The sequence below is a fragment of the Actinoplanes philippinensis genome (genome assembly GCF_900113015.1).
Taxonomy (GTDB): domain Bacteria; phylum Actinomycetota; class Actinomycetes; order Mycobacteriales; family Micromonosporaceae; genus Actinoplanes; species Actinoplanes philippinensis.
Genome location: NZ_FONV01000001.1, coordinates 341150 through 455275, shown reverse-complemented (window position 1 = coordinate 455275; position 114126 = coordinate 341150). Strand labels below are relative to the sequence as shown.

The following is a 114126-nucleotide window of genomic DNA, read 5'->3' as shown; positions in this document are numbered from 1 at the left end:
CGGGGCGTCGTAGTCGTACGACGTGATGGTGGGCAGGTAGACGTGCTTGTAGTCGGCGCCGTTGGTGGTGCCGAAGTTGGTGCCGCCGTGGAACATGTACAGGCTCACCGAGGCGCCCGCCGACAGCACCTTCTCCAGATCGGCGGCCGCGTCGGCGGCGTCCCGGGTGTGGTGCGGCCCGCCCCAGTGGTCGAACCAGCCGTCCCAGAACTCCGCGCACATCAGCGGACCGGTCGGCTGGTGGCGGCGCAGCTTCTCCAGGGCGCCGTCGGCGTGCTCGAACGTCACGGTACGCAGAATGCCGTCCAGCCCACCCCGCCGCAGCATGTCGCCCTCGGCCTGGTCACAGGTGAACAGCAGCTCGGTGACCCCGCGCCGGCGCAGTCCGTCCGCGAGGTGCCGCAGATAATCGGGGTCCTCCGGACCGTACGCCCCGAACTCGTTCTCGACCTGCACGGCGATGATCGGGCCGCCGTTGCTCCCCAGGTACGGCGTGACCACCGGCAGCAGCCGGTCGAACCACGCGTCGACCGCCTCCAGGTACGCCGGGTCACTGCTGCGCAGCCGCACCCCGGACGTGCTGAGCCACGCGGGCAGCCCGCCGCCGTCCCATTCGGCGCAGATGTACGGGCCGGGCCGGAACACCACGTGCAGCCCGGCGCGGTCGATGAGCTCCAGGTAGCGGGGCAGATCGAGGATGCCGTCGAGGACGACCTCCCCGGGGCGGGGCTGGTGCGCGTTCCACGGCACGTAGACATCGATCGAGTTGAGGCCCATGAGCCGCGCCTTCTCGATCCGGTCGGCCCACTGATCAGGGTGGATGCGGAAGTAGTGCATCGCCCCGGCGATGATCCGGAACGGCTCGCCATCGAGCAGGAAGCCGTCGCCGGCCGTCGTGAGAACCCGTGCCCCGCGCAAGTCGACGCTCCTCCGCATGATCAATGTTTACCTAAACATTGTCATGGGCGGGCGCCCCGCGGCAACCGGCCGGGCACCCGATCAGAAGCGAGATCGGTCGATGCGGCGGCGCTATCGTGCACCCATGGCCCCCTCCGAGCCCCAGAGACGTACGACGGTGCACGACATCGCGGCCGCCGCCGGCGTGTCCCGCGGCACCGTCAGCCGGGCGCTCAACGGCGGGTACGTCTCCGCGGCGGCGCGCGCCGCCATCGAGGAGGCGATCGCCGGCATCGGGTTCGTGCCGAACACGGCCGCCCGTACGTTGCGGACGCGCCGCTCGCAGGCGGTCGCGTTCGTCGCGCTGGGGCAGCACGCGGGCGCCTTCGCCGACCCCAACATCGGCGCGGTGATGCTCGCCGCCAACGCGGTGCTCTCCGGCGCCGACCACCAGATGGTCAACCTGCTCCTGGAGTCCCCCCGCGACACCGAACGGGTGGCCCGCCACCTCAGCGGCGGCTTCGTCGACGGGGCGATCGTCGTGTCCGCCCGCGCCGGGGACCCGATCATCAAGGTGATCCGTGACCTGCGCCTGCCCGCGGCGGTCGTCGGCCACCCGCCCGACCTGGGCGACGCCGTGCCGTACGTCGGCATCGACAACGAGACCGCCGCCCGCGAGATCGTGTCGCGGCTGCTCGCCACCGGCCGGCGACGGACCGGGATGATCGCGGCGGCACAGGACCGCGACTCGTGCACCGACCGGCTGGCCGGATACCGCTCGGCGATGGGGCCGGCCTTCGAGGAACACCTCGTCGTCCGGGTTCCCGGCCACGACCACCGCTGCGGCGCCGACGGGATGCGCCTGCTGCTGGAGCGTGAGCCGGCGATCGACGGCGTGTTCGCGGCGTCCGACGTGCTCGCGGCGGGCGCTCTCGAAGCGCTCCGGGAGGCGGGACGCGCCGTGCCGGGTGACGTCGGCGTCGTGGGCTTCGACGACAGCCCGTGGGCCGTGTGGTCGCAGCCCAGGCTGTCGACGGTGCGCCAGCCGATCGAGGAGATCGGATCCGCCGCCGCACACCTGGTCCTGCGGCAGCTCCGCGGTGAGCCGGTCGACCCGGGCGGCCGTATCCTCCCCACCACCACGGTGTGGCGCGACTCCGCCTGATGACGGGCGGGGCCGATCTTTTCCGGCCCTCCGGAGCCGACCCGCCGGATCACGCGAGGTGGGAGGGCCGATGAGGCGGCGTCGCACGCGAGGCCGGGTCGCCGGAGAGGCCCGCGGGGCCGAGGCGCGGCGTCCGACGGCCTGGAATGGTGTCTGTCCAATGCCGGCCGGGGGTCGCGGCCCGGTGACGGCGTGGCTGTCCGGTGGCGGCGGGCCGGGAGCGGTTGCCGCGGGAGGCAGGGCTGTCCGGCGGTCGCGGCGGTGGGCGGGAACGATCGTGGGGTGACGGCGCGGTCGTCCGGCCGGCCCGGGCGGTGGGCTGGGAGCGGTTGCCGGGGGAGGCAGGGCTGTCCGGCGGTCGCGGCGGTGGGTGGGAACGGTCGTGGGGTGACGGCGCGGTCGTCCGGCCGGCCCGGGCGGCGGGTCGGGAGCGGTTGCCGGGGGAGGCAGGGCTGTCCGGCGGTCGCGGCGGTGGGTGGGAACGGTCGTGGGGTGACGGCGCGGTCGACCGGTCGACCCGGGCGGTGGGCCGGGAACGGTTTCGGGTGGAGAGCCGGCGCCCGGCGGTGCGCGGGCGCTGGAAGGTCGCGGCGCCCGGCGGTGCGCGGGCGCTGGAAGGTCGCGGCGCCCGGCGGTGCGCGGGTGCCGGAAGGGTCGCGGCGCGGCGGCCGGAAAGGCCGCCGCGCCGCTGGTGGGGAACGGGGGTCGGGGTCAGGTGGCGGTGCAGGAGACGCTGGGCCAGTTCCAGTTGCCGTTGGGCTGGACGGTGAGCCCGAAGTTGTTGCCGCTGCCGTTCGGCTTGGCGACCATCTGCTGGGCGGACGGCCAGCTCGCCGTGGTGTTCCAGGTGTTGATGACCTTGGCGGGGGACGGCAGGTTGAGGGTCACGGTCCAGTTGTTGGAGCCGGTGACGGCGACGTTGAGGTTGTAACGGTCGCCCCACGACTGTCCGGCGGAGAGCGTTGCGGTGCAGGTAGCGCTCCCGCCGCCACCGCCACCTCCACCGGAGCCGTCGGGGGCGACCGCCCGTCCTGTGGCCGGCGAGATCATGCCGGCGCACAGGCCGCGTGAGGCCAGGCCCTGGGCGATGCGCGGGATGGCGGCGACCGTGTTGGCCGGCCAGTCGTGCATCAGGATGACCTGGCCGTTGGTGAGCCGGCCGGCGGCGTTGACGATCGCGTCGGTGCTCGCGTTGTTCCAGTCGGCGGAGTCGACGTCCCAGATGATCTCGGTGAGGCCGTATTTCTGCTCGACCGACCGCAGGGTGGCGTTGGTCTCGCCGTAGGGCGGGCGGAACAGTTTCGGCGTGCCGCCGCCGCCCGCCGCGATCGCGGACTGGGTGCGGGAGATCTCCGAGTCGATGGTGGCCTGGCTCTGCTGGGTCAGGTGGGGGTGGGTGTAGCTGTGGTTGCCGACCCACATGCCGGCGTCGACCTGCGCTTTGACGAGGGCGGCGTTGGCGGCGGCGTTCTGGCCGGTGTTGAACATGGTGGCCCGCAGCCCGTTGTTGCGCAGGGCGGTCAGCAGGGTGCGGGTGTTGCTCGCCGACGGGCCGTCGTCGAAGGTCAGGCCGACGTAGCCGTTGCAGGCGGCGGCGTGGGACGGCCGGGCGGCGGGGTCGGCGAGCACGAACCCGACGGCGGCGACTCCGGCGGTCAGCGCGATGGCCGTGAAGCGTCGCCACAGGGTGGGGGTGGGGATTCTGGACATGGCATTTGTCCTTCTGACGACCTGATGACGCCTGGCGGGGAACCCAGGCCGGGGTCGAGAGGATCGACGGGAAGCAATCCCTCTCGCCAGCGAGTATTAGGTCGCGTGCGCCACAGTGTCAACAACTTTCGGAAACATACCGGAAGCAACAGCGAAGCCTGATCACGCAAAATCCCAGCTAGAAAACGTTTCAATCAGGTTTGGACAAGTGGTCTCCGATAATGTTACGGGCCACAATTCCGAAAGTTACGACGAGCAGGCCGCGGCCACCTCGGACCGGGTGAGGCCGAAGGTGGACAGGTTGTAGACGTGCGCGGGCTTGGGCGTACCCCGCAAGCTCGCCTCGCGGACCGCGGTCCGGGCCGATCCGCTCAACCGCGCCCCGAGCCGGTCGTAGATCGTCTCGATGACGCCCATCGGGTCGGTGACCAGGTCGGCGTGCCGCACGTCGATGAACCGCGCCGGATCGTGGCGGGCCCGGTCGGCGCGGAAGCGCCGCAGTCCGCGCGACCACAGCGAGAGTTGCGCCCGCCCGACGACCGGCCCGGTGAAGACCGTCGACCAGCCGGCCGACGCGCGCTCGTTGAGGCTGCACACCGACGCGATGACGGTGCCGGGGTCGCGGTGCGTCTGCACGACGACGGCGTCCGGGTAGGCCGCGAACAGGGCGTCGAGCGCGAACAGGTGGCTCGGGTTCTTCAGCACCCACCGCCGGCCCTGGTCGTGCAGGCCGATGAGCTGCAGGTTGCGGCGGTGCCGGGCGTAGGCGGCGGTCCAGTCGTGCGCGTCCAGCCAGGCCGAGTAGCCCGGGATGTACGCCGTGCACTCGAACGACACCGACGTCATCGACTGGCACAGCAGCCGCCAGCACTCCTCCACCTGCTCCGGTCGCATGTGGTGCACGCCGTCGAGACCGATGCCCTGGTAGGCCTCGCGCAGCGCGGCGAAGACCGGATGCGACTCCCACTCGGCGCGCGGCGGCCGCGGCTGCGGGATCTCGGTCAGCCACAGCTCCGGGCCCTGATGCGCGGGGTCGGCGGTGAGCAGCCGGTGCAGGGCGGTGGTCCCGGTGCGCGGCAGGCCGGTGACGAACACCGGCCGCTCGATCGTCACCCCGGCGTGCTGCGGAAACTCCCGCCAGGCGGCCTCGGCGAGCAGGCGCGAGACGAGAGCGCCGCGCAACAGGCCGCGAGTCCGCTTGCTGCCGGCCGGGGTCAGGCCCGCTTCCTGGGCGTACGACCGGAGCAGCGCCCGGAGACCGTCGGCGTAGTCGTCACCGCCCCCGAAGTCGTGCAGCCCGGTGAGCCGGCTCGCCGACGCGTGCAGGTCGTCGAAGCTGCCGACATCGGTCCGCGCGGAGGTCGTCAATGGTGGAACTCCCCGCAGTTCACGTCGAGGCACGCGCCGGTGATGCCGCGTGCCATGTCCGAGGCGAGGAACAGGACGGCGTCGGCGATCTCGTCCGGCTCGGGGAGCCTGCGCAGGTCGGTGCTCGCGGCGACCTCGTCGTAAACCTGCCGCGCCGGCACCCCGCGCTGCGCCGCCTGGAACTCGAACCAGCCCCGCAACTGGTCGGCCCAGATCCAGCCGGGCGCGATCGAGTTCACCCGTACCCCCTTGGGCCCGAGTTCGCTCGCCAGGTTCTGCGTCGCCGCCAGCAGCGCCGCCTTGGTCAGCCGGTAGGGCCCGAAGGGCCGCCGCGAGTGCCGCAGCACCGCCGAGTTGACCACCACGACCGCGCCCCGCGCCGCGATCAGCGCGGGCGTGAGATGCCGGATCGTGCGCAGCGCCGCCAGCACGTTGACCTCGAACGACGTCCCCACCTCGGCCAGATCCACCCGGCCGAGGCTCTGCATCGGCGGCATCACGAACGCGTTGTGCACCAGCACGTCGATGCGCCCGAACCGGTCGGTGGCGGCCTCGGCGAGCCGGCGCACCGCCGCGTCGTCGGTCAGGTCGGTGGGCACGGCCAGCCCGCCGGTCTTCGCGGCGAGATCGTTCAGGATCTCCGGGGTACGGGCGGCGAGCACCACCGAGGCGCCCTGCCCGGCGGCCCGCACCGCGACCGACGCGCCGAGCCCCGGCCCGACCCCGGCGACGACGACCACCTTGCCGTCGAGCAGCACCGGCTCAGCCCAGCATCCGGGCCGCGACCGCGGCCTGCCGTGCGGCGATCCGCTCGCGCCACGCCTCCGGCCCGATCCGCCGGTGGTGCGGCAGCAGTTTCGGCAGGTCGTCGACGGCCACGATGTCCACCGTGGGCCCGTCGTCGGCGGTCAGCTCGCGGGACAGCCGCTGCCAGCGCAACTGCACGTAGCCGCGGCGGTGACCGGTGCGCTCCAGCCAGTTCACGACGCCGGGGTTCCGCTCGCTGATGACGTAACGGATCATGCCGTCCGGGTCGATCTGCGCCTGATCACGCGTGAGGCTCGTCTGGTGGTTGATGTAGTCGAGCGACACGTACCACATGCTGCCGAGCTGAATGCCCTGGTAGGGGGCGTCGCTGACCGGGACCGTCACGATCATCGCCTGGTCGTCGCCGAGGTCGTAGTGGCCGACCGAGGAGAACTGGGTGGTCAGCCCGCCCGGGGTGGACCGCGGCGCGGTGAGCGTGTTGACCGGAAGCCCGAGGTAGAACCGCTCGGCGAACGCGAGGAACGTGCGCAGCCGGCTGATCAGGATCTTTCCGGCCACGCCGTACCGCTTGGTCAGCGCATCCAGCGTGGGGGGAGGTGGGGCCGCACCGGTCCGGTCCGCACGCTGGATGCGCAGCATGCCGGGCCGCTCGGCGGCCCAGTCGCTGAAGACCTCCCGGACCACGAGCATTCCGGCGCCCTTCAGGCCCGGCCCGACGAACATCCGGAACGAGCCGTCCGGCCCGATCTCGATCTCCCGGTCGTCGAAGGCGGCCAGGCTGCCCGGCACCTGGATCGGCGAGTAGTCGCCGTCGAGGATCTGGAAGCTCAGGTCCACGGTGCTGCCGCGCTCGCCGGTGATCACGTATTCGGCGTCGTCGCGCAGCCACGCGTGGAAGTACAGGGTGTCCGGATTGTCCAGGCCCATCTTGGTGTACGGCCCGGTCGAGCGGACGAAGTAGGGGAAGTCCCGCTGGTACGCCCACGCCATCTGCACCGACGCGCGGATGCTGCCGGCCAGATAGTCGTAGCCCTCGACGAGATCTAGCTCGTCGCGCACGTGCGGGGCACCGGTGATGACCCGCTCGGCCTCCTGGATCGCTTCCGCGAACGGTGTGGTGAGCACGCCTCCGACGATAGAACTCGTTCTAGTTTCTGGTCAATCTTTCCTTGACCCGGTGCGATAACAGGTTCCACTCTGGAGGGCGTGCTGGCGTATCGGATGACGGAGTGGGGCGCGGCCCCGAAACTGGTCGAGGCGCCGGATCCGGCGCTCGGCCCGGGGGAGACGCTGGTGCGGGTGGCCGGGTGCGGGCTGTGCCGCTCCGACCTGACGATGCCGCACCTCCCGGCCGCCGTCGGCGAGCGGCTCGGCTGGTCGATGCCGTTCACGCTCGGCCACGAGGTCGCCGGCTGGATCGACGGCACCGGCGAGCCGGTCGCCCTGGTCTCGCCGACGTCCTGCGGCGTCTGCCGGTACTGCGTGCGCGGCTGGGACAGCGGCTGCCCGTACGGGCGCGCCGGCCGCGGCTACGGGCGCGACGGCGGACTGGCTCGGTACGTGCTGGTCAGCGATCGGCGGGCGCTGCTGCCGCTGGGCGACCTGGACCCGCGGCACGCCGGGCCGCTGACCGACGCGGGCGCGACCGCCTATCACGCGGTGCGGCGGGCTCTGCCCAGGATTCCCGCCGGTGGCACGGTCCTGGTGATCGGCGCCGGTGGACTCGGCGCGTTCGCCATCCAGTTCGTCCGGGTGCTGACCGCGGCCCGGGTCGTCGCCGTGGACCCGTCGCCGGCCCGGCTGGCCTACGCCGCGGAGATCGGGGCGCACGACGGCGTGCCGGAGGTGTCCGGACGGGCCGACGTGGTCCTCGACTTCGTCGGCGCCGACGAGACCATCGCGGCCGGCATCGCGGCGGTCCGCACCGGCGGCGCGTACGGCCTGATCGGCTCGGCCGGCGGCGGACTGCGCGGCCCCTGGTTCTCCACACTGCCCCGCGACGGCGAGGTGTTCACCTTCCAGGGCTCGTCGATCGCCGACGCCCAGGAGGTGATCGCCCTGGCCGGGGCCGGACTGATCCGCAACCAGGTGGAGGAGTTCGCCCTCACCGAGGTCGGCGAGGCCTACGCGAAACTGGCGGCCGGCGCCCTCACCGGCCGCGCCGTCATCGTTCCCTGACTACACCCCGCCGACGCCGTTGGCCCACCACCAGCTCTTCAGGTAGCCGTACTCCATGTCGCCCCAGAACCAGCCCCACTCGTTGTGGCGGCTGACATACGGGCCCAGCTCGTCGAAGACGGCCTTCGCGGCACTCCGGCGCCCGATCAGGCTGTAGTAGACCGCCATCCACTGCCGGACCTTCGACAACTGCTCCGAGGTGGGCGGCGCCGACCGGAACTTGGCGATCCAGGCGTCACAGTCGCGCTGCACCTCCGGCGTGCGGAAATACTTGCGGACCGCCTTCTGCGACTCCTTGCTGCGGTCCTCCCAGGCGAACTCGCGCATCGCGTACTCGAAGTGCGCGAACAACGGCAACAGGGTGGTCCTGTGCCCGGGCGGCGCCGCCTCGGCCGCCGTGCGCGCCACCGCGAACATGCGCTCGTGCGAGCCGTACCACTTCTGGCACGTCAGCATCACCGCCAGCTCGTGCGTCTCGAAGTTGTGCGGGTCGCGGCTGCGCGCCTCGGCGTAGAACTCGTTCAGCCGATCCGCCCCGGCGGCGAAACACGACGACATCAGCCGGATCATCGGGCCGGGATCACGCGGATCGGCCAGCTCCAGGGCCCGTACGCTCGCGTCGGCGGCCTTCTCCGACAGCACGTGGAAACTGTCGAACTGCTCCCGCGACGTCTTCGCCGCCGACGCGCCGCCCCGCGCCGCGCCCGCCCGCCCGGCCAGCACCTTCGCCCAGATCAGCGCGGCCGACGGGTCGGACGGCTCGGCCCGCATCCACGCGTCCAGCCAGGTGTCGTCGTCACCGGCCAGCCCGGCGAACACGCCCAGCCGGTAGCCGCGCAACGCCCAGTCCGTGCCGGCCGCCTCGATCGCCTGCTTCGCCGCCCGCCAGTCGCCGTCGCGCAGCACCCGCTGCCGGGCCTCGCGCAGCACCGCGTCCCTGATCATCAGGTCCACGTCGGCGTCGAACTCGGGAGTGGGCGGCAGCGGGCCACCGATGATGCGGCGAACGAGGTAACGGGCGAGGAAGAACATCGCAAGATCGTACGGTCGACTGCACCCGTCCTGATACCCCGTCCGCAACCGCCCCCCGGCACCCTGAGGACACCACCCGGTCGCGACGGAGGCGGACATGCCGATGCTTCTCGTGCTGCTCGGCGCCGCCCTGGTCGTCGGGCACTTCGGCGTGCTCCGCGCGCTGCCGCCCGGCTCGCAGACAGCCACCGACTTCAGTGTCGCCGTGCTCATCCTGTCGGCCCTGCTCGCCGCGGCCGCCGCGACGGTCACCGCCCGCCGCAGCGCCGGCCGGTCCCGCCTGGCCTGGGCTGTCCTCGCGGCCGGCATGGCCGGCTGGGCGTTCGGCGAGTCGACGTGGGCGTACTACGTGTCGATCCGCCGGATCACCGCTCCGTTCCCGAACATCGGCGACTTCGGGTTCCTGCTCATCGTCCCGTGCACGGTCACCGCCCTGATCGCCTTCCTCGGCGTCCGACGTGGACTGCTGCGCGTCGTCCTCGACGGCCTCGTCATCGCCGGCTCCCTGCTCTTCCTGAGCTGGGTCTTCGTCCTCGAAGCGGTCTACCGTGCGGGCAACCTCACCCCGCTGGCCAAAGCCGTGTCGGCCGCCTACCCGCTCGGCGACGTGCTGATCGCCGCGGTCGCGCTGATCCTGCTCCCGCACGCCGGGCCGGGCCGCCGCCGCACCGCCGCGCTGATCGTCGGCGGCGCCGTCTCGTTCAGTACCGCCGACCTCGGGTTCGCCTACCTCAACCAGCACAGCTCCTACACCTGCGGCAGCGTCATCGACACCGGCTGGGTCGCCGGGTTCGTGCTGTTCGGCCTGGCCGCGGTGGCCGCACCCGCCCGGCGGCCGCACGTGTCCGCCCCGGCGCTGCCGGTGCTGCTCTGGCTGCCGTACTTTCCGCTGGCCCTGGCGATCCTCGCGGCCATCGACCGGGTCGCCTCCGGCGACCACCTCGACACCTTCTCCGCCGCCGTCCTCGGCGCGGTCGTGCTGCTGGTGCTCGCCCGCCAGCTGGTCGCGCTCCGGGACAACTCGGCGCTCAGCCGCGACCTGCACCGGGTCGTCGCCGAGCTGCGCGAACGCGAGGAACAGCTGCGGCATCTCGCCTACCACGACCCGCTGACCGGCGTCGCCAACCGGGCCCTGTTCCATGAGCGGGCCACCGACCGGCCGGCCGGCTCGCTCACCGTCCTCTTCCTCGACCTCGACGGGTTCAAGCCGGTCAACGACCGGTTCGGCCACGCCGCCGGCGACGCCCTGCTGATCGAGGTGGCGGCCCGGCTGCGCGCCGAGACCCGCGCCACCGACCTGGTGGCCCGCCTCGGCGGCGACGAGTTCGCGATCCTGCTCGGCCCGGACGCCGGACCCGGCGACGCCGACCGCCTCCGCGAGCGGATCACCGCCCGGCTGGACGAGCCGTTCACCATCGGCGGCGCGGCCGTCACCGTCGGCGGCAGCATCGGCATCGCCACCCGCGAGACCGGCGACGACACCGAGGCCGTTCTGCGCCGCGCCGACGCCGCGATGTACGCCGCGAAAGCGCGCCGGAGAAGCGAACCCGTCCCCAGCGCGCCCTGAGGCCCGCCCGGAGGCAACCCGGGGAGCCGGCCCTCAGCTCACCACGCGGTTGCGCCCCTCCCGTTTGGCGGTGTAAAGGCGGCGGTCGGCCTCGGCCAGCAACTGCGCCCGATCCCGGTTCGCCTGGCCGGTGGCGACCGCGCCCACGCTGATCGTCACCGGCAGCTCCCCGGTGACCGGCTGCCAGCGGTGACCGGCGATCCGCCGCCGCACGGCGTCGAGCCGCTCGAACGCCTCTGCGGCCGGCACGCCCGGCAGCACCATGAGGAACTCCTCGCCACCCATCCGGGCCGTGAACCCGTCGGCGGCCAGACGGTCCTGCTCGTCGGCGAGCAGCTCGGCGACCGCGATCAGCACCCGGTCGCCGGTGTCGTGCGACAGCGTGTCGTTGATCCGCTTGAAATGGTCGATGTCGATCACCGACACGATGACGGGCCGCCCGGCCGCGGCGGCGCCGGCCAGGGTCTCCGGCAGGTGCTCGTCGACGAACCGGCGGTTCCACAGACCGGTCAGCGGGTCGCGACGGGCCTGCTCCCGGTAGCGTTCGGCGTCCCGGCGGGCTTCGGCGTTCTCGAACATCACCTGCCGGGCGCGGGCCTTCGCCTCCTGCTGGGCCGAACGCAGCTGCTCACTGGCGATGTGGAAACGCTTGTACTCGTCGAACGCGGCACGATGGTCACCGGCGGCGGCGTGCAGCTCGGCCTGTTCGGCCATGGCCCTTACCCCGACCGAATTCAGTTGATGCTCGGCGCACAGCTGCCGGCAGTGGTCGAGGCTGGCCTGCGCCCGGTCCAGGGCGTCCCGGTGCCGCTGGGCGAGCGCGAGAGTCAGCGCGGCCTCCGCGGCGTCGTGCGCCTCGAACCACGGCGGCGCCTCCCACACGTTCTGCAGGATCCGTTCCGCCTCGTCGTACCGGCCCTCGCTGATGTGGATGTTCGCGACCGTGTCCCGCTCGATGATCAGCAGGTCCCGGCCGATCGCGCGGGCCGCCTGATACATCCGCTCGACCGCGGCGAGCGCGGTCGCCGGGTTGCCGGCCTCCAGTTCGGTGTACGCCAGGTTGTTCAGCACCAGCAGCTGCCGGGTCCGGTCACCGATGTCGGCGGCGATCCGTTCCGCCTGCCGGTAACGGGCCCGCGCCGCCTCGGTCGAGCCGTTCTCGGCCAGCGAGTTCGCCAGCCGCACCAGATGGATGACCCGCAGCCCGCCCGGGGCGTCGTCGTCGAGCAGGTCCACCGCGTTCAGCGCGTGATCGAGGCTGGTCGCGTGGTCGCCCAGGTAGTGGAAGGTCAGCGCCAGGTGGAAGTGGCTGCGCGCCAGCAGCGGCCGGCAGTCGTGCCGCTCCGCCCAGCGGTGCGTGGCCAGGAAGACGCGGGCCGCGTGGTCGACGTCGCCCTGCCGGCGGCGCATGTCGGCCTGCACCAGCCGGGCCCGGTGCCCCAGCACCACGTCGTCGAGCCGCTGTGCCTCGTCCACCGCGGCGGTCGCCCGCTCGAGCAGGGCCGCGACGTCGTGGCCCGCGTGGTTCTCGAGGTCGTCGACTTCGGCGGCGAGGTCCAGGGTCACTGCCGCCACATCGGCGCGACCCGGCGGAACTGAAGCAAAGCGATCTTCAAGGCAAGCTCAGGAGGTGCGGTTGCCCGGCCACGGTGCTCGTTCCAGATCAAGGGTGATGAAGGTGTCCGGCGGACGTGACGCCGGGGCGGGCTCGTCGTGGATCGCCCACCGGTCGCCGGTCAGTTCGGTGGCGACCGCGGACCAGAACCGCTCGACGCCGGGGTTGTAGCGCTGGAACCCGATCACCCAGCGGCCCGGCACCATCCGGATCACCTCGAGGGCGGCGATCCGGCCGACGCCGGTCCGGCGCAGGGCGCGGACCACGAAGAACGCGGAGATGGTACGCCCGCCGCCGGGATCCGCCGCGGTGAGGACGTATCCGCCGGTACGGCCGGCGGCGGTGATCAGCCAGCCGCGGGCGTCCGGGGCGGCCCCGGCCAGGAACAGGTCGACGACCCGGTCGTTGAAGGTGCCGTCGTCGTTCGGCACGTGCCCGTACGGCTCGGACAGGTCGTGCCGGAACAGCTGACCGAGATTCGTCAGCACGGCGCGGTCGGCGCGGCCGACCGGGCGCAGCTCGACCGGCCGGGACTGCGGGCGTGGCGGGGCAGCGGGTGACGTCACCCGGCCGAGGCTAGTGGTTCGATGAACCGGTCGGCGAAGCGGCGCAGCGCGTCGCGTTTCTCCTGGAGTGTGGCGTCGAAGCGGCGCCACGGGACGACGATGGCGTCGGTGACCCCGATCTCCGCCTGCTGCCGGAACCCGTCGAGGCCGGGCCGGTCGATGCAGACCGCCTGGATCTCGAACGGCAGGTGGGCGCGGCCGTGTTCGGCGCGCAGCTCGGCGAGCCGGGCGATGGTGGACCGCAGGTCGTCGAAACCGATCATCGCCGAGGACCAGCCGTCGCCGATCCGGGCCGCCCGCCGCAGCGCCGGCTCGGAGTGCCCGCCCACGTAGAACGGCACCGGCTCGGCCGGCGCCGGGCTCATCTGCAGTTTCTCGAACGAGAAATGCTTGCCGTGGAACGACACCATGCCGCCGCCCAGAATCCTTTTCAGGATCTCGATCGACTCGTCGGCGCGTGCGCCGCGATCTTTGAACGGCTGACCGCACCAGTGCGATTCCTCCGGCGACCAGCCCAGTCCGACGCCGAGCCCGAAACGGTTTCCGGTGAGCGCCGCGACCGTGCCGACCTGCCGGGCCAGCAGCAGCGGATTACGCGGATCCAGTTTCAGGACCTGGGTGTAGAACCGGATCACGGATGTGACCGCGCCCATCGCGCCGGCCGCCACCATCGGGTCCGGCCACGGCGTGTCGGCATTCCAGAAACGGCTGCCGTCCGGCGTGTAGGGATAGGCGGCGGAGACGTGCTCCGAATAGAACAGCGAGTCCGGCAGGGCGATCGAGGCGAAACCACATTCCTCAGCGGTACGGGCCAGCTCGGTCAACTGGTCGAGCGGACTCAGCGCGATCCCCAGCGTGAATTTCATCAGAGCACCTCGGCCAGGTCGAGAAGTCGGGCGGTGGCGCCACCGAGCAGGAACTCGTGGTGCTCGGCGGCCAGGAAGTACCGGTGCAGCGGATGGTCCAGGTCGATGCCGACGCCGCCGTGCACGTGGACGGCGGTGTGCAGCACCCGGTGCCCGGCCTCGGCGGCCCAGAACCCGGCCGTCGCGACCTCGGCGGGTTCCGGCCGGCCGGCCGCCTGCCACACGGCCAGCCGTAACGCCTCCACGTCGATCCACGCGTCGGCGAGCCGCTGCGAGACGGCCTGGAACGCGCCGATCGGGCGGCCGAACTGGACTCGGGTGCGGGCGTACTCGGCGGTCATCTCCAGGGCGCGTTCGACGACGCCGAGTTGCTGGGCGGCGGTGCCGAGGACCAGTCGCCGCTTCGCGTGGTCCGGCGCGACGTCGGTGCCGGACAGGACCAGCTCGCCGCGCCCGGCCGGGGCGGCGAGGGTCTCGACCTGCTCGTCGGTGCCGAACTCGGCGATCGTCGAGGCGGCCACCACGATCGACGTCAGGTAGGGGACGTCGGCGGCGTGCCGGCCCAGCTCGATCAGGATCGCGCACTGCTCGACCAGGCCGTGGCCGTCGCCGCCGGCCCGTTCCGGCAGGGCCGCGGCGAGGATCCCGGCCTCGGCCAGCGCCGGCCAGAGCGGTCGCCCCGAGCCGGCCAGCTCGCGGGTCAGGCCGGCCAGTTCGACGGCCTCGGTGCTGAGTTCGAAGTCCATGAGCGGCTCCTCAACGCCGGATCGGGAGGCCGAGCGCGGCGGCCGCGATGATGTCGCGCTGCACCTCGTTGGCGCCGCCGCCGAAGGTCAGGATCAGCGACGACCGGTACATCCGCTCGATCCGGCCGGACAGCACGGCGCCCGGCTCGCCCTCCCGGATCGTCGCGGCCGGCCCGATGACCTCCATGAGCAGCCGGTACGCCTCGATCGCCAGCTCGGTGCCGTAGACCTTGCCGGCCGAGGCCCGGTACGCGGCCGGGGTGCCGCCGGAGACACAGGCCCGCCAGTTGAACAGCTTCAGCGCCTCGGTCCCGGCGTGCACCCGGGCCAGGTGCAGGCGCACCCACTCGTGGTCGATCCGGCCGGTCTCGACCGCCCAGTCCCGGACCTCCCGCAGCGCGCGTTGCAGCGGCGCGGCCGAGGTGAGGGCGACCCGCTCGTGGTTGAGCTGGTCGGTGATCAGCCGCCAGCCCTGGTTCTCCTCGCCGACCAGGGCGGACGCCGGGACCCGCACGTCGTCGTAGTAGGTGGCGCTGGTCGACGGCCCGGCCACCGTCCGCACCGGCGTCCACGAGAAGCCGGGGGAGTCGGTCGGCACCATGATGATCGACAGGCCGCGGTGCCGCTTCTCCTCCGAGGAGGTGCGACAGGCCAGCCAGACGTAGTCGGCGTACTGGATCAGGCTCGTCCACATCTTCTGGCCGGTGATCACGTAGTGGTCGCCGTCGCGGACCGCCCGCGTGGTCAGGGCGGCCAGGTCGGTGCCGGCGCCCGGCTCCGAGTAGCCGATCGAGAAGTGCACCTCGCCCGCCTCGATCCGGGGGACGAGCCGCTCCCTCTGCTCGGCCGTGCCGTGCCGGGCGATCGTCGGGCCGACCGTGTAGAGCGTCAGGAACGGCACCGGCACCCCGGCCAGCGCCGCCTCGTCGGCGAAGATCAGCTGATCGAGGCGGGACCGGCCGCCGATCGTCAGCCAGCCGTCGCGGCCGAGTTGGCGGACCACCTCGCGGTATGTCGCGCCGTCGCCGTACTCGCCGTCGCCACTGGTCAGACCGGCTCTGCGCGACGGTGTCATCAGGTCGGCGAAGTACTCCCGCAGCGAGGCGCGCAGCTTCTCCTGCTCGGGTGTGTATCCGACGTGCATGGGCCACCCCGATCCCGGTAAGTTAGAACACGTTCTACTCGTTGTGGCGGGAGGCGTCAACAATGGAGGCTTATCTGGTCGGCGCGGTGCGCACCCCGGTCGGTCGCCGGGGCGGCCTCCTCTCCGGGGTGCATCCAGCGGATATGGGCGCGGCGGTGATCAGCGAAGTCCTCCGGGGTGTCGATCCGGGGGCCGTCGACGACGTCATCCTCGGCTGTGTCGACACGCTCGGGCCGCAATCCGGGGACATCGCTCGTACGGCGTGGCTCGCGGCCGGATTTCCGGAACACGTTCCCGGGGTTACCGTGGACCGGCAGTGCGGGTCGTCGCAGCAGGCGGTGCACTTCGCGGCGCAGGCGGTGATGAGCGGGACCGCCGATCTGGTCGTGGCCGGGGGAGTGCAGAGCATGAGCATGATCCCGATCGGGAGCGCCATGGCGCCGGGCGGGCCCTATGCGGGCAGCGCGGGCTGGGCGTCGCGGTACGGCGACCAGGAGGTCTCGCAGTTCCGGAGCGCGGACGACATCGCCGCTCGCTGGTCGATAAGCCGAGAGGCGATGGAGGCGTACGCCCTGACAAGTCACGAAAAATCGGTCAAGGCGCTGGATGGCGGGCTGTTCGCACGGGAGATTCTCGGCGGAGGCCCGGGAGGCGTGCGAGACGCGGGAGGCGGCGGACGCGGTGCTGGGTGGTGGGGTGGGGTGGACGAGTGCCCGCGCCGGGACACCAGTGCCGAGCGGATCGCCGCGCTCGAGCCGCTCCGGGAAGGCGGCGTCACCACCGCCGCGATGGCCGGTCAGATCGCGGACGGGGCCGCCGCGCTTCTGGTCGCGAGTGAACGGGCCGTCCGCGACCACGGCCTGCGCCCGCGAGCGCGCATCCACCACCTCTCCGCGCGCGGTGACGATCCGGTGCTGATGCTGACCGCGCCGATCCCGGCGACCGCCCACGCTCTCCGCAGGACCGGCCTGAGTATCGACGACATCGATCGTTTCGAGGTGAACGAGGCGTTCGCCAGTGTGGCCCTGGCGTGGCTGAAAGAGACCGGCGCCGACCCCGGCCGGGTCAACGTCAACGGCGGCGCGATCGCCCTCGGCCACCCGCTCGGCGCGACCGGCGCCCGGCTCATGGTGAGCCTGCTGCACGAACTCGAACGCTGCGGCGGACGCTACGGCCTGCAGACCATGTGCGAGGGTGGCGGCCAGGCCAACGTGACGATCATCGAACGGCTGTGAGCCGCTCCAGCCCGGCCTCGGCCTCTGTCATGATCCGCGCGATCAGCTCGGCACACGACGGCAGGTCGTCGATCACCCCGGCGACCTGCCCGGCCGACATCACCCCGTACTCCGGACGGCCCTCCACCATCGCCGTGCGCAGCAGCACCGGCGTGCCCGCCGCCATCAGCGTCTGCGCCCAGCTCAGGTCACGCCCGTGCCGTGCCGCCAGCCCGGCGCGCGCCACCTGCGGCCAGGTCATCCCGGCGAGACGCCGGAACGCGGCGGCGTGCCGGGCCGCCCGCAGCAGCGCGGTCACCCGTCCCGAGCTCTCCAGCCCCTGGATGTACGCCGTCCGCAGCACCCGATGAGGCACCCCGTCCACACGTGTGGTGACGACCGTGCCGGTCACGTCCGCGTCGAGGTAGAGCTGCTTCACCCGGGACCCGACCGGGCTGTCCGAGGTGAGCAGGAACCGGGTCCCCATCGCCACCCCGGCCGCCCCGTAGGCCAGCGCGGCCAGCAGCCCCCGCCCGTCGAAGAAGCCACCGGCCGCCACCACCGGGATGTCCACGGCGTCCACCACCTGCGGCAGCACCAGCGTCGTCGGCACCGGCCCGGTGTGCCCGCCACCCTCGCCGCCCTGCACCAGCACCGCGTCGACACCCCAGGCCGCTACCTTCTCGGCGTGCCGCCGTGCCCCCACCGACGGCATGGTCAGCACCCCGCCGTCGGCGCACCGGCGGATCAGGTCGCGGTGGGGCGCCAGCGCGAACGACGCGAGCTTCACCCGTTCCCGGATCAGCAGGTCGATGCGTTCGCTCGCGTCGGGCGCGTCCGCCCGTACATTGACCCCGAAGGGATTTCCGGTCCTGCCCTTGATCTCCCTGATCGTGGCTTCGAGCTGGCCGAGGGTCATCGTCGCGGACGCCACGATGCCGAAACCGCCGGCCTCGGCGACCGCGGAGACCAGGCCGGCCCCGGCGACGTATCCCATGCCGGTCTGCACGATCGGGTGCCGGCAGCCGAGCAGGCCGGTCAGCGCCGTTCTCACCGGACCTCCCGCTCCCGCCGGCCGTCCGGGTCGAGGCGTTCCCGGATCAGCCGCTGCTCGTCCGCGGTGGGTTCACGGGTCTCCGGGACCTGATCAGGAACGGTCAGCTCGAAGCCGGTGGCCGCGATCACCTCGTCGACCGTGACGCCCGGGTGCACCGACCGCAGCCGCATCGACCGGTCCGGGGTGGCGAAGTCGAGGACCGCCAGGTTCGTGACGACCAGCCGGATCTCGTGCGCGCCCCGATCGTGGCCGACCCCGGACACCATGTCGACGCGCTCGACGAACACCCGCGGCGAATGCCGGGGCACCCAGTAGCTGACCGGGTGGTTCACCGTGTTGCCGGGCGCGCCCCGCACACACAGCAGCTGCGACGCCGGCCGCTCCCACGGGCCGACGCAGGAGATGTTCTGATTGCCGAACCGGTCCAGCTGGCTCGCGCCCATCATCACGTGCCGGGTCCCGGCCGCCACGATCGCGAAGACCTGGCGGTACGGCAGCCAGCCCTCCACCCGCCCGTCCCGCAGCAGGGTCGCCTCCCCGTCGGTGACCAGCAGCTCGCGCGCGAACGTGAGCTGGGCCAGGCGGGCGCCCAGCCCCGGGATCACCCCCGCCGAACCGGCCAGCACCGCCCCGTCACCGCGCCACGCCTCCGCGCACGCCACCACACACGTCTCGGCCCGGCTCACCGTCGTACCGCCTTCTGGTAGTCGGTCTCGTCGCCGTCGAGATAGCGGGCGCGGAACGTGTCCCAGCCGGTCGTCGCGTACTCCCGCTGGAACTCCTCGTCCCGGCCGTAATCGGGGACGCAGCTGGTGAAATGGGCGCCGTGCGGGGTCTCCGTCACCCCGTCGACCATCGACCGGTTCGTCAGCAGCGTCTGCGGCGGCCCCTGCTCCTGCAGCTCGCCGGTGCTGACGATCCGTTCGCACGACAGGAACCGCTGCTTCGCGGCCAGGCAGAACAGATCGTCGAAGTACGGGTCGGGGCCCAGATAGCGGCCGTTGCCGTCGGCGTCCGCCCGGTTCAGGTGGACGAACGCGACGTCCATGGTGATCGCCGGCATCGCCACCAGCTCGGTCGCGTCGGCGTAGGGGGAGCGGACCGTGCGCAGGCCCGGGTTCACGCGCATCACGTCGGAGCCGAGACCCGCCCGGATCGGCAGGAACGGCAGCCGGTTCGCGGCGGCCAGCAGGCCCCAGTAGAGCATGCCCTCGTCATATTCGGTCAGCTCGACGGCGCCCGCGCTGCGGGCCGCCCGGAAGTGCGGTTCCAGCGGGATGCTGTCCAGGGAGACGAAGCCGGTGACGATGCGGCGTACGCACCCCGCGGCCACCAGCAGGCCGACATCCGGGCCGCCGTAACTGACGAGTGTCAGGTCCTTCCGGCCGGATCGCAGCAGCGCCCGTACCATCGCCATCGGTTTGCGCCGGGATCCCCATCCGCCGATCCCGATCGTCATCCCGTCGCGAACCTCGCCGACGGCGTCCTCGATGCTGACTCTCACCGCTACCGGCCCTCCACGAATCTCCGGCGGGCCCGGTCGCCGGCGCCGTTCAGGTTCAGCTCGAACGTGAAGCCCTGCTCGAACCGGTAGGAGCGCTTCACGTCGATCGGGTCGATCCCGTTCAGGGACTCCTTCGCCCGCCGGATGACCAGCGGATCCTTCGCCGCGATCTCCTCCGCGACCCGATGCGCGGCCCGGCGCAGCCCGGCCGGGGGCACCACCTCCAGCACCGTCCCGAACCGGTGCAGCTCCCACGCCGTCACCGGCCGGCAGGTGTAGACCATCGTCCGCATCAGCTGGTGCGGAACCAGCCGCGCCAGATGCGTCGCCGCCCCCAGCGCGCCCCGGTCCACCTCCGGCAGCCCGAACGTGGCGTCGTCGGCGGCCACCACCAGATCGGCGTTGCCGGCCAGACCGACCCCGCCGCCCAGGCAGAACCCGTGGACCGCGGCGATCACCGGAACCGGGCAGTCGTAGACGGCCGCGAACGCCGCCGCGCAGCCCCGGTTCGCGGCCAGCAGCGCCTCGTGCCCCGCCGTCCGCTGCATCTCCTTGATGTCCACGCCCGCGCAGAACCCGCGGCCCTCGGCCGCCAGCACCACCACGCGAGTCTGCTCCTCGGCCCCCGCTGCGCCGACCGCGTCGGCGAGGGCGTGCCAGCCGGCCGCCGGCAGCGCGTTGACCGGCGGAAAATCCACGATCACCTCGGCGATCGCGCCACGGTGCAGATCGATCCCCACGGCGGTCAGGCTAACCTAGCGCTTGCTTGGGTGGCTAGCATCGACGTCCATGGACCCCCTCGACTTCACCGGCCGCGCCGTGGTGGTCACCGGCGGCACCCGGGGCATCGGCGCCGCCGTCGCGGCCGCTTTCCACGCCGCCGGCGCCGGCGTCCTGGTCTGCGGCCGGACCCCGCCCGACCCGGCCGTGCCCGCTCGCGCCTCCTCTTCTCCCTGCTCCGGGCCCCCGCTCGCCACCGGGGTGCCCGCTCTCGCATTCTTCCCGGCGGACGTGCGTGACCCGGCACAGGCCGCGGCCCTGGTGGATGCGGCGGTTGCTCGTTTCGGGCGGATCGACGTCCTGATCAACAACGCGGGTGGCAGCCCGGAGGTCCCGGCGGGGACGGCCTCACCCCGCCTGCACGCGAAGATCATCGAACTCAATCTCATCGCCCCGCTGCATGTCGCGCAGGCCGCCAACGCGGTCATGCGCGACCAGGACACGGGCGGCGTGATCCTCATGATCGGCAGTGTCAGCGGAACCCGGCCGTCCCCCGGAACCGCCGCCTACGGCGCCGCGAAGGCGGGCCTGCACCACCTGGCCACCAGCCTGGCCGCCGAGTGGGCGCCCCGCGTCCGCGTGAACACCCTCGTCGTCGGCCCGGTGGAACCGTCCACGTCCGGGCCGCCGTCGTCCGCGGCTGCGGCGGGAGACCGTCCGGCGGCGGCGTCGACGGTGGCCCGGGCCGTGCCGATGGGGCGGGCGGCCCGCGCCGGGGAGGTGGCGAGCGCCTGTCTGCTGCTCGCGTCCCCGCTGGCCGGGTACATCAGCGGCGCCTCACTCGCGGTCCATGGTGGCGGTGAATGGCCGGCGTATCTGGCGGACCTCCGGGACACGGCGTACCGTGCCCAGAAATAGAACCTGTTCCAATTCGCGCGCCCGGAGGTCGGTATGGTGCTCTCGATCAAGGCCAAACGCGACGAGGTCGGCCTCGCCGGCGGAGAACTGCTGATCGACGGCGCCTGGCGTCCCGCCGCGGACGGCGGCACCTGGAGCCACCTGCATCCGGCGACCGCCGAGGAGGTCGGCACGTTCGCTGTGGGCACGGCGTCCGACGTCGATGCGGCGGTACGGGCCGCGCGCGCCGCGTTCGACGAGGGCGCCTGGCCGCGTACCCGGGCGAAGGAGCGAATCAGGATCTTGCGTCGCATCGCCGACGCCATCCGGGAGAACGCCGTGGAATTGCAGACGCTGGTCGCGCTCGACAACGGGGTTCCGGTGAGTTTCGGCGAGACGTATGCGATGTCCGTCGAGTGTGTGGCCGACATCTTCGACCACCATGCCGGCTGGGTGGACAAGCTGGCCGGCGAGACGCTGCCCGGCTACCAGGGCGGTGACCACCTGGTGCTCACGCTGCGCGAACCGGTCGGCGTGGTCGCCGCGATCATCCCGTGGAACGGCCCGCTGCTGCTGGCCGCCCAGAAGATCGCCCCCGCTCTGGCCGCCGGCTGCACCGTGGTGCTGAAGCCGTCCGAGTACGCGACGTTCTCCGCGCTGCGCCTGGCCCGGCTCATCGAGGAGGCCGGCCTGCCCGCGGGTGTCCTCAACGTGGTCACCGGTCCCGGCGACACCACCGGCGACGCCCTGATCAACCATCCGCTCGTCGACAAGATCAGCTTCACCGGCAGCCGCGGGGTGGGCCGCAAGGTCCTGGCCGCCGCCGCGAACGGCGTCAAGCGAACCAGCCTGGAGCTGGGCGGCAAGAGCCCGTCACTGGTCTTCCCGGACGCCGATGTGTACGCCGCGGCGGCCACCACGATGGGCACGGTCACCATGGGCCTCTCCGGTCAGGCGTGCGTCGCCCACACCCGGGCGCTGGTGCACCGGGACGTCTACGACGAGTTCCTGGCGATCGCCGAGGCGATGGCGGCGCTGGTCACCTACGGCGACCCGTTCCACCCGGAGACCACCGCTTCCCCGCTGATCAACGAACGCCAGCTGAACCGGGTCCTCGGCTACATCGAGTCCGGCCGCGCCGAGGGCGCCCGGCTGGTCACCGGCGGCGGACGCCCCGACGGCGAGCTGGCGACCGGCAACTTCGTCCAGCCGACCCTGTTCGCCGACGTCGCCAACGACGCCACGATCGCCCGCGAGGAGATCTTCGGCCCGGTCCTGGCGGTGGTCCCGTTCACCGAGGAGGACGAGGCGCTGCGGCTGGCCAACGACACCACGTACGGCCTGGCCGCCACCGTCTGGACCGCCGACGTGAAGCGCGCCTTCCGCCTGACGAGGTCGCTGCGGGCCGGCACCGTCGGCGTCAACGGTTACCAGCTGGAGCCGCACGTGGCCTTCGGCGGGTACGGCCAGTCCGGCCTGAACCGCGAGGGCGGCCGCACGTCGATCGAGGCCTACACCGAGCTCAAGACCGTCCTGATCCCCACCACCGAGGAGATGATGTAGGACGCTCGTGGTGATTGCTGAACGGCATCCGTTCACGATATGGTCGCTTTCCTAGACGTTAATCGTCTAGGAAAGGGGCTGGTGGATGGACGTGCAGCGGGAAGCCTGGCGGGCCAAGATCCTGCCGCCGGTGGAGAGGCTGGCCGGTGGGCTGGTGTCGGTTCCGGTGCCGATCCCGGACAACCCCTTGCGATACACGCTGTGCTACCTGGTCCCGGGGGACGACGGGCTCGTCGTCGTCGACCCGGGGTGGGCGAGCGACGCCGGCTGGCGGGCGCTCACCGCCGGGCTCGCCGTGGCCGGGGCGACCGCCGCCGACGTGACCGGCGTGGTGCTCACCCACGTGCACCCGGATCACCACGGGCTGACCGCGCGGCTGCGGGAGGCGTCCGGGGCGTGGGTGGCGATGCACCCGGCCGAGCACGCGACGATGCTGCGCGACCGGGCGACCGCGCCGAGTGCGGCGCTGACCGGCTGGCTGCGTGACCTGCACGTGCCGCAGGCGGAGATCGACGGGCTGATCGGCAGGTTCGGGGCCGCGGTGGATCTGCACTTCGCGCCGCTCGCCGACGCCGACGTGATGCTCGACGACGGCGACCTGGTGCCGCTGACCGGTCGGCGGCTGCGGGCGGTGTGGACGCCGGGCCACACGCCGGGCCACCTCTGCCTGCTGGAGCCGGACGCCCAGGTGCTGCTCACCGGCGATCACGTGCTCCCGCGGATCAGCCCCAACATCGGCCTGCAACTGGGCGGCGAGGACCCGCTCGGGCTCTACCTGGAGTCGCTGGGAAAGGTCGCCGCCTACGACGAGTGCGAGGCGCTGCCCGGCCACGAGTACCGGTTCCGCGGCCTCGCGGCCCGCGCCGCCGAACTGGACGGCCACCACCGCGAGCGCTGCCGCGAGATCCTGGAGACCGTGGAACGCCTCGGCGCGGCCACCATCTGGCAGGTGGCGTCCCGGCTGACCTGGTCCCGCCCGTGGGACGAGATCGGCCCGATGCTGGTCGGCGCGGTCGCCGAGACCGCCGCCCACGTCGAGCTGCTGATCCGCACCGGCGACCTCACCCGCGACGGCGACCACCTCCGGGCCGGCGCCCTGGCCGCCGGTCGCTGAACCGTCGCCGGTCGCGGAGAACCGGTGTGCGCGGCGGACGGGCGGCTCACCGGTCGGCCCAGGGCCGCGGGAAGCCGAGGCGGCCGGTCAGGGCGCGGTGACCGAGGCGGCCGGTCAGGGCGCGGTGACCGAGGCGGCCGGTCAGGGGGAGGGTGACCGAGGCGGCCGGTCAGGGCGCGGTGACCGAGGCGGCCGGTCAGGGGGAGGGTGACCGAGGCGGACGGTCAGGGGGCGGTGACCGAGGCGAGGACGAAGTCGACGAGTTCCTCGGCGTAGCGGTCGGCGGCGGCTGCCACCTTGGCCCGGGAGCGCGGCGGGGTGGTCAGGGCGTGGTTGAGGGCGCCCCCGCTGATCGTGTTGAGGAGCAGGGTGACGCTGATGTCGCGGCGTAGCTGGCCGCGGTCCTTGCCGCGGTGGACGATGGCCCGGGCGGCGGCGGCCTGGGACTGCAGGAAACGGTCCAGGTGCTCCTGGCCGGCGGGGATGCTCCCGGCCTCCAGCATCAGGCGCAGGACCGCGCCGCCGGACTCGTCGAGGAACGCGTGCAGCACCTGGCGGGCCAGCGCCACCAGGTCGTCGCGGAGGCTGCCGGTGTCGATGTCGCGGACGCCGGACAGCCGGGACGCGAAGACCGCGACGAGCAGCGCCTCCTTGTTGGGCCAGCGCAGGTAGATGGACGCCTTGCCGACCCCGGCGCGGCGGGCGACGGCGTCGACCGAGAAGCGGGCCCAGCCCTCGGCGCCGAACACCTCGGCGGCGGCCCGGGTGATCCGCTCGTCGACCTCGGGGTCGCGGGGCCGGCCCACCGTCGCACCGACTGACATGCGCCCTCCCACCCCGATCCGGCCGGCGGTCAGTCTATGCGCCACCGGCCCCGGATGGTCACGCCAGCAGCTTGCGATGGTCCCAGCTGGTGATCCGGACCGGTTCGACCAGGTAGGCGGTGCGCTTACGGGCGGTGTGATCGACGTACGCGTCGAGGGCGCCGGCCGGGATGTCCGGCATCCGGGCCGCGATCAGCCGGCCGATCCCGGTCACGCCGGGCAGGTCGGCGATCACCGTCACCGTGCCGTTGACCTGCACCCCGCGCAGCTCGAAGTAGTCCTCGCCGTCCTCGACGAGGCAGGTCAGCCGCGGGTCGCGGGCCAGGTTGCGGGCCTTCTGCGAGGCCCGGTAGGTCCAGAACGCGATCCGGCCCCCGGCCGCCGCGAAGAACATGGTCACCAGGTGCGGCGTGCCGTCCGGGTTGATCGTCGCTATCTGCACCTTGCGGCGGTACGCCAGAAGCGCCCCCACCTCGTCGTCGGTCATCGTGACCGTGTCCCGCTGTTTCACGGCGCCTCCCCGAACGTCGACGCGGCCAGGGGCAGCGTCTCCTCGCACACGTACCCGGGACGTGGCGGGCCGGCGGCGAACTCGGTGCTGAGGGCGGCGTCGAGCTCGGCGCCGGTCCACTGCCCGGTGGCCGCGCGGAAGACGGCCCGCACCGTGGGTGGCCCCAGAAGCGCCACCACGTCGCCGTGCACCACGAACACCTCGCCGGTGATCCGCTCGCCGGCCGGCCCGGCCAGGTGCACGACCAGCGGCGCGACCCGTTCCGGGGCCATCGGGTCGGGCCCGTCCGGAGCAGCTCCCATCAACGGGCCGGTCATGGCGGTTCTTGCGCGCGGACAGATCGCGTTCGCGCGTACCCCGTGTTTGAGGCAACCTCGCGCGGTGGCCAGGGTGAGCGAGACGATCCCGCCCTTGGCCGCCGCGTAGTTGGGCTGGCCGGCCGAGCCGAGCAGATACGCCTCGGACGCGGTGTTGACGATCCGGGCGTAGCCCGGCAGGCCGGTCGCCTTGGCCCGCTCCCGCCAGTAGGCGGTGGCGAACCGGGTGGTGACGAAGTGGCCGCGCAGGTGGACCCGGACGACGGTGTCCCATTCCTGTTCGGACATCGAGAAGATCATCCGGTCGCGCAGCACGCCCGCGTTGTTGACCAGCACGTGCAGCCCGCCGAAGGTGTCCACGGCCGTCTTGACCAGGGCCTCCCCGGTCGCCCAGTCGGCCACGTCGCCGGGGCACGCGACCGCCTCGCCGCCGTCGGCCCGGATCTGCTCGACGACCTCGTCGAGGGCCGCGCCGGGCAGGTCGTTGAGGACCGTCCGGGCGCCGGCCGCGGCGAGCGCCCGTGCCTCGGCCGCGCCGAGCCCCTGCCCGGCCCCGGTCACGATCGCCACCCGCCCGTCGAGGGCCGCCATCTCAGTAGCCCGGTCCGCTGAGCAGGCCACCGTCGGCGAGGAACTCGGCGCCGGTGGTGTAGGAGGCCTCGTCGGAGGCGAGGAACGCGACCAGCCGGGAGATCTCCACCGGCTCGGCGAACCGGGCGATCGGCAGGCCCTTGAGGAACCCGCCGCCGTCCACCTCGGTCATCGTCTGCGCGGCGGCCAGCGCCATCGACGTCATCACGCCGCCCGGGTGCACCGAGTTGACCCGGATGCCGAGCGGCCCCAGCTCCTGCGCGGCCGACCGGGTCAGGCCGCGGACGCCGAACTTGCTCGCGCTGTACGCGGAGAGGCCGGACGCCCCGGCGAAGCCCTCGATCGAGGAGATGTTCACGATCGAGCCGCCGCCCGCGTCGATCATCGCGGGGACCACCTGCCGGATGCCGAGCCACGTGCCGATCAGGTTGACCTCGATGACCTGCCGGAACTCGGCCGGGTCCATCTCGGCGACCGGCGCGTGCCGCAGGATGCCCGCGTTGTTGACCAGCACGTCGACCCGCCCGAACGCGGCGATCGTCGCGCCGACCGCGGCGGCCCAGTCGTCCGCGCTGGTCACGTCGTGATGCACGTACCGGCAGAGGTCCGCGCCGAGACCGTCGGCGACCCGCTGCCCCTTGTCGTCGAGCACGTCGCCGATCACCACGCGGGCCCCCTCGGCGGCGAAGTGCCGGGCGTGAGCCTTGCCCATGCCCCGCGCCCCGCCGGTGATCAACGCAACCTTGCCGTCCAGTCGCCCCATCGCAACCTCCCAAGCGCTTGCTTGGGAGGCTACGCCCGGATGCCGTCGAACAGAAGGCGGAGAAGTCCGTCGATGATCTGCTCGGTGCTCCACGTCGCCGACGAGCGCCACGACGTGGGCAGCCAGAGGATGTCGCGCAGCAGCCGGTACGTCAGGCGGGTGTCCAGGTCGGCCCGGAACTGCCCGGTCTGCCGGCCGCGCTCCAGCTGCTCGATCCAGGTCTGCTCGATCTCCTTCATGGCGGTACGCAGATACGCGAAGCGGGGCTGGCCGCTGAAGTAGTTCCAGTCGTTCTGCAGCATCGTCAGCGCGGCCCGGTGCCGGCTCAGAGTGGCGGTGCTGGACCGTACGATCTGCTCGATCGCCGTCCGCGGGTCGGCGGTGTCCCGGACCGCCTCGCGGTAACCGGCGAGAACGTCCTCCAGGAAGGCGCTGAGGATCTCGTCGCCGATCGACTCCTTGGAGTCGAAGTGGTGGTAGAGGCTGCCGGAGAGGATCCCGGCGGCGTCGGCGATCTCCCGCACCGTGGTCGCCCGGAACCCCTTCTCGGCGAAGAGGTCACCGGCCAGCCGGACCAGATGCGCGCGCCGCTCGGACGGGCTCTTGGATTGTGTCACCGGCCGATTATCTCTCTTGACCGAACGCTTGCTTGGTATCCGGCTCATCGATAGCGTAGAACGCGTTCTAATTTCGAGGGGGTGCCGGGATGCGCGCGGCGGTGCTGCACACGATCGGGGACGACAAACTCGACTTCCGTGACGACGTGACGGTCCTCGGCCCCGGGCCGGGCGAGGTGCGCCTGCGGGTCCGCGCCGCCGGCGTCTGCCACTCCGACCTGTCCGCCCTGCGCGGCGCCCTGCCCCAGCCGGTGCCCGCGGTCCTCGGCCACGAGGCCGCCGGCGACGTGATCGAGGTCGGTGACGGCGTCGACGACCTGGCGCCCGGCGACCGGGTCGCGGTCAACTGGCTGCCCGCCTGCGGGGTGTGCACGCACTGCCGCCGCGGCGAGGACCACCTGTGCATGACCCACGTGATGGCCGGCTACGTGATCCCCCGGTTCGCCGCCGGTGACCTGGAGATCTTCGGGATGGCCGGGTGCGGCTCGTTCGCCGAGGAGATGGTGGTGCCCCGCGCCGGCGCCGTGAAGATCGACGACGACGTCCCGTACGAGGTGGCCGCCCTGGTCGGCTGCGGCGTCACCACCGGCGTCGGTGCGGTGATCAACACGGCGAGGGTACGGCCCGGCGACAGTGTCGTGGTGATCGGCTGCGGCGGCGTGGGCATCGCCGCCATCCAGGGCGCCCGCCTCGCCGGCGCCGCGCAGATCATGGCCGTGGACACGGTGCCCGCCCGGCACGAGGCGGCCCGCCGGTTCGGCGCCACCCACACCGCCACCCCCGACGAGCTGGGCGACCTGCAGGCCGCGGTGGTGCCGGAGGGCTTCGACCACGCCTTCGACGTGGTGGCCGTGCCGCAGACGCTGCGCACCGCGTGGACCGCCACCCGGCGCGGCGGCCAGGTCGTCATCGTCGGCGCCGGGCGCGCCGAGGACACCGTCGAGTTCAGCCCGTTCGAGCTGCTCTTCGAGGGCAAGACGATCGTCCCGTCGCTGTACGGCTCGGCCGACCCGCACCGCGACTTCCCCCGCCTGCTCGCCCTGTGGCGGGCCGGCCGCCTCGACATCGAGGGCATGATCAGCCACCGCCTGCGCCTCGACCAGGCCGGGGCGGCGCTGGCCGCGCTGGGCAGCGGCGACGTGATCCGCCAAGTGATCGTCAACGACTGATGCGGCTCGGGGTCCAGCTCGGCTACAGCGGCGAGGGCTTCGCGAGCGCGGTCGACGAGGTGGTCGAGTTCGAGAAGGCGGGCGTCGATCTGGTGGTGGTCCCGGAGGCGTACAGCTTCGACGCCGTCAGCCAACTGGGGTATCTCGCCGCCCGTACGCGTGCCATGGATCTGGCGTCCGGTGTGATGCAGCTCTACACTCGCACTCCTACGCTGACCGCGATGACCGCCGCCGGGCTCGACCACGTGTCCGGCGGCCGGTTCAACCTCGGCCTCGGCGCGTCCGGACCCCAGGTCATCGAGGGGTTCCACGGGGTCCGCTACGACGCCCCGATCGCCCGCACCCGCGAGATCGTCGAGATCTGCCGCCGCGTCTGGCGCCGCGAGACCCTGACCTTCGACGGCGGCCACTACCGGATCCCGCTCCCCGGCGACTATGCGAAACCCCTCAAACTGATCAACCATCCGGTACGGCCACGCGTCCCGATCCTGCTGGCCGCCATGGGCCCGCGGAACGTGGCGCTGGCCGCCGAGATCGCCGAGGGCTGGCAGGCGCTCTGGCTCGACCCGCGATCCGCCGCCCGCGTCTTCGGCGAGTCCCTGGCCGACGGGCGGTCCCGGCGCGACCCGGCCCTGCCGCCGCTGGACGTGAGCGTGCCCGTGCCCTTCGTCCTCGGTGACCCCGGCCCGGACCTGCTCGCCCGGCACCGCGCCCAGCTCGCGCTCTACCTCGGCGGCATGGGCGCTCGCGGCCGCAACTTCTCCAACGACCTGGTCCGCCGCTACGGCTACGCCGAGGAGGCCACCCGCATCCAGGACCTCTACCTGTCCGGCCGCCGCGCCGAGGCGATCGCCGCCGTCCCCGGCGACCTGGTCACCGCCACCTCCCTGGCCGGCCGCCCCGACGACGTCCGCCGAGGACTCGACGCCCTGGCCGAGGCCGGCGTCACCACGGTGCTGGCGTCCCCGCTCGCTCCCACCCGGGCCGAACGGGTCGCACAGATGGCGGAACTTCGCGCTCTCCTGCCGTGAACCCGGCCAGGACGCTCCGATCGACACCGTCCATATAGTGGGGATCGTGTCTCAGGGGCTGACCTATACCGATGCCGTCAAACTGCTCGGCGGCTCCGGCCCGCTGATGAAGGCCGCCGACAACCTCCTCGGCGGGGTGCTGGCGGTGGCGACGGCGGGCGGCAGCGAGGCCGCCATCAGCCTCTTCGACGCCAAGACGGAGGCGGTCCGGCTCGGGCATCTGGTGGCCGAGCGGATCACCGATGTGGTACGCGACCAGACCCGCTACAACCGCAGCCAGCGCCTGCACGCCGCCCACGGCGTCCTGGTCGTCTCGTCATTCTTCGTATCGCTGGACGACTGCCTGGAGACCGCCGGACTCGCGAACCCGGCCTTCACCCGCGACGACCAGCTCCGCTTCCTGGCCGCGTCGCGGTCCGGCGGCTCCTGGCAGGCGCACCTGCTCGACGCCGGCATCCCGGCCCCGGGCCCGGACCGTACCGGCGACCGTCTCCGCGCCGACCTTCTCGGCTGGTTCGCGGCCCGCGCCCGGCAGATGGCCGCGCACCTGACCGGCCTGGCGGCCTGGGACGCCGCCGACGACCGGGCCCGCCGTGCCGCCGAGGCGCTGCTGACCGGTGGTCTGCCGGAGATCGCCGCCGACCGCTACGAGGAGGTCGTCCGCCGTCTGGTCCAGGACGTCCCGGAGTTCGGCATCTGGCTGGCCCGCCTGGAGTCGCGGGCGGTGTCGCGGGGTTTGGAGGGCCTGGAGTCGGCGCTGCTCCGGGCCACCTCGCACCGGGATCCGGCCCGCCACCGGGCGGCGCTGGCCCGCGTCTGCCGCGCCGAGCTGGACGAGCCGATCCTGGGCGGCGACGCCGGTGAGCTGACCATGCCGAGCCTGGCCTCCGCCTATCTGGACCCCCGGTTCCGGGTGCGGCCGGGCGCCCCGGGCCTGCGCCCGGCCGACGAGGACTGGTGGGCCGGCGCCGAGGTCCGTTCCGACTTCGACACGTTCCTCGCCACCTACCTCACCACCCCGCAGGCGGCCGCCGTGCCGCTGGTGCTGCTGGGCCAGCCCGGCGGCGGCAAGTCGTCGCTGACCCGGATCCTCGCGGCCCGCCTGCCGGCCGCCGACTACCTGGTGGTCCGGGTGGCGTTGCGCGAGGTCCGGGCGGAGGCGTCCATCCAGGACCAGATCGAGCAGGCGCTGCGCGGCACGATCGGCGAGACGGTGGCGTGGGCGGAGCTGGCCGGGTCGGCGGACGCCGCGATGCCGGTGATCCTGCTCGACGGCCTGGACGAGCTGTTGCAGGCGACCGGGGTGCACCAGTCCGACTACCTGGAGCGGGTGGCGGCGTTCCAGCGTCGTGAGGAGCTCCTCGGCCGTCCGGCCGCGGTGATCGTGACGAGCCGGGTCGCCGTCGCGGACCGGGCCCGGATCCCGGCCGGCGGGCTGGTGGCGCGCCTGGAGCCGTTCGACGAACCACAGGTCGACCGCTGGCTGGACTTCTGGAACACGGCGAACGCACGGTACTGGGCCGGGACCGGGCTACGGCCGTTGACCCGCGACGTCGTGCTGCGGTTCCCCGATCTGGCGGCCCAGCCGCTCCTGCTGCTCATGCTGGCCCTGTACGACGCCGGCGCGAACGCCCTCCAGTCCGCCGAGGACTTCGACACCGGCGAGCTGTACGAGCGCCTGCTGCACGATTTCGCCGAGCGCGAGGTGCGCCGCGTCCACGGCGCCAACCATCCCGAGCGGGAACGGCGGGAGCTGGTTCACGACGAGCTGGAGCGCCTGTCGGTGGTGGCGTTCGCGATGTTCCACCGCCTGCGGCTGTGGGCGACCGCCGACGAGCTCGACGCCGATCTGACCGGCCTCGGCCTGCGGGCGTCGGGCGCCCCGGAAACCGAGGGTTTCCACCGCGCCTTCACCGCGGGTGAGGAGATGGTCGGCCGGTTCTTCTTCATCCAGCGCACCCAGGCGGTCCAGGAGGATCAGACCCGGCAGACGTACGAGTTCCTGCATGCCACCTTCGGCGAATATCTGGTGGCCCGTCTGGTGGTCCATGCGGTGGATCAGGGGGTGGCCCTCTCCCGGGCACGGACCGGCCGTCTCGGTCACGCCGAGGACGACACCCTCCTCCGGGACCTGCTCGGCTTCACCCCGTTGTGTGCCCGCAGCACCGTGGTCCCGTTCCTCCGCAAGATGCTCCGCACCGGGTCCCGGGACTGGCTTCTGGCGAAGTTGCGGGTCGCCGTCACCCGGCCGACGCATACTCCACGCGCCTATCAGCCGGTCGACAAGCGCCTGGACCACTGGATGGCCACCTACTCCTTCAACCTGGCGCTGCTCGTCCTGTGCTGCGGCGGTCAGGTCCGGGCCTCCGAGCTCTATCAGCACGCCCGGGATCCCGCGAGCTGGTTGCGGGACACCGCCTCGCAATGGCGGGCGGCGGTCCCGGGCGGCATGCTGCTCGACGGCCTGACCTCCGTTCAGGTGACCCGCACCTGGGCCGATGACGAGCGTCGTGACCTGATCATGGAGTTCGCCGACGAGCCCGTCAGCGCCGCCGTCGATCCGATGTGGTCGAACCAGTTCGGCCCGAGCTGGCGATTCTCCGCCTCCGGGGTCATCGACGGCTTCAGTGAGAATTTCCCGCTGGCTCCGGCCATGGCCATGATGGACCTGTCCGGCGCGTTCAGCGACGACGTGCTGCGTCACGCCGCTGACCCGATCCTGAGTGAGCTGCTGTGGCCGGCGATGGCCACCTTCGTGGAGCACGAGCAGGGACGGGTGGAGTCGGTGGCACGCAGCCTCGTCCGGCTTCTCCTGGTGGTCCGGTCGCACGCCTGGACCCGGCAGGATCTGTTGACGGCCCACGAGCGCGTGACGGTGGCGCTCAGCCGATGGGGTGACCGTGCCGTGTCGCCGCCGGGCCTCTCCCGCTGCACGACGATCTATCTGGAGAGGCTCGTCCAGGACTGCCTGTACTTCTCGGCCGTCGAGACCATGCGCCTGCTGGACCGGCTGACGTTCGCGGATCCGGTCCAGGCGGCGCTGTTCCTGGAATGCCTGGCAGGTTTCTGGCAACAGCTGGATCCGGCCCACGACACGTTGATCAGTCTCGGGATGCACCTGGCGGCGGACGGGGCCGAACAGTTGTCGCCGGAGGCCTGCCTGCGCCTGCTGGAGGCTCTGCCGGTGGCCGGTTCGTGGGAGCCGGGCAATCTGCTCGCCGCCTTCGACCGGCGGCTGGCCCGTTCGGATGCGAGGGCTCGGATCGGCGCCGACCCCTGGTTCGCGGCTCGCCTGCGGGACGCCGTCGCCCGGTTCGACGGTCACCAGCGGGCCGGCCGGGCGGCGGCCTCCCCCGGGGAACAGTGGCCGGGGGAGGGCGCCGTGGTGGGGGACGGATCCACCGGCTGATCCGGTCAGCGCGGCGTCAGCGTGATGGTGACCTGCCCGTTCCCCCGCTTGCGGTCGGCCTTCGGAACGGCGTTGCGGATCGCGCCGGTGGTGGCCCGGAGCGTGTCCTGGATCGACTTGATCGACCGGCTCGCCTCCGGCAGGTACTTCTCGTAGATCCGGTTGAGGCACTCGCTGGTGAACACGGTGACGGTCGGCCCGGCGGTGCGCAGCGCGACCAGCACGTCCTGGCTCGCGCCCGCCGCGGTGGCGGTGCGGTCCAGCACGCACGAGCCGAACTGGAACAGGTCGGCGACGCTGCGGCCGGCGCCGGTGAGGCCCGCGGCGCGCAGCAGGTCCTGCACGGCGGGCGCGGCGGCGTCACCGGCGGCGAGCGCGTCCCGGGCCGCGGCCCCGTGCTCGGTGTGGGCCAGCAGCAGCGCCTCGGCGGTCCGCGGGCGCAGCGCCCGGCTGTCCGGCAGGAACAGGTCCAGCTGGCGCAGACCGGCCTCCAGGGCGACCACCGACCAGTCGAGGCGGCCGGTCAGCTGGACCGGGCCGCGGGCGCCGGGCTGCAGCTCCAGGGTGACGGTCTGGCCGCCGCCGACCGCGACGGCGCCGGTCAGGTAGGTGAGCATGGTGTCCCGGATGCCGTCCAGCGCGTCCGGGGTGTCGGCGGCGGCCTGGGTGTCGACGACCGGGCGGACCCGCCCGTCCGCCGGCAGGTCCAGCAGGAGCGGGAACGGCAGCCGGTTGCGGACCCGGACCTGCTGGGATCCGGTGCCGGCGAGCACGCACGCGTCGATCCGGCCGGCCGGGGTGGAGACTGCCTTGACGGTGATGCCGGGGGCCTTCGGGTCGCAGGAGATCGGCTCCGGCGGCCCGGCCAGGTGCTCGACGGCGTCGGCCAGGGAGGTGACCGCGGCGGCCCGCGCGTACGCCCAGAAGGTCCGGTCGGTGCCGGCCTTGATCGGCAGGACCGCACCCGCGTGGGTGGTGACGGAGTCACCGGTCGCGTCGGTGGTGAGCCGCCAGGTGCCGATCACGAAACTGTCGAACAGGACGGTGTCGCCGGCGACCGTGCGATCGACCGCGTCGGTGACCGAGGCGGTCAGTGGCACCCAGCCACCGAGGTCGGCGGACCAGCCGAAGACGTTGAGCATCTCGGGGCGGACCCCGGACGGCAGCTCGGCGTAGTCGATGGCGATCCGGCCCCTGGTCAGGTCACCCTCCGCCGTCATGGTGACCATGTCGCCGACCGTGATGATCCCGGGCGGCGCCGGGCGGTCCGCGGGCAGCGGCTCCACCCCGAAGCGGACCCTGATGTCGCCCCGGCCGCCCCCGTCGGGCACGCTGAAGCGGACCAGGCCGTCCAGGGCGAACTCGGCGTCGCCGCCGGGCTCGACCAGCTTCGACTCGGGCACCCCGATCGGCCCGCAGGCCGTGAGCCCGGCACCGACCGCGATGCCCAGAATGCCCGCGAGCATCCCCCGTACGAGTTTCATGTGTTGTCCTCCCCGGCGGAGGAGGATAACCGGCGAATGTGAAATCCGGTCACCGACCGCGACGTGTCCACCGTCGCAGCCGGTGGGGACCGCCCGCGACGCCGTACCCGCATCGTAGCGTCGCTGTCGAGCCGGCACCCGCCCGGAGCGGCAGTGACCAGCCGATCGGGACGCCTCGCCGAGCGCGGGCGCACATCGGGTGATATGACTCATCGGGCGCGATCACCCTGGCGGCACCCGGCTCGAATCGTGCCGCTCGCGTTCCTCGCCCTGATCATCGCCGGCACCGGCCTGATGATGCTGCCGGCCGCCCGCGCCGAGCCCGGCAGCGCGCCGTTCGTCACCGCGTTGTTCACCGCCGCGTCCGCGGTGTGCGTCACCGGCCTCTCGGTGGTGGACACCCCGACCTACTGGTCGACCTTCGGCCACGTGCTGCTGACCGTGCTGTCGCAGATCGGCGGCTTCGGCATCATGACCCTGGCCACCCTGCTCAGCCTGCTGGTCTCGCGCCGGCTCGGCCTCCGCGGCCGCCTGCTGGCGCAGGCCGAGAGCGCCGGCCTCACCGGCGGCAACATGGTCGGCGTCCTGGTCCGGGTGGCGGCGGTCATGGCGGTCGCGGAGGGGCTCATCGCCGTCGTGGTCACGGTCCGTCTGTGGGCGGGGTACGGCTACTCGTTCGGCCGCGCGTTGTGGGAGGCCGTGTTCCATGCCGTGCAGGCGTTCAACAACGCGGGGTTCGCCCTCTACCCGGACAGCCTGATCCGGTTCGTCACGGATCCGTGGATCTGCCTGCCGCTGGCGTTCGGCGTGCTGGCCGGGTCGATCGGCTTCCCGGTCCTGTTCGAGCTGGCGCGCGAGTGGCGTACCCCCGGATGCTGGTCGACCCACACCTTCCTGACGGTGGCCGGAAGCCTGGTGCTGTCGGCCGTCGGTTTCCTGGTCTTCCTGGCCTTCGAGTGGCGCAACCCGGGCACGCTCGGCCCGCTGAGCACCCCGGGCAAGATGCTGGCCGCGTTCACGCAGGACGTGATGACCCGGTCCGGCGGCTTCAACAGCGTCGACCTCAGTCGGATGAACAGCGAGACGATCGCCGTCACCAACGGGCTGATGTTCATCGGCGGCGGCAGCGCGAGCACCGCCGGCGGCATCAAGCTGACCACGTTCATGCTGCTCGGCTACGTGATCTGGGCGGAGATGCGCGGCGAGCCGGACGTGGTGATCCGCAAACGCCGGATCGCCGAGGAGACCCAGCGGCAGGCCGTCACGGTGGCCCTGATGGGTGTCGCGCTGGTCGCCACCGGTACCGTGGCGCTGGACGCGCTGACCGACGACATCCCGTTCGACCGGGCGTTGTTCGAGGTCACGTCGGCCTTCGCGACGGTCGGCCTGAGCACCGGCGTCACCCCGGGCCTGCCCCCGTCCGCGCAGATCGTGCTGGTCGTGCTGATGTATGTCGGCCGGGTCGGCACGATCGCGGTCGGCACGGCGATCGCGCTGAACACCCGGCGCCGCCACTACCGCTACCCGGAGGAGAGACCCCTCGTTGGCTGACGAGAAACTGCCCGCGGGCTCGCACGTCGCGGTGATCGGCCTGGGCCGGTTCGGCGGCGCCGTCGCCGAGTCGCTGATCGAGCTCGGCTACGAGGTCCTCGGCGTCGACTCCGACCCGCGCATCGTCCAGGACTGGTCGGACCGTCTCACCCAGGTCGCCGAGGCCGACTCCACCGACGAGGAGGCGCTGCGCCAGCTCGGGGTGCACGAGTTCGGCCGGGCCGTCGTCGGCATCGGCACCAACCTGGAGACCAGCGTCCTCACCGTGCTCACGCTCACCGAGATCGGTGTCCCGGAGATCTGGGCCAAGGCCACCAGCGTCAAGCACGGCAAGATCCTCGCCTCGGTCGGCGCCGACCACGTCGTCTTCCCCGAGACGGAGATGGGCGAGCGGGTCGGCCACCTGATCTCCGGCCGGATGCTGGACTACATCGAGTTCGACGACGGCTTCGCCATCGCCAAGGTCCGGGCGCCGCGCGGCGCCGCCGGGCGCACCCTCGCCGCCATCGGGTTGCGGTCGAAGTGGGGCGTCACGGTGGTCGGCACCAAACGGCCCGGCGAGGATTTCGTGTACGCCCGGCCCGAGACCGTGGTGCCGGAGAACGCGGTGCTGATCGTCGCCGGCGACACCGCGAAGGTCGAGGCCTACGCCGCCGAGAACTGACCGCCACCGGCCTCGGCGAGCTTGAGCATCCCCGCGTCCACGAAGGCCAGGAAGTCCGTCTCGTCGGCCCGGTCGCCGTCGATCATCTCGAAGACCACCAGCACGTCGCCGTCGGTCACCGCGACGGTCAGGTCCCGGTCCTGATCGCCGTCGCCGGTCTCCTCGACGCGGACCCCGGTCGCGGCGTCCCCGAAGGCCGGCACCTCGAGCCGGGTGATCGTGGTGAGGTCGTCGCCCGACCCCTGCGACGGGCAGCGGGTGATCGTCTTCTCCAGCGCCTGGATGAACGCCAGGGCGTTGGAGGCGCCCGGCGCGGCGACGCCCATGGCGAGACTCGTCCCGTCGTCCTCCGAGAAGTACCCGATCGCCGCCGTGGTCGCGGACTCCTCCCCGGCGGGCTGATCGTCCTCGCACAGGCTCCGGTTCCGCGGGATGGGCAGCCGCTCGTTCGACGGCTCGCCCAGCGAGTGCCACCCGGCCGGCGCCTCGGCCTCGGTCAGCAGCCCTTTCCGCAGGTCGTCGAGGGTGGGCGGCCCCGCGGACGCGGGGGCGGCGGGCAGTGTCACGGCTGCGGTCGCGGCGACCGCCAGAATGATCCTTCGCATGCGGTGGAGCCTAGGAAGCCGGGACGCCCGGCCGAGGCCTGATCGCCGCAGAACCGCCGGTCCGGGCGACCTTTCCGGAACCTGCGGTCACGAACTCCCGGAACATCCGGCCCGCTATGAACGCCCGCACGAAGTGCCGGTGGTGCTCTCACCGGGGCTCCCGATTTGGGGTGGGTGGACGCGGCGCGGCAGGATCGGTGTCGTGAATGGGGACGGGGACCGGCTGTGGGTGCGGCTGCTCGGCGGGCTGCGGGTCACCCGTGGCGGCGCTGAGCTGCCGATCTCGGGCGCCCGGCTGCGCGGGCTGATCGCCCGGCTCGCCGTCGCCGGGGGCCGGCCGGTCGCGCCGGGGCTGCTCGTCGAGGCGCTCTGGCCGCAGGAGCAGCCCACCGACCCGGCCAACGCGCTGCAGTCGCTGATCTCCCGGCTGCGGCGGATGCTCGGTGGCGGCGACACCGTCACCCAGGCCGAGGGCGGCTACCGGCTGGCGGTTCAGCCCGACGACGTCGACGTCCTGCGGTTCGAGAGGCTCGCCGCGGCCGGCCGGGAGTGCCTGCGGGCCGGTGATCCGGCGGGCGCGGCCGGTCCGCTCGGCGAGGCCGTCGTCGGCGGGCACCTCGCGCCGGAGCTGGCCGAGGTCGCGCCGGCGCAGGCGGTCCGGCTCGGGCAGGTTCTCGTCGAGGCGGTCGCCGACCTGGCCGAGGCGGAGATCGCGCTCGGCTCGGCGGAGCGGGCGGCGGCCCGGCTGACCGGGGCGATCGCCGAGCACCCGCTGAACGAGAGGCTCGCGGCGCTGCTCATCGACGCTCTCACCGCCCTGGGGCGGCAGGCCGACGCGCTCGCCGTCTACGAGCGGGTGCGGGCCGCGCTCGGCGATCAGCTCGGCGCCGACCCGGGGGAGGCGCTGCGGGACCGCCACCTCACGCTGTTGCGCGGGACACCGCCTCTTGCGCGACCGGGGGGCGCGACGGCCGTACCGGAGAAGGGATTCGACCCGCCGCCGACCAACCTGCCGGAACCGCTCACCAGTTTCGTCGGCCGGGCCGACGATCTCGCGCGGATCGACGCGCTGCTCGCCGCCGGGCGTCTGGTGACCGTGCTCGGCCCCGGCGGCGCCGGGAAGACGCGGCTCGCGGTGGAGGCCGCGCGGCGCCGGACCGACGCGTTCCGTGACGGTGTCTGGCTGGTGGATCTCGCGTCGGTGACCGAGGCGGCGAAGGTCGGCGCCGCCGTGGTCGCGGCGGCCGGGCTGCGCGGGTCGGCGCTGTTCGAGACCCCCAACCGGCTCCGGGCCGACGGCCGCGGTGACGTCGACGTGCTCGCCGAGGGGCTGTACGGGCGGCAGATCCTGCTCGTCGTCGACAACTGCGAGCACCTGATCGACGCGGTCGCGCACCTGGTCAGCGCGTTGCTCGTGCGCTGCCCGCGGCTGCGGGTGCTGGCCACCAGCCGGGAGCCGCTCGCCGTCGACGGCGAGTCGCTGGTGCCGCTGGGCCCGCTCGGCCTGCCGGCGATCGGTGACGGCGCCGCCGAGGCCGCCGCAGCGCCCGCGGTGCGGCTGTTCGCCGAGCGGGCCGCCGCGGTCCGGCCGGATTTCACCGTCGACGACGTCACCGTCGGTGACGTGGTGCGGATCGTTCGCGGGCTGGACGGCCTGCCGCTCGCCCTGGAGCTGGCCGCGGCCCGGCTGCGCACCCTCGGCCTGGCCGGCCTGGCCGCCGGCCTGTCCGACAGGTTCCGGCTGCTGACCAGCGGGAACCGGACGGCCCAGCCGCGGCACCGGACCCTGCACGCGGTGATCACCTGGAGCTGGAACCTGCTCGCCGACGACGAGCGGACCCTGGCCGAGCGGATCGCCGTGCTGCCCGGCGGTGTCACCGTCTCGACCGCCGCCGCGCTCAGTGGCAACGCCGCGACCGTCACCGACCTGCTCGCCGCGCTCGTCGACCGGTCACTGCTGCAGCTCGCGCCCGGCGGGCGGTACCGGATGCTGGAGACGATCCGGGAGTACGGCATCGGGCGTCTCGCCGAGCAGGGCGCCCTCGAGTCCGTCCGCGACCTGGCCGCCCGGCACCTGGCCGTGCTCGTCAGCGAGTACGACCGGCGTCTGCGCACCGCGGCCCAGGTGGAGGCGCTACGGCTGATGCGCGCGGAGTACGACAACACGCTCGCCGCGCTGCGCCACTTCTGCGACATCGAGGACGCCCGGGCCGCGCTGTCGCTCGCGCTCGACCTGGGGTGGTATTGGCAGATGTTCGGCCGGCACGCGGACGCCGCCTACTGGCTGGCCGAGGCGCTGGCCGTGCCCGGCGAGGCCGACCCGGTGGCGGTCGACAGCGCCGAGGCGGTCCTCGTGCTCAACCGCACCGGCACCGAGCCGGGGCTGCTGACCGAGACCGCCGCCCAGCGCCGCGACCGGGTCCGGGCCCTCGCCGACCGGCTCGCCGCGCACCCGGAGCTGCCCGGCCCGGCCGGGGCGATCGCCGCGTTCATCCTCTACTTCGCCGGTGACAACGAGCTGGCCGAGCAGCGTGTCAACCGCCTGATCGGCGGACCGGACCGCTGGCTGTCGGCGATGGCGCACATGATGCGCGCCCAGATCGCCGAGAACAACGGCGACGTCGACCAGATGGGCCGGGAGGCGGCCGCGGCGCTGGACGGGTTCCGCGCTCTCGGCGACCGCTGGGGGCAGGCCACCGTGCTGCCGTTGCGCGCGCTGGTCCGGCAGTACGACGGCGACCTCGACGGGGCGCTGGCCGACCTGCGGGCCGCGCGTGGCCTGGCCGCCGAGTTCGGCTCCCTCGACATCGCCGACGAGATCTTCATCGACCTGCGCTGGGCCGACCTGCACATGCGGCGCGGCGAGACGGACGAGGCCCGCGCCGCCATCGCGCAGGCCCGCGGCCGCGCCGAACGCTCCGACTCCGGCGAGATGCGGCTGCTCGTCGACGCCCTCGAAGCCGGGATGATGATCTGGCTCGGCGACCTCGACCGGGCCACCGAGCTGATCGACCGGGCCGGCGCCGGGATGGGCATCGACGGCCCGGAGGAGGCGGACATGCGGCTGTTGCTCGGCGGCGATCACGGCTGCGCGATCGTCGGCGCCGTCCGGGCCTCCCTCGCGGTCCGCCGGAACGATCTCGACACCGCCGAGAAGGCGCTGGCCATGGCCTATCCGGCGGCCGTGCAGACGCAGGACATGCCGATCCTCGCGCTGGTCGCGGTCGCCGCCGGCGGGCTGGCCGTGCAGCGGGGGCTGCCCCGTGAGGCGGCGGCGCTGCTCGGCGCGGCGGCCCGGCTGCGCGGCGCCCACGACCACACCGCCCTCGACGTGACCACGGTGGCCACGCGGGTCCGGGCCGCTCTGGGCGAGGAGGGGTTCGGGGAGGCGTACGCCGCCGGCTGGAACCTGGAGACGGCAGCCGCGCAGAGCCTGATCGACCCCGCGCGGCTCGCCATCGGCTCAGGCCCGGCGTGAGTAGGCGCGCAGCGCCAGCGGCACGAAGATCACCAGCAGCCCGGCCATGAACATCAGGGTGGTCGTCAGCGGGCCGGCCACCGGTCCGCCGATCAGCAGTCCCCGGATCGTCTTGACCAGCGGCGTGATCGGGTTGACCGACACGAACGCCTGCAGCCAGCCCGGCAGCGTGTCCGTCGCGACGAACACCGGCGAGCCGAACGTCAGCGGCAGCACCAGCAGGAACATCACGCCCTGCACCGCGCCCGAGGTGCGGACCATCATGCCGACCCACACCGAGATCCAGCAGAAGCACAGGCCGAACCCGATCGACAGCGCCACCGCGGCGACCGCCGGCAGGAACCCGGTCTCCACCCGGAAGCCCATGATCGAGCCGAAGAGCAGCAGCACCACGCACACGCTCAGGTAACGCACCACGTCCGCCAGCACCGCCCCGACCAGCGGCGCGGCCCGGGAGATCGGCAGCGACCGGAACCTGTCGAACACGCCCTTCTCGATGTCGGCGTTCAGGTTCTGCCCGAGCGCCACGCCACCCATCGCCAGCGACTGCGCCAGCATGCCGGGCAGCAGGAACTGCAGGTAGGTGTGGCGGTCGCCGGTGATCGCGCCGCCGAACAGATACGTGAACAGCAGCAGGAAGATCACCGGCTGGATGGTGACGTCGATCAGCGCCTCCGGCGTGCGCATCGTCTTGATCAGGCTGCGCTTGGCCAGGGCAGCGCTGTGCCGCGCGAGCGGCGGGGCCAACGTCGTCATACCAGCTCCTCCGCCTTGGTGCGTCCGGTCAGCGCGTGGAAAACCTCGTCCAGGCTGGGCAGATGCAGCGCCAGCTCGGTCACCTCGATCCGCTCGCCACGCAGCGCCGGGATCAGCTTGTCCAGCGACTCGTCGCTCGTCACCGGCGCCGAGACCGCGCCCGGCCGTGACCCGGCGCTCTCGTCCAGGCTCGCCGACGTGCCCGGCGCGGCCAGCAGGTCCAGCAGCCGCAGCACGTCCGGCAGACGGCCCGGATCGGCCGGCCGGACCCGCAGCGTCTGCCCGCCGACCTTGCGCTTCAACCCGTCCGGGGTGTCGTGCGCGATCACCCTGCCGTGGTCGACCACCACGATCTCGTCGGCGAGCGCGTCCGCCTCCTCCAGGTACTGCGTGGTCAGCAGCACACTCGCGCCGCTCGCCACCTGGGTGCGGACCACACCCCACATGTCCTCGCGCTTCGCCGGGTCCAGCCCGGTCGTCGGCTCGTCCAGGAAGATCACCTCAGGCCGGCCGACGAGGCTCGCCGCCAGGTCCAGCCGCCGGCGCATGCCGCCCGAATACGTCTTCGCCGGCCGCTGCGCGGCCTCCGTCAGATCGAACCACGCCAGCAGCTCGTCGGCCCGGCGCCGCGCGTCCCGCCCGCTCAGATCCAGCAGACGACCGATCAACACCAGATTCTGTACGCCCGTCAGGTCCTCGTCCACGGACGCGTACTGTCCGGTCAGCCCGACCTTGCGGCGGACCTCCTGCGGGTTCTTCAACACGTCCACCCCGGCCACGAACGCGGACCCCTCGTCCGGCCGCAGCAGCGTGGCCAGCACCCGCACCGCTGTCGTCTTCCCGGCGCCGTTCGGCCCGAGCACCCCCAGCACGGTGCCCCGCCGCATCCGCAGGTCCACCCCGTCGAGAGCCTGCGTGCTCCCGAACCGTTTGCGCAGCCCTTCGGCGCGCACCACCAGATCTTCCGTTCCCATGCCGTCGAGACTGACGGCCGTGCCTGGCACGGCGCGCACACCGGCCTGGCACGGCCCGCACATTCCGCTGTCTCAGCGGGGACAGGTCGGCTGGTACGCCGTCTCCGGGACGTAGGCGGCCCACTCGTCCGGGGTGAAGCCGCCACCGGCGACGGCGCAGGCGGTCTTGGACGGCGCGGCCCGCAGGGCGTTCAGGGCCGAGTAGTCCCACACCACGGCCCGTGTCCCGCTGGTGTCGATGCCACTGGTGAACAGGGTGTGCCCGTCCGGATGGAAGAGCAGTGCCCGCGACCTCAGCTCGGCCCGCTTCAGGCCGCTGACACGCTGGGGGGTGGACGGCTCGGCCACGTCCCAGAGCGTCAGCACGGAGTCCCTGGTGCCGGTCGCGAGGGTGCGGCCGTCCGGGTCGAAGGCCACCACGTCGACGTCCGTGGTACTACCGGTCAGGATCGCCTGTCGCCGGCGGATCGGGCCGGTGACGTCCCACAAGGCCGCGGTCTTGTCCGAGCTGCCGGTCGCCAGGGTCCGCCCGTCCGGGCTGAACGCCAGGGAGGTCAGGTAGGCGGAGTGCCCCTTGAGGCGCCCGGTCTGCACCGGCTTCGACCGGTCGGCCAGGCTCCACAGACTGACCGTCTCGCCCTCGGCGACGGCGACGGTGCCGCCGTCGGGACTGAAGGCCATCGGCCCGGCCAGCCGGCCGCCCGGCAGCTCGGAAAGCCGGACCGGGTTGCGCGGGTCGGTGAGGTCCCACAGCACCACGTCGCGTCCCTCGATGACGGCCAGGGTCTTGCCGTCCGGACCGAACGTCAGCAGTGAACCGAAGGGCCCGATGGGCAGCCGGCCGAGAGGGGCCGGCGCGCTCGGATCACTGAGATCGGTCAGCGTCACGAAGCCCTCCGATGCCCAGCCGAGGGCGGCGATGATGTCGCCGCTGGGGCTGACCGCCGCCGCGTTGAGGATCTTGGGAGTGACCCGCACGGTGGCGCGCTCGACCGGGCGGGCGGGGTTCGACACGTCGAAGATGCTCGCCGTCCCGTCGCCGTGCGCTGTGGTCAGGCGCCGGCCGTCCGAGCTGAGAGCGGCCATCACCCCGTCCCGGGTCTCGCCGGTGGCCCGGCCGACGGCCTTCGGGGCGCCGTGCGCCTCGACGGTCCACAGGCTCAGCGTGCCGTCGATCGCCAGGGTGGACAGGATCCGGTCGTCCCGGCTGAACGCCATCGTCAGTGCGGCGCCGTCGTTGCTGTTCACGTCGACGAGGTGGACCGGCGTGTCCGTGGTCATGTCCCACAGGCGCGCCGTTCCGTCGATGTCGCTGGTGGCCAGGGTCAGACCGTCGTTGCTGAACGTCACCTCGATGGCGCGGGCCGCCTGCGAGGACAGCTTCTTCGGCTTGGCCGGGTCACCCATGTCCCAGATCGAGAGGCTTCCCGCGGGGTCGTGGGTGGCCAGCAGCGGCCGCACCGGGCTGAAGGCGGCCCTCCGAACCTTGCCGTCCAGCGTGGCCAGCGGGGTCGGGCTCATCCGATCAGTGATGTCCCAGACCTTCCCGGTGACGGTGGAGAAGCCGGCGGCCACGACGGTACGGCTGTCGGGGCTGAACACGATCGGCGTCAGGCCGTCGCCCGGGACCTGGCCGAGCTTGGCGGGGCTCTCCCGGTCGGCCACGTCCCAGAGGGTCCACAGCCCGTCGAAGTCGCCGGCGGCGAGTGTCCGCCCGTCCGGGCTGAGGACGGCCTGGACGGCGTCCGTCGTGGGCACCGTGCAGATCGTGACCGGATTGGCCGGGTCGGAGACGTCGAGCAGCATCGGCTGGAGGTCCCAGCCGCCGACGACGGTGAGGGTCTTGCCGTCGCGGCCGAAGGACAGGAAGGAGAACACCGGGAAGTCGTCGAGCGTGACGAGGCGAACCGGCACGGCCGGGTCGGCCACGCTCCACAGTGACAGGGTGTAGTCGGCCCCGATGACGGCGATGATGTCGTTCGCCCCGTAGGCCATGGCCACCACCTCATCGGTCGCGCCGAGCTTGCGGGTGGAGGTGACGAGGGCGGCGAGCTCGGCGCGGGTCTCGGCGCTGGGCTGGATCTTGTCCGCGGCGATCCCGAGCCGGAGCGCCATCGCCGGGTCGTTGTCGAGAGCGGCCGTGGCCCGGTTGAACAGTCGCCGGACCAGCGTGATCCGCTTCTCCTCCGCGGCGTTCTCCTGCTGGCGGCGGGCCTCCTCGGCGGCCTCCTTCGCCTTTTGTTCGTTCGCCCGGGCGATGGCCTCCTGGCGGCGGGCCTCCGCCGCGGACTGCTCGGCGAGCCACTGCTGGCGCCGGGCGATGGTCCGCTGTTTCTCGGCCTCGGCGGTGGCCTGCGCGGCGAGGAGCTGCTGCTGCTCCGCGATCATCCGCTGGCCCTCCGTCGCCCGCGCGGCCTGCCCGGCCAGCTCCCGCTGCTCGCGGGCCACCTCCCGCTGCTCCTCGGCCAGCGCCCGCGACCGGCTTGCCAGCTGCTGCTGCTTCCGCGCGTTCTCCTGCTGCCGTTTCGCCTCGGCCGCCGCCCGCTCGGCCGCCGCCCGCTGGTCCCGTGCCTGCTTCTCCTGTGTCTTCGTCTCCACGGCGGCGGCCCGGGCCCGGGCCTCCTGCGCGCGGGCGTTCTCCTGCTGGCGTCGCGCCTCCTCGGCGAACCGGCCGGCATTGCCGCGCTCCTGCGAGGCGAGTTCCGTCTGCCGCTCGGCCTCGACCCGGGCGGAGGCGGCCCGGTCGGCGTTACGGTTCGCGACCACGCCGGTCAGGGACGCCACCGCGGTCAGCAAGGCCAGCGCGGCCACCGCCCCCCGGCGCAGCCGCCGGGCCTGGCGGTGCTGCCGGATGTCCTCGCCCTCCAGCTCGTCCTTGCTGAGGCCGTGCATCGGGGCGGCCAGTTGCGCGATCGCGTCGCGGAACCGGGCGTGTTTCAGGCTGAGGGCGGGGTCGTCGTGGGTCCAGCGCAGGTCGAGGAAGAGCGGCTCCTCGGCGAACACCCCGCGCAACGCGTCCGGCACGGCCGTCGAGTCCGCGGACAGGTCGCCGCGCACCGGGTCCCACCGCCACTCGCCGTCGGTCAGCACGGGCAGGATCCGGTTCGCCGGTTTCGTCGCGATCCAGTGCTCGATCTCCCGGTTGACCCACGGCGACTGGGCCGCCTCCGGTGACGCGAGCAGCACGAACCACTCCGAGCCGTCCAGCGCCTCCTGGATCGAGGACCACAACGCCGGGGTCACCGACAGACCTGTCTGATCCCGGAATATCCACAGCGCGCGACGGCGGTTCCACGGCTTTGCCAGCCGATGCAACCCACGCTGCACGGCCGGCGCCAGCCGCCCGTCCGCTGCGTGGCTGTACGAGATGAAGCCATTGAAAGTCATGCCGGCCCCCCGCGTTCGATCGTCGGCGCCGATCGATTCTCCACGCAGGTGCCGTCCGGGGGAAATCGGCGCCGGAGGTGGGCGTCACCGGCAACCCCCCGGCCCGCCTCCCCGGGCCGGCGCCCGGCCGGGATCGGCCTGCTTGGATGGATGGCGTTGCCCTCGACGGGAGCCCCGTCGTGTCCGGGGACACGACGGGGCGGCGGTTCCGGCGATCAGGAGGTGGCCGTGGCCGGCTCGGTCCCGGGCTTGGCGGGCGGGGCGCCGTGGTCGTCGTCGAGCATGGTCTGCTCGTCGAACGGGTCGTTGCCGGCCAGGACCAGCAGGGCGCGTTCGCGGTCGAACTCGCGGGTCCAGATGCCGATCAGGACGGTGGCGACCGCGTTGCCGGCGAAGTTGGTCAGGGCCCGGGCCTCGGACATGAAGCGGTCGATGCCGACGATCAGGCCGACGCCGTCGACCAGGTCGGGGCGGTGGCTCTGCAGGCCGCCGGCGAGGGTGGCCAGGCCCGCGCCGGTGACTCCGGCGGCGCCCTTCGAGGCGATGATCATGAACAGGAGCAGCGAGATCTGCTCGCTCACCGACAGCGGGTCACCCATCGCCTGGGCGACGAAGAGCGACGCCATGGTCAGGTAGATGGCGGTGCCGTCGAGGTTGAAGGAGTAGCCGGTCGGGACGGTGATGCCGACGACCGGGCGGCTGACGCCGACGTGCTCCATCTTGGCGATCAGCCGGGGCAGCGCCGACTCCGACGACGACGTGGACAGGATCAGCAGGAACTCGCGGCCCAGATACTTGAGCAGGCTGAAGATGTTGATCCGGGCGACCACCCAGAGCAGCGAGCCGAGCACCACGAATACGAACAGCGCGCAGGTGACGTAGAAGCCGAGCATGATCTGGGCGAGGCTGATCAGCGCGTCCACGCCGGTGGCGCCGACGACCGCGGCGATCGCGCCGAACGCGCCGATCGGGGCGAGCCACATCAGCATCGCCAGGATCCGGAAGACCAGCCTCTGGAACAGGCCGATGGCGCGCAGCACCGGCTCGGACCGCTCACCGAGGCTCTGCAGGGCGAACCCGGCGAGCAGCGCCACCAGCAGGGTCTGCAGCACGTTGCCGGACGCGAACGGGGTGAGCAGGCTGTCCGGGATGATGCCGAGCAGGAAGTCGGCGGTGCTCTTGGCCGGTTCGGTGCCGACCGCCTTCTGGCCGGCCGCGGCCGTCGAGGCGTCCAGGTGCATGCTCGAACCGGGGTGGATGATGTTGCCGACGACCAGGCCGATGGCGAGCGCCACGGTCGACATGGTGAGGAAGTAGCCGAGCGCCAGGCCACCGACCTTGCCGACCTTGGCGGCCTGCCGGATCGAGCCGACGCCGAGGACGATGGTGCAGAAGATGACCGGCGCGATCATCATCTTGATCAGGTCGACGAAGCCGGTGCCTATCGGTTTCAGCTCGACCGCGGTGTCCGGCCAGAGCAGGCCGACGCCGATGCCGAGCAGGACGGCCGCGATGACCGCCAGGTACAGGTAGTGTGTGCGGTCGCGTTTGACCGGCGGGGTAGCGGTAGTCATGCCGAGAATGTGGCCTGGGTCTCAGCGGCTTTCACCGTTACGTTCATTCTGTTCACCCGAACGAAACGAATCGAGGCCCGGGTTTGTCACGACGATGGAGCATCGCGCGGCAGCTCTTCGCCCTCCAGGTGCTGGTGGTGACGTTGCTGGTGGCGATCGGGACGACCGGCGCGGTGCTGCTGGCCAGCCGGGACGCGCAGGCCGCCGCGGAGGCCGAGGTGATCGCCGTGGCCGAGACCCTGGCGAACTCGCCGTCGGTGATCGGCGCGCTGCGGTCCGCCGATCCGGCCGCGTCGTTGCGCCCGTTCACCGAGGCCACCCGGAGCGCCACCGAGACCGACTTCATCGTGGTGATGGCCCCGGACCGAACCCGGTACAGCCATCCGACGGAGAGCCTGATCGGCCAGCCGTTCGCCGGTTCGGTCGACGAGGCGCTGCGGGGCGGGCGGGTGGTCGAGGAGTACCGGGGCAGTCTCGGCGATTCGGTCCGCACCGTCGTGCCGGTCCGTGACCCGGGCAGCCGGGCGATCATCGGGCTGGTCTCGGTCGGCATCAAGACCGACGAGATCAACCGCGAGCTGTTCGCCCAGCTGCCGGTCGTCGGCATCGCCACCGGCATCGCGCTGCTGCTGGCCGCGGGCGGGTCGTGGCTGCTCAGCCGGCGGCTGCGACGGCAGACGCACGGGCTCGGGCCGGCCGAGATGACCAGGATGTACGAGTACTACGACGCCGTCCTGCACGCCGTCCGCGAGGGTCTCGTGGTCGTCGACCGGGACGGCCGGGTGACGTTGATAAACGACGAGGGCCGCCGTCTGCTGGGCGTGGAGGCCGACGGGCCCGCCGACCTGCCGCCGGAGGTGGCCGGCCTGATCACCGAGCGTCGCCCCACAGTGGACGAGCCGGTGCTGATCGGTGACCGGGTGCTGGTGGCGAGCCGGCGGGAGACCCGGTTCGACGGCCGCACCCTCGGCACCGTGCTGACCTTGCGCGACCACACCGAGCTGCGTTCGCTGACCGGCGAGCTGGACTCGGTGCGCGGGCTGACCGAGGCCCTGCGGGCGCAGGCGCACGAGGCCGCGAACCGGCTGCACACCGTCCTCACCATGGTCGAGCTGGGCCGCGCCGACGAGGCGATCGCGCTGGCCACGGCCGAGCTGGCGGTCGCGCAGCAGCTCACCGACCAGGTCGTCGGCGCGGTCGAGGAGCCGGCTCTGGCGGCGTTGCTGCTCGGCAAGTCGGCGCAGGCCGGTGAGCGTGGCGTGGAGCTGACCATCGACGGCGAGTCCCGGCTGACCGGCTCGCTGCTGCGCGGCCGCGACCTGATCACGGTGGTCGGCAACCTGATCGACAACGCTCTCGAGGCGGTCGCCGAGACGCCGCTGCCACGCCGGGTGGGTGTGCTGGTGCGGGAGGAGGACGGCGAGGTGCTGGTCCGGGTCCGCGACAACGGCCCGGGGCTGAGCCCCGATCAGGCGGCGAGCGCCTTCCGGCGCGGCTGGTCGACCAAGGGGGACGGCCACGGCATCGGTCTGTCGCTGGTCCGGCAGGTCGCGGAGAGGTACGGCGGAAGCTACGACATCCACACCGCCGGAGAGGGTGGAGCCGTGATCAGTGTCCGGTTGCCGGTGCCGTCATGAGCGAGCTCGCGAGCGATCGTGCACCCATCCAGGTCCTGGTGGTCGACGACGAGCCGCTGATCGCGGAGGCGCATCGCGCGTACACCGAGAAGGTCGAAGGTTTTGTGGTCGTCGGGGTGGCGCACACCGCGCGGGACGCGATGACCCGGCTGCGCGCCCACCCGGTCGATCTGGTCCTGCTGGATCTCAACCTGCCCGACAAGCACGGTCTGGAGGTCGCGCGGGCGCTGCGCGCGGCGGGCAGCGGCACCGACGTGCTGGCGGTGACCTCGAACCGGGACATCGCCATGATCCGTCAGGCGGTCGCTCTCGGGGTGACCCACTACCTGCTGAAACCGTTCACCTTCGCGGCGTTCCGCGACAAGCTCGACCGGTACGCCCAGTACCGCCGCCAGCTGGCCGGGTCGGCCGAGGTGGCCGCCCAGCACGAGGTGGACCGGGTGTTCGCGACCCTGCGCGGCGCCCCGCCGGACACCCTCCCCAAGGGACTGGACCCGAAGACGTTCGACCTTATCCTGACCGCGCTGCGGGCCGCCGCGCCGGCCGGGCTGTCGGCGGCCGAGGTCGGCGCGCGCACCGGCACGTCCCGGGTGACCGCGCGCCGCTACCTGGAGCATCTCGCCGACGCGGCCCGGGTGGTGCGCAGCCCGCGGTACGGCGGACCGGGCCGCCCGGAGGTCGAGTACCGTCCGGCCTCCGGGGGTACCCACGGTCCATGACGGACCAGACCCTGATCATCCTGGGCGCGAGCGGCGACCTGACCGCCCGGCTGCTGCTGCCGGGCCTCGGCGCGCTGCTCACCGCCGGGCACGTGCCCGGCCTGACGCTGATCGGCGCCGCCACCGACGACTGGGACGACGCGCGCTGGCGGCAGCGCGTCCACGACTCGTTCGGCGAGGCCGGCCCGGCCGCCGTCGACGTCGCCGGCCGGGCCCGCTGGATAACCGCCGACGTCACCCACACCGACGACCTGCGGCGGCTGCTGGGCGAGGCGCGCGGCCCGGCGGTGATCTTCTTCGCGCTGCCGCCGGCGGTCACCGCGAAGGCCTGCGAGGCGCTGCTCGGCGTCGAGTTGCCGCCCGGCACCCGGCTGGTGCTGGAGAAGCCGTTCGGCACCGGCAGCGCCGCGGCCGCCGAGCTGAACGCGCTGCTCACCCGTCTCGTGCCGGAGGAGCGGGTGCACCGGGTCGACCACTTCCTCGGCAAGTCGACGGTGCTCAACATCCTCGGCCTGCGGTTCGCCAACCGGATCTTCGAGCCGGTCCTGGACGCCACCCACGTCGAGTCGGTGGAGATCGTCTTCGACGAGAACCTGGCTCTGGAGGGGCGGGCCGGCTACTACGACAAGGCCGGCGCGCTGGCCGACATGATCCAGAGCCACCTGCTGCAGATCCTCGCGCTGCTCACCATGGAGGCGCCGTTCACGCTGGCCGCCGCCGAGTTCCGGGACCGCAAGGCCGACGTGCTGCGCGCCACCCGGCTGTGGGACGACCCGGCCACCAGCAGCCTGCGCGCCCGCTACACCGCCGGTGACCTGGACGGGCGCAAGCTGCCCGACTACGCCGACGAGCCCGGCGTCGACCCGTCGCGCGGCACCGAGACGCTCGCCGAGATCGTGCTGGCCGTCGACACCTGGCGCTGGGCGGGCGTGCCGTTCCGGCTGCGGTCCGGCAAGGCGGTCGGCGACAGCCGCAAGGAGGCGGTGATCACCTTCAAGCGGCCCCCGCGGGTGCCGGACGGCCTGCGCGGCTGTGACCAGCAGGATCGTCTGCGGATCGGGTTCGGCCCGGACCACCTGGCCCTCGACTTCAACATCAACGGCCCGGGTGATCCGTTCGAGCTCGATCCGGTCACGCTCGGCGCCGACTTCGGTCAGGGCGATCTTCCGGCGTACGGGGAGGTGCTGCGCGGCGTTTTCGCCGACGACCCGACCCTGTCGGTCCGGGCGGACACCGCCGAGCAGTGCTGGCGCATCGTCGAGCCGGTCATCGACGCGTGGCACTCCGGCGCGGTGCCGCTGCGCGAGTACCCGGCCGGCTCCAGCGGCCCTACCCTGCCGTTACCGCTGTGACCGCCACCGTCGTGTAGGGCATGGTGAACCGCTCGCCGGTCACCTCGCCCAGGCCGTCGATCAACGCGGACAGCTCCGCCGGTGGCAGCAGTGTGTGGCCACCGGCGGTCGGCACCAGGTCGAGCCACTCCTCGCGGGTGTATTCGTGCTCCCACTCGTACCGCCACACCTCGGGCGCCGTGAACTCCGGCCCGATCCCGGCGATCGTCTTCTCCGCGACGGTCGCGTAGGGGTCGGCCACCTGCCACGGGTCGAACGGCAGGCTCGGGGCGACCCGCCGGTAGACCTCGCCGAACGCGGCCGCCAGCTCGGCGGGCGGCCGGTAGGCGTTCCAGAACAGCGCCAGCCGGCCGCCCGGCCGCAGCACCCGTGCCGCCTGCGCCGAGCCGGCGGCCGGGTCCACCCAGTGCCAGGTCTGCCCGGCGACGACCGTGTCGAAGGTGCGCCCGGCCGGGTCCCACTCCTCGAACCGGGACTCCTCCACGGTGAGGCCGTGTGCGCGGGCGGCCTCGGCCATCCGCGGGTCGGGCTCGACGCCGAGCACCCGGCAGCCGGCGTCGCGCAGCTGGCGGGCCACGATGCCGGTGCCGGTGCCCACGTCGAGGACCTCGGGGCCGCTCTCGGCGAGACGGCTGATCAGGGCGGCCGGATAGCGCGGCCGGGCGCGGTCGTAGCGCGCGGCGTCGACGCCGAACGACTGGGCGATCCGCCGGGGATCAGGTGTAGTGGGCATGCGCCCACTATAAGTGGGCACTCGCCCACTCGGCTAGATTCCTGATGTGCCGACCGGTGTGGCCCTGCGAGACGTGCGGGCCCAACTCTTCGACGCCGCCGACCGGATCCTGCTGGCCTCCGGTCCCGAGGCGCTCACCAGCCGTGCCGTCACCGACGGCGCCGGCTGTGCCAAGGGCGTCCTGCACCGGCACTTCACCGACTTCGACGACTTCCTCGCGGAGTACGTTCTGGATCGCTCCACCCGGATGGACACCCGTGTCGTCGCCCTGCGCGCCGGCGAGGGATCCGTCACCACCGCCGTCGCGGAGGCGCTGACCTCGTTGTTCGGCTCGGTGGCGGTGGCCATCGTCGCGCTCGTGACCTTCCGCGACGGGCTGCGCGCCCGGCTGCGCGAGACGTGGCCGGCCGGTGTCCCGGTGCTCACCGAGGCCGCCGAGCTGTTCGCCGCCTACCTGGAGGACGAGCGGTCCCGCGGGCGGATCGCGGCCGGCGCCGACACCGCCACGCTCGGCGCCATCCTGATCGGCACCGGCCACCTGCTCTTCGCCGACCGCACCGGGCCGCCACCCGCCCCCGAGCACGTGCTGCGGACGGTCGCGGCGATCATCCCCGTCGCCGCCGCCACCTGATCACCACCCCGGCGTAGGAGACCGCCACCACCACGGCGATCAGCAGCCGCACCTCGTCCAGGTAGCGCTCCGGATACATCACGCCGGTCAGGTACGTGTCGATGAACCCGCGCTCCAATCCGGACTGGCCGGCCCGCTCCCGCGCCCAGTTCTCCACATACGTCAACGGGCAGTTCAGGGCGAACACGACGATGCACAGGCCCCACACGGCCGCCGCCAGGTGCAGCCAGATCAGCCGCGGCCGGCGCCACGCCAGGAAACCGCCGGTCACCACGAACGCGATGAACAGGAAGTGCACGACCATCGTGGCCTCGGCCAGAACCCGGTAGATCATGTCCTTCAGTTTCCTCGATTAATTCGTTGGACGGGTGCCGCGAGGCCGCCTATGTTTGTCATCAACACCGACCCGGCCGGGCCGCGAAACACAGAGAGGGGGAGACGATGTCCGCCACGATGCAGGCCATGCCGAGTCTCCCCGTTCGAGGTCTCGCCCGACTTCTGGGCCGGTGGCGCAGCTAGCAACCAGCTAGCGATCTCTGCGCCGCCCTTCCTCACGGAACCGGGCGGCGTTTCTCGTTGTGCCTTCTTTGACAATTGAAAAGCGATATGACGATGTCTCCGTAGCTCAGCGGAAAGAGCACCGGATTACGGATCCGGGTGTCGGGAGTTCGAATCTCTCCGGGGACACTGTTTCGCCCTCGTGGCCCAACGGCAGAGGCACCAGACCGAGGATCTGGACGGTGCGCGTTCGAATCGCGCCGAGGGCACGCAGGAGATCAGGCCCGGGTAGCCCAACTGGCAGAGGCGCCGCATTCAGGGTGCGGAGGATGGGGGTTCGAATCCCTCTCCGGGTACGCAAGGGCTCGTAGCTCATCAGGTAGAGCATCCGTCTTGCAAGCGGAAGGTGGCCGGTTCGAGTCCGGCCGGGTCCACGCAGTAACACAGTGGAGAGCTGGCCGAGTGGCCGAAGGCGCCGGATTGCTAATCCGGAGCAGGGGTAATGACTCTTGCCGGGAGTTCGAATCTCCCGCTCTCCGCTCCGTCGCCGTAGCTCAGGGGCCGAGAGCGCCGCCCTCATAAGGCGGAGGCCGGTGGTTCGAAACCACCCGGCGACACGTACGAACGGGTCGTGGCGCAGCTTGGTCAGCGCGCTCGCCTTGGGAGCGAGAGGACGCGGGTTCGAATCCCGCCGACCCGACTGCACGACGAGCGCCGCTAGCTCAATGGGTAGAGCTTCTGACTCTTAATCAGCAGGTTCGGGGTTCGAGTCCCCGGCGGCGCACTCGCAGGGTGGAGGAGTTCGGTCGTCCTCGCCGGTCTCATAAGCCGGAAATCGTGGGTTCGAATCCCACCCCTGCCTCCACGTCCCGACAGCAGCCCCGGTTCCCGGCGGGGACGGCCGTGCCACCGCGCGGCCGTCCCCGCCGGGGCAGGGGCTACTTCTCGTCGAAGACCAGGAACGGCAGGATCAGGGCCATCACCTCGGCCGCGTGCCGGGCGGCCAGGTCGTGGTAGGAGTGTCCCTTCTTCTTGTCCGCGGTGTCGGAGATGCCACGGATGGTCAGCCAGCCGCGGGGGCTGTCGTCCTGCTGGGCGCTCTCGTGGAACGACTGCGCCACCCCGGCCGCCTCGGTCTCGACGGCCATCACCTTCTCGTTGAACTCGGCCAGCCAGCGGCGGATCTCCGACCGGGCGTCGGTGACCACGGCGTTGCCCGAGCCGATCGGGCCGCGCCGGATGTGGAAGGTCTCGCCGTCCGGGCGTACCTGCTCGGCGGTGGTCTTGGACATGAAGTCGTTGAGCCGGTCGCCGAGCGGCCGGGCGATCGCCTGCGCCTGGCCGCGCCGGTAGGTGTGGCCCGCCGCCTCCCGGCGGGCGTCGTAGGCGATCACCTGGTCGGATATCACCACGTCGCCGACCCGGACCTTCGGGTTGACGCCACCGGCGATGCCGACCAGCAGCACCACGGCCGGGTTGTACTCGGCGACCAGCTCCCGGTAGGCGAGCCCGGCCGAGTCGGTGCCGCGTGTGTACGTCTGCACGGCGGCCACCCGGATCGGGCGGTTCTCCGCGTCCGGCAGCCAGGCCTCCCGGGCGAGCGGGCCGTACGACAGCCGCCGTTCCCGGTAGTCACGCATCCGCTGCAGCGTCGCCTGGACCGCCCGGATCTCCTCGTCGATGATCGTCAGGACGGCGACGTCGGCGGACCGGCGGGGCCGGGCGGACCCGGTCGCGCCGGGTCCGGCCTGGGGCGCCGCGTGGTACGTCATGTCGCGTCCGGCGACCGGGCCGCCGAAGTTCACCGTGGTCCCGGAGACGTGGATGCCCCCCGAGTGATCGGTCATCACTGCTCTCCCGCGCCGTTCATGTCCCGTCCGGCGACCGGGCCGGCGAAGGTCACCGAGTCGGCGCTGGCGAAGACGCCGCCACTGATGTTCAGGACCGACGCCGCGCGGCTGCGGAACTCGGAGGTGTCGATGTCGTGGCTGTCCAGGTAGTCCAGGACCGAGGCGAACACGCGACGCTCGATCAGCTTGTGGTATTTGGCGATGTCCTGCGACTGCGCCAGGTACCGGACGTCGGTGTCGCTGCCGAGCTCCCGGATGCCGACCCGCGCCCCGTAGTCGAACCCGCGGGTGACGGCGGCCTGGCCGCTGCTCTGCCCGGCGACCATGTTGATCAGGGTGCTGGCCAGATGGACCGGAGCCCGCCAGATCGCGCGCGGCGCGTCGGCCACGCCGGTCTTGACGGCACGCCACCACGCGGCCGCGCCGTGCCCGTCCACCGAGTCGACGATGCGGAACCGCTCGTCGCAGGGCGGCAGGACCGTCGTCGTCATCTCCAGGTAGAGCGAGCGGCCCTGGACCGCCACGTGCACGTAGACGGTGGGGATCAGCTGGCCGCCCCACGCGAACACCTGGCACGCGAGGTAGTGCCGGGCCGGCGAGGTCGGGTGGCGGATCACCGCGGCCATCACGTCCGGCGGCGTGTACGGCAGCAGCTGGCTCACCTCGGTGCCGGCCAGGCACACCCGGTCCTCGACGGTCAGCCCGGCGATCTGCTCCTCGGCGGCGCGCTGCGGCAGCAGGGTCGACAGCCGCTCCCGGACGTGGTCGACGAGCTGCTGCGCGGCGAACGGCAGCTGCTCGAACTCGCGCCGCTGCTCGGAGTCGCCGGAGCCGTCGGCGTGCCGCCCGATCACCCCGTCGAGCTGCCGCGCGGCCGGGTTGACGGCCCGGACCAGCCGGATCGCGAAGCCCGAGCTGCCGGCGACGTCCCCGGAGCCGACGTACGACCGGAAGCCGCTGTAGACGGTGGTGTTGCCCCGCTGCTGACGGGCGACCTCCTCGAGCCGCTGGTTGTGCACCGGCTGGGTGAGCGCCACCCCGGGCATCATCCGGTCCAGCACGGACTGCCGCCACAGGTGGAAACCGAGCGATCCGCCGAAGATCAGCACACCGACCAGGAAGGCCCCGGCCCCGAGCGCGGCGATGAACCCCTCGATGCTGCTCGCGCTGGTGGTCGTGGCGGCCGTGCCGGCGAGGGCCACGGCCAGCCAGAAGAGCAGGAACACCACGCAGTATCCGATGAGGAGGAAGAACAGGCGGATGATCAGCGGGCCGAGCGCCATCGGCTCGTTGGCCCGCAGCCGCTGGAAGCACTCCTTGGCCAGGCGGTAGGTGACGATCGTGGAATGGAGCGCGGCCATCGCGGTCAGGACCAGGAACAGCGAGGCCGGCGCCGCGCAGAGGGTGACCAGCACCGTGCCGACGATGACGGCGTCCCGGATCAGCGCGCCGTTCCGTGCTTTCACACAATGCGCGAGAACCGGTACGGCGTCGAAACCGAACGACGGCGCGACGATGCGCTTCGGCTCGTAATACACCTCGCGCAGGCATTCGTTCCGGAAGGTCTCGTCGAGATAGGCGCCGGCGCAGAGGTGCCGCGTCGCGGTCAGCGGGTCGACGGGATAGGGCTCCTCCGGTCTGGGCCCCGGATGCGTCGGTGCGTGCGTGGTGAATTGAGACACCGGTACTCCTTCGGTGCGATGTGCGCGGATGTTGACTGAGGCGTCGCCGGCTGCAGAATCGATCCCGATGGCGGCGGCGATCGGCGGGGAATCCCGTGGCGCTCCGCACCGGAAATGGTCCACTGAGGACCATTAAGGGCGGACTCGGCTGAACGGGTCGTTCGGTGGTCTGTTGGTCGGCGTCCGATGGCAATGCGGGCGATCAGGGCTGACCGCATCGAGGAGCGTGACGTCGGCCGCGCTGTGATGTCATCGACCTTGATGTCTTCTCGACAGTAACCCTGTCGAGTGTTTGTGTCAACTAGACATTATCCGTTCGGAGTGGGCCGAGTGCATCGCGCGGAGGCCTGCGCGCGGAGTCCTCACCTGGGCGAACGCGCAGATGAATGGGTTGCGTGAACCGCTCCGAAGGGGAAGCCTGCGAAGAAGGGATGCGCGTGAGGAGGGCTGCCATGGGCAAGGTCGTCGCTGCCCTGTCCATGTCGCTGGACGGGTTCGTCGCGGATGAGCACGACGGTGTGGCCGAGCTGTTCGGGTGGTACCAGAACGGTGACGTCGAGGTGCCGGGTGCTGATCCGCGCTGGATTTTTCATGTGACCGAGGCGAGCGCCGGATTTCTGCGGCCCGCCCTCTGCGAGACGGGCGCCCTGATCTGCGGGCGCCGGCTCTTCGAGAACACCGACGGCTGGGGCGGCCGGCATCCCGCCGGATGTCCGGTGTTCGTGGTCAGCCATTCGGTGCCGGGCGGATGGCCGCGCGACGATTCGGAGACGTCCTTCTGGACCGACGCGATCGCGGCGCTGGAGGCCGCGCAGAAGACGGCGGGGGAGCGGACCGTGTCGGTGTCGACGCCGACTCTCACCCAGCAGTACCTGGACGCCGGGCTGCTCGACGAGATCACCGTGTCGCTGGTGCCGGTCCTGCTCGGCGCCGGCACCAGCTTCTTCGGCGATCAGGTGGTGACGCCGGTCCGGCTCAGTGATCCGCGCGTGATCGAGGGCCGGGGCGTCACCCACCTCACCTACCGCGTTCTGCGTTAGGCAGCTTCCTCAGGAAGCGGCCCAGGTGCCTGTCGAACAGCGCCGGATCGGACTTGACGATCTCGTCGCGGCTCCACCAGCGGACACTGTGGAACTCGCCGGCGTCCGGCCGCAGCGGCTGGTCACGGGGGATCTCGACGGTGTACCACAGGCTCACGTCGACGTGCCCAGCGTCGACGCCGACGGTCTCGGTGACGGTCAGGAAGAGCGGGGCCGCGGAGACCGGAGCGGTCACGCCCAGCTCCTCCTCGATCTCGCGGGCCGCCGTCTCGTACGGATCCTCGTCCACCTCCACGTGCCCGCCCGGGGGCAGCCACAGACCCGCGTTGACGTGCTCGACCAGCAGCACGTCCCCGTCGTCCGGATCCACCGGGACCACGTAGGACACCAGATGCCGGGACGGCTCGGCCGGTTTCACCCGGCGGAACACGTCGTCGGTGCTCCGCAGCCAGCCGAGGGCGTGCCCACGGTGCTCGCCCTCCAGATTGTCGGCCGGTTCCAGCCTGGTCACCACGTCGTGCACTGCCGCCACCGTTGAACGCATCCGAAAATGATGGCACCCATATGTGCCAGGCAGGTGACAATGCGTCGCATGGTCACTCGCATCAACGCGCTCACCGACCCCTCCGGTGACAACCCGGTCTGGATCGCCGAGGGCGACGACGGACGTCCTCTCGGCACCGCCCGCCTCTTCATCCCGGCCGGAGGCGGGGCCGCCGACCTGCGGATCACCGTGCATCCCGCGGAACGCCGGACCGGCGTCGGCACCCGGCTGCTGCACGCCGCGGTCGGGTCGGCCACCGAGCGTGGCCTGCCGGGGCTGCTCGGACCGGCCGTCGAGGAGGGCTCCGCGGGGGAGTCGTTCTGCGTGGCGTCCGGGATGCGGCGGGTGCTGGCTCTCACGTACACCCGCCTTGATCTCGCTGTTTTCCGCGGCGAAGCCGGGGCTGTCGACGGCTACCGGCTCGTGCACTGGGCGGGCGCGGTGCCGGACGAGCTGGCCGGGACCTACGCGCGGTCGCGGCGCGCCATGGACGACATGCCGATGGACGACGCCGCCTGGACCCCGGACGTGTGGGACGTGGAGCGGCTGCACCGGGTCGCCGCCGCCGTCGCGGAGCGCGGCGAGATCCTGCTGACCACCGCCGCGATCGGGGCGGACGGGGAGATCGCCGGGTTCACCGAGGTCGTGGTGGCCGGGGACGGCGCCGGCGACGGGCAGCACTACGGGACCGGGGTGCTGCCCGAGCACCGCGGACGCGGGCTGGCCCGGTGGCTGAAGGCGGCGCAGATCGAGGAGATCCGGGCGCGGTTCCCGAAGCTGGAGGGGCTGCTCGCCGACACCGCCGACAGCAACACCGTGATGCGCCGGGTCAACGATGCGCTCGGCTACCGCCCCACCCACCGCAGCCTGCTCTACCAGATCGACCTGCCGCGATGACCGTGATCAGCAGCATCACCGTGGAACGCGTTATGGATCATGCCCTCGCGGAGTTCGCCGCCGGCCACGGCGTGGAGTTCCGGCATGTCCGGCTGGAGCGGGGCCGGCACCGCTCACAGCCGATGCTGGTGGCGCCCGGCGGGGCGGCGGTCATCCGGGAGTGGATCGAGAAGATCGAACGGTCCGGCCGTCCCTGGCTGACGCCGATGCGGACCCGCACGCTGGCGCCGGCCGACGAGGCCCGGCCGGCCGAGCGCGACTTCGAGCACCACATCGAGCTGCGGTCGGAGCCGTCCCGGGTGGCCGTGATCCTCGCGCTCACCGACCTTCTCCAGGTCAGCGGAGCCGGACTGTGCCGTGACCCGCGCCCGATCATCGTCCAGCGCTGCCCGGACACCGATCCGGACGCCGCCCTGGCGAGCCTCGCCACCCTGTCGGCGGCACTGCGCGGGCTCGGTCTGGAGTTCGTCTCGATCCGGCGCTGGGTGGTCCGGCACGACAGCAATCCCGGCTGGGACGACGGCTGGCTGACAGAGGCCCGCGTGCCGGAGAACCCGCCCCGCGTCATCGACGGGGCTCTGCGCCGCGGCATGCCGGCCACCTTCCGGCCGGTGCCGGGCGGCCGGGAGATCGAGCAGCTGCTGACCTTCGACCCCGCGCTCAAACAGTTCGGCAACGCCTACCGGCCGGGGGAGCCGGTCTTCGCCGACCCGCCGACCGGCCGGCGCTGGCGGGCGGCGCGGGAGACCAGAATGAACGAGCTGCTCACCGTGCTCGGCGGCAGCCGGTGGGCGGAGCACCTGGTGCTGCGCGGCAGCGCGGTCATGCGGGCCTGGGTCGGCGCCGACGCCCGGCGGCCCGGTGACCTCGACTTCGTCGTCACACCCTCGAACATCACCAGCGACAGCCGGGCGGCCCGGGACCTGCTCGACGGGATCAAGGCGGCGGCGTCCGAGGCCGGCCTGCGGCCCGGGGAGGCCGGCGAGTCCGCCATCTGGACGTACGAGCGTGCCGACGGCCGCCGTCTGGTCATCCCGTTCTCGACGCCGGACCTGCCGGACGGCAGCGTCCAGATCGACGTGGTCTTCGGCGAGCGCCTGCCGATCGAGCCGGAGCCGGTCGCGCTCCCGGGTGTGCCGGCCCTGATCCTGGCCGCGACGGCGGAGCTGTCCCTGGCCTGGAAACTGCTGTGGCTGGCCACCGACAGATACCCGCAGGGCAAGGATCTGTACGACGCGGCGCTGCTCGCCGAGCACACCACCGTCGACGTCGAGCTGGTCCGCGACCTGCTGCTGCCCGAACTCGGCGACGAAGCCCTGGAGTTCTCCGCCGCCACGCCGCTGAGCTGGCACGACGTGGACTGGGACAACTTCGTCGCCGAGTACCCCGGGGTGCCCGGAGACGCCGTGCACTGGCAGCGGCGGCTCGCGCTGGCACTGGACCGCGAATGAGACGGGCCCGGGGGAGAATCCCGGGCCCGCCCGTCACTCACGCCGCCGGGCGGTAACCGGCCGGACGGCTGGTGAACGTGCCCCGCCCGTGGGTACGGCTGCGCAGCCGCGTCGCGTACCCGAACAGCTCGGCCAGCGGAACCGTGGCGGTCACCGTGCGTACCGAGGAGTCGGTGACCTGGGCGCGCCGCGCGGCGAGGTCGCCGAGCACCGCTCCGATCGCGTCCGACGGCGCGCTGACCGTCACCTCGGCGACCGGTTCGAGCAGGGTGAGCGTGCAGCCCAGGAGCGCCTGCCGCAGCCCGAACCGGCCCGCCGCCCGGAACGCCATCTCCGACGAGTCCTTCACGTGCGTCTGGCCGTCGGTCAGCGTCACCCGCAGACCCACCACCGGATGTTCACCGTCGGTGAGCGCTTCCCGGCAGCCGGCTTCGACCGCGCGGGCGAACTCGGCCGGCACCCGGCCGCCGGTCACCGTCGAGGTGAACACGAAGCCGGTGCCGTCGACCGGCGTCACGTCCAGGACGACATGCGCGAACTGGCCCGAGCCACCGTCCTGTTTGACGTGCCGATACACGAAACCGGTGACACCGCGGGTCACCGCCTGCCGGTAAGCGACCTGCGGACGGCCGGTGGTCAGCGTCAGGCCGGTCGACTGCCGCAGCTTCTCCACGGCCACCTCCAGATGCAGCTCGCCCAGCCCGGACAGCACCGTCTGACCGGTTTCGGCGTCCGTGCGTACCCGCAGCGAGGGGTCCTCCGCGGCCAGCGCCGCGAGAGCGCCCGGCAGACGCTGCGCCTCGGATCGCGTGCGGGCCCCCACCGCGACCGAGACCAGCGGCTCGGTCACCCGCGGCGCCTCCAGCACGACCGGGTTCTCCCTGGTCGAGAGGGTGGCGCCGGTGCGGACGGCCTTCAGCCCGGTGACGGCGACGATGTCGCCGGCCACCGCCCGGTCGATGTCGGTGTGCCGGTCGGCCTGGACCCGGAGGATGCGCGAGACTCTTTCGGTACGGCCGTCGCGCGCGTCCCACAGGACATCCCCCTTCGTGATCGTTCCCTGGTAGACGCGCAGGTAGCTGAGCCGGTCGCGCTTCTTGAAGACCAGCGCCACCGGATCGCCGGTGCTGTCGCCGGCCGGTGCGGGCAGGTAGTCGACGACGGCGTCGAGCAGCTGTTCCACACCGATGTCCCGGTAGGCGGAGCCACACAGGACGGCCACCGCCTGACCGTTTCCGACCAGCTCCCGGATCGCCCTCTTCAGCGTCGCGTCGGACATGTCGTCCAGCTCGTCCAGCGCGTCGGGATGCAGTTCGGCGACCGCCTCCTCCAGCGCCCGCCGGGCCTCGGCGACCGACGGCGGCGGCTGATCGACCAGGCCGATCACGCCGGTGAAGCCGCCCTCCCGGCCGACCGGGACCTGCAGCACCAGCGGAACCACCTCGAGCCGGGCACGGATCGAGGCCACCGCGGCGTCCAGATCGGCGCCGGCCCGGTCGAGCTTGTTGACGAAGGCGATGCGGGGCACCCGGTAGCGGTCGGCGGTGCGCCACACCGTCTCCGACTGCGGCTCGACACCGGCCACCCCGTCGAAGACGGCGACCGCGCCGTCCAGCACGCGCAACGACCGCTCCACCTCGTCGGAGAAGTCGACGTGGCCGGGCGTGTCGATCAGGTTGATCCGGTGACCGGCCCAGTCACAGCTCACGGCCGCGGCGAAGATGGTGATGCCACGGTCGCGTTCCTGTGGATCGAAGTCGGTCACGGTGGTGCCGTCGTCGACCCGGCCGGTCCGGTGGGTCGTACCGGTGGCGAAGAGGATCCGCTCGGTGAGGGTGGTCTTGCCGGCGTCGACGTGGGCGAGGATGCCGAGATTGCGGACATGCATGATCGTGGATTCTTTCGAGTCTGAACGGAAGGCGGACCGCGCCTGTCACAGGCAGCAACCGGCCCCGGTGGCGCAGCCGGAGCCGGCCATGCCAGACACGAGGATCAGCTCGAAACGCGACGCGGGGATGACGACGGCGGTGCGGTAACGCATGGCCGGGTCTCCTCTCCGGGTCGCGGTGATGGCGCAACGGTACGAGAACGCGCCGATCGGCGTCGAACGATTAAGGTGGCGGTCATGCCGACGATCGCCGTCGTCCTGCTGATCATGGCGGCGGTCCGCGTCTGGAACCACCGCGGGCCGGCCCGGGCCCAGCCCTTCACCGGGCCGCTCGCCGCGGCCCTGCTGGTCGCGGTCTCCGGGGTCGCCCTTCCCCTCCACGGCTGGGGGTACGCGCTGGGCGCGGCCCTGCTGACGGCGGCCGGGTACGGGATCGTGCTCCTCGTCCCCGCCGGGCGCCGTGCCCTGGCCGCCCGCTCCTACGACCACCCGCTCCGGCGAGCCCTCGTCGGGGTGCCGCTCGCCACGGTGATCTTCGAGGAGGTGGCGTTCCGCGGCGTGCTGTGGGCACTGATCGCCGACGGCCACGGAGTGGGCTGGGCGACCGCGATCACGGCGATTCTCTTCGGGCTCTGGCATCTTCCGGACAGCGGAGAAGTGGCGTTCACCACCCTCGCGGGGGTACTTCTCAGCATTCTGCGGGCCGTCTCGGGCGGTGTCCTCGCCCCGTTCGTCCTCCACTGGACCGCCAATGGCCTGGGAATACTCGCTTCGGCGTGGGTGCGCCGATCCGGTCGGACGGATTCCGGCGGCCCTGATAAATCCTGAGAACCGTGTCGTACCCCGTCACTAAGCTCCGGAACGCCGTCCTACCTGTGGAGATGTTGTGAGCAGTCAGACCTCGGCGCCGGCGAAACTGGACGGCGCCGTACTCAAAATCGCCGGGGTTGTCGTCCTCGGCGCCATCATGTCGATCCTCGACGTCACCGTCGTCAGCGTGGCGATCCCGACCTTCCAGGCGCAGTTCGGCGCGACGTATGCCGAGGTCGCCTGGACCATGACCGGTTACACCCTGGCGCTCGCCACGGTCATCCCGCTGACCGGCTGGGCCGCCGACCGGTTCGGCACCAAGCGGCTCTACATGACCGCGCTGCTGCTGTTCACCCTCGGCTCGGTGCTCTGCGCCACCGCCGACAACATCGGCCAGCTCGTCGCCTACCGGGTGCTCCAGGGCCTCGGCGGCGGCATGCTCATGCCGCTCGGCATGACGATCATGACCAAGGCGGCCGGCCCGGAGCGCATCGGCCGGCTCATGGCGGTCCTCGGCATCCCGATGCTGCTCGGCCCGATCAGCGGCCCCATCCTCGGCGGCTGGCTCATCGATTCGTACAGCTGGAAGTGGATCTTCCTGATCAACCTGCCGATCGGTCTCGGCGCGCTCATCTACGCCCAGATCGTGCTGCCGAAGGACACCCCCGAGCCGTCCGAGTCGTTCGACTTCATCGGCATGCTCATGCTGTCGCCCGGTCTCGCGCTCTTCCTCTACGGCGTCTCCACCCTGCCCGAGGAGCAGACCATCACCGCCACCAAGGTGTGGGCGCCGATGCTGGCCGGCGCCCTGCTGGTGATCGGGTTCGTCCTCTACTCGTTCAAGCCGCGGCACCCGCTGCTCGACCTGCGTCTGCTGCGCAACCGCAACCTGACCGTCGCGTCGATCACGCTGGCCGTCTTCACCGTCGCGTTCATGGGCGCCGGCCTGCTGTTCCCCAGCTACTTCCTGCAGATCCACGGCGAGTCGACGCTGCACGCCGGCCTGCTGATGGCCCCGCAGGGCATCGGCGCCATGGTCACCATGCCGATCGCCGGCATGCTCGCCGACAAGATCCCGGTCGGGCGGACCGTCCCGTTCGCGCTGCTCCTGATCGCGGCCGGCTTCTTCGCCTTCACCCAGGTCGGCCCGGACACGTCCTATGTGCTGCTGTGCGGCTCGCTGTTCGTCATGGGCCTCGGCATGGGCGGCACCATGATGCCGATCATGACGTCCGCGCTGCGCACCCTCACCAGCCACGAGGTGGCCCGCGGCTCGACCCTGCTCAACATCCTGCAGCAGATCGCCGGCTCCGTCGGTGGCGCGGTGATGTCGGTGATCCTCACCTCCGAGCTCAACGACTCCCCGCCCGTCCCCGGCCTGCCCGTCCCGCCCAGCGGTGACCCGGTCACCGAGGCCGGCCTCGCCATCGCCGGCCAGATGAAACCCGAGGTCGTCGCCGGCTTCCCCGACCAGGGCCTCCTGGAGCGCGGCCTGGCGTTCGCGGCCGACTCGTTCGCGACCACGTTCACCGTCGGTTTCGTCCTCACCCTGCTCACCCTGATCCCGGCGCTGTTCCTGCCGCGGAAGAAGGAGGAGTCCCACCTCCTCGACGAGGAGAAGGGCGCCACCCCGGTCATCCTGCACTGATCGTCTCCCGCAGCGGCCACGAGGCCGTCCGGCTCCGGCCGGGCGGCCTCGCGCCGTGTCGGTACCGTGACCGGCATGGATCTCCTCGGCTCCGGGCGGGAAGCGGACGTCTATGCGATCGGCGAGGGCCGGGTGCTGCGGCGCTACCGCCGCGGCGACGACGCGACGGCCGAGGCGCGGCTCATGAGCCACCTGGCCGCCCACGGCTTCCCGGTGCCGCAGGTCCACTCGGCGAACGGCGCCGACATGATCATGGAGCGGCTCGACGGGCCGACCATGGCCGACGCGTTCGCCGCCGGGCACCTCGGCGTCGACGACGGCGCCGCGATCCTGGCCGGCCTGCACGAACACCTGCATCGGCTGCCGTCCCGGTCCGGCCGGGACAGCATCCTGCACCGCGACCTGCACCCCGAGAACGTCATGCTCACTACCCGCGGCCCCGTCGTGATCGACTGGCACAACGCGGCCGAGGGCCGGCCCGCCGTGGACGTGTGCCTGACCGCCGTCATCATCGCCCAGGTCGCCGCCGACCCCGGCCATCCGCACGCGGGCGCGGCAACGGCGTTCCTCGGGGCCTTCCTGACCCGGGTCGGCGGCGAACAGCTCGACGGGCTGGGCGAGGCGCTGGAGATCCGGCGGGCCGACCCCTCGCTCACCGCCGCCGGAGCCGCTGGGCTCGCTGCCGCCGTGACGCCCCTCATCCGCGGCGCCGTCTCCTGAGGGTCGGCCCCTTGCTTACCGACGCCGGGGCCGTTGGGCTGGCTGCCGCCGTGACGCCTCTCATCCGCGGCGCCGTCTTCTGAGGGTCGGCCCCTTGCTTACCGACGCCGGGGCCGTTGGGCTGGCTGCCGCCGTGACGCCTTTCATCCGCGGCGCCGTCTCCTGAGCCGGTTACCCGGCGCCGCCAGGGCCACCCCCCGTTTCCCGCAACGGTGACGTTGCGGGTGAGCGACCCTGGCGACGAGTCCGTGCGGGCCGCAGCTTCCTCGCAGCGGTGACGTCTTCCTCGCAGCGGTGACGTCACGCTTTCGTGTCGGCGCAGCCTCCCTGCGGCGGTGGTGGTGCGGGTTCGTGGCGGCGCGGCTTTCTGCGGCGGTGGTGGTGCGGGTTTGTGCCGGCGCGGCCTTTCCGCTGCGGTGCGAGTCCGGGGCGCTCAGCCGAGGGGCACGACTCGGGCCCAGTCCGGGGGGAGGTCCAGTTCGAAGTCGGGGTCGTCCTCGCCGGCGGAGAGCGGCCGGGGGAACAGGCCGATCACCGTCCGGCATGGTGGCTGCCGGGACGGCCACGGGGTCTGGCCGTCGGTCAGGACCACGATGACGTCGGGGGCCGGCCGGGTGGCCAGGGCCTTGGCGAAACCCGCGCGCAGGTCGGTGCCGCCGCCCCCGAGCAGCGGGATGCCCTCGGATTCGCAGATCTCGCCGGCGAGGTGGGCCGCGGTGTCGCAGGAGACCACGCGGACCAGGTCGCGGCGGCCGCCGACGGCCCGGGTGATCGCGGCGACCTCCAGGAGGGCGGTGCCGAGTTCGCTGTCGCTGACCGAACCCGACGTGTCGATCACCACGCTGACCCGGGGCGGGCGGCGGCGCAGGCTCGGCAGGATCACCCCGGGCAGGCTCGACGAGCGGCGGGACGGGCGGTGGTAGACGTAGTCCTCGCCGACACCCGGCGCCGACACCGCCGAACGGACCGCGTTGCCCAGCAGTTCCCGCCACGGCTGCGGCGGGTGCACCACCTTCTCCGCCCAGCGTTGCCAGCCGCCGGGGGCGTCGCCGCGACCGAGCAGACCCTGCGCCACCCGGTAGCGGACCAGCGCCCGCTCCTGCGCGTCGAGGCCGTGCGCGCCGTCCGGACCCAGCTCCCACGGCCGGGCCGAGCCGTCGGCGCCGCCACCACAGTCCAGCCAGGACAGCTGCCGGAAGTACGGGCCCATCGCGACCATGGGAAGGTACTCCTCCATGAGCTTGCCGGGGGCCAGTCCCAGCAGCTCGGGGCCGATGGCGCCGTCGGGGCGGGGCAGGCCCTCCCCGTACACATCGTCGTTGATCTCGAAATCGGCGGCGATGTTCATCCGCAGCCGGTCGCCCGGGCCGGTCAGATCCTTCTCGGCGGCCAGCCGCTCGCCCCGGCCGTGATGGTCGCGCAGCAGGTGCGAGACCTCGTGCACCCAGACGCCGGCCAGCTCGTCGACGGGCGTCGCCGCCACGAAGGCGGGGGAGATGTAGCAGCGCCAGTACCGGTCGACGGCCATCGTCGGCACCGTCCACGACAGGACCGGCTTCAGCGCGTACAACGCGGTCGCCAGATACGGGCGGGCCTCGGCGGCGAACAGTCTGGCGGCGTACAACCGCTCGGTCTCCTCCCGGGTGAACGCCGCCCGGGGCGCCCCGCCGCCGTCTCCCGAACGCCCGTCGCGGGAGGCCACCCGCGGTGAGCCGCGACCGTCCGCCGGATGCCTGGCGTGGGAGGCCGCCTGCGGTGAGCCGCGACCGTCCGCCGGACGCCTGCCGTGGGAGGCCGCCAGCGGTGAGGCGCCGTCCGCCGGACGGCCGTGGGGGATGCGGGTCTTCATCGGGCCGCCGCCACCCGCCGCCGGAGGGTCGCCACCGGGGCCAGGCGTTCCAGCTCCGCCGGGACCGGCCATTCGTCGCGGCGCAGCGCGGCCAGCGTGGAGGCCGGCACCACCACCAGGTCCGGGGCGCCGGTCTCCAGTGCCCGCACCAGCACCGCCCACGCCGCATCCCACCGGGCCCGGTCCGGCCGTTTGCGGACCGCCTCGATCACCCCGTCGAGCGTCGCCTGCCGCAGATCGCCGCGCTGCGGCAGGACGGCGGCGGCCGGGTCGGCGAGCAGCGTCTCCGGGTCGGGCAGGTCGAGCCGGTCGATGAACGCCAGCAGTTCCAGGCCGGGCCCGTCCCCGACCGTGCCGCGGACCAGCATCGACAGCACCTCCCGCGACACGCCGGCCGCCGTGGCGAACGCGACCAGCCGCAACGTCATGTCCCAGCTGCGCGGCGACGGCCACGGGCCACCACGGCGGGCCTCGCTGTCGGGCAGCCGGTGCACCAGCGTCGGCCGGGCCTCCAGAAATCCGCACACCGCCCGGCGGGCCCGCGCCACCGCGCCCGGCAGCGAATCCGGATCGAGCCGGGGCAGCACCGCCCGTGGCCAGGTGCCGTTCAGGCCGCGGACCACCACCTCGTGCTCGTACGTCCATTGCAGATGCACGAACCGGTTGGCCAGCGGCGCGCTCAGCTCCCACCCGTCGGCTGCCGACGATCGCGGGTTGGCGGCCGCCACGATCCGCACCCCCGGCGGCAGCCGCAGCGCGCCGACCCGGCGCTCCAGGACCACCCGCAGCAGCGCGGCCTGGACCGCGGGCGGGGCGGTCGACAGCTCGTCCAGGAACAGCAGGCCCTTGCCGGCGCGTACCAGCTGAACCGCCCAGTCCGGCGGCGCCATCGGGACGCCCTGTGCAGCCGGATCGTCGCCGACGACCGGCAGGCCGGCGAAGTCCGACGGCTCGTGCACGCTCGCGATCACCGTCGTCAGCGGCAGCCCGAGCCCGGTGGCGAGCTGTTCGAGGGTGGCCGTCTTGCCGATGCCGGGCTCGCCCCACAGCAGCACCGGCAGGTCGGCGGCCACCGCCAGGGTGAGGGCTTCGAGCTGGTTGTCCGGCCGGGGTTCGGTTCCGGTCGCGGTGAGCAGGGCGATCAGGTCGTCAGCGATCGGGATATTACGGTCAGAAAGCATCATAGTGGTCACCTTTGGGGAAGAGTCGGGGATGGCAGCGGCCATCAGGAGGTCAGGCAGCCCTCTTGGGGAGCCGGTGATGCCGGCCACGACGGCCGGCGCGGTCCTTGCGTGGCCCGATCGGCGCGGTCACCCCGGCCGGGACGTGCGCCGACAGCCCGGCGCGATAGAGGCGGTGCTCGATCAGGGCTTCTTCGGCATCGGTGAACGCCTCACGCAGCGCGCCGCCGGGCTCGACGCCGGGGCCGAGCAGCCCGGCGACCAGCGCGGCCGCGCCGGCATGGTCGCCGTGATCCAATCGGGTACGCACCTCGTCCAGGCATTCCGGATGCCGGGTGGCCTCGGTGACGGCCCGCAGGCAGGGCAGCGGGGGACCACCCAGGGTGGCGAGCAACTCCTCACGGCGCAGCTCGTCGTCGCCGTGATCGAGCGGCGTCAGCCTGCCGTCCACCAGGCCCAGCCGGTGCGTCTCGCCGCAGCACTCCACCAGCCGTCCCGGGGACGCCGACGGCTCCGGGGTGTCCGCCGCCGGAGCGGGCCCACGGCCGCCGCCTGAGGTCAGCGCCTCCGCCACCAGCGGGTGCAGCAGCTCGGCGGTGATCATCCCGGCCTGGAGAAGCTCCAGGTCGGGCGACATCCACATGGCCGCGTAGGGGAGGACCGGCTCACGGTTCCCCCGGCGTACGACCGTGCCGCCGCTCGCCGACAGGAGGAGGCGCCGACCGTTGCCGAGCCGCACTGCGACCGGTCCGGCGTAACCGTCGGCCGCGCGGAGGATCGCCGCTTCGGCCGTCCACCGGTGCACCGCGAACCCGCGCCCATCCGGCACGTCACCGATCCAGCCGGCCCGGCGGGCCCGGCCGTCCCGCGCCGGAGCGGCGGTCGCCGCGGAGAAGGCGTCTGGGTCGCCGGCTGTCGCGGGGAAGGTGCCGGGGTTGCCGGTCGCCGCGGGGAAGGCGTCTGGGTCGCCGGCTGCGGCGGAGAAGGCGCCCAGGACGCCGTCTGCCGCAGAGAAGACGCTCGAACCATCGACTTCGGGCTCACCGGCCAGGGCCGGGGAGGCGCTCGTGACCGCCACGGCGGCCGGCTCTCCGCCCAGCGCCGGGAGGCCGCAGCGTTCCCGCAGCTCGAAGGCTCGATCAGCGGCCCACAGATGGGGGTGCAGGTCGAGCCGGAACCGCTGGTCAGGCCGTGGCCGCGGATGCGGCCCGGCATCGGGCACGACGGGGTCCCACAGCGCAAGACTGACCCGCTGCCCGGCATCGGCCCAGCTGGGCGCGGTCCGGGCAACGAGATGCACGTGGTGTTCGCCCCAGGCATACCGGGCCAGCGACATGGTCAGCCCCGGCCGCAGAAGCCCGTCCGAGACGGTCCGCGGAAGGTGCCATCGCAGCAGGTCGGGAGCTAGCCGCCGCAGATCGGCGCGAACCAGCGCCGCGAACTCACGGCCATACCCCGACGCCACGACACGAAGGTCGAGATCCACGTCGACGTGCGCGGCAGCACACGCCCCGGCCCAGTCCCCGGCACTCCGGCGAACGGTCGCAGTTTCGATCATCGAGGCCGGCACGGCGAACTCCCGCACGCGCCGCCAACTGAGAAGACGGGCCTTCCCGTCCGCGATCAAGGAGCGCATCAGCACTCACCTTGCGCGAACGAGACCCCCGATCCACAAGCGAAGGTATCCATTGCCGGGCAGCGTACATGCTCACCCCAACCCCGCCAACCCCAAACCCCATGCCGCTTTTGTACGCCGCAAACCCTCCCCAACCGCACGATGCCGTCCCGTGGTTCCCCCGCGACGCAGGCCGACCTCCCGATCGTTCCGCGCCCGCCGGGCCGAATGCGGCCCCAACGGCTCACCCCACCCCACTCCCGCCGCCACACCGCCCCACCCACCGGGGTCGCCACCCACCGGCAGTGGTCCGGCGCTGCGCCCCACCGGCAGTGGTCCGGCGCTCCGCCCCACAGGCAGCGGGTCCGGGGCCGGGGCGGTGGCTCGGGCGGCGGTGAGGGGCCCGGGCGGTGGAGGAGCCGGCGGGTGGTGCCGCATTCGGCCCGGCGGGCGCGGAACGATCTTGCGCCGGGAGGGCGTCGCGGGGCTCGGCGGGCGTGGTGGGTGCGGTAGAGAACGGAGAGGCCCGTACCAAATGGGGAGAATGAGGTAAATGACACGATTGAGAACGGGAGCCGTGGACTGATTGCCGGGTCACCCGACGGAAGGAATGCGTAATCCTTTTCGGACGAATGAAGGGTGAATGAGGACGGGCGTGACAGCCGCGTGAAGACCGGCCGCGGACGCCTTCGGGGCGCATGAGAGCCGCTCGGTTTCGGAACGGATCATGAATGGTCCGGATAACGGTTCGGCAGCGGAGGGGGAATCGTTGTCACTTTCAGGTGATCGGAATGGCGAGAATCGATCATTTTGCGGTACCTTGAGTCCGGAAATATCCAGACATCACATAGGTTTCCCCTCGGTAAATGATCCATGTCCTGGTCATTTCGGCCCCCGGATTCGTTGATCCGGCATACCTGACTCGTTCGATCGGCTATGGGCAGGTGCGCAGAGTGCTCCGGCCCGTTACGTTAAGTGTGTGGCCAATGGTGATCTCCGTTGGTGCGAAATGCCTGTGAACTGGGACGACGACCGTTTTCCCGGATCAATGGAAGATCTGTCGCCCCGCGGTCCGTGGAATGGACACGGGGCGCTAGAAAGGTATGTGCATCCAGCGTTCCTGACAGGTCGACAACCGGCCGGCGCCGGGCGTCCATCGACGAGGGTGGTGTGATGATCCGGGTGGTTGTGGTCAGAGACGAGGGATATTTCGGTGTCCCGGTGCGCACGTTCCTCGAGACCGAACCGGACATGCATTACGTGGACACCCTGCCGCTCGCCGGTGATCTGGCCCAGCGCGCCGCGCAATTGTGGCCGGCGGTCGTGGTGATCGACACGCAGTACATGGTGAGTCAGGTCCTGCCGGTCGCCGATCAGCTGCACACCGCGGTCCCGTCGTGCTCGATGCTGCTGCTCTGCGACCCGTCGAAGCGGGGCATGCTGCCGCCCCGCCGGTGGAACGGCGGGCTGAACTTCCTGATCAAGGACGCTTCCCCGGCGATGCTGGCGGACACGGTGCGGCGCCTGGCGCGCGGCGAGCGGGTGGTGTCGCCGATGCTGCAGGCCGCCTCGCTCAACACCGACCGTGGGCTGAGCACGCGCGAGCTGGAGGTGCTGGGCCTGGCCGCCGAGGGCGAGTCGGTGAAAGAGATCGCCGGCCGTCTCTATCTGTCCGGCGGCACGGTGCGCAATTACCTTTCCGCGATCATTTCCAAGACCGGCGCGCGGAACCGGCTGGACGCGATCCGGATCGCCCGGAAGCAGGGCTGGTTGCGCTGAGCCCGGCACGGGCCGGGTAGGGTGGGAACAGATGCTGATTCATCGGCTTGACATTCCGGCGCTGCCCGTTCTTTTGCCCCTGGGCGTCCTTTTGATGGTCGTTTCCGTGGTGGTGTTGCATCGGCGCGGCGAGCTGACCGTTCCGCGGGTGGCCGTGTTCTGGCTGGCCGGGTGGTATGCGGTGGCCGTGGTCGGCGCGACCATGCTGCCGATGAGCCTGGCCTGGGGGCCGGACGCGGCGCCGCCGGACGTGTCCCGGATCCTGTGGGTGCCGATCGTCGACATGCGCAAGCGTGACTTCGTCCTCAACACGCTGATGACGGTGCCGCTGGCGACCGTGCTCTACCTGGTGTTCGGGGTGCGTGAGTGGGGCCGTGTGGTGCGCACCGGCCTGCTGCTGAGCGTGACCATCGAGCTGACCCAGCTGACCCTGCTGCTCACGCTGAACGGGATGCGCTGGGCGGACGTCCACGACGTCATGTCCAACACGTTCGGCGCCGCGTTCGGGTATGTGCTGCTCTGGCGGCTCATGCGTTACGAGCGCTTCCGCCGGCTGGTCGAGCTCGGCCGGGCCGGCCGGCCGGTCCGAGCCGGCCACGATGCCACGGCGGCAGCCCGATGAGCCGGCGGACCGGGCGGGCGGCGACCCGCTCGTAGAGGCGCCGGACCGCGTCGGCGAGGTGCCCCGCGTCGTACCGTGCCCCCGCCCTCCGGGCCGGCAGCCGGGCGCCGCGCCGTTCGGCGTGGCAGAGCAACTCGGCGCGCAGGGCTCGCGGCAGCGACTCGCGGTCCTGGGACAGCCGGTGGGTGCCGTGCACCGGCGCCCGCGCGGCGGCCCGCTCCTCGAGGGGCACGCAGGAGCCGTAGACGGCCGGCAGCCCGGCCGCCACCGCCTCCAGCGTGGCCAGGCCGAAGGCCGACTGGTCGGGTGAGGCGAAGACGTCGATCGCGCAGAGCGTCTCGCGCGGGTGCCCGACCGGGCCGGCGAACCGGACCCGCCCGGCGACGCCCACGATCTCGGCGAGCCGCTCCAGGTCGGCGCGGGCCGGGCCGTCGCCGGCCAGCAGCAGCATCGCGTCGGGCACCTCGGCGATCGCCCGGATCAGCAGGTCGACCCGCCGGTCCGGGGCGAGCCGGCCGACGCTGCCGATGACCGGCTGCTCGTCGCCGAGACCGAGGCGGGCGCGGGCGGCGGCGCGCAGGACCGGGTCGAACCGGAACTCGGCCGGGTCGATGGCCTTGGGGATGGTGACGATCCGCCGGTCCGGGACGCCGGAGGCGCGCAGCCGCTCGGCCGCCGCCCGGGACGGGGCGATGGTCATCTGGCCGAGGCGCTCGCCGAGCCGGTAGAGGGCGGACGACGGGTCGTCGAGGTGGTGCTCGGTGGCGACGATGTGCGGCACGCCGGCCAGCCGTGCGGCGATGCGGCCCTGCACGCAGGCCCGGTGCAGGTGGGTGTGGACCAGGTCGTACCGGCCGTGGCGGATCAGCCGCCGCAGGCGGAGGACGGCCGACGGGTCGTGGTCGCGGCCGCTCGGTATCCGGTGCACCGGCACGCCGATCGGGGCGGCCGCGCCGAGCGTGACGACCTCGCTGTCGTACGGCATCCGGCGCACCAGCAACCGCAATTGACTCCCGGCTCCACCCGGTTCCAGCGTGCTGATGACGTGCAGCACCCTCATCCTTTGTCCCCCGGTCGCATTCTCGACAGAACGCTTGCGACACCCGCCCTGAAGACGCTGCCGGAAAGTGCGTCGCAACGGAAGTCGCAGATGTCACGCCTAAGGCGAGAGTTTCTCGTCGTCGCTATGACATTCTCCGCCGAATGGCCATGCCGGGGCACCCGTACGGATCGCCGGAAAATGCCGATCAGTGAAGGTGAGATTTTCTCGCGTAGCGTATGACAATTGCTACTGTAATCCGCCACCGGTGACTGCAAGGCTAATTTCACTAAAGGGAGCCGCAGCGGCATTTCTCGTCCGGAAATGCATTCTCGCCGGCTCGCTTTTCCTTGTTCGGGCGACGAACCGCGGCAGGCATCGTACGAGGGGGATTCCATGCAGGTACGGCGACGAGCGTCCGGCGGCAGCAGCGCCGACGCGACTCCCGGCGACTGGCGCGGCCGGGGCCCACACCCGGTTCCGTGGTACCGCCGAACCCTGCCCGGCCGTGCGGCACGCGCGGCCGCCGACGCGGTGGCCCTGGCCGCCGCGCTGCTGATCGCGACGTTGCTGCGGCACGACGGCCACGTCGGCGAGGTCGACTTCACCGGTCTCGTGGTGCTGGCCGCGGTCGCCGCGGTCGTGCACACCGCGGCCGGCATCCACTTCGGGCTCTACACCGGGCGCTGGGCGTACGGCTGCTTCGAGGAGATCGCCGCCCTGGTGCGGACGGCGGTGGTGACCACTCCGGCCCTCTTCGCCCTGGACACCGTGCTGGGCCGTCTCGTGCCTCGCTCGGCGATCATCGCGGCCGGCCTGATCGCCCTGGTCCTGGCCGCGGGCGTGCGTTACACGGCCCGCTCGCTGCAGGACAGCCGGCTGCGCCCGTCGCCCGAGCACGGCGGCCGGGTCGTGGTGATGGGCGCCGGGGAGGGCGCCACCCAGGTGATCCGGGCGATGCTGCGCAGCCCGCGCAGCCGGTACGTCCCGGTGGCCCTGCTCGACGACGACCCGGCGAAACGCAGTTTCCGGGTGATGGGCGTGCCGGTCTGCGGCACCCGCCACGACATGGCCGACGTGGTCCGCCGGTTCAAGGCCGACGCCGTGGTCATCGCGATCCCGAGCGCCGGCGCCGACCTGATCCGGGCGCTGACCGAGCTGGCCCAGCCGCTCAACGTGGACCTCAAGGTGGTCCCGCCGGTGGTGGAGCTGTTCGGGCGTACCGTCCGGGTCGAGGACCTCCGCCCGGTCAGCCACGAGGACCTGCTCGGCCGCCGCGAGGTCGGCATCGACCTGGCCGCCGTCGCCGGCTACCTGGAGGGCCGGCGGGTGCTGGTCACCGGCGCGGGCGGCTCGATCGGCTCGGAGCTGTGCCGCCAGCTGGCCCGGTTCAACCCCGCGAAGCTGGTGATGCTGGACCGGGACGAGTCGGGGCTGCACGCCGTACAACTCTCGATCGACGGCCGCGGGCAGCTGGACGACCGCAACCTGGTCGTCGCCGACATCCGTGACCAGCAGCGCCTCGACGAGGTGTTCGCCGAGCACAAACCGCACGTCGTCTTCCACGCCGCGGCCCTCAAGCACCTGCCGCTGCTGGAGATGCACCCGTCCGAGGCGCTCAAGACGAACATCATCGGCACGTACCAGATCCTGCAGACCGCGATGCGCCACAACGTGGACCGCCTCGTCAACATCTCCACCGACAAGGCCGCGGATCCGTGCAGTGTCCTCGGCTACTCGAAACGGATCACCGAGCGGCTGACCGCGGCCGCCGACGCCGCCGCCACCGGCACCTACTGCAGCGTCCGGTTCGGCAACGTGCTCGGCTCGCGGGGTTCGGTGCTGACCGCGTTCGCCGCCCAGGTCGAGGCCGGTGGCCCGATCACCGTCACCCACCCGGACGTGACCCGCTACTTCATGACCGTCCAGGAGGCGGTGCGGCTGGTCATCCAGGCCGGCGCGCTGGAGAGCAAGGGCGAGGTGCTGATCCTCGACATGGGCGAGCCGGTACGCATCGCCGACGTCGCCAAGCGCATCGCCGACGCCGCCGACCAGCACATCCAGATCGTCTACACCGGTCTGCGGCCGGCCGAGAAGCTGGCCGAGGTGCTGCTCGGGCCGAACGAGACCGACCGCCGGCCCAACCATCCGCTGATCTCGCAGGCGCCGGTGCCCCCGCTCGACGGGGCGGTGCTGTCGCTGCTCGACCCGTCGTCGCCGCGGGAGGACCTGATCGCCGTCCTGCACTGGCTGGCCGACAGCCCCGCGCTGCCCAAGTCACCGCACCCGGTCTTCGCCGGCAAGCAGCGCCGCGCCGAGTCGGCCGCCGCCGTCCCGTACGGCACGCGCCCATGAGCCGCCGGCGCAAGGCCCGGCACGCCACCCCACCCACGAAGGAGAACACCCCCATGCGTGTCGTCATCGCCGGTCAGGGCTACGTGGGGCTGCCGCTCGCGGTCCGCGCCGCCGAGGTCGGGCACACCGTCGTCGGGTTCGACGTCGACGACGAGCGGATCAAACGCCTCGCCGCCGGTGAGTCCTACGTCGACGACATCTCCTCGGCCGACCTGCAGCGTGTGCTGGCGACCGGCTCGTTCCACCCGTCGTCGGACCCCCGCTCGTGCGCCGGCTTCGACGTGGCCGTGATCGCGGTGCCGACCCCGCTGCGTGACGGCAGCCCCGACCTCACCTACATCGAGGAGTCGGCCCGTACCCTGGCCCGCTACCTGCGGCCCGGCGCCACCGTGGCGCTGGAGTCGACCACCTACCCCGGGACCACGTCCGAGCTGGTCGCGCCGCTGCTGGAGGAGGGCTCCGGGCTGATCGCGGGCGTCGACTTCCACCTCGGCTACAGCCCCGAGCGCATCGACCCCGGCAACCGGGAGTGGAGCCTGGTCACCACGCCGAAGGTGGTGTCCGGCGTGAACCCGGCGTCGCTGGCCATGGTGCAGGCGTTCTACGCGTCGGTGGTGGAGACCACCGTGCCGGTCTCCGACCCGAAGGTCGCCGAGCTGGCCAAACTGCTCGAGAACACCTTCCGGCACGTCAACATCGCCCTGGTCAACGAGCTGGCGGTGTACGCCCACGACCTCGGCATCGACGTCTGGGAGGCGATCGGCGCGGCCAGCTCCAAGCCGTTCGGCTACATGCGGTTCGTGCCCGGCCCCGGTGTCGGCGGCCACTGCCTGCCGATCGACCCGTCCTACCTGTCGTGGCGGGTGCAGCGGACCCTCGGCCAGAGCTTCCGCTTCGTCGAGCTGGCCAACGACATCAACAACCACATGCCCGACTACGTGGTCCGACGGCTGGTGGCCGCCCTCAACAAGCGGCGCAAGGCGGTCAACGGGTCACGGATCCTGTTGCTCGGCCTGGCCTACAAGAAGAACAGCGGCGACGCCCGCGAGTCGCCCGCCCGCCGGGTCGCGTCGCTGCTGCTGGACATGGGCGCCGAGGTCGGCGCCGCCGACCCGCACGTGGTCGAGGACGCCCACGTCGACAGCCGGGTCCGGATGGTGCCGCTCACCGCCGAGCAGGTCACCGCCTCCGACGCCGTCGTGCTGCTCGCCGACCACGACGACTTCGACCTGGACCTGGTCCTGGAACACGCCTCCTACGTGCTGGACACCAGGCATCGCCTGACCGGTCCCACCGTCGAGTCTCTGTAAGAGAAGAGGTAGCCGTGCGTCTGCTCTGGAACTGTCTCAATCGGCTGACCGCCCTGGTCATGCTCGTCCTGCTCGCACCCGTGATGCTGGCCGTGGCCGCCTGGATCCGGATCGCCGACGGCAGGGGTGTCCTCTTCGTCCAGGACCGGGCCGGCAAGGACGGCGTCCCGTTCCGGATGCTGAAGTTCCGCTCGATGGTCCACGACTCGGTGGCGATGAGCGCGAAGCTCGGTATCGACGACCCGTTCGGCCTGATCGAGAACGACCCGCGGATCACCCGGTGCGGCCGGTTCCTGCGGCGCACCAGCCTCGACGAGCTGCCCCAGCTGATCAATGTGCTGCGCGGCCAGATGAACCTGGTCGGCCCCCGCCCCGACGTGCTGCCGCAGGTGGCCCGCTACTCGCCGGAGGACGCCCGCCGCCTCGAGGTGAGACCCGGCATCACCGGCTGGGCGCAGGTCAACGGCCGCGACGAGATCGACTGGGCGCAGCGGTTCGTGCTGGACCGCTGGTACGTCGACAACTGGTCGCCCGCCCTCGACCTGAAGATCCTGTGGCGGACCGCGGTCACCGTCAACCGCGACGAGCCCCCGGTCCACGTCGACCAGCTCAACGTCGCCCGCCGGCAGAAGGTCGCCGACGAGGAAGTCAGCCGTGCCGCCTGAGATCGGCTCGGAGTTCCACTGGGACCCGGCCGTCCTGCTCGATCCGGAGCGGGGCGGCCTGCCCCGCTGGCTCCCCGCCCGGCGCGAGCTGTTCGCCACCGCGTCCGGCGCGCTGAGCAGCCTGCTGAGCGCGCTCGCGCCGCCCGGCCGGCTGCACGTGCCCAGCTACTTCTGCATGGGCGTCGCCGAGTTCCTCGCCCGCCAGCTCCCGGTCGTCTTCTACCGGCACCTGCCGGAGGAGGGGCCGCGCTGGGAGACGCTGCGGGCCGCCGACGGCGACGTCGTCCTCGCCCAGAACCTCTTCGGCCGCGAGGAGGGCACCGGCTGGCACGACTGGACCCGCGCGCACCCCCGGGTGACGGTGATCGAGGACCACTCGCACGACCCGTTCAGCGACTGGGCGCGGACCAGCACCGCCGCCTACGCGGTCGCCTCGCTGCGCAAGACCCTGCCCCTCCCGGACGGCGGCCTGCTCTGGTCACCGTCCGGCCACGACCTGCCGCGGCCCTTCGGGACCGGGTCGCAGCGGGCCGCCGGGCTGAAACTCGCCGCGATGCTGCTCAAGACCGCCTGGCAGGACGGCCGGCCGATCCCCAAGGACCGCTTCCGCACCCTGCAGCAGCAGGGCGAGCAGCAGATCCTCGGCAGTGCGGCGGAGACGTCGGCGGTCACCGCGGCGTTGCTGCCCTTCCTGGACATCGAGGGGATACGGTCGTCGAGCTCACGCAACGCGCAAGAGGTGGCCACGGCGCTGGGGGACCGGGTGCTGGGTGCCGGAGGTTTCCGGGTGCAACTCGTGCTCGCCTCCGAGTCCGAGCGGGACGTGCTTCTCGCGTACCTCGCAAGGATCGGGATTTTCGCCCCTGTGCACTGGCGGCAGGACCGCGACGGGTTCTGGAGCGGCGACGAGGAGGCCGCCGCCCTGGCCGGCCGGATGCTCACGCTGCCGGTCGACCACCGCTGCGGACCGGCCGATCTCCAGCGCATCGTGGAGTCGATCGAGGGATTCGCTCGCATGGATCTTTCCGGAGCAATATGATCCGAGAGTGACTTGCCGGTCCACACGGGGTGATCAGTCCCGGAGTGATCTTGTGGGAGGTGGGCGATGACCTCCATGAGCTGGTTCGCACTGGGGATGGCCGTCTTCGGCGCCTTCAGTTACGCGACCGGGTCGATCCTCCAGGCGATCGGCGCCAAACGCAGCCACAGCACGGCCAGCACCCTGGGCCACCCGCTCTACCTGATCGGCATCGTCTTCGACATCGTCGCCTGGATCGGCGCGATCGTCGCCCTGCAGCACCTGGCCGTCTACGTCGTCGAGTCGGTCCTGGCCGGGTCGCTGGCCGTCACCGCCGTCGCCGCCTGGCTGTTCCTCGGCTCCCGGCTGCGCGGCCGTGACGTCGCCGCCATCGTCTGCACCACCGGCGCCCTCGGCGTCCTGGCCCTCTCCGCCGGCCAGCAGCACGAGATGCTGCCGTCCACCGAGGTCCGCGTCGGCCTGGCGTCGGCGCTGGTGCTGCTCTGGGCGCTCGGCTACGGCGCCACGAAGACCGGCCGCCCCGGCCTGATCGCCGTGATCGGTGGCTTCTCCCTCGGCGGCGCCGCCATCTCCGGCCGCGCCCTGCAGTTCCCCGAGGAGGAGATGCGCGAGTTCACCACCGGGGCCGTCGCGGTGGTGTCCGAGCCGGTCCTCTGGACGATGATCGCGTTCGCCCTGACCGGCATGCTGCTGTATGCGAGCGCCCTCCAGGGCGGCGAGGTCGGCCGGGTGACGGCCGTCCACTGGACCGGCGAGGTGGTCCTCCCGTCGATCATCGCCCTCACCCTGATCGGCGACACCGTCCGCCCCGGCTGGGAGCTGCCCGCCCTCGCCGCCGGCCTGGTCACCGTGGGCTCCGCGATAGTCCTGGCCTCCGCCCCCGCGGCGGTCGCCCCCGCCGGCGACGACCCGGTCCCGGCCCACCTGCACGGCGGCGCCGTGGTCGTCCCGCCCCCGAGGGCCGGCGCCCTGCTTCCCGCCGAGGCGTGGCGCCTGGCCATCCCCGCCGAGGCGTACTGGCCGGCCCTGCAGCCCCCGCTGGTCCGCGGTTACGGTTCCTTCCGCTGGTGGGGCTCACCCACCACCCCCCAGCCGCTGTGGATCCCACCCGACCGCACCCTCACCCCACCGAACGCCATCCCGGCCTGGGCCGGCCCCCAGCTGCCCGAATCCCGCACCGCCCCCGCAGACGGCCCCCAGCCGGTTCTGCACCGCCCCCGCCGCCCGGCCACCCCACGCCATGCCCTGCCGTCCCCCCGCCGCTCCGGCAGCTCCGCCGCCTGACCCGGGGCGTAGTCTCTCGCTCCGCGCTTGCGTCAGCGCCGCCGCCCGGCCCGCCTCGTCCCTCCCCTCCGCGCTTGCGTCAGCGCCGCCGCCCGGCCCGCCTCGTCCCTCCCCTCCGCGCTTGCGTCAGCGCCGCCGGCCGACCCGGCCTCGTCTCTCGCTCCGCGCTTGCGTCAGCGCCGCCGCCCACCCTGCCTCGCCCCGGCCTTCGAGGGTCCGTTCGGCTACGCCGCCCCGACCCCCGTCGTGGCCGCGTGCTCCGCTGGTCCGGCAGTTCCGCTGCCGGGCCGGCGTCCTGGCCGCGAGCCTTGTCGGTCCCGGGGTCCGCCGCCCGGTCGCGGGCTTCGTGGGATGCCAACTTTCTCGGCCGGATGTGCCGGAAACGGCCGGGTGGGTCCTGCCGCGCAGTAGCATCGGTGGCACCCGAATGCCATGGTGGTGGTCGATATGGGTCGGTATTGGTGGTCGATCGAGATTCTGGACGGGCCGTACTCGTCCGCTGCTCGATGGCGCGACACGTACCAGGAGACGATGGTTTCCGCAGCGGTCTCCTTCGGTGCCAAGGAGTGGTCCTGGCACGTGTTCGGATGGGGCGTCCTCTTCGAGATCGCCTACGACTCCGACCAGATGTGGCCCGAGTTCCTCACCTTGCCCGCCGTCCGCGCGGCGCTGGACGCGGCCCCCGACCCGGTCAACGGCCTGCTGATCTACCGCGGCCGCGGTGGCAGCGCCGGCCGGGTCCAGCCCCGGCGCCCCCGCCCGACCGCCGGCTCCGGCGCGGCCCCGCTCCCCCGTGACGAGCCCCCCGCCCGCGTGACCCTCGCCTCCACCGAGCCGGCCCCTACCACGGCCGGAGTCACCGTCTGACCTACCCGCTCAGGCCGGCCACCAGCGCTGTCCCGGCTCCGCCGAAACAGCCCCGAGCTCCGGCCGGGCCTAGTGTCCCGCTGACGGTGCGCGTTCTTCGGGTGGCCGTCGGTGCGGTGCCGTCGGGACGGTCCTGAGCGCGGGCCGGCTCTCGTGTCTCGCTGACGGTGGGCGTTCTTCGGGTGGGCGCCGGTGCGGTGCCGTCGGGACGGTCCTGAGCGCGGGCCGGCTCTCGTGTCTCGCTGACGGTGGGCGTTCTTCGGGTGGCCGCCGGTGCGGTGCCGTCAGGGCAGCCCTGAGCGCCGGCTGGGTCCGGGGTTGTCGGTGCGGGTTCGACAGTTCCGCAGGCGTGGCGGGACGGGCGGTGTGGCTGGCAGCGGTGTCTCGATGCGGTGGAGACGCCGGTGCGGGCCATGCCGGTGGAGTCGGTGCTGCGGGGAGCGTTGGGCGTCGGCCGGGTGGGTGGAGAACGGCCGCCGCCGCGGGAGGAGGAGGGCGACGGCCGTTCGGTCCGGGGGGAAGGTGTGGGCTACGGGACGGTGATGGTCAGGTTGGCTACGTAACCGGCGGAGACCGAGCCGGTCACGGTGGCCATCTGGGTGGCGGCCAGGTCGTCGCCGAAGACCATGTCACTGGCCAGGGTGATGCGGCTCAGGTTGGTGACGCTCTGCGCGTAGCCGGTGGCGCCCGCGTAGACGGCGCGGGAGACCGATTCCGGCAGCGCGATCTGGGATGTCTTCCTGATCGGCCCGGAGGCGCTGGTCGCCGCGGCCAGGGACGAGTACACCTCGAAGTGGATGTGCGGCCACCGGCCCGCGTAGCAGCCGGGGTAGATGCTGGTGAACGTCACCGTGCCGGACGAGTTGGTCACCTGGATGCCGCGCAGGTAGTTCTGGTTGGTCACGCCCGAGGAGTAGAGCGAGTACCGTCCGGCCCGGTCGCAGTGCCAGGCGTAGATCGCCGCGCCCACGGTCGGGGTGCACGCCGAGTTGAGCACGGTGAGCGAGAACTGCAGCGGCACGCCGGGCGCGGTGGTCGTCGAGGTGCCGAACGACGACCGGATGTCGCTGCGCACGATTCCGGACAGCACGCGGACGTTGGGCCCGTTGGAGCCGTCCGCCGGGTACGGTCCGGCGGTCTCCGAGTCGACCTCGGCCGCGCACGCCGCGAGCGCCGGGTCGGCGGATCCGCCGAGCAGCGCGCCGCCGGCCACGGCCAGGGCCCCGGCGCCGCCGACCGCGGTCAGCATGCGGCGCCGGGTCATCACCGGTAGGTCGTAGGCGAGCCCTTTGTCGTGCACCTCGCGCACGAACGCCTCGTTGTCCTGCATGGTTTCCTCCTTCTGCCGTTGGGGGAGACCGCAGCAAAACATTGAAGCCTATGAATGACCTGTGGTTGATCTCCGGCCGGTCATACCGGCTGGGTCATCTCCCGGGCGGGCTACGCGGTGTGGGGCAGGATCGCGTGGCCGGTGGTCACCTGGCCGGCGTCGCTCCGGCGGCGGGCGCGGCTCCAGCGGCGGGCGCTGAGCGTCCACCGGAGCAGGACCCGCGGGATCGACGTCTGTGTCGCCATGTGCAGCAGGTACCGCCAGGTCGGGTACTCGCCGCGCCGGTTCGACAGGGCGTACGAGAACCGGCCGGCCGGCAGATGGGCGTACTCCGGCATCCTCTCGAACCACGCGCTGCTCGCTCGCGCCGCCCGCTGCAACGGCGCCATCGCGGCCTTGCGCCGGTGCTCGTAGCGTTCCAGGGCCACCGCCAGCTCGTCTCCGGAGGCGACCGCGTCGGCCAGCGCCATCGCGTCCTGCATGGCCAGCTTGGTGCCGGAGCCGATCGCGAAGTGGGTGGTGTGCGCGGAGTCGCCCATCAGCACCACGTTGCCGTGGTCCCAGCGCTGCGCGGTGACCCGGTGGAAGCTCTGCCAGCCGGTACGCCCGACCTCGGCCCGATGGTCGATGAGCGGCGCCCCGTCCAGGTGGGCGGCGAAGATCTGCCGCAGCCGCTCGGCGCCGTCGTGCGCGCCGAGGGTGTCGAAGCCCAGCTCGGACCACGTCTGCGGGGTGCACTCGACGATGAAGGTGCTGGTCTCGTCGTTGAACGGGTAGGCGTGGAACCAGATCCACCCGGCCGGGGTCTGCTCGAACCCGAAGGTGAACGTGTCGAACACCTTGGGCGTGCCCAGCCAGATGTACTTGTTGCGGGCCACCTCCACCTCGGCGCCGAAGTGCTCGGCGTGCGCCTGCCGGATCCGGCTGCGCGCCCCGTCACAGGCCACCACCAGGTCGGACGGCGGCAGATCGGCGAGGTCGGTGAGCTCGTCGGACCACGTGATGGTCACGCCCAGCTCGACGGCCCGGGCGGAGAGGATCTCCAGCAGCTTGTGGCGGCCCAGGCTGAACCCGTACCCCGCCAGATGGGTGGTGGGTTTGCCGGTGGCCCGGACCTCGTACTCGTCCCACTTGCGGGCGGCCTCCCAGATCCGCTCGGCGCTGACCGGGTCGTACCGGAACAGGTCGTCGAGCAGGTCGTCCCAGAAGACCACACCCCAGCCCCAGGTGACGCCGGCCGGGTTGCGCTCGATCACGGTGACCTCGTTGCCGGGGTCGGCGAGCTTCGCGAGCGTGGCGAAGTACAGTCCGGCCGGTCCTCCGCCGACACAGGTGATCCGCATGACGCCGGGCTCCTAACGGTAGGCGGGGAAGGTGGTGGTCAGGTCGGCCGGGTCGGCGTCCGGGCGGCGTTCGCGGACCAGCCTCTCGTAGACGGGCGGGTCGGCGACCACCCGCCAGGTGTGGAAGGCGTGCCGGCTCGGGGAGAACCCGGCCTTGTACGAGAACAGCGAGTCGTTCGCCCCGCCCTTGCCGCCACCGAGGTGGAACACCCGGTCGCCGCGGGCCTTGCACCAGCGGCGCACCGAGTCGTAGAGCAACTCGTCGGCGTACCGTTTCGGGGCGCGACGGGTCGACGACACGTATCCGGTGGCGATCCCGTCGTACGAGAAGAAGGTGTTGCCCCCGACCACCTCGCCGTCCTCCAGCGCCACCACCAGGTGCATCTTGTCGCCGACGGCGTCGTGCAGCGCCTGCAGGTGGTCACGGGTGAAGAAGTAGTACGAGGTGGCGCCGACCCGCCGCATGTTGTCGTGGTAGACCTCGACCCATTCGCCGAGCCGGTCCCAGTCGTCGAACACGATCTCGGTGCCGGCCCGCTTGGCCCGGTTGATGTGGTTGCGATGGTCGGCGCGGGTCTGCTTCCACATCTCGTCCTCGGAGACGGTCAGGTCCATCGACACGGTCTCGCCGTGATACACGAGCGTGCCGTGGGAGGCGACCACCGGCGCGGCGAGCAGCGGGTGCAGCCGGACGAACGCGGACACGATGCCGACCTCGCGGAGGGTCTGCACCATCGCGGCGCAGGCCTGCTCCCAGAAGACGCGATCCCTCGTGGACGCGACCGGGCCCGGGTAGCCGTACGGTGAGATCGCGTCCTTGAGGCCGGTGCCCGGGATGTCCCGCAGGATGAGCGGGATCAGCAACCACCGCCCCTCTCGCTCGTAGTGGAACGCGGCGGGCTCGCCGCCGTAGAGCCGGGCGTCGAGGACGACGTAGTCCGGCACGTGGTACATGTCGTGGCTGACCTGCTGGAGCGTCTCCTTCCACTCGCGTGCCGCCGGTTCCAGCAGCGATGCCGTCATATCCGGTGTCCCCTTCCGAGGCTCAGGCCCGCAGCAGGCGGGCGTTGAGCGCCATGTTCGCGGCGAACTGATCGTTCACCACCTGGTGTCTCTCCAGCCGCAGTTGCACGGCCGGGTCGTAGCGGCCCAGCTTGACGAATCCGTCGGACCACCAGCCGTTGTCCGTCCCGGTGCCGTCCACGTAGGCGTGGTACGTGGTCCCGCCCGGCCAGATGACCTTGGTGAGCAGCGACGAGAACGCCGCCACGTCCGCCGCCGACCAGCCCTGGTTGCGGTCCCGGGCCTCGACCACGTACGTGACCACCCCGTTGCCGTGGCCGACGTCCTGGCCGGGCCGTTTCGCCGAGTCCCACTCGTCGCTCCAGAACCAGGCGGTCGGCTCGGCCGGGTTGCGGCGCAGCTGCCCGCGCAGCTGGGTGCTGATGTGGTCGACGACGGTGTTGCAGTGCGCCTTGCGGGACTGGTCGGCGGTCAGGTGCGCGATGTTCATGGCGATCAGCGCCCAGTGCGCGGCCATGTGGGTGCGCTCCCGGTAGACGTAGCTCTTCGTCCCGCGGGTGAACCACTTGTCGAAGACGTTGCTCTCGGCGAACGCCAGCAGCCGCTGATAGCGGGCCCGGTAGCCGCTGTCGGTGAGGTCCTTCATGGCCATCAGCAGGTTGGTGCCGTACCGCCACAGATAGGACTCGTAGAGCGGCACCTCGTCGCCGCCCCCGCCGGCCCGGCTCGACGCCCACCCCCGGTACCGGTCGCGGAACGAGCTTCTCGCCAGCGACGCCGACGGGACCGAGGTGGCGACCACGTTCTCCATCCAGGTCAGGCCACGGTCGAGGAAGCGGTGCTGGCCGGTGGCCCGGAACATGGCGGTGCACGCGTCGATGTCGTACGCCAGGTCGTAGTGGTCCCGGCTGTCCTGGGACCGGCTCAGCGGCGTCGCGTTCCCCAGCGCGAAGTCCCAGCTCTTCATGAAGATCCCGGTCCAGTACGCGACCGGCTTGATCTTCGACACCTCCTCGACCGCGGGCGGGCTCGCCGGCATCGGCTCGCGGACCTCGGGCACCTCCTCGCCGGAGTCGCCGCGGACCAGGTGCAGCCCGGTCGCGCCGGCGATCAGCGCCCCGCCCAGCCCGGCGGCCAGGATCGTGCGCCGCTTCATCGCGCCATCACCGGCGCCCGGTCGGCGGACCGCGCCGGGACGAGCGCGGCGGCCGCGGCCAGACCGGCGAACATCCAGGCCAGCCGGGAGTCGTAGTAGTCGCCGGAGAACAGCCCGGACAGCGCCACGAAGACGGTCGCAGCCACCGCCAGGCCGGTCAGCTGGGGACGCTCGCCGCCGCCCCGGACGATCCGGGTCCACAGCACGATCGAGGTGGTGAGCAGGCCGAGCCCGGCCAGGCCACCCTCGGCGGCGACCGCCAGCACGTAGTTGTGCGGATACTCGACGGCCTGGTTGACGCCGATCAGGCCGTAGAAGCCGTCCACACCGGAGCCGGCGATCGGATAGTCGATGAACATGTCGGCGGCGGCCATCCAGATGTCGGTCCGCCCGGAGAGATATTGTTCCTGCACGGTCTGTTCAACGAATCGCTCCTGGAAGAGATCGGTGAACTCCGGCGGGGCGAGAGCCCAGACGGCGCCGGCTGCGACCACCGCCACCAGCCCGGCCGCCGCGATCGCCGCGCCGCTCAGCCGGTGCCGCAGCTTGAGCAGCGCCGCGAAACCGACCACACCGCCGGCCAGCAGCGTGCCCCGCGACCCGGACAGCACCGTGGCGAGCAGGAAGAGCGGGATCACCAGCAGCGGCACGACCCGCCCGGTCAGCATGAACAGGGCGACCGCGCTGATCACCCCGAGCACCTCGATGCGGGCGAAGACGTTCGGGCCGCCGCCGAAGGCCGAGTACCGGCCCTGCTCGCCGGGCCCGCTGACGAAGATGGCGGCCAGCGCGTAGACGATCGCCGCGACGAAGAACAGCTGGAAGGTGAACCGGACGACCCGCTCCGGGCCGGACAGCGAGTACCGGTAGAACGCCACCACCAGCACCCCGAGCAGCACCAGGTCCACGGTCTGCGGGCCGACCCGGGCGGCCGGCGGCGCCCACAGCGAGGACGCGATCTGGAAGAGGAAGAACAGCAGGGCCGCGACCAGCCAGCCCTCTCGGTCGACTGTCGCCCGCTCCTTGAAACCGGCCGAGATCCCGAGGACCACCAGCGCCACGACCAGGCCGATCACCCGCAGATCCACCCAGGCCAGGTCGAGCAGGCCGGCCCGGTCCAGGGTGTAGCGCCCGCCGATCGCGACGAGGATCAGCAGCAGGCCGGGCGCCAGGAAGGCCCTCTTCACCGCCGGCCCACGATCCGGCTCGCCGCCATCGCGAAGACCAGGCAGGCGCCGTACCCGGCGAGCGACCCGTAGGCCGCGCCGAGGATCCCGAGCCGGGGGATCAGCAGCAGGTACGCGGCGAAGCTCACCACGAACCCGGCGATCTCGGCGGCCGACACGAGACCGCCGTGCCCCTTGGCGATCAGCAGGCCCAGGCTGATCCGGGAGACCGCGTACAGGCCGGCCGCGGCCACCAGCGGCAGCACGATCACCTTGGCGTCCGCGTACTCGTGACCGAAGAGCGGCTCGATCAGCAGGTACAGGCCGCCGGCCACCAGCGGCACCACCACCAGCACGTAGACCGCGGCGGCCGCGATGATCGGCGCGGCTCGCAGGGCGCCGTCGTTGTGCGAGGCCCGCCATCGGCCGAGACGCGAGTCGGCGTACGCCCGGATCGGCCACGCCAGCAGCTCGGTCATGGTCGCCACCGAGGTGTAGTGGCCGAGCGCCGCGGTCGACGCCAGCGCCGGGATGACCAGCCGGTCCACCCGCAGCATCGCCATGTTCGACAGCGCGGCGGGGAAGAGCGCCAGCCCCTCCCGCCGGACCTGGCGGTTCTGCTCCGGCCGGACCGGGCCGGCGTCCGCGACGACCGGCAGCCGCAGCCAGATCACCAGGTAGACGACGGTCGGTGTGGCCCCGGCGATCAGGTAGGCCAGGAACCACCACTCCGGGTGGCTGGCGTGACCCGCGTAGAGGGCGACCAGCATGGTGAACAGCAGCAGCGCCTCGACCACCCGGGCCACCAGGAAGTCCCGGACCCGGCCCACCGCGATGGCGATCGACCGGGTGGCCAGGCTGGTCGCCTCGATCAGGGCGAACCAGGCGAGCATCGCGACGATCAGCGGGCCCGGCGTGAGCCGCGCGGGCGCGGCCAGCTGCCAGATCACCGCGCCGGCGAGAAACAGCAGGCAGGGTACGGCGAGCAGGCGCGCGTAGGCACGGACGGCGGGAGCCGGCGACACGTTGTGGTAGGCCGCCACGAAACTGCGCTCGGTGCCCAGCAGCAGCAACTGGGTGGCCAGGTAGACCACCTGCAGCAGCAGCGCGACCTCACCCCGGTTGGCCGGGCTCAGCGACCGGACCATCAGGATGTTCGCGGCCATCGCCACCGCGCCGGTCAGCACCTGCGAGGCGAGCAGCTGGACGGACGGTTCCCGCAGCACCCGCCCGGCGAGAGCGATCGGACCGGCCTCCCGGATCCCGATCCGTAGGTCACTCACTGCGCTGCTGCTCCTCGTCGGCGTCGTCGTCGGCGCCGGTGCGCTGGGCCGGCACTTCGGGGGCCTGCTCGTCGTCGCTGTCGGCCACCTTGGCCCGGCCGCGCGCGGTCCCGACCACCGGCAGCGACACGAACGTGTCGTCGAGCCGCGGCGACTGGGTCGGGTCCAGCCCGAAGACCAGGTCGGGGCTGTCCGCGCCGGTGCTCACCTCGGCCGGGCCGTGCCACGTGCCGTTCGCCGGCAGCTTGCGCGGCAGCGCGTTCAGCACCGCGCCGGCCAGCCTCGCGCCGACCCGCTGGAGCAGGTCGATCGACTTCTCCACGTCGGCGGTCCGGGTCCGCCCGGCGCGCACCACCAGCAGCGCGCTGTCGGTGACCCGGCCGATCACCGTCGCGTCGGCCACACCCTGCAGCGCGGGGGCGTCGACGAGCACGATGTCGTAGCGTTCGGTGAGGGTCCGTACGGTCGCGCCCAGCCGGGGCGAGGCCAGCAGCTCACCAGGGTCGGGCGCGTGCTCCCCGGCGGGCAGCACGGTCACCCGGCCGCCGAGCGAGTCCTGCAGCACGTCCGGCATCCGCGCCGTGCCGGCCAGCACCTCGGCCAGGCCGGGCGAGGCGTCCAGCGACAGGTACCGGCCGATCCCCGGGGTCCGCATGTTGGCGTCGACCAGCACCACCCGGGCGCCGGTCTCGGCGATCGCTATGGCCAGGCCGCAGGTGACCGCGGTGGTGCCCTCCTTGCGGCCGGAGCCGGTCAGCAGCAGCGAGCGGCCTCGCGCCGGAACCGCCGGGGCCGGCTGCTCGGCCAGCGCCGGCAGCAGGCTGCGCAGCCGGCGGAACGCCTCGGCGAGCGCCTGGTCCGGATGCCCGCCGCGGGAACGGCCGCCGATCGAGATCGTGCCGACCGCGTCGAGGCCGAGCCGGCGCAGGTCGTCCTCGTCGGCGACGGTCCGGCCGGTGGCCTCCTTCGCGGCGACCGCGGCCGCCCCGATCAGCAGCCCCAGCACCGCGGCGAAACCGGTGTTGCGGGCCAGGTCGACCGGCTCCTCGACGGTGACCGCGTCCTGCACGATCGACACCTGGGTGGCCGGGCCGGCGTCCGGGTCGGCCGGCGCGCCGATCTGGCGGGCCAGCCCGACCAGCACCGACGCGGCCGTCGTCACGATCTGTTCGCTGCGGCCGGCGTCGCTGTCGACGGCCGCGATCTCCAGCAGGTCGGTGCCCTCCCGGATCTGCGCGGACAGGCTCGTCTGCACCTGCTCGACGGTGACGTCCGGGCCGAGCCGGTCGACCACGGCCTGCGCCACCCGCGGGCCGGTCAGCAGCGCGATGTACGAGTTGAGCCGTCGCGCCCCCGAGTCCGGGTCGGCGTTGCCCGAGCTGACGTAGAGCACCATCGACGACCGGTGGCCCGGCGACCCGGAGAGGGCCAGCCCGGCCGCGACACCGGCCGCGAGCAGCACCGGCAGCAGCAGCCAGAGCCATCGGCGGCGGCAGGCCCGGACGTACGCACGCAGTTCCACGGTGGTTCCCCCGCAATCACGTCAGGAATGGGCCGGCTCGGTGGCGTACCGGGCCGACCGGTTGAGCACGGCCTCGAACTTCTCGAAGAGCAGGTCGCGGGAGAACCGCTCCACGGCGAGCCGGTGTGCGGCGTCCCGCGCCTGTTTCAGCCACACCTCGTCGCGCAGATGCCGGCCCAGCGCGGCCCCGGCGGACTCGGTGTCGACGGGGTCCAGCACCAGGCCGGCCCCGGTCTCGCGGAGCAGGTCGGCCTGCCAGCCGCCGTAGTTGATGGCGATCGGCCGGGACGCGGCCAGGGCGTCGAAGAACTTGTTCGCCGAGTTGTCCCAGAGGCCGCGGATCGGCCGGACCGTGCTGCTGGACATGGTGGCCGCGCCGAGGATCAGCGGCAGCCGCGACTTCGGCACCTTCTCCCACATGTGCACGACCCGGTCGAGCAGGCCCAGCTCGGCGGCGAGCGCCCGGGTCGGCTCCCACTCCTTGCCGTGCCCGACGATCAGCAGCCGCAGGTCCGGGTCGACCCGGGTGGCCGTGTGCAGCGCGCGGACCAGGTAGTCGACGCCGTTCACCGCGCCCAGGGCGCCGGTGTAGACGATCAGCGGACGATCACCGAGCCAGTCGTGGGCGGCACGGAACCGCCGTACCTCCTCGGGATCCGTCCGGAAGAGGTCGAGATCCGCGGCGTTCGGGATGACCGTGGTGGGGGTGCCGGGCCGGCGGGCGGTGACGCCCGCGGCCATGCCGGGGGAGAGGGCGATGACCTCCTCGGCGTTGCGGTAGGCGAAGCTCGCCAGGCCACCGGCCGCCCGGCGCATCACCGGGTTGCGCAGCGCGCCCATCTCGATCGGCACCTCGGGCCACAGGTCGCGCACCTCGAAGACGAACGGCACCCGGCGCAGCTTCGCGGCGATCACGCCGGGCACCGCCACGGTCAGCGGCGTGCTGGTCGCGAAGACCAGGTCGGCGCGCAGTCTCGTGGCCTTCGCGGCAGCCAGCACCATGAACTCGGCGAAGGCCCGCAGGCGCCGGGCATAGGACATGCTGTTGTGGTACGGCACCCGGAACCAGTGGACGGTCACGCCGTCCTCCACTGTCGTGGTCCAGCCGAGCTTGCGTGCCCCCGGGGTGATGTCGGTGGTGATCACGTCGACCGTGTGCCCGCGGGCGACCAGCCGGCGGGCCTGCTCGTACGAGCGGATCCCCCCGGTCATCTGCGGGTTGCAGTAGTACTGGTGGATGTAGACGATGTGCATGGCCTCAGCCCTCCCGAACCGCGTCGACGACGCGTCTCCGGTCGTGGTCGGTCAGAGCGGATCCACTGGGCAGGCACACCCCGCGGCGGAACAGATCGGCGCACACCCCGCCACCGCGGGTCACACAGTCCTGGAAGACCGGCTGCAGGTGCATCGGCTTCCAGGCGGGGCGGGCCTCGATGTTGCGGCCGTTCAGCGCGGCCAGCATCCGATCACGGCTGCTCTCGTCCTCGGTGAGCACGCAGGTGAGCCACCAGTTGGGCTCGCCGTAGCCGGCGACCGGCATGAACGTCAGGCCGGGCAGCTGATCCCGGTAGTAGGCGAAGGTCGCCTTGCGGGCGGCGATCATCTGATCCAGCCGCTGCACCTGGCCCCGGCCGACCGCGGCCAGCAGGTTGCTGAGCCGGTAGTTGTAGCCGACGGCCCGGTGCTCGTAGTGCGCGACCGGCTCCCGGGCCTGGGTGGACAGGTGCCGGGCCTGCTTGGCGATCCGGCTGTCGTCGGTCACCAGCATCCCGCCGCCACCGGTGGTGATGATCTTGTTGCCGTTGAAGGAGAGCACCCCGGCCAGCCCGAACGACCCGGCCGCCCGTCCGCGATAGGTCGCCCCGAGGGCTTCGGCGGCATCCTCGATCAGGGGTACGCCGTACCGGTCGCACGCTTCCAGCAGGGGGTCGTAGTCGGCGCACTGGCCGTACATGTCGACAGCGATCACCGCCCGGGGCAGGTTCCCGCGTTCGGCCCGGGCCCGCAGCTCCTCGGCCACCAGCGCCGGGTCGACGTTCCAGCTGTCCGGGGTGGAGTCCACGAAGACCGGCCGGGCGCCCAGGTAGACCACGGCGTTCGCGGTCGCGGCGAAGGTGAACGACGGCACCAGCACGGTGTCGCCACGGCGTACCCCGGCCGCGATCAGGGCCAGGTGCAGCGCGGCCGTGCCGCTGCTCAGCGCGACCGCGTGCCGGACGCCGACCCGGTGCGCCACCTGCTCCTCGAAGGCGTCCAGGTCGGGGCCGACCGGGGCCACCCAGTTGGAGTCGAAGGCGTCGAGCAGCAGCTTGCGCTCGAGGTCGGTGACGTCCGGCGGGGACAGGAAGATGCGGGCGCCGGTCTCGGTGTCAGTCATGGACGCGGGTCCTCACGGCCAGGATCGGCCAGGCCGGGTGCAGACCCTGCCGGCGGATGCACATCGGGGAGTCGCCGGGACGCATGGCCGGGCGCAGGGTGCTGGCGAAGCTGCGGTACCCGGCTTCCCGGGCGACGGCCACGTCCCGCTCGCGGTAGTCGACGGCGGGGTGGCCGTACGGCGCCGCGAAGTCCCGGACCGCCACGCCGAGCTCGTCCTCGATCTCCCGTTTCGAGTCGACGATCTCCCGGGCCGCGGTCTCGTCGTCCTGGTCGGCCAGCCGGTGATGGGTGACCGTGTGCGAGCCGAAGTCGAACCCGGACGCCGCCAGCGCCCGGCAGTCGTCCCAGGTCAGGTTTCCGGGCCGGCCGACCATGCCGGAGGTCAGGAAGAACATCGCCGGCACCCGCATCTCCAGCAGCACCGGCGCGGCCACGTCCCGCCAGGTCAGGTGGGCGTCGTCGAAGGACAGGCAGAACACCGGGCCGGTCAGCGGCTGCGTGCCGGTCAGGATGCGCATCGCCTCGTCCCAGGCGACCATCGGGCCGATCCGCTGCAGGGCGCGCAGGTGGTGGCGCAGGTCCTTGGCGTACTCGGCGGGGACGTCGTGGTAGAAGGGGAAGTAGAGGCCGGGCGTGCTGGGCAGCCGGCGCCGCAGCCCGGCCGGCGCGAGGATCCGTCCCTGCAGCCGGGGCCGGGCCCGCAGGCGGCTGCGCAGCCCCAGCTCGTTCAGGCGTCGTCTGATCGCCGTCTGCATGCGATCGGCACCCTCCCGCTCGGTCGACAGGTCGCGGCCACGGAACGTCGTCCCGCGGCTCTCGACCCACCTTCGCAAATGCGTGCGGGGAAGCGTCAGTAGCAATTGTCATAAGGAACGCGAGTATTATTCGCGTCAATAAGGAATAGCCCGATCGGCTCCTTGCGGAATGGACTTCCGGTTGAGCATCATCAGGCCCGCCGGCCAATGATTCGATCGGGGACCCCTCATGTTGCGACTGCACCGGGTGCAGCCTGACGCCGCCCTCTGGGCCGACCGGGCGACCTACCCGGATCGGCTGATCTTCCACACTCCCGAGTGGCTCCGGTTCATCGCCGAGTGCCAGAACGCCGAGCCGCTGCTCGCCACCGTCACCGACGCCGGTCAGCCGGTCGGGCACTTCACCGGGCTCCTGAGCAGGCGATTCGGCATGCGTATCCTGGGCAGCCCGATGGCCGGCTGGACCACGTCGTACCTCGGGTTCACCCTCCACCCGGACGTGTCCCGGCGGGCCGCGCTCGGCGCCCTGATGCCGTTCGCCTTCGGCGAGGCCGGCGCCGCGCACCTGGAGATCCGCGACCGGGGCCTCACGCCGGCCGATCTGGGCGGCCTCGGCCTGCGCTGGGACTCCGCGCCCACCGCGGTGATCGATCTGAATCCGGGTGAGGACGAGTTGTTCGGCGCGATGGCCAGCGCGTGCCGCAGAAACATCCGCAAGGCCGCGAAGTCGGGCGTCACCGTCGAGGAGGTGGACCCCGATCCCGCATTCGCCGACGAATTCTACGATCAATTGCGGGACGTATTCGCCAAACAGAATCTGGTACCCACCTATTCGGTGGAAAGGGTTCGGTCGTTGATCCGTCACCTCGGGCCGGCCGGACGGGTCCTGCTGCTGCGCGCCCGGGACGCGGAGGGACGCGGCATCGCCACCGCGATCCTGCCGTGGCACCACCGCGCGATGTACTTCTGGGGCGGCGCCAGCTACCGCTCCGGGCAGCATCTGCGTCCCAACGAGACGCTGATCTGGCATGCGCTGCGATGGGCCAAGGCACGCGGCCTCACCGAGTTCGACTTCGTGGGCGGCAACGCGTACAAGCAGAAGTACGGCACCACCGAGGTCGCCGTCCCGTGGGCCCGCCGCTCCCGCTCGCCGCTCGTCGCCCATCTGCGTGACGCCGCCAAGCAGGGTTTCGCCTTCAAGCAGCGCACCGTCGCCCGTCTGATCTCCGCCCGCTGACCGGCCGACTGGCATCGAGCCGCAGGCCCGGATAGTTTCCTCGGTAGCTTTTGCGGAGAACGGGACGAGGGGATGTCCGGCCCATCGGTCACAGCCGTGGTGGACGACGAGACCTGGGTCGTCGAGCTCACCGTGCGTGGCGTCTGGGAGCGTGCCCTGTGGCCGGCCACTTTCGGCCTGCTCAACAAGTGCCTGTCCCACCACCCGGCCGGGCTGCTGCTCGACCTGCGCCACCTGCAGGACCCGGGGGCGATCAGCGCGCCGCTCTGGCTCACCGCCGCCACCCACGGCGAGCGCATGGAGCCGGTGGTCCGGGTCGCCGCGTGCCTGCCCGACCGGACCGACCTGTCCGCCCGGCTCGGCACCGTCGTGGCCGGCCGCCTCGTGCCCGCCTTCCCGACCGTGCGGCTGGCCCGCTCGTTCCTCGCCGTGAGCCGCCCGCGGATGGACCGGGTGCGCCTGCACCTGCCCCCGGACGAGGCGGCCGCCGCCCGGGCCCGGCACATGGTGACCGCCGCCTGCACGGGGTGGGGGATGGAGCCGCTGGTGACCCGGGCCCGGCTGGTCGTGTCGGAGCTGGTCGTCAACGCCGCCGAGCACGCCGGCACCCCGATCGACGTGCTGATCTCCCGTCGCGACGCGGGCCGGCTGCTGCACCTGGCGGTCGTCGACGGCTCCCCGGCGCTGCCGTCGATCCGGCTGGAGATGGAGAACCCCCTGACCGAGCGGGGGTACGGCCTGCGCATCGTCGACGCGGCGGTCAACGGCTGGGGCGCCCTGCCCACCCGGGCCGGCAAGATCGTGTGGGCGCTGCTGCGTGCCTGACCCGGACCTCAGGCGCGGAGGAAACCGGCCGGCACGTAGAGGCCCTGCCGGTCGGCGCGGACCGCCGCCGCGGTGCGCGACCCGGCTCCCAGCTTCAGCATGATGTGCTCCAGGTGCCCGACCGCGGTCCGCGCCGTGATCCGCAGGGCGCTCGCGATCGCCGCGTTGCTGCGCCCCTCCACCAGCAGCCCGAGCACCTGCAGCTCGCGGGGCGTCAGGCCGTACGTCTCCGGCTGCGGCCCGGACAGCACCAGCGCCCGGTGGTGGCCGGGCGGCTCCGGCGGGCACGCCAGCACGGTGACCTGCAGCAGCGCGCCCGGCCCGGCCGGGTCCTCGGCCGGCACCAGGAAACGCGCCCACGTCCGCCCCGGGGTCAGCAGCGACCCGGCCCGGCGCAGGGTGGCCGCGTCCATCCCGGACGCGGCGGCGCCCGGCAGGCCCGGCAGTTCCTCGACGCGCCCGGCGCGGGTCAGCACCACCCCGGCCCGCGCGTCGGACACCATCGCGGCCAGCGTGGTCAGCGCGCGCAGCGGGTCGACCACGTGCGCGATCAGCGGCGTCAGCGAGATCAGCAGGTCGAGGGACTCCTCGCTCAGCGGCTCCGCCGACTCGGTGTGCGAGCCGAGCAGTCCCAGGTACCGGCCGTCCGCGGTGACCACCGGGATCGACACGCCCTCGGCCAGCCCGGACGGCTGGAAGTAGTCGACCCAGACCGGCAGCTCGGAGACGTGGACCGGCGAGTCGAAGACCCGGATCGGGCGGCGGCCCCGGTGCATGCCGACCCGCTCCACCTCGGCCATGAACGAGGGGGACGCCAGATAGCCGCGCACCCGGTCCGGGTAGCCGGCCGTGGCGACCGGCTGCTGCACCCACCGCTCCGGGTCGAGCAGGCTGAGCCAGGCCGCGTCGTGCCGCAGCACCGGGCGCAGCGCCTCGATCAGCGCCTCGGCACGCTGCCGTACGCCGCCCGGCATCGCCGCGGCCCGCAGCAGCTCGGCAGTGATCCGCCCACTGGCGGGAGGTGGGCCCACCCGTCCATCATGTGCCGGTCCGCGGGCTCCCGGACAGGCACTTCCGGGGTCGGCCGATCAGCCGGCGCAGGTCGCCGCACCGGCCGGGTGGCCGAGGAACGTCGCGATGCCGCAGAGCCGCAGGATCACGTCGACCGACGGGTGGGCGGCCACGATCCGGACCCGGTCCGGGCCGGCGGCCACCTCCAGCGCGTGCAGCGCCCGCAGCCCCGCGTGGTCGCAGAACTCGATCCCGGACAGGTTGAGCCGCATCACCGCGAACTCGTCCTCGCCGAGCAGGCCGCCCAGCGTGCGCAGCATCGGCGAGGCGGTCCGGATGTCCAGCTCACCGGCCACCCCGACGAGCAGCTCGCCGGGGCCGGTCCGTTCCACGGTGACGGTGAGGTCCACCAGATGGTCTTGCACGCGCCCTCCCCACCCGTTCGTAACCCTGCCGGGGACGCTACCGAGAGCGACCGGCGTGGCACATCGGAAGAATCTCCGGTCCATCACGGGCGGACGGCGCGCGGGGGCGCCATCAGGAGGAGGTCAGGCGGCGGCGACCGCGGCGCGGATCGTCTCGGCGTCCGCCGGGGTGGCGGGTCCACCGAACGCGCCGTACGGCGTCACGTAGACCGGCGTGTCCCGCTGGGTGCGCCGGTTCTCGGCGAGCGGCCCCACGTCGACGGTGTCGTAACCGAGGCTGTCGAGCAGCTCGGCGACCGTCTTCCGGGCCGCCGCGTCGTCACCGGCGATCGGCAGCGCCGTCCGGTCCGCCGCCCCGGCCGGCCGGCCCAGCGACGCCAGATGCTCGAAGTAGATGTTGTTGAACGCCTTCACCACGTGCGACTCGGCGAGGTGGCCCTGCAGCAGCTCGCCGGTGGTGGTGGAGCCGTTCTCCAGCTCCTCGAAGACCCCGTCGCGCTCCGGGTAGTAGTTGTTGGTGTCGATGACCACCTTGCCGGCCAGCGGCCCGGCCGGCACGTCCCGGAAGGCCTTCAGCGGCACGGTCACCACCACGATGTCACCGGCCGCGGCCGCCTCGGCGGGGGTCGCCGCGCGGGCCTTCGGGCCCAGCTCGCCGACCAGTTCCTGCAGCGTCTCCGGCCCGCGGGAGTTGCTCAGCACCACATCGTGCCCGGCCGCCACGGCCAGCCGTGCCACGGTGCTTCCGATGTTCCCGCTGCCGATGAGTCCGATCGTCGTCATACCTTTCGCGAACTCCCGGCCCGGCTCCCCGATTCCTCCCGGTGCCGGTTTCGTGACCGCCAGCACGTACCGCTTGCCAGTGGGTAAGAGCATGGGATAAGCGAGTCGGCGAGGCGAGGAGAGTCCGGTGTTCCTGTTGTTCGGATTGCGAAGCAAGGACCATCCGATGGGCGCCCGGGTGATGACCTGCGAGGTCTGCGGCTGGAAGGCGCCCCAGCACCTGCTGCGCCGGACGACCAGGTTCACGCTCTTCTTCATCCCGCTCTTCCCGGTCAAACCGGCCGCCCACTACGTGGTCTGCGGCCACTGCCAGGCCTTCCGCAAGGCGGATCCGCGCCTGGTCGCCGCCTGATGGTCAGGCCGGCTGGATCCAGTCGAAGGTGCGCTCCACCGCGCGGCGCCAGTTGGCGTACTCGGCGGAGCGCACCGCCGGGTCCATGGCCGGCATCCACTGGCCGGCGATGTGCCAGTTGCGGCGCAGCCCGTCCAGGTCGGGCCAGTAGCCGACGGCCAGGCCGGCCGCGTACGCCGCGCCCAGCGACACCGTCTCCACGGCCAGCGGGCGGACCAGCGGCACGTCGAGGACGTCGGCGATCATCTGCATGAGCAGGTTGTCGGCGGTCATCCCGCCGTCCACCTTGAGCGTGGTCAGGGCGAGGCCGGAGTTGGCGTTCATCGCGTCGACCACCTCGCGGGTCTGCCAGGCGGTCGCCTCCAGCACCGCCCGGGCCAGGTGGCCCTTGGTGATGTACGAGGTGAGGCCCACGATGACGCCCCGCGCCTCGCTGCGCCAGTACGGCGCGTAGAGCCCGGAGAACGCCGGGACGATGTAGCAGCCGCCGTTGTCGGCGACGGTCCGGGCCAGCGTCTCGATCTCCGGGGCGCTGGAGATCAGCTCCAGCTGGTCGCGGAACCACTGGACCAGCGAGCCGGTGATCGCGATCGAGCCCTCCAGCGCGTAGACGGCCCGTTCCCCGGCGATCTGGTAGGCGACCGTGCTGAGCAGCCCGTTCTCCGGGTGGATCAGGTCGGCGCCGGTGTTCAGGAGCAGGAAGCTGCCGGTGCCGTACGTGCACTTGGCCTCGCCCGGGGTGAAGCAGGTCTGCCCGAAGAGCGCCGCCTGCTGGTCGCCGAGGGCGGCGCCGATCCGTACCCCCGGGAAGCCCTCCGACGCGGTGCCGAAACCGCCGATCGACGGCCGCACCGCCGGCAGCATCGCGCGGGGGATGCCGAAGAAGTCCAGCGCCCGCTCCGACCAGTCGAGGGACCGGACGTCCAGGAGCATGGTGCGGCTGGCGTTGGTGACGTCGGTGACGTGCTGGGCGCGGCCGGTCAGGTTCCAGATCAGCCAGGTCTCCATCGTGCCGCAGAGCACCTCGCCGCGCTCGGCGCGCTCCCGCAGGCCCGGGGTGTGGTCGAGCATCCAGCGCAGCCGGGGCCCGGAGAAGTAGGTCGCCAGTGGCAGGCCCGACGTCTCCGAGACGTCCTTCGCGGCCGGCGAGGAGGCCAGCGTGTGCACGAGCGAGTCGGTGCGGGTGTCCTGCCAGATGATGGCCCGCCCGATCGGGACGCCGGTGACCCGGTCCCAGATGACGGTGGTCTCCCGTTGATTGGCGATGCCCACCGCGGCGACCTGGCCGAGACCGATCCCGGCGCGGGAGAGGACGCGCGGGGCGAGGCGCTCCACGTTGCGCCAGATCTCCATGGCGTCGTGCTCCACCCATCCCGGGCGGGGGAAGTACTGCTTGTGCTCCTGCTGGGCGAGCGAGACGAGCTGCCCGCGCCGGTCGAAGACGATGCACCTGGTCGACGTGGTGCCCTGGTCGATCGCCACCACATACCGGTCGGTCATCGGGCCGCCCCCAGATCGCGAGAGATCGCGCGGGCCGCGTCGCGCACGTAGCCGACGAGGTGCGGGCGTGGCCGGTAGCGGCTGTCGCAGACCCGGTCGACCGGGCCGGAGATGCCGATCGCGCCGACCACCAGGCCGCCGTAGCCACGGATCGGCGCCGCCACCGCGGCCTGCCCGAGCAGGAACTCCTCGACCTCACCGGCCCAGCCGGCGTCGCGTACCCCCTCCAGGGCGGTGCCGAGCGCCTTCGCGTCGGTGAGGGTGAGCCGGGTGAAGGCCTCCAGGTCGGGCGGCGGGCCACCGGCCCGGTAGGCCAGCAGCACCTTGCCGAGGGCCGTGGCGTGCAGCGGCAGCAGCGTGCCCACGTCGAGGGTCTGGAACGTGTCGTCCGGCCGGAACACGTGGTGCACGACCAGGACCCGCCCCTCCAGGACGGTGCCGATCCGGACCGACTCGCCGCTGCGGGCGGCCAGCGGGTCGGCCCAGTTGATCGACCGGGACCGCAGCTCGTTGATGTCGAGGTAGCTGGTGCCCAGGTGCAACAGGGCGCCGCCGAGCTGGTACTGCCCGGAGACCCGGTCCTGCTCGACGAACCCGACCAGCTGCAGGGTACGCAGGATGCCGTGGGTGGTGCCCTTGGCCAGGTCCAGCGTCCGGGCGATCTCGGTGAGCCCCAGGCGGCCCGGACCACCGGCGAGCGTCCGGAGGATCGCGGCCGCTCGCTCGATGGACTGCACCGTCCCGGGCATGTTTCGGACTCTATGCCACCGTGCGACAACTCGCCGTTATTGATGTTCGACAATGCCGACCGATGTTCATTGCCCCACTCCGGACCCGTTCCTAGCGTCCAAGGCAACGAGCAGAGGAGGGAGCATGGCTACACGACTCAAAGTTCCTGGACTCGCCGGCGAGCTCGCGGCGGAGTTCGCCGGCACGATGATCCTGATCCTCTTCGGTGTCGGGGTGGTGGCGCAGGTCGCCGCCGCCGGCATCGGGGACCACGACAGCATCGCCTGGGCCTGGGGCCTGGGCGTCACCCTCGGCGTCTACGTCGCGGCGCGGATCAGCGGCGCGCACCTGAACCCGGCGGTGACCGTCGCCCTCGCCGTCTTCAAGGGCTTCTCCTGGCGGAAGGTGGCGCCGTACGCGATCGCCCAGACTCTCGGCGCGTTCGTGGCCGCGCTGCTGGTGCGCTGGAACTACACCGAGGTGCTGCGCGCCGCCGACCCCGATCTGACCATCAAGACGCAGGGCGTCTTCTCGACCCTGCCCGGCAACGGCACGCTCCCGGTGAGCGAGTGGGGCGCCTTCCGGGACCAGATCATCGGCACGGCCATCCTGCTCTTCGTGATCCTGGCGCTGACCGACATGGCCAACAGCCCGCCGGCCGCCAACCTGGGCCCGGTCGTGGTCGGCCTGCTCGTCGTCGCGATCGGCATGGCCTGGGGCACGAACGCCGGCTACGCGATCAACCCGGCCCGTGACTTCGGCCCGCGGCTCGCCAGTTTCCTGACCGGATACGGGGGCGCGTTCCGCGACCAGACGGGGTATCTCTACTTCTGGATCCCGATCGTCGGGCCGATCATCGGTGGCGTCGTGGGCGCCGGGCTGTACCAGACTCTGATCGGACGTTTCCTGCCGTCGGCCGAGGAGCCGGAGGCCGGACGTGTCCCGACACCGAGGGACGAGGCAGAAGTGGAGGCGACCCGTGGCTGACTTCGTGGGCGCAGTGGACCAGGGAACGACCAGCACGCGGTTCATGATCTTCGACCATGGCGGCAACGAGGTGGCCCGGCACCAGCTGGAGCACGAGCAGATCCTGCCGCAGGCAGGCTGGGTCGAGCACAACCCGATCGAGATCTGGGACCGGACCGTCACCGTCGTGCGCACGGCCATGCAGAAGGCCGGGCTGAGCGCGTCCGACCTGGCCGCGGTGGGCATCACCAACCAGCGGGAGACCACCGTCGTCTGGGACCGGAACACCGGACGGCCCTACTACAACGCGATCGTGTGGCAGGACACCCGTACCGATCGGATCGCCTCCGCCCTTGACCGGGACGGCCGTGGCGACGTGATCCGGCGCAAGGCGGGGCTGCCGCCGGCCACCTACTTCTCCGGCGGCAAGATCCAGTGGATCCTGGAGAACGTCGACGGGGTCCGCGAGGCGGCCGAGCGTGGCGACGCGATCTTCGGCAACACCGACAGCTGGCTGCTGTGGAACATCACCGGGAACCATGTCACCGACGTGACGAACGCCAGCCGCACCATGTTGATGAACCTGGAGACCCTCGACTGGGACGACGAGCTGCTGTCGTTCTTCGGCATCCCGCGGCGGATGCTCCCGGAGATCCGGCCGTCGTCCGACCCGACCGGGTTCGGCGTGGCCCGGGTGCCCGGACCGCTCGGCGGTGAGGTGCCGATCACCGGCGACCTCGGCGACCAGCAGGCGGCCACCGTCGGGCAGGTGTGCTTCAGCCCGGGCGAGGCCAAGAACACCTACGGCACCGGCAACTTCATGCTCCTCAACACCGGGACGAACCTGGTGCGCTCGGAGAACGGGCTGCTCACCACGGTCTGCTACAAATTCGGCGACGCGGCCCCGGTCTACGCGCTGGAGGGCTCGATCGCGGTCACCGGCTCGGCCGTGCAGTGGCTGCGCGACCAGCTGCACATCATCAACTCGGCGGCGGAGAGCGAGTCGCTGGCGGCCCGGGTGCAGGACAACGGCGGCGTCTACTTCGTCCCGGCGTTCTCCGGCCTGTTCGCCCCCTACTGGCGCTCCGACGCCCGCGGCGCGATCGTCGGCCTGTCCCGGTTCAACACCGACGCGCACATCGCCCGGGCCACCCTGGAGGCGATCTGCTACCAGACCCGCGACGTGGTCGACGCCATGGCCCAGGACTCCGGCGTCACCCTCGACGTGCTGAAGGTCGACGGCGGCATCACCGTCAACAACCTCTGCATGCAGATCCAGGCCGACGTGCTCGGCGTGCCGGTCAGCCGCCCGGTCGTCGCCGAGACCACCGCCCTGGGCGCCGCCTACGCGGCCGGTCTCGCGGTCGGTTTCTGGAAGAACACCGACGAGCTGCGGGAGAACTGGAACGAGTCGCAGCGCTGGCAGCCGCAGTGGTCGCCGGAGCAGCGCGACCAGGGCTTCGGCAGGTGGAAGAAGGCGGTGCAGCGAACCCTCGACTGGGTGGACGTGGACTGATCATGACTGCTCTCTCTCCTTCGTACCGGGACGCCGCCCTCGACGCGCTGTCCACGACCGAGGTCGACGTGCTGGTGATCGGTGGGGGAGTGGTGGGGGCGGGGTGCGCGCTCGACGCGGTCACACGGGGACTCACCGTGGGGCTCGTCGAGGCGCGCGACCTCGCCTCCGGCACGTCCAGCCGGTCCAGCAAACTCATCCACGGCGGTCTCCGATACCTGGAGATGCTCGACTTCGGGCTGGTCCGCGAGGCGCTGCGGGAGCGGGGGCTCATCCTGCAGCGCCTCGCGCCGCACCTGGCCCGCCCGGTCCGGTTCCTCTACCCCCTCCGGCACCGCGGCTGGGAACGGCTCTACGCGGGCGCCGGCGTCACCCTCTACGACACGATGGCGCTGGCCGGGTCCCTGCCGCGGCACCGGCACCTCACCCGTCGCGGCGCTCTGCGCGCCTGCCCCGCCCTGCGCCGGGACGCGCTGGTCGGGGCCCTGCAGTACTACGACGCGCAGATGGACGACGCCCGGCACACGATGTTCCTGGCCAGGACCGCGGCGTCACACGGGGCCCACGTCGCGACGCGGGCCGAGGTGGTCGGTTTCCTCCGGGAGGGCGAGAGAGTCACCGGGGTACGGGTGCACGACCTCGAACACGACCGGACGTACGAGATCCGCGCCCGGCAGGTGATCAACGCGACCGGGGTGTGGACCGACGACACCCAGTCCCTGGTCGGCGAACGGGGCCAGTTCCACGTCCGCGCGTCGAAGGGCATCCACCTGGTCGTGCCCCGCGACCGCATCCACTCGACGACCGGCCTGATCCTGCGGACCGCGTCGAGCGTGCTGTTCGTGATCCCCTGGGGCCGGCACTGGATCGTCGGCACCACCGACACCGACTGGTCGCTGGACAAGGCGCACCCGGCCGCGTCCGCGAAGGACATCGACTACCTGCTCACCGAGGTCAACAAGGTGCTGGCCCGGCCGCTGGAGCGGGCCGACGTGGAGGGCGTCTACGCGGGCCTGCGGCCGCTGCTGTCCGGCGAGTCCGAGTCGACGTCGCAGCTGTCCCGGGAGCACTCGGTCAGCAGCCCGGTGCCGGGGCTGGTGGTGGTGGCCGGTGGCAAGTACACGACGTACCGGGTGATGGCGAAGGACGCCGTCGACGCCTGCGTGCACGGCCTGGCCCGCAGCGTGCCGCGTTCGGTCACCGACCGGGTGCCGCTGCTCGGCGCGGACGGCTACCCGGCCCTGTGGAACCGGCGGGGCCTGCTGGCCGCCGAGTCGGGGCTGCACGTGGCCCGGGTCGAGCACCTGCTCGGCCGGTACGGCTCGCTGGTCCATGAGCTGCTCGCCCTGATCCGCGACGACCCGGGCCTGGCCCGGCCGATCGAGGGCGCCGACGACTACCTGCGGGCCGAGTTCGTCTACGCGGCCGCCGCCGAGGGCGCCCGGCATCTGGTGGACGTGCTGACCAGGCGTACCCGGATCTCGATCGAGACCTTCGACCGGGGTGTGGTGGCCGCCCCGCACGCCGCCGAGCTGATGGGCCGGGTCCTCGGCTGGAGCCCGGAGCAGCGGGACCGGGAGGTGGAGAACTACCGGCTGCGGGTGGAGGCCGAGCGCGCCTCCCAGGAGCAGCAGGACGACGAGACGGCCGACGCCGCCCGGCTCGGCGCCCCGGACGTGGTGCCGGTCCGCGTCGTCTGAGCGCCGGTCCGTACTTCGCCGGGCGCCGGTCCGCGCCTCGTCCGGGCGGCCGGTCAGGCCAGCAGCTGGCGGATCGTGCGGGCCGGCTCGCCCACCCAGTCGGCGAGGGTGCGCAGCGGCCCGGCGAGGGCCTGACCGGCATGCTGGAGGGCCCCGGAGGCGGCGAGTACGAGCGTCAGGCGCTCCAGGGTGCCGCCGAGCCGCCGCCGGTCGGGTTCGGCGTCGCCCAGCAGGCTCTCCGCCTCGCCGAGGTCCCGGTGGGCCGCCGCGGCGGTCTCGTCGGGCAGCGGCAGGACGGCCAGGACGTCGCGGATCCGGTGCAGCTCGGCCACCAGCCAGCCGGTCGTCCGGGTCTGCTGGTTCGTCGCGTTTGACATGTTTCTCCTCATTTCGTCCAGTGGTGCCGAGTCTATGGACGAAAAGGGCGAAAAGCGGCCGTTCCCCCGGATTCGGGGAACGGCCGCCGACTTTCGGTGGTGGTGCGGTCAGACCGTGGCCATCCGCCTCTGGAACGTCTTGGTCGTGGTCCACAGCTTGTAGACCAGCAGCGCCTCGAACGCCAGCATCAGCACCCCGGACAGGATCGTCACCGGCACGATCTGGTTGATCACCGGGCCCACGATGAACACGAACATCATGAACTCGATGCCGCTGAACACGTGCGGGCGGATGCGGTTGCGCTGCAGGAAGTCGCGGATCTGCAGGAACAGGCCGAACCGCGCACGGAAGTCGCCGTGCACGTCGACGCGGGCCTTCACCGGGTCGTCCTGCGCCACGACCTCGTCCTCGTTCTCCTCGACGTAGTCGGTCGCGTGCACGCCGGTGGCCTCCAGCAGCTTCTCCTTCATGGTCAGCTTGACCTTCTGCATCTGCAGCGCGTTCAGGTAGCGGAACATGTCCAGGAAGATGACCAGAGTGGCCAGCCACAGGTAGAGCGTGTCACCGGTCAGGTGCCACTGGCCGCCGAACATGGCCAGCGCACACGTCATCACCCGCAGCCGGTCGAAGACGTAGTCCAGCCAGCTGCCGAAGATCGACCCGTTGCCGTTCAGCCGGGCGATCTTGCCGTCCATGCAGTCGAGCACGAAAGCCAGATGAAAGAGCAGGGCGCCGGCCAGCAGCCACTGGTACTCACCCTGCCAGAAGCAGGCCGCCGCACCCAGGCCCACCACGAACGCCGTCAGCGACAGGAAGTTCGGCGTCGCCCATTTCCACGGCGCCACCAGCCGCACCAGCGGGCCGGCCAGCGGATCCACCAGCCACACGGTCCACCAGGCGTCCCGGCGTTTATAGGTACGCTCACGGACTTCCGCGAGCGAGGGGCGCTGCGCCATCGTTATTACTCCTCGAGGTGTACAGCGCGGGGGAGTGCGGGTGAATGACACATGCACATGAGGGGGCCCCCGCCTTGCCCCGGCATTCAACACCGGGACGTCGAACAACGCCAACCCTCAAACGGTTTGTCTAGAAAAGATCACTGTCGCGATCACGGCGACCGCGGCCACCGCGACCGGCGCCGGCGGCAGCGCGACCTCCGGGAGCCGGGCGCGGACCAGGGGCAGGACGATCTCGTACGCGGTGAGCACCGCCGCCGTGGCGCCCACCGGGTTCCGCATGATCGTCGCCACACTCGCGGCCAGCAGCAGATCGAGCAGCAGCCCGCCGGTCGCGCCCGGCTCACCCGCCAGCAGCGCCGCGACGAGAGCCACCGGCCCGGCCGCCGCCAGCAGGGCGACGGCCTTCGCCACCGCCAGCAGCGGCCGCCGCGGCACGGCCAGCAGCGCCGCCCGGATCTGCCCGCCGCCCTGATACTCGTGACCGGCCGCCAGCACGCCCAGGACCAGCACACCGATCTGGGCGTACGGGACCGCGCCGCGCTCCGGGCCGGCCGGCCGCAGCAGGATCGTCACCGCCCACGTCAGCGCCGCGGTGACTTTCAGTGACGGCAGAGTGGCGAGTTTGATCACCTCGGCCCGCGTCGCGGTGATCACGGCTCGCGCCTGCTTCGGTCCCGGGTTCACGGCTCGCGCCTGCGGAACATCCAGCCGCCCAGGATGAGCAGGGCGGCCACCCAGGCGGTCATCACCACACCCGCGGTGACCGGGGCGATGTGCACGTCACCGACCTGGTGGAGGAACATGTGCGCCCCGACGATGTCCGGCAGGTAGGCGGCCAGCGGTGTCACCTTCGTCAGCAGGTAGGACACCGACACCACCGAGCTGTTCACGATCAGCACGGTCAGCGTGACGACCCCACTGCGGAAGATCAGGGTCAGGGCGTACGCCAGCAGGCCCAGCAGCACCCAGTAGAGAACCACGGCCGCCGCCCGCCCCGGGGACGCCGCCGGCACCAGGTCGCCGAGCACCATCCGGCTCAGCGTCAGCGTCACCACCGAGGTGATCGCCCCCTGAGCCGCCACGAGGAGGCTCAGCGCCACCCCCTTCGCCACGAGCAGACGCCCCCGGCGGGGCATCGCCGCCAGCGTGGCCTGCAGTTGCCGAGCCCCCGGCGCATCCTCCCCGGTCGACGTGTACTCGCTGCTCAGCACCACCACCCCGAGAATCAGAGCGCCGAGCAGCCCGATCCCCAGCGGCTGGAACGCGGCATCCGACGGGTCCGCGTGAAACCCCTCCTCGATGGCCTTCCGGGTGCCGCCGGCGCTGACGAACACCAGCAGCGGCGCCGCGACCAGCCCCAGCACCAGCCCCACCCAGGCGGTCGGCAGGCTCAGCAGCTTGCGCAGCTCCGCCCGTACCGGCCATCCCCAGCTCCCCCGGACGGCTCCGCCTCTTCCCTGGACGGCTCCGCCTCTCCCAGCGGCGCCGTGGCCGTTCACCATGACGCCCCCTCGCCGGCGGTCCGGGCCAGAAAGGCGTCCTCCAGCGTCGCGTGGCTCCCGACCACCTCGGCGAGGGTCCCGTCCGCCTTCACCACGCCGTGATCGATGATCACCACGTCGTCGGCGGTCTCCGCGAGCTCGCCCATCAGATGGCTGGAGAGCAGCACCGTCCGCCCTTCCGCCGCGCTGTCCCGCAGGAACGCCCGCATCCACCGGATCCCCGCCGGATCGAGGCCGTTCACCGGCTCGTCCAGGATCAGCACCGGCGGATCACCGAGCAGCGCCGCCGCCAGCCCCAACCGCCGGCTCATGCCGAGCGAGTACCGCCCGGCCCGCTTCCCGGCCTCGCCCGCCAGCCCGACCAGCTCCAGGACCTCGTCCACCCGCCGCTTCGGCAGCCCGTTGCTCGCCGCCATCCAGCGCAGATGCGCCCGCGCCGTCCGCGCCCGATGCGCCCCGCTGCCGTCCAGCAGCGCCCCGGCCACGGTCAGCGGACGGTCCAGATCGACGTACCGCCGCCCGTCGATCAGCGCCCGCCCACCCTGAGCCCGGTCCAGCCCGAGCAGCACCCGCAGCGTGGACGTCTTGCCGGCCCCGTTGGGCCCGAGAAACCCGGTGACCCGCCCGGCCCGAGCCTCAAAACTGACCTCGTGCAGAATCCGGGCCCGCCCCCGAACCCGGCTCACACCCTCGATAGTGATCATCACCCCAGTCAAGCCGCCCCGCCCGCCGACCACATCGGACCGTGCTCCGGTTTCCCCGCCGCCCCTGAGACCCAGGTCCGATACCACCGAACTCCCACCCAGCTCCCAGCCACGAACCCACCGGGTCGCCGCTGCCGTCGCCGCGTCCGGCCGCTGCCGTCGCCGCTCTCGCTCTCGCTCTCGCTCTCGCTCTCGCTCTCGCTCTCGCTCTCGCTCTCGCCCTCGCGCCAGCCCTCGCCCCGGCCCCCGCCCTCGCCCCCGCTGTCGCTGTCCGCGGCGCACAGCGTCGTCCGCACCGCTGTCGCTGTCGGCGTGGTTCGCGCCGTCGTTACCCTCATCGCTTTGTCGCTGTCCGCGTCGCTGTCGCTGCCGCCCTCGCCTTCGCCCCTCGTCCCCGTCGACGTCCTCGCCCTCGCCTCGCGCCAGCCCTCGCCCCGGCCCCCGCCCTCGCTGTCGCTGTCCGCGGCGCGCGGCGTCGTCCGCACCGCTGTCGCTGTCGGCGTGGTTCGCGCCGTCGTTACCCTCATCGCTTTGTCGCTGTCCGCGTCGCTGTCGCTGCCGCCCTCGCCCTCGCCCCTCGTCCCCGTCGACGTCCTCGCCCCTCGTCTCCGTCGTCGCCGGTCGGCCGGAGTCGTTGTCGTCGGCGTCGTTGTCGTCGGGCGGGCAGTCCTGCTGGCGCGGGCGGTGCCTGTCGGCGGGCGGGTCTACGACCCTGGTCGGAGAATTACAGTCATGGCGGTGAACGCGTTCGAGCGGCCGGCCTGGCGGAGCAAGGCGGTTCCGGTCGTGCTGGTGGTCGTCGCCGTGCTGATCATGGCGATGTGCACGGTCGGGGCCGAAGGGCCGGCGGCCCGCGTGATCCCGGTGCTGATCGGTGGTGGGGCCGTCGCCGCAGCGGTCTGGGCGGTGCGGCGGTGGCGTGCCGACCGTGCCGAATACGAGCGCCGTCTCACCGCGTGGGCGGCCACCGAAGCGGTTCTCGCCGAGCGGCTGCGGATCGCCCGTGACCTGCACGATCTGGTGTCGCACGGGCTGGGGTCGATCACCGTGCGGGTGGCGGCCGCCCGCTACGAGCCGGGGCCGGACCAGATGCGGGCAGCTCTCGACGACATCGAGTCCGCCAGCCGGGAGACGACGGCCGAGCTGCGCCGGATGCTCACCGTCCTGCGGGATCCGGCCGCACCCGGCCCGCGCGCCCCGACCGAGGGTCTCGACGCGTTGCCGGAGATCATCCGAACCGCGCTGACCGCCGGGCTGCGGGTCGATCTGACCAGCGGCGAACTCGGCGAGGTAACGCCCGGCGTCCAGGTCGCGATCTGCCGCACGGTCCGCGAAGGGCTGGCCAACACGGCCCGTCACGCGGGGCCCGCGGACGTGGCGGTCCGGATGCGCCGGGACGGTTCGCACGTGGTGGTGAGCGTCTCGGACAGCGGCCCCGTCCCCGGCTGGCGGCCGACGCCCGGCGCGGGTCACGGTCTGGCCGGCCTCCGCGAACGAGTCGGCAGCCTGGGCGGCACCCTGACCACCGAACGCGTCGACGGCGGCTTCCACCTGGTCGCCCGCATCCCCGACGAGCCCCCGTGACGCCGCCGGGACCGGCCGGGGTCGTACCGCCGAAGCCGGCGTGCTCGCGGTGGGCGGTGGTGGGGAGTTGTGGGTGAGGGCTGGGGAGAGGGTGGGGCGGGGTGTGGGTGGGCGGTAGCGGCGAAGCCGGGGACGGGCAGGGTGCGGGTGGGGGAGCGGTGGCCGTACCGCTGAAGGTTCTGCTTGTTGATGATCAACCGCTGCTGCGGCGCAGTCTTGCGGTCGTTATCGGACATCAGCCTGATCTTGAAGTTGTCGGGCAGGCCGGGGACGGTGCCGAGGCGGTGGTGCGGGCGCGGGCCACCCGGCCGGATGTGGTGCTGATGGACGTCCGGATGCCCGGGCTGGACGGGCTGACCGCGACCAGGCGGATCTGCGCCGACCCTGCGCTGGCCGGCACCCGTGTGCTGGTGCTGAGCATGTTCGAGCTGGACGAGTACGTGTACGAGGCGCTGCAGGCCGGCGCGTCCGGGTTCCTGTTGAAGGACAGCCGGCCGGAGGACCTGGCCGATGCGGTGCGGCGGACGTGCCGGGGTGAGTCGCTGTTCGCGCCGTCGATTCTGACGCGGCTGGTCGCGCACTATGTGGCCGCGCCCCGGCCGGAACGTCCGGCCGGGGCGCTGCGACGGCTCACGCCACGCGAGGTGGAGGTTCTCGCGCTGATCGGAAACGGTCTCGCCAATGACGAGATCGCTGCCGCCCTGGTCATCTCGGTGAAGACGGTGAAGACGCATATCACGCATCTGCTCGCGAAACTGTCCGCCCGCGATCGTGCTCAGCTGGTGATCGCCGCCTTCAACGCGGGACTGGTCCGCCCGCGATGACGGCCGGAACGGGGTGCGGACGAGAACGGGTGGGGATGAGAACGGTCGCGGATCAGAAGGGACATTGCTTCCAGGCGACCCGGTAGATGGTGTCGAGATTGAGGTCGGACGAGTCCATGGTGATGAAACTGGTGGTGGACTTGTTCGACCAGCCGCGGTTGACCTTGAGTTCGGTGTTGATGTTCAGATAACGGGAGGAACCGCACGGGAGCCAGGTGATCGCCTCCACCTCGATCTCGTCGGTGACCTGCCACGAGTCGTCCATGAATCCGCTGAACTGGTACTTGCTGACGCCCGTCTTCGACATGCCCTGGAAGTAGTAGAACGCCGTCTCGGACGCGGTGGCGCCCTCCTCGAGCCGGGCGTATCCGCGGTAGTCGGCGCGCGCGATCCCGTAGGTGTAGCCGGACGGGATCAGCACGTTCAGCGCGATCTGGCACTGTTTGCGGTAGTCGAGCGCACCGGACTGCGGGCCCACCTCGGCGACGAACTTGCTGTACGAGACGGTGAACGCCTTGTTGTCGGGGGAGACCTCGACCACGGCGCTGCCCTGGGGGCAGCCGGATCCGTTCGCCGACACCACCGAGATGGTCATGTCGTCGGGCGGCTCGACGATGTGCGTGCCGGGGGCGGGAACGCCGCCCAGGGTCGACAGCAGCATGGCTCCGGCGGCGATCACGTTCAGCATCGGGTGCCTCCTGGAATGGTGCGCGGAAATGGGTACGGAAATGCGCGCGGCGGGCAGACTTGTGCCTGCCGGATGCGCTTGGAGAAACGTACGATTCACCAGTTGGACAGCGCAGGGGATATTGCGAGGGAAACGCCTGCCAGTGGGGGGCGGAACGGGTAAATTGCCCGTCCGGGCGCACGCGCCCCGGCCTTCTGGGCAGACTTTCGCAAAGCGGGCACGGATCGATCGGATCAATGCTAAGAACCTCGACAGCGGACCGTCGGCGATGCCACGGTGAGGGCATGACTGACATCGACCCCGCTGAAGAGAACAAGAGACGTTTCCTCGATGCGTTCGGCCGGTTCGCGGCCGGGGAGATCGAGGTGCTGCGCGAGATCATCCGGGAGGATTTCGTGTCGCACACGGTCGGCGCCCCGCCCGGACGGGACGCCTGGATCGAGTTCATCCTCGCCTCGCCGATCGCGACCGCGCAGATCGAGATCCAGCACGTCATCGCGGACGCCGAGTTCGTGGTGGCGCACTACACGCTGATCCCGGCCGAGGGGCCGAACGAGGACGTGGTCGACATCTGGCGGTTCGAGGACGGCCTGATCGTCGAGCACTGGGACGTGAGCCGGTCGGTCGCCTGACCCAGGTCCCTATATCTCCTATGTGTTTAATGGGTTATGCTGGTCGCCTCTACGACAGGGAGACATCATGACGACCGTGCATGACCTGCGGCGGGTCGACGGCGAAGCGTTCCGGCAGCTTCTCGACCGCAACGCGATCTGGAAGCGGATGGTGACGGTGGGCGACCGGCTGCCGATCCAGCCGCTCTACGAGGTGGATCTCGGCCCGATCCACCTCGACCGGCTCCTCGGCACCGGCCCCCTGGTGCTGGTCTTCGTCCGCTATGCCGGGTCCGCCTGGTGCGAGGACCTGCTCCGGGCCTACGCGACCGAGCTGGAGCCGGCCCTCACCGACCTCGGCGCCCACCTGGTCGCGGTCAGCCCGCAGGCCCCCGGCCGGCTCGCCGATCTCAAGCACCGTGACGACCTGCCGTTCCTCGTCGCCGCCGATCCGCGGCACGTGCTCATCGACGCGCTGCGGATCGGCTTCACCAGCCCCGGCGCCGACAAGCCGCTCGGCACCGGCCGCTCGGTGCTGCCGTTCGCGTCGGTCGTCGTCGTCGACCGGTCCGGCCTGGTCCGCTTCGCCGACGTCCGGCCCAACTGGCTCGACCCGCTGCCGGCCGGCCGGGTCGTCGCTGCTGTTCGCGCGCTCGGGGTTGCATCGACGTATTGACATGTCACCGGCCCGCTGAAACGCTCGCCGAGGTGGGAATCATCGATCGGCTGCAAGCCGACCCGGGGCTCTGGGCCGACCTCTCCGCCGGGGGAACGCCCCTCGTCGAGCCGTGGGACGACGACCACGTGCGGGTCACCTTCCTGTGGCGGGGCGACGCCGAGCGGACCCGGATCTGCTGGGGTCTCTGGGACGACCTGACCCGGATCCCCGGCACCGACATCTGGCATCTGACCCGGGTGATGCCGGCCGCCACGCACACCGTCTACTACCTGGCCCACGGCGACGGCGACGCCATGCCCCGCGACCCGTCCGGCGCCGGGGCCGCGCACGTCGACCCCGGGAACCCGATCCGCCAGCACTTTCCCGCCGACCCGCTGGACCCCACCGACCACGACGTGTGGGCCTCGGTGCTGCGGCTGCCCGGCGCCCCCGCCGAGCCGTGGACCGGCCGCCGGCCCGGCGTCACCCCGGGCACGCGCGAGACGCGCACCCTGCACAGTGCGGTGTTCGGCGGTGACCGGCACCTGGTCCTGCACCGGCCGGCCGGAGTGCCCGGCACGGGGCTGCCCACCCTGGTGGTCTTCGACGGGCACAACTCGCGGGAGGTGCTGCGGATCCCGGAGACCCTGGACAACCTGGTCGCGGCGGGGCGGATCGCGCCGTGCACCGCGATCTTCGTGCACCTGCCGGAGGCGGCCCGCGACGACGAGCTCGGCGCCGTCCCGGCGCTGCGTGACTTCATCGCGTCGGAGGTGATGCCGTTCGCGCGTACCACCTGGGGAACGCCGGACACCGGAGGCCGCAACATCGTCGCCGGCGCCTCCCGCGGTGGCCTCGCCGCCGCCTATCTCGCGCTCGAGCTGCCGGAGGTGTTCGGCGGGGCGATCTGCCAGTCCGGCAGCTTCTGGTGGGGGCCCGACGGCGAGCCGGAGTGGCTCACCGGCCAGGTCGCCGCCCGGCCCCGCGCCGACGTGCGCTTCTACCTCGACGTCGGCGCCTCGGAGACGACCCCGGGCCCGACCGGCGCGACCCAGGTCGAGGTCAACCGCCGGATGCGCGACGCGCTGCGCGGCCGCGGCTACGACGTGCACTACGCCGAGTACGCCGGATCGCACGACTACGTCAACTGGCGGCGCACCTTCGCCGACGGGCTGCTGGCGGTAAATCGGTCGCGCTGATCGACGACGGGCTCTAGATTCGTCGACATGTTCACGCCCGGTCTGCAGCTGCCCCTCGCGGTGGCTCCCGTGCGTGCGCTGATCGAGCACGATTCGCGAATCTGACCCCTTCCCGTTGGCAGCAGAACCCGGGGGAGGGGTCGCTGCTCCGTGCGTGGTTCTGGCGCGACCCGGCTGGCATCGGGCCCGCGCGTCACCCTTCTGCCTCGCATCCAGTGAGGAAAATCCATCATGGCCAAGAGCCAGTTCGTCCGGAACAAGCCGCACCTGAACATCGGCACGATGGGTCACGTCGACCACGGCAAGACGACCCTGACCGCCGCGATCACCAAGGTCCTCGCCGACCGCGACCCGGCCTCCAACCGGTACGTCGCGTTCGAGGGGATCGACAAGGCGCCGGAGGAGGCGCTGCGCGGCATCACCATCACCATCGCCCACGTCGAGTACGAGACCGCGTCCCGGCACTACGCCCACGTCGACATGCCCGGCCACGCCGACTACGTGAAGAACATGATCACCGGTGCGGCGCAGGTGGACGGCGCGATCCTGGTCGTGTCGGCCCAGGACGGGTCGATGCCGCAGACGCGGGAGCACGTGCTGCTGGCCCGGCGGGTCGGTGTGCCGTACCTCGTGGTGGCGCTCAACAAGAGCGACGCCGTCGACGACCCGGAACTGCTCGACCTGGTCGAGCTGGAGGTCCGTGAGCTGCTGTCGCAGTACGGGTTCCCCGGTGACGCGGTGCCGGTGGTGCGGGTCAGCGCGCTCAAGGCGCTCGAGGGCGACCCGCGCTGGGTGGACTCGATCGCCGAGCTGCTCGACGCGGTCGACGGCTACGTGCCGATCCCGCCGCGGGAGCTGGGCGAGCCGTTCCTGATGCCGATCGAGAACGTGCTGTCGATCTCCGGCCGGGGCACCGT

General features: G+C 72.2%; 100 protein-coding genes and 9 tRNA genes (2 of these 109 only partly in view). 52 read left to right on the top strand and 57 right to left on the bottom strand.

Translation table 11 applies throughout. The annotated features are described in order from the left end of the window. A protein-coding gene (locus tag BM290_RS02065) for a glycoside hydrolase family 35 protein (protein WP_239143301.1) crosses the window boundary here: on the bottom strand, positions 1–918 show its 5' portion. It extends 834 nt beyond the left edge of the window; only the first 918 of its 1752 coding nucleotides appear in the window; its start codon is at positions 916–918; its stop codon lies beyond the left edge, outside the window. 124 nt (positions 919–1042) lie between these two features. On the opposite strand from BM290_RS02065, the gene BM290_RS02060 reads away from it, so the two are divergent. Beyond that, complete coding sequence (locus BM290_RS02060; RefSeq protein WP_093609289.1) at positions 1043–2062, top strand: LacI family DNA-binding transcriptional regulator; 1020 nt, start codon at positions 1043–1045, stop codon at positions 2060–2062. 711 nt (positions 2063–2773) lie between these two features. Here BM290_RS02060 and BM290_RS02055 read toward each other — a convergent pair. From BM290_RS02055 to BM290_RS02040, 4 genes are all read right to left on the bottom strand, one after another. Further along, positions 2774–3772, bottom strand: a complete 999-nt coding sequence (locus tag BM290_RS02055; RefSeq protein ID WP_093609287.1) for a polysaccharide deacetylase family protein — start codon at positions 3770–3772, stop codon at positions 2774–2776. A gap of 246 nt (positions 3773–4018) precedes the next feature. After that, positions 4019–5140: a sulfotransferase family protein gene (locus BM290_RS02050; RefSeq protein WP_093609285.1), complete on the bottom strand. Its 1122-nt coding sequence runs from the start codon at positions 5138–5140 to the stop codon at positions 4019–4021. Beyond that, positions 5137–5898 (bottom strand): SDR family oxidoreductase, encoded by a 762-nt coding sequence (locus tag BM290_RS02045; RefSeq protein WP_093609283.1) that lies wholly within the window; start codon positions 5896–5898, stop codon positions 5137–5139. The genes BM290_RS02050 and BM290_RS02045 overlap by 4 nt, the downstream gene beginning before the upstream one ends. Positions 5899–5902: 4 nt before the next feature. Further along, the gene (locus BM290_RS02040) at positions 5903–7033 is read right to left on the bottom strand and encodes a hypothetical protein (RefSeq protein WP_093609281.1); all 1131 of its coding nucleotides are present in this window, start codon (positions 7031–7033) and stop codon (positions 5903–5905) included. 81 nt (positions 7034–7114) lie between these two features. Here BM290_RS02040 and BM290_RS02035 point away from each other — a divergent pair, with 81 nt between their 5' ends. After that, positions 7115–8086, top strand: coding sequence for an alcohol dehydrogenase catalytic domain-containing protein (locus BM290_RS02035; protein WP_239143306.1), 972 nt, complete (start codon positions 7115–7117; stop codon positions 8084–8086). On the opposite strand, the gene BM290_RS02030 is transcribed toward BM290_RS02035, so the two are convergent. Then, positions 8087–9118: a hypothetical protein gene (locus BM290_RS02030; RefSeq protein ID WP_093609279.1), complete on the bottom strand. Its 1032-nt coding sequence runs from the start codon at positions 9116–9118 to the stop codon at positions 8087–8089. 97 nt (positions 9119–9215) lie between these two features. Here BM290_RS02030 and BM290_RS02025 point away from each other — a divergent pair, with 97 nt between their 5' ends. After that, a complete protein-coding gene (locus BM290_RS02025) occupies positions 9216–10685 on the top strand; it encodes a GGDEF domain-containing protein (protein WP_093609277.1) in 1470 nt (489 codons plus the stop codon). A gap of 33 nt (positions 10686–10718) precedes the next feature. On the opposite strand, the gene BM290_RS02020 is transcribed toward BM290_RS02025, so the two are convergent. Genes BM290_RS02020 through BM290_RS02000 form a run of 5 tightly spaced genes read right to left on the bottom strand, consistent with a single transcriptional unit; the run spans position 10719 to position 15622 of the window. Next, positions 10719–12251: a GGDEF domain-containing protein gene (locus BM290_RS02020; protein ID WP_093609275.1), complete on the bottom strand. Its 1533-nt coding sequence runs from the start codon at positions 12249–12251 to the stop codon at positions 10719–10721. A 57-nt stretch (positions 12252–12308) separates the two neighbouring features. Further along, positions 12309–12866 carry a hypothetical protein gene (locus BM290_RS02015; RefSeq protein WP_093609273.1) on the bottom strand — a complete coding sequence of 186 codons (558 nt, stop codon included), beginning with the start codon at positions 12864–12866 and terminating at the stop codon, positions 12309–12311. After that, positions 12863–13732, bottom strand: coding sequence for a TIGR03619 family F420-dependent LLM class oxidoreductase (locus BM290_RS02010; protein WP_093609271.1), 870 nt, complete (start codon positions 13730–13732; stop codon positions 12863–12865). The genes BM290_RS02015 and BM290_RS02010 overlap by 4 nt, the downstream gene beginning before the upstream one ends. Continuing rightward, entirely contained in the window at positions 13732–14478 is a 747-nt protein-coding gene (locus BM290_RS02005) for an acyl-CoA dehydrogenase family protein (RefSeq protein WP_093609269.1), read from the bottom strand. Before BM290_RS02005 ends, BM290_RS02010 begins: the two co-directional genes overlap by 1 nt. Before the next feature lie 10 nt (positions 14479–14488). Then, the gene (locus BM290_RS02000; RefSeq protein WP_093609267.1) at positions 14489–15622 is read right to left on the bottom strand and encodes an acyl-CoA dehydrogenase family protein; all 1134 of its coding nucleotides are present in this window, start codon (positions 15620–15622) and stop codon (positions 14489–14491) included. 62 nt (positions 15623–15684) lie between these two features. Here BM290_RS02000 and BM290_RS01995 point away from each other — a divergent pair, with 62 nt between their 5' ends. After that, positions 15685–16857, top strand: coding sequence for an acetyl-CoA C-acetyltransferase (locus tag BM290_RS01995; RefSeq protein ID WP_093609265.1), 1173 nt, complete (start codon positions 15685–15687; stop codon positions 16855–16857). On the opposite strand, the gene BM290_RS01990 is transcribed toward BM290_RS01995, so the two are convergent. From BM290_RS01990 to BM290_RS01975, 4 genes are read right to left on the bottom strand one after another with little or no spacing between them, the layout of a single operon-like run. Continuing rightward, positions 16841–17890 carry an NAD(P)H-dependent flavin oxidoreductase gene (locus BM290_RS01990; RefSeq protein ID WP_093609264.1) on the bottom strand — a complete coding sequence of 350 codons (1050 nt, stop codon included), beginning with the start codon at positions 17888–17890 and terminating at the stop codon, positions 16841–16843. The two genes, BM290_RS01995 and BM290_RS01990, sit on opposite strands and share 17 nt — an antisense overlap. After that, positions 17887–18579 (bottom strand): CoA-transferase subunit beta, encoded by a 693-nt coding sequence (locus BM290_RS01985; RefSeq protein ID WP_093609262.1) that lies wholly within the window; start codon positions 18577–18579, stop codon positions 17887–17889. Before BM290_RS01985 ends, BM290_RS01990 begins: the two co-directional genes overlap by 4 nt. Continuing rightward, entirely contained in the window at positions 18576–19397 is an 822-nt protein-coding gene (locus BM290_RS01980; protein ID WP_373871020.1) for a CoA transferase subunit A, read from the bottom strand. Before BM290_RS01980 ends, BM290_RS01985 begins: the two co-directional genes overlap by 4 nt. Positions 19398–19399: 2 nt before the next feature. Next, on the bottom strand, positions 19400–20137 hold the full coding sequence (locus BM290_RS01975; protein ID WP_093609260.1) for an enoyl-CoA hydratase family protein: 738 nt from the start codon (positions 20135–20137) through the stop codon (positions 19400–19402). A 49-nt stretch (positions 20138–20186) separates the two neighbouring features. Here BM290_RS01975 and BM290_RS01970 point away from each other — a divergent pair, with 49 nt between their 5' ends. The 3 genes from BM290_RS01970 to BM290_RS01960 all read left to right on the top strand — a co-directional run bounded on the left by BM290_RS01970 (position 20187) and on the right by BM290_RS01960 (position 23691). Continuing rightward, positions 20187–21035, top strand: coding sequence for an SDR family oxidoreductase (locus tag BM290_RS01970; RefSeq protein ID WP_093609258.1), 849 nt, complete (start codon positions 20187–20189; stop codon positions 21033–21035). Between the two features lie 33 nt (positions 21036–21068). Continuing rightward, positions 21069–22577 carry an aldehyde dehydrogenase family protein gene (locus BM290_RS01965; protein ID WP_093609256.1) on the top strand — a complete coding sequence of 503 codons (1509 nt, stop codon included), beginning with the start codon at positions 21069–21071 and terminating at the stop codon, positions 22575–22577. Positions 22578–22662: 85 nt separating this feature from the next. Then, positions 22663–23691, top strand: coding sequence for an MBL fold metallo-hydrolase (locus BM290_RS01960; protein ID WP_177319536.1), 1029 nt, complete (start codon positions 22663–22665; stop codon positions 23689–23691). Between the two features lie 224 nt (positions 23692–23915). Here the strand turns inward: BM290_RS01960 and BM290_RS01950 are convergent, their stop codons facing one another. The 5 genes from BM290_RS01950 to BM290_RS01930 are packed head-to-tail and all read right to left on the bottom strand — an operon-like array spanning position 23916 to position 27314. Then, positions 23916–24515, bottom strand: coding sequence for a TetR/AcrR family transcriptional regulator (locus BM290_RS01950; protein ID WP_093609254.1), 600 nt, complete (start codon positions 24513–24515; stop codon positions 23916–23918). A gap of 58 nt (positions 24516–24573) precedes the next feature. Continuing rightward, a complete protein-coding gene (locus BM290_RS01945) occupies positions 24574–25026 on the bottom strand; it encodes a pyridoxamine 5'-phosphate oxidase family protein (RefSeq protein WP_373871021.1) in 453 nt (150 codons plus the stop codon). Beyond that, positions 25023–25934 (bottom strand): SDR family NAD(P)-dependent oxidoreductase, encoded by a 912-nt coding sequence (locus tag BM290_RS01940; protein WP_093609252.1) that lies wholly within the window; start codon positions 25932–25934, stop codon positions 25023–25025. The genes BM290_RS01945 and BM290_RS01940 overlap by 4 nt, the downstream gene beginning before the upstream one ends. 1 nt (position 25935) lies before the next feature. Further along, positions 25936–26697, bottom strand: coding sequence for a glucose 1-dehydrogenase (locus tag BM290_RS01935; protein ID WP_093609250.1), 762 nt, complete (start codon positions 26695–26697; stop codon positions 25936–25938). Between the two features lie 29 nt (positions 26698–26726). Further along, positions 26727–27314: a TetR/AcrR family transcriptional regulator gene (locus BM290_RS01930; RefSeq protein WP_239143307.1), complete on the bottom strand. Its 588-nt coding sequence runs from the start codon at positions 27312–27314 to the stop codon at positions 26727–26729. 89 nt (positions 27315–27403) lie between these two features. Here BM290_RS01930 and BM290_RS01925 point away from each other — a divergent pair, with 89 nt between their 5' ends. From BM290_RS01925 to BM290_RS01915, 3 genes are read left to right on the top strand one after another with little or no spacing between them, the layout of a single operon-like run. Beyond that, entirely contained in the window at positions 27404–28483 is a 1080-nt protein-coding gene (locus BM290_RS01925; protein WP_093609246.1) for a Zn-dependent alcohol dehydrogenase, read from the top strand. Then, positions 28483–29514 carry an LLM class F420-dependent oxidoreductase gene (locus BM290_RS01920; RefSeq protein WP_093609244.1) on the top strand — a complete coding sequence of 344 codons (1032 nt, stop codon included), beginning with the start codon at positions 28483–28485 and terminating at the stop codon, positions 29512–29514. The genes BM290_RS01925 and BM290_RS01920 overlap by 1 nt, the downstream gene beginning before the upstream one ends. Positions 29515–29560: 46 nt before the next feature. Beyond that, positions 29561–32923, top strand: a complete 3363-nt coding sequence (locus BM290_RS01915) for an NACHT domain-containing protein (protein ID WP_143133567.1) — start codon at positions 29561–29563, stop codon at positions 32921–32923. A gap of 5 nt (positions 32924–32928) precedes the next feature. Here the strand turns inward: BM290_RS01915 and BM290_RS01910 are convergent, their stop codons facing one another. Continuing rightward, positions 32929–34407: a hypothetical protein gene (locus tag BM290_RS01910; protein ID WP_093609240.1), complete on the bottom strand. Its 1479-nt coding sequence runs from the start codon at positions 34405–34407 to the stop codon at positions 32929–32931. Positions 34408–34611: 204 nt separating this feature from the next. On the opposite strand from BM290_RS01910, the gene BM290_RS01905 reads away from it, so the two are divergent. Together BM290_RS01905 and BM290_RS01900 are read left to right on the top strand one after the other, a co-directional pair. Beyond that, a complete protein-coding gene (locus BM290_RS01905; RefSeq protein ID WP_093609238.1) occupies positions 34612–35958 on the top strand; it encodes a TrkH family potassium uptake protein in 1347 nt (448 codons plus the stop codon). After that, entirely contained in the window at positions 35951–36622 is a 672-nt protein-coding gene (locus BM290_RS01900; protein WP_239143308.1) for a potassium channel family protein, read from the top strand. The genes BM290_RS01905 and BM290_RS01900 overlap by 8 nt, the downstream gene beginning before the upstream one ends. Here the strand turns inward: BM290_RS01900 and BM290_RS01895 are convergent. Then, positions 36604–37227 carry a hypothetical protein gene (locus tag BM290_RS01895; RefSeq protein WP_143133566.1) on the bottom strand — a complete coding sequence of 208 codons (624 nt, stop codon included), beginning with the start codon at positions 37225–37227 and terminating at the stop codon, positions 36604–36606. The two genes, BM290_RS01900 and BM290_RS01895, sit on opposite strands and share 19 nt — an antisense overlap. Positions 37228–37429: 202 nt before the next feature. Here BM290_RS01895 and BM290_RS01890 point away from each other — a divergent pair, with 202 nt between their 5' ends. Continuing rightward, positions 37430–40705 carry an ATP-binding protein gene (locus BM290_RS01890; protein ID WP_239143309.1) on the top strand — a complete coding sequence of 1092 codons (3276 nt, stop codon included), beginning with the start codon at positions 37430–37432 and terminating at the stop codon, positions 40703–40705. Here the strand turns inward: BM290_RS01890 and BM290_RS01885 are convergent. From BM290_RS01885 to BM290_RS01870, 4 genes are all read right to left on the bottom strand, one after another. Next, positions 40691–41461 carry an ABC transporter permease gene (locus BM290_RS01885; protein ID WP_093609234.1) on the bottom strand — a complete coding sequence of 257 codons (771 nt, stop codon included), beginning with the start codon at positions 41459–41461 and terminating at the stop codon, positions 40691–40693. The two genes, BM290_RS01890 and BM290_RS01885, sit on opposite strands and share 15 nt — an antisense overlap. Next, positions 41458–42435: an ATP-binding cassette domain-containing protein gene (locus BM290_RS01880; protein WP_093609872.1), complete on the bottom strand. Its 978-nt coding sequence runs from the start codon at positions 42433–42435 to the stop codon at positions 41458–41460. The genes BM290_RS01885 and BM290_RS01880 overlap by 4 nt, the downstream gene beginning before the upstream one ends. Before the next feature lie 72 nt (positions 42436–42507). Beyond that, positions 42508–45822 carry a TIR domain-containing protein gene (locus BM290_RS01875; protein ID WP_093609232.1) on the bottom strand — a complete coding sequence of 1105 codons (3315 nt, stop codon included), beginning with the start codon at positions 45820–45822 and terminating at the stop codon, positions 42508–42510. Between the two features lie 215 nt (positions 45823–46037). Continuing rightward, positions 46038–47396, bottom strand: a complete 1359-nt coding sequence (locus tag BM290_RS01870) for a cation:dicarboxylate symporter family transporter (protein WP_093609230.1) — start codon at positions 47394–47396, stop codon at positions 46038–46040. An 83-nt stretch (positions 47397–47479) separates the two neighbouring features. Between BM290_RS01870 and BM290_RS01865 the strand changes: the two genes are divergently transcribed. From BM290_RS01865 to BM290_RS01855, 3 genes are read left to right on the top strand one after another with little or no spacing between them, the layout of a single operon-like run. Continuing rightward, the gene (locus tag BM290_RS01865) at positions 47480–49033 is read left to right on the top strand and encodes a sensor histidine kinase (RefSeq protein ID WP_093609228.1); all 1554 of its coding nucleotides are present in this window, start codon (positions 47480–47482) and stop codon (positions 49031–49033) included. Continuing rightward, the gene (locus BM290_RS01860) at positions 49030–49752 is read left to right on the top strand and encodes a response regulator (protein ID WP_093609226.1); all 723 of its coding nucleotides are present in this window, start codon (positions 49030–49032) and stop codon (positions 49750–49752) included. The genes BM290_RS01865 and BM290_RS01860 overlap by 4 nt, the downstream gene beginning before the upstream one ends. Beyond that, a complete protein-coding gene (locus BM290_RS01855) occupies positions 49749–51104 on the top strand; it encodes a glucose-6-phosphate dehydrogenase (RefSeq protein WP_093609224.1) in 1356 nt (451 codons plus the stop codon). The genes BM290_RS01860 and BM290_RS01855 overlap by 4 nt, the downstream gene beginning before the upstream one ends. Here the strand turns inward: BM290_RS01855 and BM290_RS01850 are convergent. After that, positions 51082–51837, bottom strand: a complete 756-nt coding sequence (locus BM290_RS01850) for a class I SAM-dependent methyltransferase (protein ID WP_177319535.1) — start codon at positions 51835–51837, stop codon at positions 51082–51084. The genes BM290_RS01855 and BM290_RS01850 overlap by 23 nt on opposite strands. 46 nt (positions 51838–51883) lie before the next feature. Between BM290_RS01850 and BM290_RS01845 the strand changes: the two genes are divergently transcribed. Next, the gene (locus tag BM290_RS01845) at positions 51884–52468 is read left to right on the top strand and encodes a TetR/AcrR family transcriptional regulator (RefSeq protein ID WP_093609222.1); all 585 of its coding nucleotides are present in this window, start codon (positions 51884–51886) and stop codon (positions 52466–52468) included. On the opposite strand, the gene BM290_RS01840 is transcribed toward BM290_RS01845, so the two are convergent. Then, on the bottom strand, positions 52443–52802 hold the full coding sequence (locus tag BM290_RS01840) for a DUF2784 domain-containing protein (protein WP_093609220.1): 360 nt from the start codon (positions 52800–52802) through the stop codon (positions 52443–52445). The genes BM290_RS01845 and BM290_RS01840 overlap by 26 nt on opposite strands. Before the next feature lie 280 nt (positions 52803–53082). Here BM290_RS01840 and BM290_RS01835 point away from each other — a divergent pair. The 9 genes from BM290_RS01835 to BM290_RS01795 all read left to right on the top strand — a co-directional run bounded on the left by BM290_RS01835 (position 53083) and on the right by BM290_RS01795 (position 53831). Further along, positions 53083–53155, top strand: a tRNA-Arg gene (locus BM290_RS01835). Positions 53156–53162: 7 nt separating this feature from the next. Beyond that, positions 53163–53235, top strand: a tRNA-Leu gene (locus BM290_RS01830). A gap of 13 nt (positions 53236–53248) precedes the next feature. Continuing rightward, positions 53249–53322: transfer RNA gene (locus tag BM290_RS01825), tRNA-Leu, on the top strand. A 5-nt stretch (positions 53323–53327) separates the two neighbouring features. Beyond that, positions 53328–53400 (top strand) — tRNA-Ala (locus tag BM290_RS01820). 14 nt (positions 53401–53414) lie between these two features. Next, positions 53415–53505: transfer RNA gene (locus BM290_RS01815), tRNA-Ser, on the top strand. A gap of 4 nt (positions 53506–53509) precedes the next feature. Beyond that, positions 53510–53583: transfer RNA gene (locus BM290_RS01810), tRNA-Met, on the top strand. A gap of 8 nt (positions 53584–53591) precedes the next feature. Next, positions 53592–53666, top strand: a tRNA-Pro gene (locus BM290_RS01805). 11 nt (positions 53667–53677) lie between these two features. Further along, positions 53678–53750 (top strand) — tRNA-Lys (locus BM290_RS01800). 2 nt (positions 53751–53752) lie between these two features. Beyond that, positions 53753–53831: transfer RNA gene (locus BM290_RS01795), tRNA-Met, on the top strand. A gap of 73 nt (positions 53832–53904) precedes the next feature. Here BM290_RS01795 and BM290_RS48035 read toward each other — a convergent pair. Both BM290_RS48035 and BM290_RS48030 read right to left on the bottom strand, forming a co-directional pair. After that, positions 53905–54813, bottom strand: coding sequence for a 5'-methylthioadenosine/S-adenosylhomocysteine nucleosidase family protein (locus tag BM290_RS48035; protein ID WP_177319534.1), 909 nt, complete (start codon positions 54811–54813; stop codon positions 53905–53907). After that, a complete protein-coding gene (locus BM290_RS48030; RefSeq protein ID WP_177319533.1) occupies positions 54813–56498 on the bottom strand; it encodes a hypothetical protein in 1686 nt (561 codons plus the stop codon). The genes BM290_RS48035 and BM290_RS48030 overlap by 1 nt, the downstream gene beginning before the upstream one ends. Positions 56499–56950: 452 nt before the next feature. On the opposite strand from BM290_RS48030, the gene BM290_RS01785 reads away from it, so the two are divergent. After that, a complete protein-coding gene (locus tag BM290_RS01785) occupies positions 56951–57538 on the top strand; it encodes a dihydrofolate reductase family protein (protein ID WP_093609218.1) in 588 nt (195 codons plus the stop codon). On the opposite strand, the gene BM290_RS01780 is transcribed toward BM290_RS01785, so the two are convergent. After that, complete coding sequence (locus BM290_RS01780; RefSeq protein ID WP_093609216.1) at positions 57516–58082, bottom strand: NUDIX hydrolase; 567 nt, start codon at positions 58080–58082, stop codon at positions 57516–57518. The genes BM290_RS01785 and BM290_RS01780 overlap by 23 nt on opposite strands. Before the next feature lie 48 nt (positions 58083–58130). Between BM290_RS01780 and BM290_RS01775 the strand changes: the two genes are divergently transcribed. Together BM290_RS01775 and BM290_RS01770 are read left to right on the top strand one after the other, a co-directional pair. Then, entirely contained in the window at positions 58131–58979 is an 849-nt protein-coding gene (locus tag BM290_RS01775; protein ID WP_093609866.1) for a GNAT family N-acetyltransferase, read from the top strand. 32 nt (positions 58980–59011) lie between these two features. Next, complete coding sequence (locus BM290_RS01770) at positions 59012–60430, top strand: nucleotidyl transferase AbiEii/AbiGii toxin family protein (RefSeq protein WP_239143310.1); 1419 nt, start codon at positions 59012–59014, stop codon at positions 60428–60430. A gap of 37 nt (positions 60431–60467) precedes the next feature. Here BM290_RS01770 and BM290_RS01765 read toward each other — a convergent pair whose 3' ends face one another. Next, complete coding sequence (locus tag BM290_RS01765) at positions 60468–62318, bottom strand: elongation factor G (protein ID WP_093609212.1); 1851 nt, start codon at positions 62316–62318, stop codon at positions 60468–60470. A gap of 237 nt (positions 62319–62555) precedes the next feature. On the opposite strand from BM290_RS01765, the gene BM290_RS01760 reads away from it, so the two are divergent. The 3 genes from BM290_RS01760 (at position 62556) to BM290_RS01750 (ending at position 65496) form a co-directional block, all read left to right on the top strand. Continuing rightward, positions 62556–63146, top strand: a complete 591-nt coding sequence (locus BM290_RS01760) for a CPBP family intramembrane glutamic endopeptidase (RefSeq protein ID WP_143133565.1) — start codon at positions 62556–62558, stop codon at positions 63144–63146. Positions 63147–63204: 58 nt separating this feature from the next. Further along, complete coding sequence (locus BM290_RS01755; protein WP_093609208.1) at positions 63205–64776, top strand: DHA2 family efflux MFS transporter permease subunit; 1572 nt, start codon at positions 63205–63207, stop codon at positions 64774–64776. A gap of 75 nt (positions 64777–64851) precedes the next feature. Beyond that, positions 64852–65496 carry a phosphotransferase gene (locus BM290_RS01750; protein WP_239143311.1) on the top strand — a complete coding sequence of 215 codons (645 nt, stop codon included), beginning with the start codon at positions 64852–64854 and terminating at the stop codon, positions 65494–65496. A gap of 433 nt (positions 65497–65929) precedes the next feature. On the opposite strand, the gene BM290_RS01745 is transcribed toward BM290_RS01750, so the two are convergent. Genes BM290_RS01745 through BM290_RS49430 form a run of 3 tightly spaced genes read right to left on the bottom strand, consistent with a single transcriptional unit; the run spans position 65930 to position 70162 of the window. Further along, complete coding sequence (locus BM290_RS01745) at positions 65930–67345, bottom strand: vWA domain-containing protein (RefSeq protein WP_093609204.1); 1416 nt, start codon at positions 67343–67345, stop codon at positions 65930–65932. Then, positions 67342–68529 (bottom strand): AAA family ATPase, encoded by a 1188-nt coding sequence (locus BM290_RS01740; protein ID WP_203779115.1) that lies wholly within the window; start codon positions 68527–68529, stop codon positions 67342–67344. The genes BM290_RS01745 and BM290_RS01740 overlap by 4 nt, the downstream gene beginning before the upstream one ends. A gap of 49 nt (positions 68530–68578) precedes the next feature. Beyond that, a complete protein-coding gene (locus BM290_RS49430; RefSeq protein WP_239143312.1) occupies positions 68579–70162 on the bottom strand; it encodes a hypothetical protein in 1584 nt (527 codons plus the stop codon). Positions 70163–71314: 1152 nt separating this feature from the next. Between BM290_RS49430 and BM290_RS01730 the strand changes: the two genes are divergently transcribed. Further along, positions 71315–71920 (top strand): response regulator transcription factor, encoded by a 606-nt coding sequence (locus BM290_RS01730; protein ID WP_093609202.1) that lies wholly within the window; start codon positions 71315–71317, stop codon positions 71918–71920. A gap of 106 nt (positions 71921–72026) precedes the next feature. Continuing rightward, complete coding sequence (locus BM290_RS01725) at positions 72027–72542, top strand: VanZ family protein (protein WP_239143313.1); 516 nt, start codon at positions 72027–72029, stop codon at positions 72540–72542. On the opposite strand, the gene BM290_RS01720 is transcribed toward BM290_RS01725, so the two are convergent. Continuing rightward, positions 72448–73602 (bottom strand): glycosyltransferase, encoded by a 1155-nt coding sequence (locus tag BM290_RS01720; RefSeq protein ID WP_093609198.1) that lies wholly within the window; start codon positions 73600–73602, stop codon positions 72448–72450. The genes BM290_RS01725 and BM290_RS01720 overlap by 95 nt on opposite strands. A gap of 375 nt (positions 73603–73977) precedes the next feature. Here BM290_RS01720 and BM290_RS01715 point away from each other — a divergent pair, with 375 nt between their 5' ends. From BM290_RS01715 to BM290_RS48025, 6 genes are all read left to right on the top strand, one after another. Then, positions 73978–75936 carry a nucleoside-diphosphate sugar epimerase/dehydratase gene (locus BM290_RS01715; RefSeq protein WP_093609196.1) on the top strand — a complete coding sequence of 653 codons (1959 nt, stop codon included), beginning with the start codon at positions 73978–73980 and terminating at the stop codon, positions 75934–75936. Between the two features lie 53 nt (positions 75937–75989). After that, a complete protein-coding gene (locus BM290_RS01710) occupies positions 75990–77246 on the top strand; it encodes a nucleotide sugar dehydrogenase (protein WP_093609862.1) in 1257 nt (418 codons plus the stop codon). A gap of 14 nt (positions 77247–77260) precedes the next feature. Next, positions 77261–77911, top strand: coding sequence for a sugar transferase (locus BM290_RS01705; protein WP_239143315.1), 651 nt, complete (start codon positions 77261–77263; stop codon positions 77909–77911). Then, positions 77901–78950, top strand: coding sequence for a hypothetical protein (locus BM290_RS01700; RefSeq protein ID WP_093609194.1), 1050 nt, complete (start codon positions 77901–77903; stop codon positions 78948–78950). The genes BM290_RS01705 and BM290_RS01700 overlap by 11 nt, the downstream gene beginning before the upstream one ends. Before the next feature lie 75 nt (positions 78951–79025). Next, positions 79026–80234 (top strand): hypothetical protein, encoded by a 1209-nt coding sequence (locus BM290_RS01695; protein WP_239143316.1) that lies wholly within the window; start codon positions 79026–79028, stop codon positions 80232–80234. 447 nt (positions 80235–80681) lie between these two features. After that, positions 80682–81101, top strand: a complete 420-nt coding sequence (locus tag BM290_RS48025) for a hypothetical protein (protein ID WP_177319532.1) — start codon at positions 80682–80684, stop codon at positions 81099–81101. Between the two features lie 529 nt (positions 81102–81630). Here BM290_RS48025 and BM290_RS01690 read toward each other — a convergent pair. The 10 genes from BM290_RS01690 to BM290_RS01650 all read right to left on the bottom strand — a co-directional run bounded on the left by BM290_RS01690 (position 81631) and on the right by BM290_RS01650 (position 93058). After that, on the bottom strand, positions 81631–82431 hold the full coding sequence (locus tag BM290_RS01690) for an intradiol ring-cleavage dioxygenase (protein ID WP_093609190.1): 801 nt from the start codon (positions 82429–82431) through the stop codon (positions 81631–81633). 110 nt (positions 82432–82541) lie between these two features. After that, the gene (locus BM290_RS01685; protein ID WP_093609188.1) at positions 82542–83774 is read right to left on the bottom strand and encodes an FAD-dependent monooxygenase; all 1233 of its coding nucleotides are present in this window, start codon (positions 83772–83774) and stop codon (positions 82542–82544) included. A gap of 12 nt (positions 83775–83786) precedes the next feature. Further along, complete coding sequence (locus BM290_RS01680; protein ID WP_093609186.1) at positions 83787–84797, bottom strand: GNAT family N-acetyltransferase; 1011 nt, start codon at positions 84795–84797, stop codon at positions 83787–83789. A 22-nt stretch (positions 84798–84819) separates the two neighbouring features. Continuing rightward, positions 84820–85953, bottom strand: a complete 1134-nt coding sequence (locus BM290_RS01675; protein ID WP_093609184.1) for a hypothetical protein — start codon at positions 85951–85953, stop codon at positions 84820–84822. Continuing rightward, positions 85950–87140 (bottom strand): O-antigen ligase family protein, encoded by a 1191-nt coding sequence (locus BM290_RS01670; RefSeq protein WP_239143318.1) that lies wholly within the window; start codon positions 87138–87140, stop codon positions 85950–85952. Before BM290_RS01670 ends, BM290_RS01675 begins: the two co-directional genes overlap by 4 nt. Next, positions 87137–88402, bottom strand: a complete 1266-nt coding sequence (locus tag BM290_RS49425) for a lipopolysaccharide biosynthesis protein (RefSeq protein WP_239143319.1) — start codon at positions 88400–88402, stop codon at positions 87137–87139. The genes BM290_RS01670 and BM290_RS49425 overlap by 4 nt, the downstream gene beginning before the upstream one ends. Continuing rightward, positions 88395–89924, bottom strand: coding sequence for a tyrosine-protein kinase domain-containing protein (locus BM290_RS01665; RefSeq protein ID WP_093609180.1), 1530 nt, complete (start codon positions 89922–89924; stop codon positions 88395–88397). The genes BM290_RS49425 and BM290_RS01665 overlap by 8 nt, the downstream gene beginning before the upstream one ends. Positions 89925–89945: 21 nt before the next feature. Continuing rightward, on the bottom strand, positions 89946–91178 hold the full coding sequence (locus tag BM290_RS01660; RefSeq protein ID WP_093609178.1) for a glycosyltransferase family 4 protein: 1233 nt from the start codon (positions 91176–91178) through the stop codon (positions 89946–89948). 4 nt (positions 91179–91182) lie between these two features. After that, complete coding sequence (locus BM290_RS01655; protein ID WP_093609176.1) at positions 91183–92301, bottom strand: DegT/DnrJ/EryC1/StrS family aminotransferase; 1119 nt, start codon at positions 92299–92301, stop codon at positions 91183–91185. After that, complete coding sequence (locus BM290_RS01650; RefSeq protein ID WP_093609174.1) at positions 92294–93058, bottom strand: polysaccharide deacetylase family protein; 765 nt, start codon at positions 93056–93058, stop codon at positions 92294–92296. Before BM290_RS01650 ends, BM290_RS01655 begins: the two co-directional genes overlap by 8 nt. 229 nt (positions 93059–93287) lie before the next feature. Here BM290_RS01650 and BM290_RS01645 point away from each other — a divergent pair, with 229 nt between their 5' ends. Beyond that, on the top strand, positions 93288–94295 hold the full coding sequence (locus tag BM290_RS01645) for a lipid II:glycine glycyltransferase FemX (RefSeq protein WP_093609172.1): 1008 nt from the start codon (positions 93288–93290) through the stop codon (positions 94293–94295). Positions 94296–94367: 72 nt separating this feature from the next. Then, entirely contained in the window at positions 94368–95120 is a 753-nt protein-coding gene (locus BM290_RS01640; RefSeq protein ID WP_093609170.1) for an ATP-binding protein, read from the top strand. 8 nt (positions 95121–95128) lie between these two features. Here BM290_RS01640 and BM290_RS01635 read toward each other — a convergent pair whose 3' ends face one another. The 3 genes from BM290_RS01635 to BM290_RS01625 form a co-directional block, all read right to left on the bottom strand. Beyond that, the gene (locus BM290_RS01635; protein WP_093609168.1) at positions 95129–96151 is read right to left on the bottom strand and encodes a LuxR C-terminal-related transcriptional regulator; all 1023 of its coding nucleotides are present in this window, start codon (positions 96149–96151) and stop codon (positions 95129–95131) included. A 57-nt stretch (positions 96152–96208) separates the two neighbouring features. After that, positions 96209–96556 carry an STAS domain-containing protein gene (locus BM290_RS01630; RefSeq protein WP_177319531.1) on the bottom strand — a complete coding sequence of 116 codons (348 nt, stop codon included), beginning with the start codon at positions 96554–96556 and terminating at the stop codon, positions 96209–96211. A gap of 123 nt (positions 96557–96679) precedes the next feature. Next, the gene (locus BM290_RS01625) at positions 96680–97339 is read right to left on the bottom strand and encodes an NADPH-dependent F420 reductase (RefSeq protein WP_093609164.1); all 660 of its coding nucleotides are present in this window, start codon (positions 97337–97339) and stop codon (positions 96680–96682) included. Positions 97340–97466: 127 nt separating this feature from the next. Between BM290_RS01625 and BM290_RS01620 the strand changes: the two genes are divergently transcribed. Further along, entirely contained in the window at positions 97467–97691 is a 225-nt protein-coding gene (locus BM290_RS01620; protein ID WP_093609162.1) for a zinc-ribbon domain-containing protein, read from the top strand. A 3-nt stretch (positions 97692–97694) separates the two neighbouring features. Here the strand turns inward: BM290_RS01620 and glpK (BM290_RS01615) are convergent, their stop codons facing one another. Further along, positions 97695–99191 carry a glycerol kinase GlpK gene (gene glpK / locus BM290_RS01615; RefSeq protein WP_093609160.1) on the bottom strand — a complete coding sequence of 499 codons (1497 nt, stop codon included), beginning with the start codon at positions 99189–99191 and terminating at the stop codon, positions 97695–97697. Then, positions 99188–99940: an IclR family transcriptional regulator gene (locus tag BM290_RS01610; RefSeq protein ID WP_093609158.1), complete on the bottom strand. Its 753-nt coding sequence runs from the start codon at positions 99938–99940 to the stop codon at positions 99188–99190. Before BM290_RS01610 ends, glpK (BM290_RS01615) begins: the two co-directional genes overlap by 4 nt. Positions 99941–100064: 124 nt before the next feature. Between BM290_RS01610 and BM290_RS01605 the strand changes: the two genes are divergently transcribed. From BM290_RS01605 to BM290_RS01595, 3 genes are read left to right on the top strand one after another with little or no spacing between them, the layout of a single operon-like run. Continuing rightward, on the top strand, positions 100065–100907 hold the full coding sequence (locus BM290_RS01605; RefSeq protein WP_093609156.1) for an MIP/aquaporin family protein: 843 nt from the start codon (positions 100065–100067) through the stop codon (positions 100905–100907). Continuing rightward, complete coding sequence (gene glpK, locus BM290_RS01600) at positions 100900–102402, top strand: glycerol kinase GlpK (protein ID WP_093609154.1); 1503 nt, start codon at positions 100900–100902, stop codon at positions 102400–102402. The genes BM290_RS01605 and glpK (BM290_RS01600) overlap by 8 nt, the downstream gene beginning before the upstream one ends. A gap of 2 nt (positions 102403–102404) precedes the next feature. Continuing rightward, positions 102405–104102 (top strand): glycerol-3-phosphate dehydrogenase/oxidase, encoded by a 1698-nt coding sequence (locus tag BM290_RS01595; RefSeq protein WP_093609152.1) that lies wholly within the window; start codon positions 102405–102407, stop codon positions 104100–104102. 53 nt (positions 104103–104155) lie between these two features. Here BM290_RS01595 and BM290_RS01590 read toward each other — a convergent pair whose 3' ends face one another. From BM290_RS01590 to BM290_RS01570, 5 genes are all read right to left on the bottom strand, one after another. After that, on the bottom strand, positions 104156–104479 hold the full coding sequence (locus BM290_RS01590) for a hypothetical protein (protein ID WP_093609150.1): 324 nt from the start codon (positions 104477–104479) through the stop codon (positions 104156–104158). Between the two features lie 108 nt (positions 104480–104587). After that, positions 104588–105436 carry a CDP-alcohol phosphatidyltransferase family protein gene (locus BM290_RS01585; protein ID WP_093609148.1) on the bottom strand — a complete coding sequence of 283 codons (849 nt, stop codon included), beginning with the start codon at positions 105434–105436 and terminating at the stop codon, positions 104588–104590. Positions 105437–105553: 117 nt separating this feature from the next. Next, a complete protein-coding gene (locus BM290_RS01580; protein WP_093609146.1) occupies positions 105554–106093 on the bottom strand; it encodes a hypothetical protein in 540 nt (179 codons plus the stop codon). Positions 106094–106119: 26 nt separating this feature from the next. Then, entirely contained in the window at positions 106120–106941 is an 822-nt protein-coding gene (locus BM290_RS01575) for a hypothetical protein (protein ID WP_203779118.1), read from the bottom strand. Then, the gene (locus BM290_RS01570) at positions 106935–107645 is read right to left on the bottom strand and encodes an ABC transporter ATP-binding protein (RefSeq protein WP_093609856.1); all 711 of its coding nucleotides are present in this window, start codon (positions 107643–107645) and stop codon (positions 106935–106937) included. Before BM290_RS01570 ends, BM290_RS01575 begins: the two co-directional genes overlap by 7 nt. A gap of 342 nt (positions 107646–107987) precedes the next feature. Between BM290_RS01570 and BM290_RS01560 the strand changes: the two genes are divergently transcribed. Together BM290_RS01560 and BM290_RS01555 are read left to right on the top strand one after the other, a co-directional pair. After that, entirely contained in the window at positions 107988–109229 is a 1242-nt protein-coding gene (locus tag BM290_RS01560) for a sensor histidine kinase (protein WP_218163272.1), read from the top strand. 179 nt (positions 109230–109408) lie between these two features. Next, positions 109409–110053: a response regulator gene (locus BM290_RS01555; RefSeq protein ID WP_373871022.1), complete on the top strand. Its 645-nt coding sequence runs from the start codon at positions 109409–109411 to the stop codon at positions 110051–110053. Between the two features lie 52 nt (positions 110054–110105). Here BM290_RS01555 and BM290_RS01550 read toward each other — a convergent pair whose 3' ends face one another. Continuing rightward, a complete protein-coding gene (locus tag BM290_RS01550) occupies positions 110106–110741 on the bottom strand; it encodes a DUF4360 domain-containing protein (RefSeq protein ID WP_093609138.1) in 636 nt (211 codons plus the stop codon). 284 nt (positions 110742–111025) lie between these two features. Between BM290_RS01550 and BM290_RS01545 the strand changes: the two genes are divergently transcribed. The 4 genes from BM290_RS01545 to tuf all read left to right on the top strand — a co-directional run. Next, positions 111026–111373: a nuclear transport factor 2 family protein gene (locus tag BM290_RS01545; RefSeq protein WP_177319530.1), complete on the top strand. Its 348-nt coding sequence runs from the start codon at positions 111026–111028 to the stop codon at positions 111371–111373. A gap of 67 nt (positions 111374–111440) precedes the next feature. Next, positions 111441–112028, top strand: a complete 588-nt coding sequence (locus BM290_RS01540; RefSeq protein ID WP_093609134.1) for a redoxin domain-containing protein — start codon at positions 111441–111443, stop codon at positions 112026–112028. A gap of 32 nt (positions 112029–112060) precedes the next feature. Then, complete coding sequence (locus BM290_RS01535; RefSeq protein WP_093609132.1) at positions 112061–113209, top strand: alpha/beta hydrolase-fold protein; 1149 nt, start codon at positions 112061–112063, stop codon at positions 113207–113209. Between the two features lie 231 nt (positions 113210–113440). Continuing rightward, on the top strand, positions 113441–114126 hold the 5' portion of the coding sequence (gene tuf / locus BM290_RS01530; protein ID WP_093609130.1) for an elongation factor Tu. Its footprint extends 505 nt past the window's final position; only the first 686 of its 1191 coding nucleotides appear in the window; it begins with the start codon at positions 113441–113443; the stop codon falls past the right edge of the window.

Excerpts from the sequence above, each read along its gene's own strand:
- BM290_RS02030 (WP_093609279.1), bottom strand. The coding sequence starts at position 9,118 with ATGTTCTTCCTCGCCCGTTACCTCGTTCGCCGCATCATCGGTGGCCCG.
- BM290_RS01745 (WP_093609204.1), bottom strand. The coding sequence starts at position 67,345 with ATGAAGACCCGCATCCCCCACGGCCGTCCGGCGGACGGCGCCTCACCG.
- BM290_RS01950 (WP_093609254.1), bottom strand. The coding sequence starts at position 24,515 with ATGTCAGTCGGTGCGACGGTGGGCCGGCCCCGCGACCCCGAGGTCGAC.
- BM290_RS01935 (WP_093609250.1), bottom strand. The coding sequence starts at position 26,697 with ATGGGGCGACTGGACGGCAAGGTTGCGTTGATCACCGGCGGGGCGCGG.
- BM290_RS01910 (WP_093609240.1), bottom strand. The coding sequence starts at position 34,407 with ATGAAACTCGTACGGGGGATGCTCGCGGGCATTCTGGGCATCGCGGTC.
- BM290_RS01685 (WP_093609188.1), bottom strand. The coding sequence starts at position 83,774 with ATGCGGATCACCTGTGTCGGCGGAGGACCGGCCGGACTGTACTTCGCC.
- BM290_RS01780 (WP_093609216.1), bottom strand. The coding sequence starts at position 58,082 with ATGCGTTCAACGGTGGCGGCAGTGCACGACGTGGTGACCAGGCTGGAA.
- BM290_RS01540 (WP_093609134.1), top strand. The coding sequence starts at position 111,441 with ATGACGACCGTGCATGACCTGCGGCGGGTCGACGGCGAAGCGTTCCGG.
- BM290_RS01585 (WP_093609148.1), bottom strand. The coding sequence starts at position 105,436 with ATGGCGCAGCGCCCCTCGCTCGCGGAAGTCCGTGAGCGTACCTATAAA.
- BM290_RS01720 (WP_093609198.1), bottom strand. The coding sequence starts at position 73,602 with ATGAGGGTGCTGCACGTCATCAGCACGCTGGAACCGGGTGGAGCCGGG.
- BM290_RS01970 (WP_093609258.1), top strand. The coding sequence starts at position 20,187 with ATGGACCCCCTCGACTTCACCGGCCGCGCCGTGGTGGTCACCGGCGGC.
- BM290_RS02000 (WP_093609267.1), bottom strand. The coding sequence starts at position 15,622 with ATGCACGTCGGATACACACCCGAGCAGGAGAAGCTGCGCGCCTCGCTG.
- BM290_RS01860 (WP_093609226.1), top strand. The coding sequence starts at position 49,030 with ATGAGCGAGCTCGCGAGCGATCGTGCACCCATCCAGGTCCTGGTGGTC.
- BM290_RS01715 (WP_093609196.1), top strand. The coding sequence starts at position 73,978 with ATGCAGGTACGGCGACGAGCGTCCGGCGGCAGCAGCGCCGACGCGACT.
- BM290_RS01875 (WP_093609232.1), bottom strand. The coding sequence starts at position 45,822 with ATGACTTTCAATGGCTTCATCTCGTACAGCCACGCAGCGGACGGGCGG.
- BM290_RS01590 (WP_093609150.1), bottom strand. The coding sequence starts at position 104,479 with ATGTCAAACGCGACGAACCAGCAGACCCGGACGACCGGCTGGCTGGTG.
- BM290_RS01690 (WP_093609190.1), bottom strand. The coding sequence starts at position 82,431 with ATGCAGGACAACGAGGCGTTCGTGCGCGAGGTGCACGACAAAGGGCTC.
- BM290_RS01880 (WP_093609872.1), bottom strand. The coding sequence starts at position 42,435 with ATGGGAACGGAAGATCTGGTGGTGCGCGCCGAAGGGCTGCGCAAACGG.
- BM290_RS01965 (WP_093609256.1), top strand. The coding sequence starts at position 21,069 with ATGGTGCTCTCGATCAAGGCCAAACGCGACGAGGTCGGCCTCGCCGGC.
- BM290_RS01655 (WP_093609176.1), bottom strand. The coding sequence starts at position 92,301 with ATGACTGACACCGAGACCGGCGCCCGCATCTTCCTGTCCCCGCCGGAC.
- BM290_RS01645 (WP_093609172.1), top strand. The coding sequence starts at position 93,288 with ATGTTGCGACTGCACCGGGTGCAGCCTGACGCCGCCCTCTGGGCCGAC.
- BM290_RS01575 (WP_203779118.1), bottom strand. The coding sequence starts at position 106,941 with ATGGTGAACGGCCACGGCGCCGCTGGGAGAGGCGGAGCCGTCCAGGGA.
- BM290_RS02010 (WP_093609271.1), bottom strand. The coding sequence starts at position 13,732 with ATGAAATTCACGCTGGGGATCGCGCTGAGTCCGCTCGACCAGTTGACC.
- BM290_RS01785 (WP_093609218.1), top strand. The coding sequence starts at position 56,951 with ATGGGCAAGGTCGTCGCTGCCCTGTCCATGTCGCTGGACGGGTTCGTC.
- BM290_RS01840 (WP_093609220.1), bottom strand. The coding sequence starts at position 52,802 with ATGATCTACCGGGTTCTGGCCGAGGCCACGATGGTCGTGCACTTCCTG.
- BM290_RS01695 (WP_239143316.1), top strand. The coding sequence starts at position 79,026 with ATGAGCTGGTTCGCACTGGGGATGGCCGTCTTCGGCGCCTTCAGTTAC.
- BM290_RS01640 (WP_093609170.1), top strand. The coding sequence starts at position 94,368 with ATGTCCGGCCCATCGGTCACAGCCGTGGTGGACGACGAGACCTGGGTC.
- BM290_RS01760 (WP_143133565.1), top strand. The coding sequence starts at position 62,556 with ATGCCGACGATCGCCGTCGTCCTGCTGATCATGGCGGCGGTCCGCGTC.
- BM290_RS01610 (WP_093609158.1), bottom strand. The coding sequence starts at position 99,940 with ATGCCCGGGACGGTGCAGTCCATCGAGCGAGCGGCCGCGATCCTCCGG.
- BM290_RS01660 (WP_093609178.1), bottom strand. The coding sequence starts at position 91,178 with ATGCACATCGTCTACATCCACCAGTACTACTGCAACCCGCAGATGACC.
- BM290_RS01710 (WP_093609862.1), top strand. The coding sequence starts at position 75,990 with ATGCGTGTCGTCATCGCCGGTCAGGGCTACGTGGGGCTGCCGCTCGCG.
- BM290_RS01895 (WP_143133566.1), bottom strand. The coding sequence starts at position 37,227 with ATGCGAAGGATCATTCTGGCGGTCGCCGCGACCGCAGCCGTGACACTG.
- BM290_RS01750 (WP_239143311.1), top strand. The coding sequence starts at position 64,852 with ATGGATCTCCTCGGCTCCGGGCGGGAAGCGGACGTCTATGCGATCGGC.
- BM290_RS01765 (WP_093609212.1), bottom strand. The coding sequence starts at position 62,318 with ATGCATGTCCGCAATCTCGGCATCCTCGCCCACGTCGACGCCGGCAAG.
- BM290_RS01545 (WP_177319530.1), top strand. The coding sequence starts at position 111,026 with ATGACTGACATCGACCCCGCTGAAGAGAACAAGAGACGTTTCCTCGAT.
- BM290_RS01570 (WP_093609856.1), bottom strand. The coding sequence starts at position 107,645 with ATGATCACTATCGAGGGTGTGAGCCGGGTTCGGGGGCGGGCCCGGATT.
- BM290_RS01625 (WP_093609164.1), bottom strand. The coding sequence starts at position 97,339 with ATGACGACGATCGGACTCATCGGCAGCGGGAACATCGGAAGCACCGTG.
- BM290_RS01730 (WP_093609202.1), top strand. The coding sequence starts at position 71,315 with ATGATCCGGGTGGTTGTGGTCAGAGACGAGGGATATTTCGGTGTCCCG.
- BM290_RS02055 (WP_093609287.1), bottom strand. The coding sequence starts at position 3,772 with ATGTCCAGAATCCCCACCCCCACCCTGTGGCGACGCTTCACGGCCATC.
- BM290_RS48025 (WP_177319532.1), top strand. The coding sequence starts at position 80,682 with ATGGGTCGGTATTGGTGGTCGATCGAGATTCTGGACGGGCCGTACTCG.
- BM290_RS01855 (WP_093609224.1), top strand. The coding sequence starts at position 49,749 with ATGACGGACCAGACCCTGATCATCCTGGGCGCGAGCGGCGACCTGACC.
- BM290_RS01905 (WP_093609238.1), top strand. The coding sequence starts at position 34,612 with ATGACTCATCGGGCGCGATCACCCTGGCGGCACCCGGCTCGAATCGTG.
- BM290_RS02025 (WP_093609277.1), top strand. The coding sequence starts at position 9,216 with ATGCCGATGCTTCTCGTGCTGCTCGGCGCCGCCCTGGTCGTCGGGCAC.
- BM290_RS02060 (WP_093609289.1), top strand. The coding sequence starts at position 1,043 with ATGGCCCCCTCCGAGCCCCAGAGACGTACGACGGTGCACGACATCGCG.
- glpK (WP_093609160.1), bottom strand. The coding sequence starts at position 99,191 with ATGACCGACCGGTATGTGGTGGCGATCGACCAGGGCACCACGTCGACC.
- BM290_RS49430 (WP_239143312.1), bottom strand. The coding sequence starts at position 70,162 with ATGCGCTCCTTGATCGCGGACGGGAAGGCCCGTCTTCTCAGTTGGCGG.
- BM290_RS01650 (WP_093609174.1), bottom strand. The coding sequence starts at position 93,058 with ATGCAGACGGCGATCAGACGACGCCTGAACGAGCTGGGGCTGCGCAGC.
- BM290_RS48035 (WP_177319534.1), bottom strand. The coding sequence starts at position 54,813 with ATGACCGATCACTCGGGGGGCATCCACGTCTCCGGGACCACGGTGAAC.
- BM290_RS01770 (WP_239143310.1), top strand. The coding sequence starts at position 59,012 with ATGGATCATGCCCTCGCGGAGTTCGCCGCCGGCCACGGCGTGGAGTTC.
- BM290_RS01925 (WP_093609246.1), top strand. The coding sequence starts at position 27,404 with ATGCGCGCGGCGGTGCTGCACACGATCGGGGACGACAAACTCGACTTC.
- BM290_RS01550 (WP_093609138.1), bottom strand. The coding sequence starts at position 110,741 with ATGCTGAACGTGATCGCCGCCGGAGCCATGCTGCTGTCGACCCTGGGC.
- BM290_RS01680 (WP_093609186.1), bottom strand. The coding sequence starts at position 84,797 with ATGACGGCATCGCTGCTGGAACCGGCGGCACGCGAGTGGAAGGAGACG.
- BM290_RS01960 (WP_177319536.1), top strand. The coding sequence starts at position 22,663 with ATGGACGTGCAGCGGGAAGCCTGGCGGGCCAAGATCCTGCCGCCGGTG.
- BM290_RS01920 (WP_093609244.1), top strand. The coding sequence starts at position 28,483 with ATGCGGCTCGGGGTCCAGCTCGGCTACAGCGGCGAGGGCTTCGCGAGC.
- BM290_RS01870 (WP_093609230.1), bottom strand. The coding sequence starts at position 47,396 with ATGACTACCGCTACCCCGCCGGTCAAACGCGACCGCACACACTACCTG.
- BM290_RS01675 (WP_093609184.1), bottom strand. The coding sequence starts at position 85,953 with ATGAAGCGGCGCACGATCCTGGCCGCCGGGCTGGGCGGGGCGCTGATC.
- BM290_RS01605 (WP_093609156.1), top strand. The coding sequence starts at position 100,065 with ATGGCTACACGACTCAAAGTTCCTGGACTCGCCGGCGAGCTCGCGGCG.
- BM290_RS01940 (WP_093609252.1), bottom strand. The coding sequence starts at position 25,934 with ATGGCGGCCCTCGACGGGCGGGTGGCGATCGTGACCGGGGCCGGGCAG.
- BM290_RS01995 (WP_093609265.1), top strand. The coding sequence starts at position 15,685 with ATGGAGGCTTATCTGGTCGGCGCGGTGCGCACCCCGGTCGGTCGCCGG.
- BM290_RS01850 (WP_177319535.1), bottom strand. The coding sequence starts at position 51,837 with ATGCCCACTACACCTGATCCCCGGCGGATCGCCCAGTCGTTCGGCGTC.
- BM290_RS02005 (WP_093609269.1), bottom strand. The coding sequence starts at position 14,478 with ATGGACTTCGAACTCAGCACCGAGGCCGTCGAACTGGCCGGCCTGACC.
- BM290_RS01775 (WP_093609866.1), top strand. The coding sequence starts at position 58,131 with ATGGTCACTCGCATCAACGCGCTCACCGACCCCTCCGGTGACAACCCG.
- BM290_RS01885 (WP_093609234.1), bottom strand. The coding sequence starts at position 41,461 with ATGACGACGTTGGCCCCGCCGCTCGCGCGGCACAGCGCTGCCCTGGCC.
- BM290_RS01740 (WP_203779115.1), bottom strand. The coding sequence starts at position 68,529 with ATGATGCTTTCTGACCGTAATATCCCGATCGCTGACGACCTGATCGCC.
- BM290_RS01595 (WP_093609152.1), top strand. The coding sequence starts at position 102,405 with ATGACTGCTCTCTCTCCTTCGTACCGGGACGCCGCCCTCGACGCGCTG.